The sequence below is a fragment of the Aquitalea magnusonii genome, assembly GCF_003202035.1.
In the GTDB taxonomy this organism is placed as follows: Bacteria; Pseudomonadota; Gammaproteobacteria; order Burkholderiales; family Chromobacteriaceae; genus Aquitalea; species Aquitalea magnusonii.
In genome coordinates this window covers 56,440-168,279 of the sequence record NZ_QJKC01000008.1, presented here as the reverse complement: position 1 = coordinate 168,279, position 111,840 = coordinate 56,440, and the positions used below count along the sequence as shown (strand labels likewise).

General features: G+C 61.7%; 110 protein-coding genes and 5 tRNA genes (2 of these 115 cut by a window edge). 49 read left to right on the top strand and 66 right to left on the bottom strand.

Annotation, left to right across the window (positions count from 1 at the left end):
* On the top strand, positions 1-825 hold the 3' portion of the coding sequence (locus DFR38_RS10520) for an NAD(P)H-dependent glycerol-3-phosphate dehydrogenase (protein WP_110313370.1). It extends 180 nt beyond the left edge of the window; the window shows 825 of its 1,005 coding nt (coding positions 181-1,005); its start codon lies beyond the left edge, outside the window; it ends in the stop codon at positions 823-825.
* A 70-nt stretch (positions 826-895) separates the two neighbouring features.
* Here the strand turns inward: DFR38_RS10520 and DFR38_RS10515 are convergent, their stop codons facing one another.
* The 7 genes from DFR38_RS10515 to aroQ all read right to left on the bottom strand — a co-directional run bounded on the left by DFR38_RS10515 (position 896) and on the right by aroQ (position 6,477).
* The gene (locus DFR38_RS10515) at positions 896-1,126 is read right to left on the bottom strand and encodes a hypothetical protein (RefSeq protein ID WP_059287531.1); all 231 of its coding nucleotides are present in this window, start codon (positions 1,124-1,126) and stop codon (positions 896-898) included.
* A gap of 196 nt (positions 1,127-1,322) precedes the next feature.
* Entirely contained in the window at positions 1,323-1,898 is a 576-nt protein-coding gene (locus DFR38_RS10510; RefSeq protein ID WP_193394329.1) for a thioredoxin domain-containing protein, read from the bottom strand.
* Between the two features lie 124 nt (positions 1,899-2,022).
* Complete coding sequence (locus DFR38_RS10505; protein ID WP_110313369.1) at positions 2,023-3,183, bottom strand: DUF3426 domain-containing protein; 1,161 nt, start codon at positions 3,181-3,183, stop codon at positions 2,023-2,025.
* A complete protein-coding gene (prmA, locus tag DFR38_RS10500) occupies positions 3,180-4,076 on the bottom strand; it encodes a 50S ribosomal protein L11 methyltransferase (RefSeq protein WP_059287042.1) in 897 nt (298 codons plus the stop codon). Before prmA ends, DFR38_RS10505 begins: the two co-directional genes overlap by 4 nt.
* Entirely contained in the window at positions 4,076-5,434 is a 1,359-nt protein-coding gene (gene accC, locus DFR38_RS10495) for an acetyl-CoA carboxylase biotin carboxylase subunit (protein ID WP_059287043.1), read from the bottom strand. The genes prmA and accC overlap by 1 nt, the downstream gene beginning before the upstream one ends.
* Before the next feature lie 97 nt (positions 5,435-5,531).
* Entirely contained in the window at positions 5,532-5,993 is a 462-nt protein-coding gene (gene accB / locus DFR38_RS10490; protein ID WP_110313368.1) for an acetyl-CoA carboxylase biotin carboxyl carrier protein, read from the bottom strand.
* A 34-nt stretch (positions 5,994-6,027) separates the two neighbouring features.
* Positions 6,028-6,477, bottom strand: a complete 450-nt coding sequence (gene aroQ, locus DFR38_RS10485; RefSeq protein WP_059287045.1) for a type II 3-dehydroquinate dehydratase — start codon at positions 6,475-6,477, stop codon at positions 6,028-6,030.
* A gap of 300 nt (positions 6,478-6,777) precedes the next feature.
* Between aroQ and queA the strand changes: the two genes are divergently transcribed.
* The 6 genes from queA to ubiB all read left to right on the top strand — a co-directional run bounded on the left by queA (position 6,778) and on the right by ubiB (position 11,799).
* A complete protein-coding gene (gene queA / locus DFR38_RS10480) occupies positions 6,778-7,809 on the top strand; it encodes a tRNA preQ1(34) S-adenosylmethionine ribosyltransferase-isomerase QueA (protein WP_059287046.1) in 1,032 nt (343 codons plus the stop codon).
* 25 nt (positions 7,810-7,834) lie between these two features.
* A complete protein-coding gene (locus DFR38_RS10475) occupies positions 7,835-8,206 on the top strand; it encodes a gamma-butyrobetaine hydroxylase family protein (protein ID WP_059287047.1) in 372 nt (123 codons plus the stop codon).
* Positions 8,207-8,208: 2 nt separating this feature from the next.
* A complete protein-coding gene (gene ubiE, locus DFR38_RS10470) occupies positions 8,209-8,943 on the top strand; it encodes a bifunctional demethylmenaquinone methyltransferase/2-methoxy-6-polyprenyl-1,4-benzoquinol methylase UbiE (protein ID WP_059287048.1) in 735 nt (244 codons plus the stop codon).
* 72 nt (positions 8,944-9,015) lie between these two features.
* Positions 9,016-9,645: a LysE family translocator gene (locus DFR38_RS10465; protein WP_110313367.1), complete on the top strand. Its 630-nt coding sequence runs from the start codon at positions 9,016-9,018 to the stop codon at positions 9,643-9,645.
* 31 nt (positions 9,646-9,676) lie between these two features.
* Positions 9,677-10,255, top strand: coding sequence for a ubiquinone biosynthesis accessory factor UbiJ (locus DFR38_RS10460; RefSeq protein ID WP_110313385.1), 579 nt, complete (start codon positions 9,677-9,679; stop codon positions 10,253-10,255).
* A gap of 17 nt (positions 10,256-10,272) precedes the next feature.
* The gene (gene ubiB / locus DFR38_RS10455) at positions 10,273-11,799 is read left to right on the top strand and encodes a ubiquinone biosynthesis regulatory protein kinase UbiB (protein ID WP_059285356.1); all 1,527 of its coding nucleotides are present in this window, start codon (positions 10,273-10,275) and stop codon (positions 11,797-11,799) included.
* 120 nt (positions 11,800-11,919) lie between these two features.
* On the opposite strand, the gene DFR38_RS10450 is transcribed toward ubiB, so the two are convergent.
* The 5 genes from DFR38_RS10450 to DFR38_RS10430 all read right to left on the bottom strand — a co-directional run bounded on the left by DFR38_RS10450 (position 11,920) and on the right by DFR38_RS10430 (position 17,252).
* Positions 11,920-12,600, bottom strand: a complete 681-nt coding sequence (locus tag DFR38_RS10450; protein ID WP_059285355.1) for a CoA transferase subunit B — start codon at positions 12,598-12,600, stop codon at positions 11,920-11,922.
* A 2-nt stretch (positions 12,601-12,602) separates the two neighbouring features.
* On the bottom strand, positions 12,603-13,316 hold the full coding sequence (locus tag DFR38_RS10445; protein ID WP_059285354.1) for a CoA transferase subunit A: 714 nt from the start codon (positions 13,314-13,316) through the stop codon (positions 12,603-12,605).
* A gap of 19 nt (positions 13,317-13,335) precedes the next feature.
* Positions 13,336-14,112, bottom strand: a complete 777-nt coding sequence (locus tag DFR38_RS10440) for a 3-hydroxybutyrate dehydrogenase (protein ID WP_059285353.1) — start codon at positions 14,110-14,112, stop codon at positions 13,336-13,338.
* A gap of 54 nt (positions 14,113-14,166) precedes the next feature.
* Positions 14,167-15,558 (bottom strand): GntP family permease, encoded by a 1,392-nt coding sequence (locus tag DFR38_RS10435; protein ID WP_059285352.1) that lies wholly within the window; start codon positions 15,556-15,558, stop codon positions 14,167-14,169.
* 284 nt (positions 15,559-15,842) lie between these two features.
* On the bottom strand, positions 15,843-17,252 hold the full coding sequence (locus tag DFR38_RS10430; protein ID WP_280523846.1) for a sigma-54 interaction domain-containing protein: 1,410 nt from the start codon (positions 17,250-17,252) through the stop codon (positions 15,843-15,845).
* A gap of 133 nt (positions 17,253-17,385) precedes the next feature.
* Here DFR38_RS10430 and DFR38_RS10425 point away from each other — a divergent pair, with 133 nt between their 5' ends.
* The gene (locus tag DFR38_RS10425; RefSeq protein ID WP_059285351.1) at positions 17,386-17,745 is read left to right on the top strand and encodes a carboxymuconolactone decarboxylase family protein; all 360 of its coding nucleotides are present in this window, start codon (positions 17,386-17,388) and stop codon (positions 17,743-17,745) included.
* A 229-nt stretch (positions 17,746-17,974) separates the two neighbouring features.
* Complete coding sequence (locus DFR38_RS10420; RefSeq protein WP_059285350.1) at positions 17,975-19,285, top strand: NAD(P)/FAD-dependent oxidoreductase; 1,311 nt, start codon at positions 17,975-17,977, stop codon at positions 19,283-19,285.
* Positions 19,286-19,317: 32 nt separating this feature from the next.
* On the opposite strand, the gene DFR38_RS10415 is transcribed toward DFR38_RS10420, so the two are convergent.
* Complete coding sequence (locus DFR38_RS10415; RefSeq protein ID WP_059285365.1) at positions 19,318-19,686, bottom strand: Mth938-like domain-containing protein; 369 nt, start codon at positions 19,684-19,686, stop codon at positions 19,318-19,320.
* Between the two features lie 247 nt (positions 19,687-19,933).
* Here DFR38_RS10415 and DFR38_RS10410 point away from each other — a divergent pair, with 247 nt between their 5' ends.
* From DFR38_RS10410 to DFR38_RS10370, 9 genes are all read left to right on the top strand, one after another.
* Positions 19,934-21,163, top strand: coding sequence for a pyridoxal phosphate-dependent aminotransferase (locus DFR38_RS10410; protein ID WP_059285366.1), 1,230 nt, complete (start codon positions 19,934-19,936; stop codon positions 21,161-21,163).
* Between the two features lie 138 nt (positions 21,164-21,301).
* The gene (locus DFR38_RS10405) at positions 21,302-22,612 is read left to right on the top strand and encodes a homoserine dehydrogenase (RefSeq protein ID WP_059285349.1); all 1,311 of its coding nucleotides are present in this window, start codon (positions 21,302-21,304) and stop codon (positions 22,610-22,612) included.
* A gap of 47 nt (positions 22,613-22,659) precedes the next feature.
* Positions 22,660-23,007, top strand: coding sequence for a hypothetical protein (locus DFR38_RS10400; RefSeq protein WP_146215961.1), 348 nt, complete (start codon positions 22,660-22,662; stop codon positions 23,005-23,007).
* A 65-nt stretch (positions 23,008-23,072) separates the two neighbouring features.
* The gene (gene thrC / locus DFR38_RS10395; protein ID WP_059285347.1) at positions 23,073-24,482 is read left to right on the top strand and encodes a threonine synthase; all 1,410 of its coding nucleotides are present in this window, start codon (positions 23,073-23,075) and stop codon (positions 24,480-24,482) included.
* Positions 24,483-24,622: 140 nt separating this feature from the next.
* The gene (gene flgA / locus DFR38_RS10390) at positions 24,623-25,297 is read left to right on the top strand and encodes a flagellar basal body P-ring formation chaperone FlgA (protein ID WP_239688574.1); all 675 of its coding nucleotides are present in this window, start codon (positions 24,623-24,625) and stop codon (positions 25,295-25,297) included.
* A gap of 71 nt (positions 25,298-25,368) precedes the next feature.
* A complete protein-coding gene (gene flgM, locus DFR38_RS10385) occupies positions 25,369-25,671 on the top strand; it encodes a flagellar biosynthesis anti-sigma factor FlgM (protein WP_059285363.1) in 303 nt (100 codons plus the stop codon).
* 25 nt (positions 25,672-25,696) lie between these two features.
* Entirely contained in the window at positions 25,697-26,161 is a 465-nt protein-coding gene (locus tag DFR38_RS10380) for a flagella synthesis protein FlgN (protein ID WP_158527726.1), read from the top strand.
* 111 nt (positions 26,162-26,272) lie between these two features.
* On the top strand, positions 26,273-27,193 hold the full coding sequence (locus tag DFR38_RS10375) for a CobD/CbiB family protein (protein ID WP_059285345.1): 921 nt from the start codon (positions 26,273-26,275) through the stop codon (positions 27,191-27,193).
* 121 nt (positions 27,194-27,314) lie between these two features.
* Complete coding sequence (locus DFR38_RS10370; protein WP_110313365.1) at positions 27,315-28,754, top strand: DEAD/DEAH box helicase; 1,440 nt, start codon at positions 27,315-27,317, stop codon at positions 28,752-28,754.
* Between the two features lie 140 nt (positions 28,755-28,894).
* Here DFR38_RS10370 and DFR38_RS10365 read toward each other — a convergent pair whose 3' ends face one another.
* The 5 genes from DFR38_RS10365 to DFR38_RS10345 form a co-directional block, all read right to left on the bottom strand.
* Positions 28,895-29,461 (bottom strand): LutC/YkgG family protein, encoded by a 567-nt coding sequence (locus DFR38_RS10365; protein WP_059287145.1) that lies wholly within the window; start codon positions 29,459-29,461, stop codon positions 28,895-28,897.
* A complete protein-coding gene (locus tag DFR38_RS10360) occupies positions 29,458-30,858 on the bottom strand; it encodes a lactate utilization protein B (protein ID WP_059287144.1) in 1,401 nt (466 codons plus the stop codon). Before DFR38_RS10360 ends, DFR38_RS10365 begins: the two co-directional genes overlap by 4 nt.
* Positions 30,855-31,655: a (Fe-S)-binding protein gene (locus DFR38_RS10355; protein ID WP_239688791.1), complete on the bottom strand. Its 801-nt coding sequence runs from the start codon at positions 31,653-31,655 to the stop codon at positions 30,855-30,857. Before DFR38_RS10355 ends, DFR38_RS10360 begins: the two co-directional genes overlap by 4 nt.
* Before the next feature lie 61 nt (positions 31,656-31,716).
* Positions 31,717-33,051 (bottom strand): methyl-accepting chemotaxis protein, encoded by a 1,335-nt coding sequence (locus tag DFR38_RS21730; protein ID WP_059287143.1) that lies wholly within the window; start codon positions 33,049-33,051, stop codon positions 31,717-31,719.
* A 31-nt stretch (positions 33,052-33,082) separates the two neighbouring features.
* Positions 33,083-34,030, bottom strand: a complete 948-nt coding sequence (locus DFR38_RS10345; RefSeq protein ID WP_059287148.1) for a LysR family transcriptional regulator — start codon at positions 34,028-34,030, stop codon at positions 33,083-33,085.
* A 132-nt stretch (positions 34,031-34,162) separates the two neighbouring features.
* Between DFR38_RS10345 and DFR38_RS10340 the strand changes: the two genes are divergently transcribed.
* Complete coding sequence (locus DFR38_RS10340; RefSeq protein ID WP_059287147.1) at positions 34,163-34,921, top strand: SDR family NAD(P)-dependent oxidoreductase; 759 nt, start codon at positions 34,163-34,165, stop codon at positions 34,919-34,921.
* A 394-nt stretch (positions 34,922-35,315) separates the two neighbouring features.
* The gene (locus tag DFR38_RS10335) at positions 35,316-35,675 is read left to right on the top strand and encodes a hypothetical protein (protein WP_146215960.1); all 360 of its coding nucleotides are present in this window, start codon (positions 35,316-35,318) and stop codon (positions 35,673-35,675) included.
* A gap of 80 nt (positions 35,676-35,755) precedes the next feature.
* Here the strand turns inward: DFR38_RS10335 and DFR38_RS10330 are convergent.
* The 3 genes from DFR38_RS10330 to DFR38_RS10320 all read right to left on the bottom strand — a co-directional run bounded on the left by DFR38_RS10330 (position 35,756) and on the right by DFR38_RS10320 (position 38,733).
* Positions 35,756-35,850, bottom strand: a tRNA-Sec gene (locus DFR38_RS10330).
* A 22-nt stretch (positions 35,851-35,872) separates the two neighbouring features.
* Positions 35,873-37,798 carry a selenocysteine-specific translation elongation factor gene (selB, locus tag DFR38_RS10325; RefSeq protein ID WP_110313364.1) on the bottom strand — a complete coding sequence of 642 codons (1,926 nt, stop codon included), beginning with the start codon at positions 37,796-37,798 and terminating at the stop codon, positions 35,873-35,875.
* Positions 37,795-38,733: a cation diffusion facilitator family transporter gene (locus tag DFR38_RS10320; protein WP_059287623.1), complete on the bottom strand. Its 939-nt coding sequence runs from the start codon at positions 38,731-38,733 to the stop codon at positions 37,795-37,797. Before DFR38_RS10320 ends, selB begins: the two co-directional genes overlap by 4 nt.
* Before the next feature lie 173 nt (positions 38,734-38,906).
* On the opposite strand from DFR38_RS10320, the gene DFR38_RS10315 reads away from it, so the two are divergent.
* On the top strand, positions 38,907-39,251 hold the full coding sequence (locus tag DFR38_RS10315; protein ID WP_476855449.1) for a GlpM family protein: 345 nt from the start codon (positions 38,907-38,909) through the stop codon (positions 39,249-39,251).
* On the opposite strand, the gene selA is transcribed toward DFR38_RS10315, so the two are convergent.
* Both selA and DFR38_RS10305 read right to left on the bottom strand, forming a co-directional pair.
* On the bottom strand, positions 39,248-40,657 hold the full coding sequence (gene selA, locus DFR38_RS10310) for an L-seryl-tRNA(Sec) selenium transferase (protein WP_110313363.1): 1,410 nt from the start codon (positions 40,655-40,657) through the stop codon (positions 39,248-39,250). The genes DFR38_RS10315 and selA overlap by 4 nt on opposite strands.
* A gap of 9 nt (positions 40,658-40,666) precedes the next feature.
* A complete protein-coding gene (locus DFR38_RS10305) occupies positions 40,667-40,894 on the bottom strand; it encodes a hypothetical protein (RefSeq protein WP_059286835.1) in 228 nt (75 codons plus the stop codon).
* A 100-nt stretch (positions 40,895-40,994) separates the two neighbouring features.
* Between DFR38_RS10305 and DFR38_RS10300 the strand changes: the two genes are divergently transcribed.
* The gene (locus DFR38_RS10300) at positions 40,995-41,987 is read left to right on the top strand and encodes a serine/threonine protein kinase (RefSeq protein ID WP_059286836.1); all 993 of its coding nucleotides are present in this window, start codon (positions 40,995-40,997) and stop codon (positions 41,985-41,987) included.
* A gap of 16 nt (positions 41,988-42,003) precedes the next feature.
* Here the strand turns inward: DFR38_RS10300 and DFR38_RS10295 are convergent, their stop codons facing one another.
* The 13 genes from DFR38_RS10295 to fdnG all read right to left on the bottom strand — a co-directional run bounded on the left by DFR38_RS10295 (position 42,004) and on the right by fdnG (position 56,166).
* Entirely contained in the window at positions 42,004-43,215 is a 1,212-nt protein-coding gene (locus DFR38_RS10295) for an EAL domain-containing response regulator (RefSeq protein WP_059286837.1), read from the bottom strand.
* A 13-nt stretch (positions 43,216-43,228) separates the two neighbouring features.
* Positions 43,229-44,290 (bottom strand): protein-glutamate methylesterase/protein-glutamine glutaminase, encoded by a 1,062-nt coding sequence (locus DFR38_RS10290; RefSeq protein ID WP_059286838.1) that lies wholly within the window; start codon positions 44,288-44,290, stop codon positions 43,229-43,231.
* The gene (locus DFR38_RS10285) at positions 44,287-44,814 is read right to left on the bottom strand and encodes a chemotaxis protein CheD (protein ID WP_110313362.1); all 528 of its coding nucleotides are present in this window, start codon (positions 44,812-44,814) and stop codon (positions 44,287-44,289) included. Before DFR38_RS10285 ends, DFR38_RS10290 begins: the two co-directional genes overlap by 4 nt.
* A 71-nt stretch (positions 44,815-44,885) precedes the next feature.
* A complete protein-coding gene (locus DFR38_RS10280; protein WP_082693570.1) occupies positions 44,886-45,401 on the bottom strand; it encodes a chemotaxis protein CheW in 516 nt (171 codons plus the stop codon).
* Positions 45,394-45,966 (bottom strand): chemotaxis protein CheW, encoded by a 573-nt coding sequence (locus DFR38_RS10275; protein ID WP_059286840.1) that lies wholly within the window; start codon positions 45,964-45,966, stop codon positions 45,394-45,396. Before DFR38_RS10275 ends, DFR38_RS10280 begins: the two co-directional genes overlap by 8 nt.
* Before the next feature lie 10 nt (positions 45,967-45,976).
* Positions 45,977-46,675: a methyl-accepting chemotaxis protein gene (locus tag DFR38_RS22000; RefSeq protein ID WP_483396327.1), complete on the bottom strand. Its 699-nt coding sequence runs from the start codon at positions 46,673-46,675 to the stop codon at positions 45,977-45,979.
* A gap of 947 nt (positions 46,676-47,622) precedes the next feature.
* Positions 47,623-49,761, bottom strand: a complete 2,139-nt coding sequence (locus DFR38_RS10265; RefSeq protein ID WP_082693568.1) for a chemotaxis protein CheA — start codon at positions 49,759-49,761, stop codon at positions 47,623-47,625.
* Positions 49,751-50,041: an STAS domain-containing protein gene (locus DFR38_RS10260; protein ID WP_059286842.1), complete on the bottom strand. Its 291-nt coding sequence runs from the start codon at positions 50,039-50,041 to the stop codon at positions 49,751-49,753. The genes DFR38_RS10265 and DFR38_RS10260 overlap by 11 nt, the downstream gene beginning before the upstream one ends.
* Positions 50,042-50,050: 9 nt before the next feature.
* Positions 50,051-50,419 carry a response regulator gene (locus DFR38_RS10255; protein ID WP_059286843.1) on the bottom strand — a complete coding sequence of 123 codons (369 nt, stop codon included), beginning with the start codon at positions 50,417-50,419 and terminating at the stop codon, positions 50,051-50,053.
* 262 nt (positions 50,420-50,681) lie between these two features.
* Positions 50,682-51,602: a formate dehydrogenase accessory protein FdhE gene (gene fdhE / locus DFR38_RS10250; protein WP_110313361.1), complete on the bottom strand. Its 921-nt coding sequence runs from the start codon at positions 51,600-51,602 to the stop codon at positions 50,682-50,684.
* Positions 51,599-52,228 (bottom strand): formate dehydrogenase subunit gamma, encoded by a 630-nt coding sequence (locus tag DFR38_RS10245; protein WP_059286978.1) that lies wholly within the window; start codon positions 52,226-52,228, stop codon positions 51,599-51,601. The genes fdhE and DFR38_RS10245 overlap by 4 nt, the downstream gene beginning before the upstream one ends.
* On the bottom strand, positions 52,225-53,100 hold the full coding sequence (fdxH, locus tag DFR38_RS10240; RefSeq protein ID WP_059286977.1) for a formate dehydrogenase subunit beta: 876 nt from the start codon (positions 53,098-53,100) through the stop codon (positions 52,225-52,227). The genes DFR38_RS10245 and fdxH overlap by 4 nt, the downstream gene beginning before the upstream one ends.
* Positions 53,101-53,109: 9 nt before the next feature.
* Positions 53,110-56,166 carry a formate dehydrogenase-N subunit alpha gene (gene fdnG / locus DFR38_RS10235; protein ID WP_146215959.1) on the bottom strand — a complete coding sequence of 1,019 codons (3,057 nt, stop codon included), beginning with the start codon at positions 56,164-56,166 and terminating at the stop codon, positions 53,110-53,112.
* A 197-nt stretch (positions 56,167-56,363) separates the two neighbouring features.
* Here fdnG and fdhD point away from each other — a divergent pair, with 197 nt between their 5' ends.
* The 6 genes from fdhD to DFR38_RS10200 all read left to right on the top strand — a co-directional run bounded on the left by fdhD (position 56,364) and on the right by DFR38_RS10200 (position 60,007).
* Positions 56,364-57,182, top strand: coding sequence for a formate dehydrogenase accessory sulfurtransferase FdhD (fdhD, locus tag DFR38_RS10225; protein ID WP_059286974.1), 819 nt, complete (start codon positions 56,364-56,366; stop codon positions 57,180-57,182).
* A 219-nt stretch (positions 57,183-57,401) separates the two neighbouring features.
* Positions 57,402-58,628, top strand: a complete 1,227-nt coding sequence (locus DFR38_RS10220) for an aspartate kinase (protein ID WP_059286973.1) — start codon at positions 57,402-57,404, stop codon at positions 58,626-58,628.
* 60 nt (positions 58,629-58,688) lie between these two features.
* Positions 58,689-58,782, top strand: a tRNA-Ser gene (locus DFR38_RS10215).
* A 6-nt stretch (positions 58,783-58,788) separates the two neighbouring features.
* Positions 58,789-58,865: transfer RNA gene (locus DFR38_RS10210), tRNA-Arg, on the top strand.
* Between the two features lie 2 nt (positions 58,866-58,867).
* Positions 58,868-58,942: transfer RNA gene (locus tag DFR38_RS10205), tRNA-Glu, on the top strand.
* A gap of 345 nt (positions 58,943-59,287) precedes the next feature.
* The gene (locus DFR38_RS10200; RefSeq protein WP_082693992.1) at positions 59,288-60,007 is read left to right on the top strand and encodes an HNH endonuclease; all 720 of its coding nucleotides are present in this window, start codon (positions 59,288-59,290) and stop codon (positions 60,005-60,007) included.
* A gap of 291 nt (positions 60,008-60,298) precedes the next feature.
* On the opposite strand, the gene DFR38_RS10195 is transcribed toward DFR38_RS10200, so the two are convergent.
* The gene (locus DFR38_RS10195) at positions 60,299-61,390 is read right to left on the bottom strand and encodes a DUF1615 domain-containing protein (protein ID WP_082693994.1); all 1,092 of its coding nucleotides are present in this window, start codon (positions 61,388-61,390) and stop codon (positions 60,299-60,301) included.
* A 311-nt stretch (positions 61,391-61,701) separates the two neighbouring features.
* Here DFR38_RS10195 and DFR38_RS10190 point away from each other — a divergent pair, with 311 nt between their 5' ends.
* Entirely contained in the window at positions 61,702-62,625 is a 924-nt protein-coding gene (locus tag DFR38_RS10190) for a 2-hydroxyacid dehydrogenase (RefSeq protein WP_110313358.1), read from the top strand.
* On the opposite strand, the gene DFR38_RS10185 is transcribed toward DFR38_RS10190, so the two are convergent.
* Positions 62,619-63,305: a M23 family metallopeptidase gene (locus tag DFR38_RS10185; protein ID WP_082693521.1), complete on the bottom strand. Its 687-nt coding sequence runs from the start codon at positions 63,303-63,305 to the stop codon at positions 62,619-62,621. The genes DFR38_RS10190 and DFR38_RS10185 overlap by 7 nt on opposite strands.
* Before the next feature lie 108 nt (positions 63,306-63,413).
* Here DFR38_RS10185 and DFR38_RS10180 point away from each other — a divergent pair, with 108 nt between their 5' ends.
* The gene (locus DFR38_RS10180; protein ID WP_059286555.1) at positions 63,414-63,659 is read left to right on the top strand and encodes a CDGSH iron-sulfur domain-containing protein; all 246 of its coding nucleotides are present in this window, start codon (positions 63,414-63,416) and stop codon (positions 63,657-63,659) included.
* Positions 63,660-63,722: 63 nt separating this feature from the next.
* Here DFR38_RS10180 and ettA read toward each other — a convergent pair whose 3' ends face one another.
* From ettA to gpmI, 8 genes are all read right to left on the bottom strand, one after another.
* Positions 63,723-65,390 (bottom strand): energy-dependent translational throttle protein EttA, encoded by a 1,668-nt coding sequence (gene ettA / locus DFR38_RS10175; protein WP_059286554.1) that lies wholly within the window; start codon positions 65,388-65,390, stop codon positions 63,723-63,725.
* An 83-nt stretch (positions 65,391-65,473) separates the two neighbouring features.
* Positions 65,474-65,953 carry a DUF456 domain-containing protein gene (locus tag DFR38_RS10170; protein ID WP_059286553.1) on the bottom strand — a complete coding sequence of 160 codons (480 nt, stop codon included), beginning with the start codon at positions 65,951-65,953 and terminating at the stop codon, positions 65,474-65,476.
* Between the two features lie 99 nt (positions 65,954-66,052).
* Positions 66,053-68,110, bottom strand: coding sequence for a polyphosphate kinase 1 (gene ppk1 / locus DFR38_RS10165; RefSeq protein ID WP_059286552.1), 2,058 nt, complete (start codon positions 68,108-68,110; stop codon positions 66,053-66,055).
* A 70-nt stretch (positions 68,111-68,180) separates the two neighbouring features.
* A complete protein-coding gene (locus DFR38_RS10160) occupies positions 68,181-68,453 on the bottom strand; it encodes an oxidative damage protection protein (RefSeq protein WP_059286551.1) in 273 nt (90 codons plus the stop codon).
* 98 nt (positions 68,454-68,551) lie between these two features.
* Positions 68,552-69,859: an amino-acid N-acetyltransferase gene (gene argA, locus DFR38_RS10155; RefSeq protein WP_059286550.1), complete on the bottom strand. Its 1,308-nt coding sequence runs from the start codon at positions 69,857-69,859 to the stop codon at positions 68,552-68,554.
* Between the two features lie 152 nt (positions 69,860-70,011).
* On the bottom strand, positions 70,012-71,430 hold the full coding sequence (locus DFR38_RS10150) for a S41 family peptidase (RefSeq protein WP_059286549.1): 1,419 nt from the start codon (positions 71,428-71,430) through the stop codon (positions 70,012-70,014).
* A 47-nt stretch (positions 71,431-71,477) separates the two neighbouring features.
* Complete coding sequence (locus DFR38_RS10145; RefSeq protein WP_059286548.1) at positions 71,478-72,806, bottom strand: murein hydrolase activator EnvC family protein; 1,329 nt, start codon at positions 72,804-72,806, stop codon at positions 71,478-71,480.
* A gap of 106 nt (positions 72,807-72,912) precedes the next feature.
* Entirely contained in the window at positions 72,913-74,433 is a 1,521-nt protein-coding gene (gpmI, locus tag DFR38_RS10140) for a 2,3-bisphosphoglycerate-independent phosphoglycerate mutase (RefSeq protein WP_110313357.1), read from the bottom strand.
* A gap of 113 nt (positions 74,434-74,546) precedes the next feature.
* Between gpmI and DFR38_RS10135 the strand changes: the two genes are divergently transcribed.
* Positions 74,547-74,843, top strand: coding sequence for an ArsR/SmtB family transcription factor (locus tag DFR38_RS10135; protein ID WP_045845528.1), 297 nt, complete (start codon positions 74,547-74,549; stop codon positions 74,841-74,843).
* A 36-nt stretch (positions 74,844-74,879) separates the two neighbouring features.
* Here DFR38_RS10135 and DFR38_RS10130 read toward each other — a convergent pair whose 3' ends face one another.
* Positions 74,880-75,338 carry a DUF4442 domain-containing protein gene (locus DFR38_RS10130; protein ID WP_059286556.1) on the bottom strand — a complete coding sequence of 153 codons (459 nt, stop codon included), beginning with the start codon at positions 75,336-75,338 and terminating at the stop codon, positions 74,880-74,882.
* 84 nt (positions 75,339-75,422) lie between these two features.
* On the bottom strand, positions 75,423-76,778 hold the full coding sequence (gene xseA / locus DFR38_RS10125) for an exodeoxyribonuclease VII large subunit (RefSeq protein ID WP_110313356.1): 1,356 nt from the start codon (positions 76,776-76,778) through the stop codon (positions 75,423-75,425).
* 382 nt (positions 76,779-77,160) lie between these two features.
* On the opposite strand from xseA, the gene DFR38_RS10120 reads away from it, so the two are divergent.
* The 7 genes from DFR38_RS10120 (at position 77,161) to trhA (ending at position 81,727) form a co-directional block, all read left to right on the top strand.
* On the top strand, positions 77,161-77,784 hold the full coding sequence (locus DFR38_RS10120; protein ID WP_059287618.1) for a MotA/TolQ/ExbB proton channel family protein: 624 nt from the start codon (positions 77,161-77,163) through the stop codon (positions 77,782-77,784).
* A complete protein-coding gene (locus DFR38_RS10115; protein WP_059287619.1) occupies positions 77,781-78,200 on the top strand; it encodes an ExbD/TolR family protein in 420 nt (139 codons plus the stop codon). Before DFR38_RS10120 ends, DFR38_RS10115 begins: the two co-directional genes overlap by 4 nt.
* Entirely contained in the window at positions 78,197-79,228 is a 1,032-nt protein-coding gene (gene lpxK, locus DFR38_RS10110) for a tetraacyldisaccharide 4'-kinase (protein WP_110313355.1), read from the top strand. The genes DFR38_RS10115 and lpxK overlap by 4 nt, the downstream gene beginning before the upstream one ends.
* Positions 79,218-79,400, top strand: coding sequence for a Trm112 family protein (locus DFR38_RS10105; protein ID WP_059287169.1), 183 nt, complete (start codon positions 79,218-79,220; stop codon positions 79,398-79,400). The genes lpxK and DFR38_RS10105 overlap by 11 nt, the downstream gene beginning before the upstream one ends.
* Positions 79,397-80,158, top strand: a complete 762-nt coding sequence (gene kdsB, locus DFR38_RS10100) for a 3-deoxy-manno-octulosonate cytidylyltransferase (RefSeq protein WP_059287168.1) — start codon at positions 79,397-79,399, stop codon at positions 80,156-80,158. Before DFR38_RS10105 ends, kdsB begins: the two co-directional genes overlap by 4 nt.
* A 79-nt stretch (positions 80,159-80,237) precedes the next feature.
* Positions 80,238-80,894: an adenylate kinase gene (gene adk / locus DFR38_RS10095; protein WP_059287167.1), complete on the top strand. Its 657-nt coding sequence runs from the start codon at positions 80,238-80,240 to the stop codon at positions 80,892-80,894.
* Between the two features lie 215 nt (positions 80,895-81,109).
* On the top strand, positions 81,110-81,727 hold the full coding sequence (trhA, locus tag DFR38_RS10090) for a PAQR family membrane homeostasis protein TrhA (protein ID WP_059287166.1): 618 nt from the start codon (positions 81,110-81,112) through the stop codon (positions 81,725-81,727).
* A 70-nt stretch (positions 81,728-81,797) separates the two neighbouring features.
* On the opposite strand, the gene DFR38_RS10085 is transcribed toward trhA, so the two are convergent.
* The 15 genes from DFR38_RS10085 to DFR38_RS10015 all read right to left on the bottom strand — a co-directional run bounded on the left by DFR38_RS10085 (position 81,798) and on the right by DFR38_RS10015 (position 95,889).
* Positions 81,798-83,381 carry a DUF3369 domain-containing protein gene (locus DFR38_RS10085; RefSeq protein WP_059287165.1) on the bottom strand — a complete coding sequence of 528 codons (1,584 nt, stop codon included), beginning with the start codon at positions 83,379-83,381 and terminating at the stop codon, positions 81,798-81,800.
* Positions 83,378-84,922 carry a sensor histidine kinase gene (locus DFR38_RS10080; protein WP_082693656.1) on the bottom strand — a complete coding sequence of 515 codons (1,545 nt, stop codon included), beginning with the start codon at positions 84,920-84,922 and terminating at the stop codon, positions 83,378-83,380. The genes DFR38_RS10085 and DFR38_RS10080 overlap by 4 nt, the downstream gene beginning before the upstream one ends.
* A 257-nt stretch (positions 84,923-85,179) precedes the next feature.
* Positions 85,180-86,061 carry a DMT family transporter gene (locus DFR38_RS10075; RefSeq protein ID WP_110313354.1) on the bottom strand — a complete coding sequence of 294 codons (882 nt, stop codon included), beginning with the start codon at positions 86,059-86,061 and terminating at the stop codon, positions 85,180-85,182.
* 98 nt (positions 86,062-86,159) lie between these two features.
* Positions 86,160-87,617 (bottom strand): NAD(P)H-hydrate dehydratase, encoded by a 1,458-nt coding sequence (locus DFR38_RS10070; protein ID WP_110313353.1) that lies wholly within the window; start codon positions 87,615-87,617, stop codon positions 86,160-86,162.
* A 3-nt stretch (positions 87,618-87,620) separates the two neighbouring features.
* Entirely contained in the window at positions 87,621-88,247 is a 627-nt protein-coding gene (locus DFR38_RS10065) for a flavin prenyltransferase UbiX (protein WP_275576184.1), read from the bottom strand.
* 97 nt (positions 88,248-88,344) lie between these two features.
* The gene (rapZ, locus tag DFR38_RS10060; protein WP_059287118.1) at positions 88,345-89,187 is read right to left on the bottom strand and encodes an RNase adapter RapZ; all 843 of its coding nucleotides are present in this window, start codon (positions 89,185-89,187) and stop codon (positions 88,345-88,347) included.
* Positions 89,168-90,124 carry an HPr(Ser) kinase/phosphatase gene (hprK, locus tag DFR38_RS10055; RefSeq protein ID WP_059287117.1) on the bottom strand — a complete coding sequence of 319 codons (957 nt, stop codon included), beginning with the start codon at positions 90,122-90,124 and terminating at the stop codon, positions 89,168-89,170. Before hprK ends, rapZ begins: the two co-directional genes overlap by 20 nt.
* Entirely contained in the window at positions 90,117-90,581 is a 465-nt protein-coding gene (ptsN, locus tag DFR38_RS10050; RefSeq protein ID WP_059287116.1) for a PTS IIA-like nitrogen regulatory protein PtsN, read from the bottom strand. Before ptsN ends, hprK begins: the two co-directional genes overlap by 8 nt.
* Before the next feature lie 121 nt (positions 90,582-90,702).
* Positions 90,703-91,026, bottom strand: a complete 324-nt coding sequence (gene hpf / locus DFR38_RS10045; RefSeq protein ID WP_059287115.1) for a ribosome hibernation-promoting factor, HPF/YfiA family — start codon at positions 91,024-91,026, stop codon at positions 90,703-90,705.
* 69 nt (positions 91,027-91,095) lie between these two features.
* On the bottom strand, positions 91,096-92,520 hold the full coding sequence (locus DFR38_RS10040; RefSeq protein WP_059287114.1) for an RNA polymerase factor sigma-54: 1,425 nt from the start codon (positions 92,518-92,520) through the stop codon (positions 91,096-91,098).
* Between the two features lie 3 nt (positions 92,521-92,523).
* Positions 92,524-93,255 (bottom strand): LPS export ABC transporter ATP-binding protein, encoded by a 732-nt coding sequence (gene lptB / locus DFR38_RS10035; RefSeq protein WP_059287113.1) that lies wholly within the window; start codon positions 93,253-93,255, stop codon positions 92,524-92,526.
* The gene (gene lptA, locus DFR38_RS10030; protein ID WP_059287112.1) at positions 93,252-93,809 is read right to left on the bottom strand and encodes a lipopolysaccharide transport periplasmic protein LptA; all 558 of its coding nucleotides are present in this window, start codon (positions 93,807-93,809) and stop codon (positions 93,252-93,254) included. The genes lptB and lptA overlap by 4 nt, the downstream gene beginning before the upstream one ends.
* Entirely contained in the window at positions 93,799-94,359 is a 561-nt protein-coding gene (gene lptC, locus DFR38_RS10025) for an LPS export ABC transporter periplasmic protein LptC (RefSeq protein ID WP_059287111.1), read from the bottom strand. Before lptC ends, lptA begins: the two co-directional genes overlap by 11 nt.
* Positions 94,356-94,880, bottom strand: a complete 525-nt coding sequence (locus DFR38_RS10020) for a KdsC family phosphatase (RefSeq protein ID WP_110313352.1) — start codon at positions 94,878-94,880, stop codon at positions 94,356-94,358. The genes lptC and DFR38_RS10020 overlap by 4 nt, the downstream gene beginning before the upstream one ends.
* A 28-nt stretch (positions 94,881-94,908) precedes the next feature.
* Complete coding sequence (locus DFR38_RS10015) at positions 94,909-95,889, bottom strand: KpsF/GutQ family sugar-phosphate isomerase (protein ID WP_059287318.1); 981 nt, start codon at positions 95,887-95,889, stop codon at positions 94,909-94,911.
* 215 nt (positions 95,890-96,104) lie between these two features.
* Between DFR38_RS10015 and DFR38_RS10010 the strand changes: the two genes are divergently transcribed.
* Complete coding sequence (locus DFR38_RS10010; protein ID WP_110313351.1) at positions 96,105-98,072, top strand: monovalent cation:proton antiporter family protein; 1,968 nt, start codon at positions 96,105-96,107, stop codon at positions 98,070-98,072.
* A gap of 78 nt (positions 98,073-98,150) precedes the next feature.
* Here the strand turns inward: DFR38_RS10010 and DFR38_RS10005 are convergent, their stop codons facing one another.
* Complete coding sequence (locus DFR38_RS10005) at positions 98,151-100,301, bottom strand: AsmA family protein (protein WP_059287317.1); 2,151 nt, start codon at positions 100,299-100,301, stop codon at positions 98,151-98,153.
* Between the two features lie 730 nt (positions 100,302-101,031).
* Here DFR38_RS10005 and DFR38_RS10000 point away from each other — a divergent pair.
* Positions 101,032-102,276, top strand: coding sequence for an ammonium transporter (locus DFR38_RS10000; protein WP_211310751.1), 1,245 nt, complete (start codon positions 101,032-101,034; stop codon positions 102,274-102,276).
* A gap of 283 nt (positions 102,277-102,559) precedes the next feature.
* Positions 102,560-102,718 carry a hypothetical protein gene (locus tag DFR38_RS21230; RefSeq protein WP_158527724.1) on the top strand — a complete coding sequence of 53 codons (159 nt, stop codon included), beginning with the start codon at positions 102,560-102,562 and terminating at the stop codon, positions 102,716-102,718.
* Positions 102,719-102,822: 104 nt separating this feature from the next.
* On the opposite strand, the gene DFR38_RS21725 is transcribed toward DFR38_RS21230, so the two are convergent.
* Entirely contained in the window at positions 102,823-102,945 is a 123-nt protein-coding gene (locus DFR38_RS21725) for a hypothetical protein (RefSeq protein ID WP_280523845.1), read from the bottom strand.
* 107 nt (positions 102,946-103,052) lie between these two features.
* A tRNA-Gly gene (locus tag DFR38_RS09995) sits at positions 103,053-103,126 on the bottom strand.
* Positions 103,127-103,584: 458 nt separating this feature from the next.
* Here DFR38_RS09995 and DFR38_RS09990 point away from each other — a divergent pair.
* The 8 genes from DFR38_RS09990 to DFR38_RS09955 all read left to right on the top strand — a co-directional run.
* Complete coding sequence (locus DFR38_RS09990; protein ID WP_059284366.1) at positions 103,585-104,874, top strand: NAD(P)/FAD-dependent oxidoreductase; 1,290 nt, start codon at positions 103,585-103,587, stop codon at positions 104,872-104,874.
* A gap of 156 nt (positions 104,875-105,030) precedes the next feature.
* On the top strand, positions 105,031-105,597 hold the full coding sequence (locus DFR38_RS09985) for a DUF4337 domain-containing protein (protein ID WP_158527723.1): 567 nt from the start codon (positions 105,031-105,033) through the stop codon (positions 105,595-105,597).
* 134 nt (positions 105,598-105,731) lie between these two features.
* Positions 105,732-106,790, top strand: coding sequence for an FtsH protease activity modulator HflK (gene hflK, locus DFR38_RS09980; protein WP_082693228.1), 1,059 nt, complete (start codon positions 105,732-105,734; stop codon positions 106,788-106,790).
* Entirely contained in the window at positions 106,790-107,668 is an 879-nt protein-coding gene (hflC, locus tag DFR38_RS09975; RefSeq protein WP_059284368.1) for a protease modulator HflC, read from the top strand. Before hflK ends, hflC begins: the two co-directional genes overlap by 1 nt.
* Positions 107,665-108,915 (top strand): NRAMP family divalent metal transporter, encoded by a 1,251-nt coding sequence (locus DFR38_RS09970; protein ID WP_199051996.1) that lies wholly within the window; start codon positions 107,665-107,667, stop codon positions 108,913-108,915. The genes hflC and DFR38_RS09970 overlap by 4 nt, the downstream gene beginning before the upstream one ends.
* Positions 108,916-108,948: 33 nt before the next feature.
* Positions 108,949-110,136 (top strand): YjbE family putative metal transport protein, encoded by a 1,188-nt coding sequence (locus DFR38_RS21435; RefSeq protein WP_110313349.1) that lies wholly within the window; start codon positions 108,949-108,951, stop codon positions 110,134-110,136.
* Between the two features lie 124 nt (positions 110,137-110,260).
* Positions 110,261-111,514, top strand: a complete 1,254-nt coding sequence (locus tag DFR38_RS09960) for a DUF1615 domain-containing protein (RefSeq protein ID WP_110313348.1) — start codon at positions 110,261-110,263, stop codon at positions 111,512-111,514.
* Between the two features lie 97 nt (positions 111,515-111,611).
* On the top strand, positions 111,612-111,840 hold the start of the coding sequence (locus DFR38_RS09955; protein ID WP_059287616.1) for a substrate-binding periplasmic protein. It continues 500 nt past the right edge of the window; the window shows 229 of its 729 coding nt (coding positions 1-229); the start codon lies at positions 111,612-111,614; its stop codon lies off the right edge, out of view.

Genomic DNA, 111,840 nt, shown 5'->3' with positions numbered 1-111,840 from the left:
GCAGAATTGCCGCGCGCCATCCATGGTGCCGAGCTGATCCTTATCGTCACCCCCATCGTCGGCCTGCGGCCGACCTTGCGCGCCTTGACGGCACTGTCCTCGTCGCTGCCGCCCATCCTGTGGGCGTGCAAAGGCTTCGAAGCCGGTTCCAGCCTGTTGCCGCATCAGGTGGTGGCCGAAGAATTGCCGCCGGATCACCCCTGCGGCGTATTGTCCGGCCCCAGCTTTGCCCGCGAAGTGGCCGAGGGTCTGCCGGCTGCCGTCACCATTGCCGCCGATGATGCCGAGTTTGCCCGGCGCATGGCGCGCGAGCTGCACAGCCCCTTGCTGCGGCTGTATGCCAATGATGATCTGGTGGGGGTGGAAGTGGGCGGCGCCGTCAAAAACGTGATGGCCATTGCCACCGGTGTGGCCGATGGCCTGGGTTTTGGCATGAATGCCCGCGCCGCGCTCATCACCCGTGGTCTGGCAGAAATCACCCGGCTGGCCAGTGCGCTGGGTGCCAGCCAGCAAACCATGATGGGTTTGTCCGGCATGGGCGATCTCATTCTCACCTGCACCGGTGCGCTGTCGCGCAACCGCCAGGTAGGCTTGAAACTGGCCGAAGGCAAATCGCTGGAAACCATTCTGGCCGAACTGGGCCATGTGGCCGAAGGGGTGAGCACTGCCCGCGAAGTGCTGACCATGGCGGAAAGACTGGAAGTGGAAATGCCGATCACCGCCGCCGTATGTGGCCTGCTGTATCAGGGCAATGATCCGCACCGGGTGGTGGAAGGCTTGCTGAGCCGTGCGCCCAAGTCGGAAGGTGGTGGCGCGCTGGATTGACGGTGCGGCCATGCCAGTCAACAAAGCCTCCGGAATGGAGGCTTTTTTGTGTGCTGCGTATATCGGCTGCCTAGTGCGTGTGCTGGTTCTCGCGCAGGCTTTGCGCATCCCAGTAGGCATGGATTTTCTGGATACGCTGCTGTTCGGCGGCCGGCAGTCTGGCGAAATCATTGTTGATGGCTTGCTGCTCGGCCTGCCAGGCGCTTACCGTGGCGGCTGGCGGTGGGTTGTGCTCGCGGCCGTGGGCAAAAACGGTGCTGCTGCTGATCAGGGTAATCAGGGCGATGGCCAGGGTTTTCATACTGTATTCCTTGCTGAAGAGAGGGGGTCTGCTGTGTTCTGCAGCTTGGTGACAGTATATTTTTGGCGATTGGTTCAATAAATACTGGTTATTTAAATCATTTGTTTACTATTGGTGTTCAATAGCGCGGAACTTTGGCCGGTGCGCATCGTCATCACCGGCCACTCATGCTGTGCTGGCTGATCCCGCCGCGGCTTCAGGGCGGGCTGCCGGCCTCGTCTGTGCCGGCCGTCGCGGCGGGTTCATCCGCCGGTGCGGCCTGTTGCAGGCGCAGGGCAATCTCGTGCTGATTGAAACGGCCATTACTGTGGCGCAGGCGCTCAGCATAGAGAATGATATTGTCGCCGTCGGCAATCAGGATGGCCGGGGCGGTATAGCCGCTAAGCGGATAGCCACTGGCCAGTACCCCGTATTGCTTGTGAAAATCGCGACCACGCAGGGTGGACAGCAGGGTGACGCCGGGCAGGCCATGTTCGTGCCGGCTGCGCAGCAGGGAAGAGGGCGAATCGACACAGACCACGATCAGCTGCAGTGCCGGCCAGCTTTCGAGAAAGCGCCGGGTGTCGCGCAGCAGTGCCAGGCCGCCGTGTTCTTCCTCGTCCAGCGACAGCAAGGTCAGAATCACCTTGGGCTGGCCGGCAAACGCCTCCAGCGCAATATCGCGTTTGTATTCATCCACCAGCATGAAGCTGGGCAGATAACTGTCCGGCCGCGGGAATTCGCCGCTCACCGGAATGGCCTCGTCACCATACTGCAGTATGAAATCGTCCATGTGCTGCCTCCTTATCCTTTCATGGTGGACAGCAGGGCGCCAAATACAAGGCCGATTCGCCATTCTGTTGACCTGCGGGCACAAAAAAAGCGGCCGAGGCCGCTTGTGACGGGCGAGCTGCCGCTCAGGGATAGAACCAGTACAGGCTGTAGCCCATGGCGCGCACCTTGCCGGCATCCAGCCGCATGGTGACTTTCACCTCGCTGTTGGCATTGAAGCGCTGCAGCTTGAAGTCGTCGGCCTTCAGGTATTCCTTGGGCGAGAACACCTTGCGGATCAGCACCTGGTCGTCGGCATCCTTGAGCGAAACTTCCAGCATCGGATAGTTCTGGGCAAAGGCGGCATGGTTTTTCAGCGTGGCGGACAGCTGGATCAGGTTGGCATGTTCCGGCACGAAGGCCAGCTCCGACCATTCGGTGCGGATCTGCGCGATATCAGTGGGCCAGGGCACGCTGCAACCGGCAATATGGCAGAAAGCCTCCAGCGCCGGCCGCGCTTCCGGTACTTCGGCGGCAATGCGGGTGCGGTTGAAGTAAACCAGCTGGCCGGCCAGCAGCACGCTGCCGATGATGGCCAGCAAGACCATGGCCACGGTCAGTAGCGGATTGCGCCGCTGTTCGTCCTTGCTGCTGTCCTCATCTGTTTCGCCCAGATCGCCATAGGGGTGGGGCGGGCGCGGCGGTGGAGCCGGAATGTCAGCCTGCTCGCTGCTGGGCGCAGCTGCGGGCGGCGGGACATCATCGGCCTGTTCGCCACGGCGACGTTTGTTGCCGAATACATCGGGCAGCGGAGCGGATTGTTCTGGCTCATCCAGTTCGGCGACGTAATTCTGGCTGGGTGGCGGGCTGTTTTTGCGGGTTTGCAGGGCTTCGGCCAGTGCGCGCTGGAATTCTTCTGCCTCGCGGCTGCTGGCGCTGTCGGGCTGCTGCAGCTCGGTGGCAGGTGCCAGCGCGGGGGCAGCTTCCAGCTCGAAATCCGCGGCTGGAGCCGGTCCGGCCGCAGTTTGCGGGTCGAAGTCGGGCAGTTCCAGCTCGAAATCGTCCATCGGATCGGCTGGTGGCTGCGGCGTGCGGGCGGCTGCCGGCGGCGTGGCCGGCGCGGGCTGCGGAGCCAGCGGTGGCGGCGTCAGTACCGGCGGCGGGGTGTCGGTACTGACAAAATGCTCGGTGGCGTTGAATACATGCGAACAGCGCCCGCAGCGGACGAGTCCGTTGGCGGCAGATAACTGCTTGTCGTTAACCTTGAAACGGGTCTGGCAACTGGGGCACTGTGTCGTATAGCTCATACGCTTGGGCGTCGGGTTCCTGTCAATCGTGTCCAACCCTCGTCGAACACGGGCGTATCCATGGTGAACCATTGCGCATAAATGGCAGACAGTTCATCAGCCTGTTCGGCAAGAATACCGGAAAGCACGATTCTACCACCGGTTTTTACATGGCTTGCCAACAGCTGGCCGAGCATGCGCAGCGGATTGGCCAGGATATTGGCCAGTACCACATCATACTGCGCGGCCGGATTGGCATCCGGCAGGCAGAAGGTGGCGCTGACCTGGTTCTGTTCGGCATTGTCGCGGCTGGAACGCACCGCCTGGGCATCGATATCCACCCCCAGCGCCGTGCCTGCGCCCAGCTTGAGGGCGGCAATGGCCAGAATGCCGGAGCCGCAGCCGTAATCCAGCACGCTTTCACCACCGGCAATGTGCGCATCCAGCCATTGCAGGCACAGCCGCGTGGTGGGATGGCTGCCAGTACCGAAGGCGAGGCCCGGGTCCAGTTGCAGGTTGATGGCGTCCGGCGACGGTGCATCGTGCCAGGTGGGGGTGATCCACAGGCGGTCCGAAATGCGGATGGGCTCGAACTGGGATTGCGTCAGGCGTACCCAGTCCTGCTCTTCCACGCGTTCGGTCTTGTAGGCCGGCATGGCCAGCTTGCAGGCGGTGCAGGCGGCGGCGATCAGCAGCGCGACATCGGCATCTTCGGCAAACAGGGTGATGATGCGGCTGTGATTCCACAGCTTGTCCACCGGCATGCCGGGTTCGCCGAAAATGGGCTGTTCCAGCTCGGTGCCGGCCAGCGCATCTTCAATGGCGGTCGACAGTGCGCCGGCGTCCATCAAGGCATCGGCCAGGCGTTCGGCCACCGCCGAATCGGTGTCGATGGTGGCTTGCAGCCAGGCCATTATGCCTCTCCCTTTTTCATCTGCGACAGGCGTTCTTCCAGATAGTGAATGCTGGTGCTGCCACGCTGGAAGGCGGCATCCATGAACAATTCCTGGTGCAGCGGGATATTGGTCTTGATGCCGGAGATGGAGATTTCCGACAGGGCCACGCGCATGCGCGCCATGGCCTGTTCGCGGGTGTCGCCGTAGGAAATCAGCTTGCCGACCATGGAGTCGTAGTGCGACGGCACGGTATAGCCCTGGTAGATATGCGAATCAATGCGGATGCCCGGGCCACCGGCCGGGTGGTAGCTTTCGATCTTGCCCGGCGAGGGCACGAAGGTAAACGGGTCTTCGGCGTTGATACGGCATTCCATGGCATGACCGCGCAGTACGATGTCGCTTTGCTTGTAGCGCAGCTTTTCGCCGGCGGCAATGCGGATCTGCTCCTGCACGATGTCCACGCCGGTGATCATCTCGGTCACCGGGTGTTCCACCTGTACGCGGGTGTTCATTTCGATGAAGTAGAACTCGCCGTTTTCAAACAGGAATTCAAAGGTGCCGGCGCCACGGTAGCCGATGCGGCTGCAGGCTTCGGCGCAGGCGGTGCCAATGCGCTGGCGCTGCTCGTCTGTGATGCCCGGAGCCGGTGCTTCTTCGATGATTTTCTGGTGACGGCGCTGCATCGAGCAATCGCGTTCGCCCAGGTAGATGGCATTGCCGTATTCGTCGGCCAGGATCTGGATTTCGATATGGCGCGGCTGCTGCAGGTATTTCTCCATGTAGACAGTCGGGTTGCCGAATGCGGCGCCGGCTTCGGTGCGGGTCATCTGTACCGAGTTGATCAGCGCACCTTCGGTATGCACCACGCGCATGCCACGGCCACCGCCGCCGCCTGCTGCCTTGATGATGACCGGGAAGCCGATTTTCTTGGCGATCTTGACGATCTCGGCCGGATCATCCGGCAAGGCACCTTCGGAACCCGGCACGCAGGGCACGCCGGCGGCAATCATCGCATCCTTGGCGGAGACCTTGTCGCCCATCAGGCGGATGGTTTCCGGGCGCGGGCCGATGAAGACGAAACCGGACTGTTCCACCCGTTCGGCAAAGTCGGCGTTTTCCGACAGAAAGCCATAACCGGGGTGGATGGCCTGGGCGTCGGTCACTTCTGCAGCGGCAATCAGCGCCGGCACATTCAGATAGCTCTTGGTCGACGGGGCCGGGCCAATGCAGACCGATTCATCGGCCAGCTTGACGTATTTGGCTTCGCGGTCGGCTTCGGAATGCACGACCACGGTCTTGATGCCCATTTCGCGGCAGGCGCGCTGGATGCGCAGGGCGATTTCGCCGCGGTTTGCAATCAGGATTTTTTCAAACATGGTAGGGACGTCCGTTGAGTGGCGCGTCAAACGACAAGGGCACAGACGCTGCGTCGTGCCCTGTCATCTCTGGCGTCTATTAGCGAAGCAGAGAGAATTATTCGATGATGAACAGCGGCTCGCCGTATTCAACCGGCTGGCCGTCTTCGGCCAGTACGGCCTTCACCACGCCGGAACGATCCGCTTCGATTTCGTTCATCAGTTTCATGGCTTCGATGATGCACAGGGTATCCCCGGCATTCACGCTCTGGCCCACTTCGACAAAAGGCTTGGAGCCCGGGCTGGCCGAACGGTAGAAGGTGCCGACCATCGGCGACTTCAGCGCATTGGCGTTGTTGGCGGCAGCCGGTGCTTCGGCTGCGGCAGCGGCCGGTGCGGCGGCCGGTGCGGCCATTTGCTGTTGCATCGGCATCTGCATCATCGGCTGGGCGTAGGCGATCTGGGTGTTGGCCGATACGCGGGTGATGCGGACTTTCTCTTCCCCTTCGGTCACCTCGAGCTCGGCAATGCCGGATTCTTCGACGAGATCGATCAGTTTCTTCAGTTTACGCAGATCCATGGTAATCCTTCGGATGGGATGTACTTTATTATGCTCAGGCTTGCGCGGACAGACGCCGGATGGCGTGCGCAAGTGCCAGCTCATAGCCCTGCGCGCCCAGGCCGCAGATCACGCCGACCGCCAGATCGGAAAAATACGAATGCTGGCGGAAGGGTTCACGGGCGTGGACGTTGGACAGGTGGACTTCTATGAATGGCACCTTCACCCCGGAAATGGCGTCACGCAGGGCAACGCTGGTGTGGGTGAAGGCCGCTGGATTGATGATGATGAACGACGTTCCGTCTGTCATGCAGGCGTGGACGCGGTCAATCAAGAGGTGTTCGGCGTTGCTTTGCAGCGCCTCAAGCTCGAAACCGGCGGCGCTGGCCTGTTCGGTCAGCCGCTGGTTGATGGAGGCAAGCGTATCCCGGCCATAGTGCTGTGGTTCCCGTGTTCCGAGCAGATTGAGGTTGGGGCCGTGCAGCACAAGGATTTTTCCGGTCAAAGCTTTGCTCCTGAGTTCAACATGGGCGCGAGTTTGCCGCAAATGGCGACACGATGTCTAGCTTTTCCAGTATTTCAAACGGTTGTTTGATGTTTGGCCGCTGCGCCGGATTTGGCCGGAAAGCCCGCCATTTCGAGCGAATGCACTACAGTGAACCGCATTTTAAACGGTGGCAAATTTTTTACAGTTCCTTGCGCCACACTCTTGATCAAGCTCAAATTCGGCGTCTGGCAGAACAAGTCCGTGCCGGGGCTGGCTGGCGCGGGTATAATTTGCCGGTTTTGATTCGAGCTTCACGCCATGCTGCTGTCTGATTTCGATTACCACCTGCCAGAACACCTGATTGCCCAGCATCCGCCCGCGGTGCGCGGTGCCAGCCGTTTGCTGCATGTTGCCGGCACTAGCCTGAGCGACGGGCAGTTTGCCGATTTTGCCGCCCACGTCAGCGCCGGTGACGTGATGGTATTCAACGATACCCGCGTCATCAAGGCCAGGCTATTTGGCGAAAAAGCCAGCGGCGGCAAGATAGAAGCCCTGGTCGAGCGCGTGCTGGATGCCCATACCGTGCTGGCTCATGTGCGCTCTTCCAAATCGCCCAAGCCCGGCACGCGGCTGATTTTTGCCGAACGCTGGGAAGCGGAAATGGTCGAGCGCGACGACGCGCTGTTCAAGCTGCGCTTTCTGGCCGAAGACAATGTCTTCGACATTCTGGAAGCCTCGGGCAAGCTGCCACTGCCTCCCTATATAGAGAGAAGTGCCGAAGGCGATGACGACGAGCGCTACCAGACCGTCTATGCCCGTGAACAGGGCGCGGTGGCAGCACCCACCGCCGGCCTGCACTTTACCGAAGACATGCTGGCGGCCTTGCAGGCCAAGGGCGTGGAGCTGGCCTATGTCACCCTGCATGTGGGCGCAGGCACCTTCCAGCCGGTGCGGGTGGAAAACATTGCCGATCACAAGATGCACAGCGAAATCTACGATGTGCCGCAACGCACTTACGAGCTGATCCAGGCCGCCCATGCCCGTGGCAACAAGGTACTGGCGGTGGGCACCACCAGCATGCGCGCACTGGAATCCGCCGCACGCAGTGGCGAACTGCTGGCTGGTCGTGGCGAAACCGACATCTTCATCACGCCGGGTTATCGTTTCCGCGTGGTGGACCGTTTGCTGACCAATTTCCACCTGCCCAAATCCACCTTGCTGATGCTGGTGTCGGCCTTTGCCGGCTATGCGGAAATGCGTGCGGCCTACGCCCATGCGGTGCAGCAGGAATACCGCTTCTTCAGCTATGGCGATGCCATGTTGCTGGAGCGCAAGGACGAGCAGGGCTAAGGCCCCATTACACGACGAGGCAGACATGGCAGGAATCAGTCCCAATAGTGCCCAGGTGCAGGAAATCACCCTGCACGCCGTTTCGCGTACGCTGGAAATCAGCTTTGATGATGGTGCGTGCTTCCAGCTGCCGGCCGAATATCTGCGGGTATATTCGCCCTCGGCCGAGGTACGTGGCCACGGTGCCGGTCAGGAAGTGCTGCAGGTGGGCAAGCGCCATGTCGGCATCACCGCGCTGGAGCCGGTGGGCCACTACGCCTTGAAGATCACTTTTGATGATGGCCACGACAGCGGCCTCTACAGCTGGACTTATCTTTACGAGCTGGGTGCGCAGCAACAGGCATACTGGCAGGATTATCTGAATCGCCTCGCCGCCGCAGGCGCGAGCAGGGAGTGAATATGGATCAAGAAACGCATTTTGGCTTCAAGACGGTGGCCGAGAGTGAAAAAGCCGGCAAGGTGGCCGAAGTTTTCCACTCGGTAGCCAAGAAGTACGACGTGATGAACGACCTGATGTCCGGTGGCCTGCATCGCGTGTGGAAGCATTTCACCCTCACCACCTCCGGCGTCAAGCCCGGCGACAAGGTGCTGGACATCGCCGGTGGCACCGGCGACCTGGCGCGTGGCTGGTCCAAGCGCGTGGGCAAGAAGGGCGAAGTGTGGCTGACCGACATCAACAGCTCCATGCTGACCGTGGGCCGTGACCGCCTGCTGGACGAGGGCCTGATCCTGCCGGTATCGCTGGCCGATGCGGAAAAGCTGCCGTTCCCGGACAACTACTTCGATGCGGTGTCGGTGGCCTTTGGCCTGCGCAACATGACGCACAAGGACGCCGCGCTGAAAGAAATGTGCCGCGTGCTCAAGCCGGGCGGCAAGCTGATGGTGCTGGAATTTTCCAAGGTTTGGAAACCGCTGTCGCCCTTCTATGACTTCTACTCCTTCAAGGCGCTGCCGGTGATGGGCAAGATGGTGGCCGGCGATGCCGACAGCTACCAGTATCTGGCCGAATCCATCCGCATGCATCCGGACCAGGAAACCCTGAAAGCCATGATGCAGGAAGCCGGCTTCGGCAAGGTGGACTATCACAATATGACCGGCGGCGTGGTAGCGCTGCACAAGGGCTACAAACTCTGATCCGGCAGCGGAGGCTGCCCGCGGGCAGCGCTCCCCCGCTCGCCAGAGCAAGGCAATGACAAGGAAAGCGCCATGGATGGCATCACCAATCTGTGGGCCTTCATGGCGGCAGGCTTGTTGCTCAACCTGACGCCCGGCCCGGACACCTTTTACATTCTGGGGCGCAGCACGGCCCAGGGCAGTCGTGTCGGCCTGCTGTCGGCCCTGGGCATCGGCCTGGGCAGTGTTGGCCATACCCTGCTGGCGGCCTTTGGCCTGTCGGCGCTGCTGGCCGCCTCGGCCATGGCCTTTCTGGCGGTCAAGCTGCTGGGCGCGGGCTATTTGCTGTACCTGGGTGTGAAGATGCTGCGCCAGCCCGGCAGCAGCGTGGCTGGCGATGCCGCCCGGCTGCAAGCCGCACGGCCCGGCAAGATCCTGCGCGAGGCTTTTTTCACCAATCTGTTCAATCCCAAGGTGGCGCTGTTCTTCCTTGCTTTTCTGCCGCAGTTCGTCAAACCGGGGGCCACTGCCGTGTCCTTTGTGATTCTTGGCCTTACCTTCGTGGCAACCGGCCTGCTGTGGTGTGCGGCGCTGGCCTTGCTGTCGGCGCGGCTGGGTGAGTGGCTGCGGCGCAAGGGTGTGGCGCAGCGGCTGGACCAGCTGTGTGGCGGCCTGTTTATCCTGCTGGGTATCAATCTCTTGTTTGCCCGCTTGAAACCCTGAAGCCGGGCCGCTTGTTTGTGGAGCATTGCTGATGCGTATCCAGATTGCCGTATTCAATCATCTGCTGAACCAGCAGCCTGCCGTGCGGGCCGAGCTGGCGGCCCACGCCGGCCGTCGTGTCGGCATCGTGCTGGCTCCGCTGACGGTGCGCGGGGTGATTACCGATGAAGGCTGGCTGGCCGCCTGCGCCGGCGAGCCGGAGGCCACCATCCGCTTGCAGCATGCCGCCGCGCTGGCGGCGGTGAGCGGTCGCGACCCGGCGCTGAGCGATGTCAGCCTGGAAGGCGACGCCGAGCTGGCCGCGGCCATCGGCCGGCTGATTGCGCGGCTGCGCTGGGATGCCGGCGAAGACCTGTCGCGGGTGATGGGCGATGCGGCGGCCCACCGCTTGCAGCGCGTGGCACGCGCCTCGCTCGGCTTCAAGGGCGAAATTGCCTGGCGCCTGCTGGAAAACTGGGTGGAGCACCTGCGCGAAGAAGCGCCCATGCTGGCCAGCCGTCAGGCGGTGGGCGGCTTTGTGGCCGCCGTGGACAGCCTGCGTGACGATGTGGCGCGTAGCGAAAAAAGACTGGCGCGGCTGGAAGCGGCGCTGGTGAAACCAAAGGAATAAGGGCTAGCCCGGTCATTATGCGGATTTCGCGTTTTTTCAAGATTGTTTCCACGCTGTACCGTTATGGTCTGGATGATTTTTTCGAAGGCCATTCGCGGCTGGGTTTTGTCCATACGCTGCTGAAGCTGTGTCCGCTGCCGCGTGATGTCAGCGCACCGCTGCCCGAGCGTGTCCGGCTGGCGCTGGAAAGCCTGGGGCCGATTTTCGTCAAGTTCGGCCAGGTATTGTCCACCCGGCGCGATCTGCTGCCGCCGGACTATGCCGACGCGCTGGCGCAGTTGCAGGACCGCGTGGCCCCGTTTGACGGCGCACTGGCGCGGCAGGTGATCGAACAGAGCTTTGGCCAGCCGGTGGAAAACCTGTATGTGGATTTTGAGATCACCCCGGTGGCCAGTGCTTCGGTGGCACAGGTGCACAAGGCCTGGCTGAAACAGCCGGATGGCAGCCGTGGCCGCGAAGTGGCGGTCAAGGTATTGCGTCCCGGCATCCAGCCGGTGATCGAGCAGGACCTGGCCTTGATGGCCACGCTGGCCCGCTGGGTGGAGCGCTTCTTCATCGACGGCAAACGGCTGAAGCCGCGCGAGGTGGTGGCCGAGTTCGACAAATACCTGCACGACGAACTGGACATGATGCACGAGGCGGCCAATGCCTCGCAGCTGCGCCGCAACTTTATCGGTTCGGACATGCTGATCGTGCCGGAAGTGTTTTACGACTACACCAACCGTCAGGTACTGACGCTGGAGTGGATGCATGGCACGCCGGTGGGGCAGATCGAGCGCCTGCGCGAGCAGGGTGTGGACTTGAGCAAGCTGTCGCGCTTTGGCGTGGAGATCTTCTTTACCCAGGTGTTCCGTCACGGCTTTTTCCATGCCGACATGCATCCGGGCAATATCTTCGTGGCGGAGGATGGCCGTTATATCGCGCTGGACTTCGGCATCGTCGGCAGCCTCACCGACGAGGACAAGCATTATCTGGCAGTGAATTTCCTGGCCTTCTTCAATCGCGATTACCACCGCGTGGCCACCGCGCATATCGAATCCGGCTGGGTGCCGAAAGAAACCCGCGCCGAGGAGCTGGAGGCGGCGGTACGCACGGTGTGCGAGCCGATTTTCGAAAAGCCCTTGTCGGAGATTTCCTTCGGTCTGGTGCTGCTGCGCCTGTTTGAAACCAGCCGTCGCTTCAATGTGGAAATCCAGCCGCAGTTGGTATTGCTGCAGAAAACCCTGCTCAATATCGAGGGCCTGGGCCGCCAGCTGGACCCCAATCTGGACTTGTGGGTCACCGCCAAGCCCTTCCTTACCAAGTGGATGAACGAGCAGATGGGCTGGCGCGGCATGTTGCGCACGCTCAAGCAGGAGGCTCCGCAATGGGCCACCACCCTGCCCACGCTGCCGCGCAAGCTGAACGAGGCGCTGTCGGCGGCCAAGAGCGATCTGCTGGTGGAAGGCTATATCCAGCTGATGCGTGAGCAGAAACGGCAGAACTTCCTGCTGACGCTGATTGCCATCCTGCTGACGGTCTTGCTGGCCAAGTCCTTGTTGTAAGCGCCACTCAGCAAGCTCCTGCGGCGCTGTTGCCCGCCGTTCCAGCCAAGAAAAAGCACGCCCGTTTTGCCGACGGCGTGCTTTTTTTCTGCGCCGGTCGCCTGGCGCGGCTGATACCGCTCAGCAGGCCAAGGCGGGCTGTCCGCTGCTGACCATGGCCGACAGCTTCAGCGGCGCAGCGGTGCGCGAGCAGATGTCATGCAGGCTGACACCCGGCGCCAGCTCCTGCAGATGCAGGCCGTCGGCCTCCACCCGGATCACCCCCAGGTCGGTGATGATCAGGCTGACCACCCCCACGCCGGTCAGCGGCAGGGTGCAGCGCTCCAGCAGCTTGGCTTCTTCGCTGCCGTCCTTTTTCTTGGCGGTATGTTCCATCAGCACCACCACCTTGCCGACGCCAGCCACCAGGTCCATCGCGCCGCCCATGCCCTTGACCATCTTGCCGGGAATCATCCAGTTCGCCAGATCGCCACGCTGGCTCACCTGCATCGCCCCCAGAATGGCCAGATCGATCTTGCCGCCGCGAATCATGCCGAAGGAGTCGGCCGAGCTGAAAATGGCCGAGCCGGGCAGGGTGGTGATGGTCTGCTTGCCGGCGTTGATCAGGTCCGGGTCTATCTCGTCTGCGGTCGGAAACGGGCCGATGCCCAGCAGGCCGTTTTCCGACTGCAGCCATACCTCCATGCCGGCGGGCACATGATTGGCCACCAGCGTGGGCAGGCCAATGCCCAGATTGACATAAAAGCCGTCCTGCAATTCCTGTGCCGCACGGGCGGCCATTTGTTCTCGGGTCCAGGCCATGCTTATGCCTCCGCCAGACTGGCAGCGCGCACGGTGCGCTGCTCGATGCGTTTTTCGGGATGGAGATTGAGCACCAGTCGCTGCACGAAAATGCCGGGGGTGTGGATGGCGTCCGGGTCCAGCATGCCGTTTTCCACGATCTCTTCTACCTCGGCCACGGTGATGCGTCCGGCCATGGCGACATTGGGATTGAAATTGCGCGCGGTACGGCGGTAAAGCAGATTACCGGCGCGGTCGGCCTTCCAGGCCTTGACCAGCGCCACATCGGCCTGCAACGCCTGCTCCAGGATATGCGGCAGGCCGTTGAATTCGCGCACTTCCTTGCCCTCGGCCACCAGCGTGCCGTAGCCGGTGCGGGTGAAAAAGGCCGGAATGCCGCTGCCGCCGGCGCGCAGTTTTTCCGCCAGCGTGCCTTGCGGGGTGAATTCCAGCTCCAGCTCGCCGCTCAGGTACTGGCGTTCGAATTCCTTGTTCTCTCCCACATAGGAGGCAATCATCTTGCGGATCTGCCGGGTATTGAGCAGCTGGCCCAGGCCAAAGCCGTCCACCCCGGCATTATTGGAAATGGCGGTGAGATTGCGCACGCCGCTGTCGCGCAGCGCGGCGATCAGCGCCTCGGGGATGCCGCACAGGCCAAAGCCGCCCACGGCGATGGTCTGGCCGTCGGCCACAATGTCCGCCAGCGCGCTGGCGGCATCCGGGTAAAGCTTGTTCATTGCATGGTCCTTGCTTTGCTTATTGGGCGGTCCAGCCGCCATCCATGGCCCAGGTGGCGCCGCGTACTTCGTCGGCCGCCGGACTGCACAGAAACACCGCCAGCGCGCCCAGTTGCTGCGGCGTGACAAACTGGCCGGAGGGTTGTTTCTCGGCCAGCAAGTCGCGCTGGGCCTGCTCAGGGCTGATGCCCTGCGCTTTGGCACGGTCGGCTATCTGCTGTGCCACCAGCGGGGTGAGCACCCAGCCCGGACAAATGGCATTGCAGGTGACGGGGCTGTGGGCGGTTTCCAGCGCCACGGTCTTGGTCAGGCCCAGCACGCCGTGCTTGGCGGCTACATAGGCGGATTTGCCGCTGGAGGCCACCAGGCCATGGGTAGAGGCGATATTGATGATGCGGCCCCAGCCGCGCTGGCGCATCAGCGGCAACAGCAGGCGGCTGGTGTGGAACACCGCGCTCAGATTGATGGCCAGCACCTTGTCCCATTGCGCCGGGGGAAAGGTCTCGATGGGCGCCACATGCTGGATGCCGGCATTGTTGACCAGAATGTCCACGCCGCCGGTTTCGTGTGCGGCAAAGGCGCACAATGCGTCGATCTGGGCCGGGTCGGACAAATCTGCCGGGTTATGCCAGGCCCGCACGCCGGTGGTGCGGATGTGGGCCAGTGCCGCTTCAATATCGCCAAAGCCGTTGAGCACGATATTGGCGCCGGCCTCGGCCAGCGCCTGGGCAATGCCCAGACCAATGCCGCTGGTGGAGCCGGTAACCAGCGCGGTTTTTCCTGCCAGTGAAGTCATGATGCTTATCCTGTCAGGCCCCGCCGCAGGGCGGGGCCGCTGTGATGGATGGGTTTACACAAGACCGGTGAGATAGAACACGGTAATCACGAAGAACACCGCCAGCGTCTTGATCAGGGTGACGGCAAAGATGTCGCGGTAAGCCTCGCGGTGGGTGAGGCCGGTGACCGCCAGCAGGGTGATCACTGCGCCGTTATGCGGCAGGGTGTCCATGCCGCCACTGGCCATGGCGACTACCCGGTGCAGCACTTCCAGCGGAATGCCGGCAGCCTGGCAGGCGCTGATGAACTGCTCGCCCATGGCGGCCAGCGCAATGCTCATGCCGCCGGAGGCCGAACCAGTCACGCCGGCCAGCGTGCTGACGGTGACGGCGGCATTGACCAGCGGGTTGGGAATGTTCTGCAAGGCATGCGCAATCACCATAAAGCCGGGCAGGGCGGCAATCACCGCACCAAAGCCGTATTCCGAGGCGGTGTTCATCGCCGCCAGCATGGCCCCGGCAATCGCGCCCTTGCTGCCTTCGGCAAACTTCTCGCGGATGGCGGGCCAGGCGGTCAGCACCACAAAGGCAATGCCCAGCAGCAGGGCGGCTTCCACCGACCAGATGGCGGTGACGGTGGAGATCTGCGTGGTGACCGGCTTGGCCATGCCGGCCAGTTTCAGCTCGTGGCTGGCGCCATACCAGGCCGGAATCCAGCGGGTGAAGGCAAAGTTGCTGATGCCGATCAATAGCAAGGGGGCAATGGCCAGCCAGGGCGAGGGCAGATTGCTGGTGTCGATCTGTTCCGGCTCGTTGCGCAAGTCGGTGCCATAGCCTTCGCCCTTGGCCATCAGGCTGCGGCGGCGCCATTCCAGATAAGTGAGGCCGACGATGGTGATGAACAGCGCGCCCACCACACCCAGCGCCGGCGCGGCCCAGGCCGTGGTCTTGAAGAATGTCGTGGGGATGATGTTCTGGATCTGCGGGGTACCCGGTAGCGCATCCATGGTGAAGGAAAAGGCGCCCAGCGCCACGGTGCCGGGAATCAGCCGCTTGGGAATATTGCTCTGGCGGAACATCTCGGCGGCAAAGGGATAGACGGCGAACACCACCACAAACAGCGAAACCCCGCCATAAGTCAGCAGCGCGCACACGGCGACGATGACGGCGATGGCGCGTTTCTCGCCGATAAAGCGGATGACGGCGGCGACAATGGATTTGGAAAAGCCGGACAGCTCCACCAGCTTGCCAAACACCGAACCGAGCAGGAATACCGGAAAGTACAGTTTGACGAAGCCCACCATCTTGTCCATGAACAGCCCGCTGAAGGCAGGCGCCACGGCCGAGGGGTCGGTCAGCAGCACGGCACCCAGTGCCGCCAGCGGGGCCATCAGGATGACGCTATAGCCGCGGTAGGCGGCCAGCATCAGGAAGAACAGTGCCAGCAAAACCACGATAAAACTCATGGTGCATCTCCTCTATTGTTGTGCGGCCCACTGCGGGGCCCTTGTGTGGACCTGACGCATGGCCAGGTCCCTGAACGGGATAACAGCAGGAAGCGTGCCTGAATTGATGACTGAATAAAATCAATCACTTGCTGTGATTTGTGCTGGCGGTGAGGGCTTGCTGTCTCTGTTTGGAGACGCTATGGCGCTGGCGGCCCCTATCCGGGCCGCTGTTGGCGGGGTGTGCGCTGGCTGTCTCGTCCGGTGGACGCCGTCTCTGTTTGGAGACGAGCCCGGACGACCCCTCAGGGGGAGGTGCGGATGCCCAGCGCCGCCAGCTTCTTGTACAGGGTGGCGCGGCCCATGCCCAGCTGGCGGGCGGCTGTCGGCACATGGCCGGCGGCGCTGGCCAGTGCCTGCCGCAGCAATTGCGCCTCGAAACGCGCCATGTGCTGCTGATAGTCGCCGCCATCCTGCTGCCCGGCAGGCAAGGGGCCGAGCAGGCTGCTGATGTCGGCTTCGTCCAGCATGTCGCCCTGGCTGAGCATGCTGGCCCGCTCCAGAATATTGCGCAGCTCGCGCACATTGCCCGGCCAGTGGTAGGCGGCCAGCCGCTGCAGGGCCGCCGCGGTCAGCTGGCAGCGCCCCATGTGGCCGCGCTGTGCCAGTTGCAGCAGCAGCGATTCGCACAGCACGGGCAAATCCTGCAGATGGGCGCGCAGCGGCGGCAGCTGGATGGTCAGTACATTCAGCCGGTAGTAGAGATCGGCGCGGAAGCTGCCGGCGCTGACTTTTTCTTCCAGCCGGGCCGAGGTGGCGGCAATGATGCGGATATCCGCGCGCAGCACGCGGTTGGAGCCCAGCTGTTCGAACTCCTTGTCCTGCAATACCCGCAGCAGCTTGGCCTGCAGTGCGGCCGGCATGTCGCCGATTTCATCCAGAAACAGCGTGCCGCCATCGGCCAGTTGCAGCTTGCCGCTGCGACCTTTCTTGTCCGCCCCGGTATAGGCGCCGGCGCTGGCACCAAACAACTCGGCTTCCAGCAGGGTGTCGGGAATGGCCGCCATGTTCAGGCTGACCAGCGGCTTGCCTGCCCGTGGCGAGGCAGCGTGAATGGCGTGAGCCAGCACTTCCTTGCCGGTGCCGGTTTCGCCCAGCAACAACACTGCCCCTTCCAGCGGTGCCGCCAGCCGCGCCTGGCGCTTGACCTCGCTGATCAGCGGGCTGTCGCCGACAAAATGTTCAAAGCTGTATTTGGCACGGCGTGCCTGCGCCAGCGATTCGCGGGTGGCGGCCAGTTCCTCGGCCAGCCGGGTGAATTTGGCCACCAGCGGCGCCAGTGACTGGATCTGGTCGAACAGGGCAAAGCCGACCGCGCCCACCGTACGGCCGCTTGCATCCTTCAGCGGCAGGCGGGTGACCACCAGCTGGTCGTCGCCGGTGGGCATGATGTCCAGCAGCATGGGTTCGCCGGTGCGCAGCACCTCGCGCATCTGGCTATTGGGAATGACGTTTTCCACTGGCTGGCCCAGTGCGCTTTGCGGGTCGGCAAAGCCGAAGCGCCCGGCATAGCGGGCATTGATCCAGATGATGCGCGCCTGCTCGTCCACGATTACCGTGCCCTGGTAGAGATCGTCCATATGCTGGAACAGCGACTGCATCGCCCATTGCCGGACGTGATCATAATCTGCCAGTTCGGAAGCGGAGTGGGGCACGGTCTGTCCTTGGCCAAGGTGGATGCGGCAGATTACCACGCAGGCCGGGCGCATCGCCAAGCTGCTTGGTCGGCTTGCAATATTATATAAAAATATATAATATAAATCATGCAAAACAGCTGAGGAGCTTTCCATGAGTCATGATTACACCGCACTGGCCCGCGATCTGGGCAGCAAGCTGGCCGACTTCCGCCGCGAAATACCTGAAACCATGAAGGGCTTCGGCCAGATGAGCCGCGCCGCCCATGCCGATGGCGCGCTGTCCAACAAGACCAAGGAGCTGATCGCGCTGGCCATCGGCATCGCCAGCCGTTGCCAGGGCTGTCTGGCCTTCCATAGCAAGGCGCTGGTGGAGCTGGGTTGCAGCCGCGCCGAGTTCATGGAAATGCTGCAAGTGGCGGTGTACATGGGCGGCGGACCGTCGCTGATGACGGCGGCAGAGGCGCTGCAGGCTTTTGAAGAGTTTGGTGGCGAAGCGGCCGCTCATGCCTGATGGCTGACTGGTGTGCGGCATGCCAAGGGTGTTGTCGTCTGGAACTGGCCCCGCTTGCGGGGCCTTTTCATGTGTTCTGCTGAATAAGCCAGCCGGTAGTGCCCGGCCAGATGGCCGGTAGGTGCCCGCAGTCATGGCAAATATGCTACAGCGCGATCTGCATGGATGGCAGATCGCATCTTGCCCATGACATCGCGCATGGCTTTCAATTTCTACCGCAGGAAAATACATGACGAGCCAACACTCTGCTTTACCCACCATTGTCATCGTTGGCGGCGGTGCCGGCGGCCTGGAGCTTGCCACCCGTCTGGGGCGCACCCTGGGAAAACGGCAGGCAGCACGCATCATGCTGATCGACAGCGCGCCAGCGCATATCTGGAAACCCCTGCTGCACGAAGTGGTCAGTGGCGCACTCAATACCGGCATGGACGAGGTCAATTATTTTGCGCATGGCTACCGCAATGGCTATGTCTTTGAATATGGCCGCATGCAGGCACTGGATCAGCAGCGGCGCTGCGTGCAGCTGGCCGCCGTGCTGGACGAAGCGGGCAAGCTGCTCAGCGCTGAGCGCGAAGTCCACTACGACTATCTGGTATTGGCTGTGGGCGCCGAAACCAATGATTTTGGCACTCCAGGGGTCGCGCAATACGCCATGCAGCTGAATAACGCAGCCGATGCCAAGCAGCTGCGCCAGCGCGTGCTGGAGCTGGCATTCCGCTGTGCCAATGCCGCTGACGCTGACAGCACACTGCAGATTGCCATTATTGGCGGTGGCGCCACGGGGGTTGAGCTGGCGGCAGAGCTGCATCGCGCCCTGTTCGAGCTGCATTTGTATGGCGCCAATCTGCAGCCGGAGCGGGTGAAAATCTATGTCATCGAGGGTGCCGAGCGTTTGTTGCAAGCCGGCACACCGGCATTGTCGGCCTATGCCGAGCAGCAACTGAGCGCCAGCCATATCACGGTGATGACCAGCAGCCGCGTGGCCCAAGTGCAGTCAGACAGGGTGGTGCTGCAAGGTGGCAAGGAAATCGCCGCCGACCTCATCGTCTGGGCCGCCGGGGTCAAGGCGCCAGACTGGCTGGCCGGGCTGGATGGCTTGCGCACCACACGCAGCAAGCAACTGATGGTGGATGAGTATTTGCGCTGCCAGGGTAGTCAGCATATTTACGCCATCGGAGATTGTGCTGCCGCACCAGACAGCCATGGCAGCCATCCCTTGCCCGCCACTGCCCAGGTGGCGCATCAGCAAGCGCGCTGGCTGGCGCAAACCCTGCAATTGCAACTGCAAGGCGGCCAGGGACCGGCCTTTGTTTTCCATCCCAAGGGAATGCTGGTGTCGCTGGGCCAGCAGGGTGCGGTGGGTAATCTGCTGGCCGGGTCCAAGCGCCAATATCTTGTCGAAGGGCGTGGTGCCAGGCTGATCTACAACGGTCTGTACCGTCAGCATCAGGCGGTGCTGTATGGCTGGCGTCTGGCCGGTTTGCTGTATCTGGGTGACAAGCTGCGGCAAAGCGCGCAGCCAGCGCTCAAGCTGCATTAAATCCGCCTCGCGGCCGTGCTGCCCGTGCCGGTTCAGATCGCCAGAATGGCGGCCACCACGCGTCGGTCTTCTGCCATCAGGATATTGAAGGTGCGGCAGGCGGCCTGGGTATCCATCACATCCACGCCGATGCCGGCATTGACCAGTGCGGCCATCAGGCGCGGATGGAAAAAGCGCAGGCTGGCGCCGGAGCCGAACAGCACCACCTCGGGCTGCAAATCCAGCAGCATGTTGAAATGTGACTCTGCCAGGCTGGAGAAGTCATCCACACCCCAGGGCTGTACGCTGTCCGGCGTCACGATCAGATTCCCCTCGTGACGTTCGGCATTGATCAGCACATGGCCTTCGCCATAACCGGTAAACAGGTTTTTGCCCTGTCCCAGGGCCTGATGCATTTTCATGGGCTCGCTTTCCTGCAAGGGTATTGATGGTGCTGACGCCGGCGCTGGTGGCGCGCTGGCGCATGCGCGCACTCCGTAATGCAGTGCAGCACGGTTTGGGATAGGATTATACCCTGACCTGCCGTTGCCGGACGGTGTCGCCAATGGCCGGGACAGACAAGGGACTCCAATGAAAGACAACAAACCGCGCCGCCGCAAGACCGCCGCAGGGTCCGGGGCGCGGCCCGTGACGGAAAAACAGGCCACCATGCAGCCAGTACACAAATCGCAGAAGCTCGCCAATGTTTGCTACGACATCCGTGGCCCGGTGCTTGAGCATGCCAAGAAGATGGAAGACGAAGGCCATCGCATCATCAAGCTGAATATCGGCAATCCTGCGCCATTCGGTTTTTTTGCCCCGGATGAAATCATCGAAGACGTCATCGTCAACCTGCCGTCCGCTTCTGGCTATTCCGATTCCAAGGGCCTGTTTGCCGCGCGCAAATCCATCATGCATTACGCCCAGGAAAAGCACCTGCCCAATGTCAGCATGGACGACATCATCATCGGCAACGGCGTGTCCGAGCTGATCGTGATGGCCATGCAGGCACTGCTGGACAATGGCGACGAAGTGCTGGTGCCGGCACCGGACTATCCGCTGTGGACGGCCGCCGTCAGCCTGGCCGGTGGCAAGGCGCTGCATTATGTCTGCGACGAAGAGCAGGGCTGGTTCCCCGATATCGACGACATCCGTGCCAAGATCACTCCCAATACCCGCGCCATCGTGGTGATCAACCCCAACAATCCCACCGGTGCCGTGTATCCGCCGGCGCTGTTGCAGCAGATTGTCGAGCTGGCGCGCCAGCACCAGCTGATCATCTACGCCGACGAAATCTACGACAAGGTGCTGTACGACGAAGTCAGGCACACCTCCATCGCCGCGCTGGCGCCGGACCTGCTGGTGGTCACCTTCAACGGCCTGTCCAAGAACTACCGCGCCTGTGGCTATCGCGCCGGCTGGATGATTCTGTGTGGCGAGAAAAAACACGCGCGCGACTATATCGAGGGGCTCAACATGCTGGCCTCGATGCGGCTGTGTGCCAATGTGCCGGCGCAGTTTGCCATCCAGACCGCCTTGGGCGGCTACCAGAGCATCGACGACCTGGTGGCACCCAGCGGCCGGCTGGCCCGCCAGCGCGATCTGGCGCACAAGCTGCTCACCGACATTCCGGGGGTGACTTGCGTCAAGCCGCAAGGCGCCTTGTACCTGTTCCCCCGACTTGATCCGAAAATCTACCCCATCAGTGACGACCAGCAGTTCATCCTTGAACTGCTGCAGGAAGAAAAAGTGTTGCTGGTGCAGGGCAGCGGGTTTAACTGGATTGCGCCGGATCACTTCCGCGTGGTATTCCTTCCTAACTCGGATGACCTGATCGAAGCAATAGGCCGCATTGCCCGTTTCCTGGCGCGTTACCGCCAGCGTCACGGCACCGCCTGATGCATCACGTGGCCGACGGAGAGTACATTCGTCGGCCACGTCATCTGCCTGAAGACCTCCTGGCAAGCCGGCCACAGCCGTTTTGCCAAGAGGCCGTCGGCCCGGGACAAAACACTAGAGACAGACATGGAGATGGTAATGAAACCGATCAATATTGGCCTGATGGGCGTGGGGACTGTCGGTGGCGGTGTCGCCACCGTACTCAAGCGCAATGCCGAGGAAATCGCCCGCCGCGCCGGCCGTGAAATCCGCCTGACCATTGCCTCGCGCCGCAATCTGGAGCTGGCGCGCCAGCTGGTGGGCGACGATGTCAAACTGGTCGCCGATGCCTTTGCCGTGGTCAACGATCCGGAAGTCGACATCGTGGTCGAGCTGATCGGTGGCGACACCGTGGCCAAGGAACTGGTGCTGCAGGCCATTGCCAATGGCAAGCATGTGGTGACCGCCAACAAGAAGCTGCTGGCAGTGCATGGCAATGAAATCTTTGCCCGCGCCCAGGAGCAGGGCGTGATGGTGGCCTTCGAGGCGGCCGTGGCCGGTGGCATCCCCATCATCAAGGCGCTGCGTGAGGGCCTGTCGGCCAACCGCATCGAATGGATCGCCGGCATCATCAATGGCACCTCCAACTTCATCCTGACCGAAATGCGCGAAAAGGGTGCCAGCTTTGCCGACGTACTGGCCGAAGCGCAGCGCCTGGGTTACGCCGAAGCCGACCCCACCTTCGATATCGAAGGTCACGACGCCGGTCACAAGCTCACCATCATGGCTGCCCTGGCCTTTGGCATTCCCATGCAGTTTGATCGCTGCTATCTGGAAGGCATCAGCAAGCTGGACGGCGTGGACATCAAATACGCTGAAGAACTGGGCTATCGCGTCAAGCTGCTGGGCTTTACCCGCCGCACCGATGCCGGCGTGGAACTGCGCGTGCATCCGACGCTGATTCCGGAAAGCCAGCTGATTGCCAACGTCAACGGCGTGATGAACGCGGTACTGGCCAAGGGCGATGCCGTCGGCCAGACCCTGCACTACGGTGCCGGTGCCGGCGCGCTGCCGACCGCCTCCGCCGTGGTGGCCGACATTGTCGACGTGACCCGCCTGCTGACCGCCGACCCGGAACACCGCGTGCCGCATCTGGCCTTCCAGCCGGATCAGCTGAAAGACCTGCGCATCCTGCCGATCGACGAGGTATACAGCTCTTACTACCTGCGTATCGGCGCTGCCGACCGCGCGGGTGTGCTGGCCAATATCACCGGTCTGCTGGCAGAAAACGACATCTCCATCGAAGCGCTGATCCAGAAGGGCTCGGCCAGCGAAGGCAATGCCGAAGTGGTCATCCTCACCCACCGGGTGCAGGAAGGAGCCATCAACGCCGCCATCGCCGCCATCGAGGCACTGGACAGCGTGGCCGGCAAGGTAGTGCGCCTGCGCATGGAAGAACTCAACGACTAAGGCATTCGCCCCGTCATTGCCGGCGGGGCGGCGACTGGATGGTTGCAATGGCAAGACTCTGGATGAATGGCGTAGGCATGGCCTGCGCCCTGACTGCTTCGGCGCTGTATGCCACGCCGCTGACGCCCGGCCAGCATAATCTGCTGCAGGGCTTCCTGATGCGCAGCTGTATCAAGCGCACCCCGGCATCGGACGGGGTGGCCGAGCACTCCGACGCCCAGGTCCAGAAATACTGCCAGTGCGCCAGCGAACACCTGGCCAACACCTTTACCTCGGAAGAAGTGATGGGGGTGTTGACCGGGCAGATCCGCAAGGATGATCCGCGCGGCAAAAAGCGGCTGGCGGAAGCCTCCGCTGCCTGCAGCCACCATCTGGATGCCAGTGGCGCCGAATAACAGGCTGCGGGCAGCGTGTCCTGCCCGCAACAGCCCTCCAATTTGTACAGGTTGACCAACTGATCATGAAGTATCTCAGCACACGTGGCGGCATGCAGCCGCAAAGTTTCAGCGACATCCTGCTCATGGGCCTGGCACCGGATGGTGGTCTGGCGCTGCCGGAAAGCTACCCGCAGATCAGCCGCAGCCAGCTGGATGCCTGGCGTGGTCTGTCCTATGCCGAACTGGCATTTGAAATCATCCGCCTGTTCGCCACCGATATTCCCGAGGCCGATCTCAAGGACATCGTCAGCCGCACTTACACCGCAGCCGTGTTTGGCAGCGAAGCCATCACCCCGGTCAAGCGCCTGTCCGATGGCCTGGTGATTCTGGAGCTGTCCAATGGCCCGACGCTGGCCTTCAAGGACATGGCCATGCAGTTGCTGGGCAATCTGTTTGAATATGTGCTGGCCAAGAAAGGCCAGTCGCTGAACATCCTGGGTGCCACCTCCGGCGATACCGGCAGTGCCGCCGAATACGCCATGCGCGGCAAAAAGGGCATCAATGTCTTCATGCTGAGTCCGGATGGCCTGATGAGTGCCTTCCAGCGCGCGCAGATGTTCAGCCTGCAGGATGCCAACATCCACAACATCGCCATCAAGGGCATGTTCGACGACTGTCAGGACATCGTGAAGGCCGTGCAGAACGATCACGCCTTCAAGGCCAAATACCAGATCGGCACCGTCAACTCCATCAACTGGGCCCGCGTGGTGGCGCAGGTGGTGTACTACTTCAAGGGCTATTTCAACGCCACCAGCAGCAATGACGAACAAGTCAGCTTCTGTGTGCCGTCCGGTAACTTCGGCAATGTCTGTGCTGGCCATATCGCGCGCCAGATGGGCCTGCCGGTACAGCGCCTGATCGTCGCCACCAACGAAAACGACGTGCTGGACGAATTCTTCCGTACCGGTGTCTACCGTCCGCGCGGCACGGCCAATACCTATGTCACCTCCAGCCCGTCCATGGACATTTCCAAGGCCTCCAATTTCGAGCGCTTTGTGTTCGACTTGCTGGGCCGCGACGGTGCTGCGGTCAAGGCGCTGTGGGCCGATGTGGATGCCGGCAAGGGTTTTGATCTGTCCGCCAGACTGAGCGATGCAGCCGGCAAGTTCGGATTTGTCTCCGGCAAGAGCAGCCATGCCGACCGCCTGGCCACCATTCGTGCCGTGGATGCCAGCGATGGCGTGGTGGTGGATACCCATACCGCCGACGGTATCAAGGTGGCCCGCGAGCTGCGCCTGCCGGGTGAAACCGTGGTCTGCCTGGAAACGGCGCTACCGGCCAAGTTTGCCGATACCATCCGCGAGGCACTGGACCGCGATCCGCCGCGTCCGGCCGGTTTCGACGGCCTGGAAGATCTGCCGCAAAAAGTGGTGGTATTCGACGCCGATGCCGCCAAGGTCAAAGCCTTTGTCGAACAGACGCTGGCTGGCTAAGATTTGCCCAAGTCAGTCAGACAGGCTCCGTCAGGAGCCTGTTTTTTATTGCAGCATGCAACTGTTGCCGGCTTTGCCACTCTGATGGCAGTCGGCTTGCGCCGATACGCATTGGCAACCGGACTGGATACAATGGCAGGATGAAATTCCCTTATCTGTTTCTGAGCATGCTGCTGTCCGGCACGGTGTGCGCTGCGGCCAACCAGGACATGGCGGCACTGGAAAAACTGGCCGACCGCTTCATGCAGCAGGAGGTCAGCCAACGCCAGGCCAGCTACAAGCTGGGGCGGCTGGATCGGCGGCTGGTACTGCCCGCCTGCAGCAGCCCCAAGGTGGATTGGTCCAATACGGCTCAGACCAGTGGCAATACCAGCCTGGTGATCGTCTGCCCCGATAGCGGCTGGAGCATCCGCCTGCCGGTGACCGTCAGTGAAAAGCAGCTGGGCGTGGTACTGACCCGCTCGGTGGCGGCTGGCGAGGTGCTGCAGGCTGGCGATGTGAAGCTGGTGGAAATGGCCAATCCGGCGATGGCGCGCAATGTCATCAACAGCGTTGACCTTGCGGTGGGCCAGAGCATGCGCAGCGGGGCACCGGCCGGCAGCTGGCTGCGCAATTTCATGGTGCATGCCCCCTATGCGGTGCGCGCCGGACAACCGGTCAAGGTGTCGGCCGGGGGCGACGGTTTCAGCGTGCTGTCCGAAGGCACGGCCAATGGCAATGCCGCGGTCGGCGAAGCGGTGTCGGTCCGGCTCAGTAGTGGCAGGGTGGTGCGCGGAATGGTACAACCGGATGGCACCGTCAGCCTGTCGTACTGAATAAATTTTCAAGAGATTGCTTTTTCAGCCGATAATAGAACAAACCCCTCGTTAGTTTGGAAGGTCCCACCATGAAAATCGACAACTCGGGCAGTGCGGTTGGCGCCTATGCCAGCCAAAGCAAGCTGGCCAAGCGCGATGCCGGCACGCAAGCCTCTGCGACCAGCGCGGCCCCGACCGATAGTGTGGAAATCAATCCGCTGGCCAGCCGTATCAGCGCCCTGGCAAGCCAGGCGGGCGATAGCGAGCCGTCGTTCGATGCCGCCAAAGTGGATGCCATCAAGAGCGCCATTGCATCCGGCAGCTTTTCGGTCGATCCGGGCAAGATTGCCGACAGCCTGATCGCTTCCACCAAAGAATTGCTGAACCAGTAAGCCCGGCGCAATGGTTGACGCTGCCATGAATCAACAACCAGGCTTTGCCGAGCTGTGCCAGGCGGAAACCGCCCATGTGCTGCGGCTGGTTGAACTGCTGCAGCAGGAACAGCAGGTGATGATTGCCGGTCAGGTGCATTTGCTGGAAGCGCTGGCCGACAGCAAGAGCAAGGTATTGGACGAACTGGCCCGCCAGTCGCAGCAGCGTGCCCAGTTGATGAAGTCGCTGGGCCTGTCGGATAGCGACACCGTGTATCTCTGGCTGGCGGACAAGCCGGCCGAGCGGCAGGCCTGGCTGGCCCTGGAAGACCAGATCCACCGTGCACAGGGCATCAACCAGCTCAATGGCAGCTTTATCGAGCAGCAACTGGGGCAGGTTGAAGAGTCACTGGCGGTATTGCGCCAGGCCGCGGCTGCCACCCTCAGCTATGACCGTGGCGGCCAGCAGCCGCAGCCGGTAGGCGGCCGCCGCTTTCTCGGTTCGGCCTGAGCCGGTTTTCTCGCGCTTTCTCCCGCCTGCTGCTGCGATGTGGTGGGCGCAGCAGCCCCTTATGTGGTATCTTCGCCGCTAGGCCTGAGCAAACCACCATCCAAAAATCTGATGACCCTGATTTCCCTGATATTTGCGCTGGCACTTGAACAGCTGCGCCCACTGGGCAACCGTAACCGCGTCTGGCATGTGTTCACCCGTTATGCCAATCACCTGGAACGCAACCTCAATGCCGGTGCCAACCGGCATGGCGTGTTTGCGTGGATGCTGGCCATCCTGCCGCCGGTGTTGCTGAGCCTGCTGGTGTACTACGCCCTGTATGCGGCCAACCCGCTGCTGGCCATCCTGTGGAACGTGCTGGTGCTTTATCTCACCATGGGCTTCCGCCACTTTTCCAGCGCTTTTTCCGAGATTTCCCTGGCCTTGGCCGAGGGGCGTGATCTGGACGCCCGTATCGCACTGTCGCGCTGGACTGGTTTGCCGGCGGCCGAATTGTCGGTGAGCGAGATTTCACGCCTGGCCATCGAGCAGGGGGTGGTGGACAGCTATCGTCACGTATTCGGCACCATGTTCTGGTTTGTTCTGCTGCCGGGTCCGTCCGGTGCCTTGCTGTACCGTCTGTGCAGCATGCTCGGCCAGAAGTGGGGGGGCCGTCAGGCAGAGGAAGACCGCTTTGGTCGTTTTGCCGGCAGTGCGGCTGCCTGGCTTGACTGGTTGCCGGTGCGTCTGACCGCAGCCAGCTTCGCCGTAATGGGCGATTTTGAAGACGCGGTTTACTGCTGGCGCTCGCAGGCAAAAACCTGGGGCAATTACGCTAACGGCATTCTGCTGGCCTCGGCGGCCGGCGCGCTGGGCGTCAAACTGGGCGATCCGCTCCGACAGGATTACACCATCAAGTTCCGGCCTGAACTGGGCCTGGGCGACGAGGCTGATCCAGGCTTTCTGAAAAGTGCCGTCGGACTGGTGTGGCGCTCAGCCCTGCTTTGGTTGTTTGTCGTCCTGTTGCTCAGCGTTGCCAATCACATGGCCTGATGCCTGCCAACCGCCGCCCGTGATGGGCGGCGTTGCCATTTCAGCACGGTCATGTTCATGAACAAGGGGATGCGTCGCCCGCTGCGCCGCCATCACCCAACCGAATTGCAGGAGCACACACATGCTGTTTTCCGAACTCGGGCTGTCGCCCGAGATTCTTCGTGCCATTGAAGAGCAAGGCTATACCGAGCCTACCCCCATCCAGGCCAAGGCCATTCCGCTGGTTCTGTCCGGTCGCGATCTGCTGGCGGCGGCGCAAACCGGCACCGGCAAGACTGCCGCTTTCATGCTGCCCATCCTGGAGCGGCTGAAGAAATTCGCCAATACCAGCGTATCGCCGGCCATGCACCCGGTGCGTGCGCTGGTGCTGTCGCCCACGCGCGAGCTGGCCGACCAGATCGGCGTGAATGTAAAAACCTATACCAAGTATTTGCCGCTGCGTGCCACCACCGTGTTTGGTGGCATGAATATGGACCCGCAAACCGCCGAGCTGCGTCGTGGCATGGAAATCGTCATCGCCACGCCGGGCCGTCTGCTCGACCATATCCAGCAGAAAACCATCCAGCTGAACAAGGTGGAAGTGCTGGTGCTGGACGAAGCCGACCGCATGCTGGACATGGGCTTCATCCAGGATATCCGCAAGATCATGAGCATGTTGCCCAAGGAGCGGCAGACCCTGCTGTTCTCGGCGACTTTTGCCACGGAAATCAAGCGCCTGGCCGCGGACTTCATGAAAGATCCGCAGACCGTGGAAGTGGCGCGGCAGAATGCCACCAACGAGCAGGTGGAACAGCTGGTGTATTCGGTGGATGCCGGCCGCAAGCGCCATCTGCTGAGCCATCTGATCAAGACCCGCGACATGAGCCAGGTCATCGTGTTCTGCAAGACCAAGATCAGTGCCGACCAGCTGGCGCGTGATCTCAAGCGTGATGGCCTGGTGGCCGAAGCCATCCATGGCGACAAGGCCCAGGCCTCGCGCCTGGAAATCCTGTCCTCCTTCAAGGAAGGCAGCCTGCGCGTGCTGGTGGCCACCGATGTGGCGGCCCGTGGCCTGGATATTACCGAACTGCCCTTCGTGGTGAATTACGAGCTGCCCAATTCGCCGGAAGACTATGTACACCGTATCGGCCGTACTGGCCGTGCCGGTGCCAGTGGCATCGCCATTTCGCTGATGAGCCCGGCGGAAACCCGCCAGCACGAGGCGATTGAAAAGCTGACCCGCCAGACGCTGACACCGCAGGTGGTGGAAGGCTTCCAGCCGGGAGCCGCCGCCCCGCGTGACGAAGCCGCGCCGCGCCGCGAATCTTCCCGTAGCGAGGGGGGGCGTGATTATGGCCGCGAAGGAGGCCGCGAAGGCCGCAGCAGCCCGGTGCGTTCCACCCCGCGTGAATCGCAGCGTGATCCGATGTCCTTGCCGGCTTCTGCCCTGATGGTGGGCAAGTCGGGCGAGGGCCTGAAAACCATCAATCCGACCGCGGGCAGCCGCCGTAGCCGCAAGGCGCAGCGCGAAGTGCCGGCCCTGCTGCTGCCGCCGCGTTACAAGGTGGAAGTCAACCGCTGAGTATTGACCGCTGCCAGCCGAAAACCGCCCGTCGCCAGACCGGCGGTTTTTTCATGTCTGATCGACATGGTGGAGAGAAATGGCGGGCAGAAAAAAGGCCCCCGCAGGGGCCCAAGGAAGCAATGCTCCGTGCGTACAAATCAGACAAAAATCACCAGTGCGGCCATGGCGCCATGGGCACCCATTACCAGGCTTTGTTCGATATCCGCGGTGCGCGACGAGCCGGAAATGAAGGCACCAAAGCCGTGCTCGGCCAGCTGGATGCGGGCATAGGCATCGCGCATGGTGTCCACCATGGCCTCACGCGGCACCACCAGTACCAGCTTCTGGGTGAGGAAGTAAATCGAGCGGAAACGGTTGTCCGGATGGCTGACCCAGACCGTGGCATTTTCTGCCACCGCCAGCTGGCCGGGGACGATGGCGACGTCGACATCGTGCCAGGCATGTGGATCATCCACTTCCTCGTGCTGTGGCACGGTGAGGTCGACGGTGCGACCGGCATCCGGCCAGCGCGCAGCCACGACATCGGCCACGCTCTGCCCATCCGGCAACTGCACGGCATCGCCGCCCAGATTGCGGATCAGCGTGGCAAAGGCTGCAAACTGATCGTCGTAGCGGATGAAGGGTACGGCATGGATGTCCGGCAATGCCGTGGCGGCCGGGCGGTTCTGGCGGATACGGGCCAGTATGGTGTCACGGGCGCTCATTGTTGGCCCTCCTTGTCCTGCTTGTCCTGACTGCGCTGCTGGTACAGCTCCTTGAAGCTCTGGGCCGGCATCGGCGGCAGATCGCGTCCGGCACGGCTCCACGCGCTATGGCGGGTGAGACTTTCCGGAATGATGGGTACGACCTTGCGCATCACCTTGCCGCCCAGATCGAACAGCGCCGGGTGCTGGGTGAGGAAGCGCATGGCCAGCAGGCCCATTTTCTTGCCGGCGGGCAGCAGGTTCTGCTCAAACGCCTTCTTGCGGTGCAGTACCAGTTGTTCGTGCAGGTTGATCTTGACCGGGCAGACATTGGAGCAGGAGCCGCAGGTACTGCAGGCAAAGGCCATGCTGCCGTGTTTCTTCATGTCGCGACTGGGGCCCAGGGTAGAGCCGATGGGGCCGGGAATGATGTAGCTGTAGCTGAAGCCGCTACTGCGCCGGTAGACCGGGCAGGTATTCATGCAGGCACCGCAGCGGATGCAGCGCAGGCTCTGGTAGAAGTCTTCATTGCCAAGGATGTCGCTGCGGCCATTGTCGACAATGACAATGTGCATCTCGCCACCGGGGCGCGCCTGATGGAAATGCGAGGTATAGGTCGTCACCGGTGAACCGATGGCCGAGCGCGCCAGCAGCCGGGTGAACACCCCCAGGTGTTCCAGCCTGGGAATGATTTTTTCCAGGCCCATGCTGGCAATGTGAATCGGGGGCAGGCTGGTGCCGAGGTCGGCATTGCCTTCATTGGTGCACACCACCACGCCACCGGTTTCGGCAATGGCAAAGTTCACCCCGGTCAGGCCGGCATCGGCAGTCAGGAAATGCTCGCGCAAATTGGCCCGCGCCGCATGGGTGAGGTAGGTGGGGTCGTTATTACCGGCCTCGGTGCCCAGTTCTTTATGGAAAAGCTCGGAAATCTGTTCTTTTTTCAGGTGGATGGCCGGCATCACAATGTGGCTGGGTGCCTCGTGGCGCAATTGCACGATGCGTTCGCCCAGGTCGGTATCCACCACTTCGATGCCGCGCTGTTCCAGATAGGGGTTCAGTCCGCACTCTTCGGTCAGCATGGACTTGGACTTGACCAGCTTCTTCACCTGCCGTGCCGCCAGAATGCCGTGCACGATGCGGTTATGCTCGTCGGCATCGGCCGCCCAGTGCACGGTGACACCGTTGTTCTGGGCATTGGCTTCAAACTGCGCCAGATAGTCGTCCAGCTGCGACAGGGTGTGGGCCTTGATCTCGCGCGCCAGCCGGCGCAGTTCTTCCCATTCCGGCAATTGTTTGGCCTGGGCATCGCGCTTTTGCCGCACCCACCAGATGGCGCTGTCGTGCCATTTGGCCTGGGCGCGGTCCTTGAGGAATTCAGCCGCGGCTTGCGGGTGTTTTACGCTGTCGTCTTTCATGCGCCTGCTCCGCGACCGGTGAGGATTTCCACAATGTGCAGCGGACGGATGCGCCTGCCCTGATGGCGGATGATGCCGCCCATGTGCATCAGACAGGAGGGGTCGGCGCCGACGATATATTCCGCACCGGTGGCCTCATGCTGGGCCACGCGATCTTCGCCCATGGCGGTGGACAGTTCCGGCTCATCCACGCAGAAGGTGCCGCCAAAACCGCAGCATTCGTCACGGCGCTCGGGCAGCAGCACTTCCACACCATCCACCAGCTTGAGGATGTTTTCCAGCCGCGACTGGTAGGGAATCATCAGTTCGGACGGGCTGGCGTGGTGCAGTTCGCGCAGGCCGTGGCAGCTCTGGTGAATGGAAACCTTGTGCGGGAAATACACCGGCTTGGGCAGTTTTTCCAGCTTGAGCACGTCCTGCAGGAATTCGATGATCTCGTAGACCTTGGGCTTGAGCTGCTGATAGGCCGGATCTTCCGCGATATACCAGTCGTAGTGGTGGGTGACGTGCGAAACGCAGCTGCCGGAAGGGGCGACCACATAGTCGTATTGCTGGAATACGCCGGTAAAGCGCCGGGCGGCCTCACAGGCGCCCTTGCTGTCGCCGTTGTTGGCCAGCGGCTGGCCACAGCAGGACTGCTCCATGGGAAAAGCCACTTCGCAGCCCAGGCTTTCCAGCAGTTCGAGCGTGGCCATGGCCACATGGGGAAACAGTTCGTTGATGAAACAGGGAATGAACAGGCCGATTTTCATGGTGCGCGGGGCCTCCGACAGGCTGGAGCAGGGTACTGGCTGCATTTAATCCCCATTCCCCCGCCCTGCCAATGCGGAATTACCCTTGAGCGCTTTTCCGCCGCCTTCAGTCCAGCTGATCGTTCTGGTTTTTCATCTCGGCAAAGCGGCTGATCACCTGCACCACGCCCTTGGCCTGGTGGTTGATCTGCGAAATGGTCTGTCCCACGCGCTGGGACAGCTCCACGCTGCCATTGGCCTGTTGCAGCAGGCTTTGCATGCTGGCTACCGCCGCGTCGGTATGGCCCTGGATATCCTGCACCATATGGCTGATTTCCCCGGTGGAGGAGCTGGTGCGTTCGGCCAGCTTGCGCACCTCGTCGGCCACCACGGCGAAGCCCCGGCCCATTTCGCCGGCGCGCGCCGCCTCGATGGCGGCATTGAGGGCCAGCAGATTGGTCTGGTCGGCAATTTCCTTGATGGTCTGCACGATGGAGCCGATCTGCTGCGAGCGCTCACCCAGCTGTAGTACTTGCTGGCTGCCGCGTTCGATGTCGGTAGCCATGGTCATGATGCCTTCGATGCTTTGCTCGATGTCGAAGACCCCGGCATTGGCCAGTGTCTGGGTCTCTTGCGAGGAGCCATAGGCCAGCAGCGCGGCATCCCGCTCCTGTACCTGTTGTGCAACCTGCTGGCTGATGTCGGTGGCGAACTTGATGACGCTGAGTACCTGGCCGTTTTCATCCAGCACCGGATTGTAGTTGGCCTCCAGCCACACGGTGCGGCCATCACGGCTCAGCCGCTGGATGCGGCCGCTGTAATGCTGACCGCTGCGCAGGCGCTGCCACAGCGCTTCGTACTCCTGGCTGGTGGCGAATTCGGCCGGGCACAGCAGGCGGTGCGGCTTGCCGATCAGGCTGTCGCGGCTGTGGCCGGTGGCCTGCAGGAAGTTGTCATTGGCATTGATGATCTGCCCGTCCGGGGTGAACTCGATCACCGCCATGGCGCGGTTGATGGCTTGCAGGATGGCGTTGTTGCGGGCGGCCTCGTTGACCTTGGCGGTGATGTCGGTGGCAAACTTGATGATGCTGACCACACGACCTTGCTCATCCAGCAGCGGGTTATACGTGGCTTCCAGCCAGATGCTGCGGCCATCGGCGCTGCGGCGCTTGACCCTGCCCTGATAAAACTCGCCCCGGCGCAACATGTCCCAGAAGCGCTGATAGTCGCTGCTGGCGGCATAGGCGCTGTCGCAGAACAGGCTGTGCTTTTTGCCCAGCAGCTCGGCCTGGCTTTGATAGCCCATGGTATTAAGAAAGTTCTGATTGACCTCGATGATGCTGCCATCCGGATTGAAGCGGATCACCGCCATGGAGCGGTCCAGTGCCTTGCCCAGCTGCTGTTCGGCATGGAGTTGCTGCTTGAGCTCGGCTAATTCCTGTTTCAGTTTGCGATCAAACATGTTTTCCCCGTGATGTACCTGCTTTTAATGGTTATAGCGGATCGGCGTCCGCTCTGACAGCGGCATTGCCGCTGCTGTCCTGCAAAATGGGCTGCAACAGCTCGCTCAGCCATTGCATGAACACCCGGCAGCGTTGCGGCAGCTGGCGACGGTTGGCATAGAGCAGGGAGACCGCCAGCGGTGGCGCCTGCCAGTCTGGCAGGATTTCCACCAGCTGCCCCGCGGCCAACTGGGCGGCAACCCCTGCCTGCGGTGCCTGGATGATCCCCATGCCGGCCAGGCAGGCGGCATGGTAGGCATCGGAATTATTCACCGTCAGCGCCCCCGCCATGCTGTAGTGGCACAGGCTGCCGCTGCTGTCCTGGTATTCGAAGCCGCTGCGCCGCCCACCCAGCACGCTTTGGTAATGGATCAGCCGGTGGCCGGCCAGCTCATCCAGGCTATGCGGTGTGCCGTGGCGTGCCAGATAGTCCGGGCTGGCGCAATTGATCTGGCGCTGCCAGCCCAGATGACGGGCAATCAGGTTGGAGTCGCGCAGCTGGCCCACGCGCAGCACGCAGTCGAAACCTTCGCTGAGCAGATCGACCAGCCGGTCGGTGCTGCTCAGTTCGATTTCCAGCTGCGGATGGCGCTGCAGGAAGTCCGGCAAGTTGGGCAGCACGCTGTGGCGGGCAATGGCGTGGGGCAGGTCCACGCGCAGGCGGCCACTCAGGCGGGCCGGCGTGTTGGCAAACAGCGCCTGCAGTTCCTCCACTTCATCCAGCAAGTCCTTGCAGCGCTGGTAATACAGTTGCCCATCCGGCGTCATGCTGACCTGGCGCGTGGTCCGGTGCAGCAGGCGTGCGCCCAGGCGGTTTTCCAGTTGCTGGATGGCTGTGGATACGCTGGCCTTGGGCAAGGACAGCTGGGCTGCGGCCCGGGTAAAACTGCCCATCTCGGCGACGCGCAGGTAAATGCGCATGGCTTGTAGCTGATCCATGGCCGGCGGCTCCATTGTCTTGATATCACGAACATTATGATCGTAAATGGCATGTTTATCGCCATAAAGCAAAACAATACACTGCAATCCTGCAGATGCATCCTGCTTCTGCGCTTTCCTCAGGAGCTTCACATGCAACAGAAAATTGCTTTGGTCACCGGTGGCAGCCGTGGTCTGGGGCGCAATGCCGCCCTCAAGCTGGCCGCCCGTGGGGTAGCTGTGGTGCTGACCTATCAGGCGAACCAGGCCGCAGCCGACGCCGTGGTGGCCGAAATTGACGCGGCCGGCGGCCAGGCTGCCGCCATGCCGCTGGATGTGGCACAGAGCAGCAGCTTTCCGGCCTTTGCCGAACAGCTGCGCCAGCTGTTGCAGCAGCGCTGGCAGCGCCAGCAGTTTGACTATCTGCTCAACAATGCCGGCATCGGCATCCATGCCGGCTTTGCCGAAACGACGGAAGCCCAGTTCGATCACTTGCTCAACATCCAGTTCAAGGGGGTGTTTTTCCTCACCCAGGCGCTATTGCCGCTATTGGCCGATGGTGGCCGCATCCTGAATGTTTCCAGCGGTCTGACACGCTTTGCCCTGCCAGGTTATGCCGCCTATGCCGCGATGAAGGGGGCGGTCGAGGTGCTGAGCCACTATCTGGCCAAGGAATTGGGGCCTCGCGGCATTGCCGTGAATGTGCTGGCACCCGGAGCCATTGAAACCGACTTTGGTGGTGGCGCCGTCCGGGATAATGCCCAGCTCAACCAGTTCATTGCCAGCCAGACTGCGCTGGGGCGGGTCGGCCTGCCGGATGATATTGGTGCGGTGATGGCCATGCTGTTGTCTGATGAGGCCGGCTGGATCAATGCGCAGCGTATTGAGGCTTCGGGTGGCATGTTTCTGTAAAAGAAAGCCTGCTTTAAATGGCGGCAATACGTCCGCATGATTAAAGTTTATTATTATTCAATATGAATAAAGGGCTGCCGGGTGCAGCTCTTTTCCTTTGCCGCGCATACTTGGCAAGGAAGTTTGAAGTGATATGCTTGAGCGGTGCAATTGCAGCTGCATGCTGTTGCCGGGCGAATTGAATGTGTCGTCTGTCAGCGCAGGGTGCTGGCTGCTGTGCGCTGCTTATTTGTTTTTATTTGAAGAAAAGTACTTAAGTCGTATGGTTTGCTTTTTCTCAATCGATTAATTTTTTGACATTTGGAATGAGTTTGAAGTTACCAGCCGCTGCCATTCAGGCAGGGCGCGTGCAGCTTGTTATTCGGCAATAGTCAGTCAAGGTCAGTGTCGCATCATGATAAATATCAAACAAAATTTGACTAATTGCTGTGCGGATCTTTGTTCCGGGAGGGCCGACGAAGAAAAAATCATCCAGATGATTGCGCTGCTCAAGGCATTTCATGTGCTGTATGTTAATGTCCATTCCCCGGAAGCCAGATTGATTCAGCATGTGATTGATAATCTGAAGTCGGTGCATTCGGTTTATCAATCGCGCGATGAAATCGTGCTGATGCCTTATGAAATCAGGGAGCTGAACGCCGCGAGGCAGGCCTGCATGGCCAAGTCTGGCCGGCGCGGCGCCAATGTCCTGCATCATCTGTATAGCGTTTATCTTGAATATTACCGGCAGATGCTGAAGGCTAATCAGCCTTGAACGGCGGCAGCCACGCTTGGCCGCTCAGTAGCAAAGCCCGCGATCCGCGGGCTTTTTTTGTCGCCAGGCTGGCAGGAAAGTGGCGGAAGAGAATGGGAGTCGAACCCACCCGGGACCGCTGGCGGCCCCCTCTGGTTTTGAAGACCAGCCACCCCACCGGGGATGCCTCTCTTCCGTGTCGGCCGATTATACCGGTTTCAGCCTGCGGGTGAAGTTTCGTCCGTGCCCTGGCTGCTGCTGGTGCTGTGGCCGGCGAACAGCAGGTTTTCGCGCAGCAGGTGGCGGTCGCCCAGGCGGCGGGTGAAGCCGCTGCGATCAAAGAATTCCAGAATCTGTATCGCCAGTTTGCGGCCGCAGGCCAGCTGGTTGCGAAAGCTGGCGGCATCGGCATGGCCGTGTTGCTGACACAGCTGACGGACGATGTCGGCCATGCCTTGCATGGTTTCCGCTGCAAAGTAGCGGTCGGGCACCACGGCCAGCACATGGCCTAGCCGGGCAGCCTTGCGCAGCAGCTGCCGGAGTGTTTCTTCCTCCATTCCGCTGGCAGCCGCCAGATCGCGCACCCAATGCGGCTCGCTGCTGTTGGCAAAGTGCGGCGCCAGCTGCTGCCATTGCACTTCTTCCTGGGGGGTGAACGCGAGCAGATGCTGTGGCAGGTGCAGCCAGCCGCGGGTCTGGCGCAGGCTGCCCTGTTGCAGCAACTGCTCCAGCAGCAGATTGACCGTGGCCTCCGGTTCGCTGGGCAGGGCCAGCCGGCGCAGGCGGCCACGGCTGGCACCGAGTTGGTCCGGGTGTTGCTGATGCAGCCTGGCCAGCCCATCCAGCAGTTTCTGCTGCAAGCCGGCCCAGCGCTCGGCCGCGTAGAGGCGGTCTGCCACCTGCTGGCCGGTACTGTGTTGCAGCAGGGCCTGCATGCCGTGATCGGGCAGCTGGTTGGCCCAGGCGAAGTCGTCCAGCATCACCGCCTGCTGCCGGCCAAGCACGGCCAGCTTGGCCGGCAGGTTCAGCATGGACTCCTGCAGCTGCTGCAGATGCTCCAGCCGTTCCGGCAGGCGCTTGCCGCGCGTTGGCGGCTGCAGTTCCAGCACCTGCGCGCCGGCGATGGTGTCGCGGGCGCTGGCATCACGCAGGATGAGCCGGTCTCCATCGGCCAGCCACAGTGGCTGATCCAGCGTCAGCTCGGCCAGGGTATGGGCGCCGGCCTCCAGCTGGCTGCGGCTGAGCAGTGCCAGGCGGCCGGTGGTGTGACGGGCCGCGTGGTGGATATGCACGGCCTGCCAGTGCTTGAGCGGGGCAATGGCCTGCAGGGCAATGGTGATGCGCTGGCTGGGCGGTGGCGGGGCGGTGGCCAGCAGCCAGTCACCGCGCTGGACCTGCTGCTTTTCCACATCGCCAACCAGGTTGAGCGCAATGCGCTGGCCGGCCTGGCCTTGGCTGGCACTGGCATTCTGCACATGCAGGCTGCGCACGCGTACCGGCACATTGCGACCAGTCAGCCAGAGTTTGTCGCCGACTGCCACGCGCCCGCCCAGTGCGGTACCGGTCACCACCAGACCGGCTCCGCTGAGGGTGAAGGCGCGATCGATGGCCAGGCGGAAGCGCAAGCTGGCGGCGGCATCCGGCAGGCTGCTTTGCTGCAGCAGATGCTGGCGCAAGCCGGCGATGCCCTCGCCGCTGTGGCTGGAGACCACAAACAGCGGGGCCGCGGCCCAGCGGCTGGCTTGCAGCAGTTGCCGGATGTCGGCGGTGACTTGCTGCAGGCGGGCCTGGTCGACCAGATCGCATTTGCTGATGACCACGCTCAGCTGCGCGATGCCGCTGAGTTGCAGAATGGCCAGATGCTCGCGTGTCTGCGGCATGATGCCGTCGTCGGCCGCCACCACCAGCAGCGCATGCGGAATGCCGGACAGGCCGCACAGCATGTTGGCGAGAAATTTCTCGTGGCCGGGTACGTCGACAAAGCCCAGCACCCGGCCATCCGCCTGCGGCAGATAGACATAGCCCAGGTCTATGGTCATGCCGCGCTTTTTTTCCTCGGGCAGCCGGTCGGCATTGTGGCCGGTCAGCGCCTGCAGCAGCGCGGTTTTGCCGTGGTCGATGTGGCCGGCGCTGGCGAAAATCATGCGATGGAACGGTCGGCCGGATGTTCCAGCCCCACCGGGTCGATATGGGTCATCACATTGAGCACCGGGTGTTGCTGCATCACCATGTCGCGGGCTCGCTCGGCGATGTCGTGGGCATCAAAGACATTCATGTGGCCATCCACTTCCAGATGGACATCCACCACGATCAGGTCGCCCATTTTGCGGGTGCGCAAATCATGCAGTGCCAGCACGCCGGGTGTGACCAGCAGGGTCTGGCGGATGGCTTCGGCTTCTTCGGCATCGGCGGCGCGGTCCATCAGGTCGTGCAGCGAGTTCCAGGCAAAGCTCCAGCCCATCTTGCCGACGATGAAGCCGACAATCAGCGCGGCGATGGGATCGAGAATGGGATAGCCCATCAGGTTGCCGACAATGCCGATGGCCACCACCAGTGACGAGGCGGCGTCGGAGCGCGCATGCCAGGCATTGGCCACCAGCATGCTGGAGCGCACGCGCTTGGCCACCGCCAGCATGAAGCGGAACAGCAATTCCTTGGCGACCAGCGCCACCAGTGCCACCCACAGCGCGATGCTGTGCACGGTGGGAATGGCTGACGGGTCGTGAAACTTCACCGCGGCCGACCACAGCATGCCGATGCCTACGGCCAGCAACAGCAGGCCCAGTATCAGCGAGGCGGCGTTTTCATAGCGCTGGTGACCGTACTGGTGGTCGGCATCCGGGGCCTTGCGGCTGTGATGGCCGGCCAACAGCACCACGAAGTCGGAGAGCAGGTCGGACAGCGAGTGGATGCCGTCGGCCACCAGCGCCTGGGATTTGGCGAATACGCCAATCAGTACCTGGGCGCTAGCCAGGACGATATTGACCCAGACGCTGACCATGGTGCTGCGGTGGGCAGCCCGGTCGCGTGCGGCCATGTCACCGGGTTCGTGTGGTGTGTGGCTGGTGTGAATGGTCATGACATTACAGTTCAAAGCGGGTGGGGAGTGCAGTATGCCATAGCTCGAATAAGTTTTTATTAATTGGTTTTTATTTTCCGGTAAATAAAAACAATAATAAGAATGATCTGCATTTCACCGGCGTTGGCGGCGGATCATGTCAGAATAGCCACTGTTTTCCATCCTGTTACGGAATGATCTTGGCTCTGTTGCTGAAGTCTCTGCTCGGTGCGCTGGCGGTGGTGCTGATCAGCCTGCTGTCGCGTTCGCGCAATTACTATATTGCCGGCCTGGTGCCGCTGTTTCCCACCTTCGCGCTGATTGCCCACTACATCGTCGGTAGCGAGCGCGGCGCGCTGGCGCTGAAAACCACCGTGCTGTTCGGCATGTGGTCCTTGCTGCCGTATTTTGTTTACCTGTTCAGCCTGTATTGCCTGGTCGACCGCCTGCGCCTGCCGTGGGCGCTGGCTGCTGCCACGCTGAGCTGGGCGGTGGCAGCCTTTGTGCTGATCCAGGGCTGGAACCGCTGGCACGGCTAGCCGGCTGAGTCCGGCGGCTGCAGGTTGGCGAGAAAGGCCGCTTCATCTTCCAGGCAGCGCAGGTCCAGCCATAGCTTGCCATCGTTGAGCCGGCCGATCACCGGGGTGGGCAGGCTGCGTAGTCGCTGGGCCAGTGCTTCCAGCGTGCTGCCGCGGCCATCGCGGGCACTGAAGGTAATCGCCCAGCTGGGCAGGCGGTCGACCGGTAGCGAACCGCTGCCAATCTGCGACAGGCAGGCGGCTGTCGCGGTATCGAACTCAGCGCCGGCGAAGCTGCCCAGGCAGTCCAGCAGGCGCGCTGCTTGTTCTTGCATTTCCGCTTGCGGGCGGGTCAGCCGGCGCAGGGTAGGCAGCTGTTGTGTCAGCTTGTCCGGTTGCAGATAGAGCCGCAGCGTGGCTTCCAGTGCGGCCAGTGTCATCTTGTCGCAGCGCAGGGCACGCTTGAGCGGATGTTGCTGGATTTTGTCTATCCAGCTTTTCTTGCCGATGATCAGTCCGGCTTGCGGGCCTCCCAGCAGTTTGTCACCGGAAAAGCTCACCAGATCCACGCCCTGGGCAATCATCTGTTGTGGCATGGGTTCGGCTGGCAGGCCATGGGCGGCCAGATCGATCAGCGCGCCCGAGCCCAGGTCGGTGGCCACCGGCAAGCCATGCTGGTGGGCCAGTTCGACCAGTTCGGCTTCGCTGACACTGTGGGTGAAGCCTTCGATATGGTAGTTGCTGGTGTGTACCTTCATCAGCAAGCCGGTGTCGGCATGGATGGCCTGTTGGTAATCGCGCAGATGGGTGCGGTTGGTGGCGCCCACTTCCACCAGCCGGCAGCCGGCCTGGCGCATCACATCCGGCATGCGGAAGGCGCCGCCGATTTCCACCAGCTCGCCACGCGATACCACTACTTCGCGTCCGGCCGCCACGGTGGAGAGCAGGATCAGCACGGCTGCGGCATTGTTGTTGACCACGCAGGCGGCTTCGGCGCCGGTCAGCTCCTGCAGTAATGCGCTGATGGCGTGGTCGCGATGACCACGGCCGGCACCGTCCAGATCGTATTCCAGCGTTACCGACTCGCGCATGGCATGGCTGACGGCCTCCACGGCGGCCTCGGCCATCGGCGCGCGCCCCAGATTGGTATGCAGCACGGTGCCGCTGAGATTGAACACCGGCCGCATCTGCATCTGCTGGCGGCTGGCCACGCGCTGGCTGGCGGCCTGCGCCAGCTGCTGTTCGTCTGCGGCCCAGCCGGGCAGGCTGTTGGTGGCGCGGATGTGCTGGCGTGCCTCATCCAGGGTCTGGCGCACGGCCTCGGCCAGGGCGGCGCTGCCATGGCGGTCGACGACCTTTTCCAGCAGGCGGTGATTGAGCAGCCGGTCTACCGAGGGCAGGCGGGCGTACAGGTTTTTCAGCTCCATGGTGCCTTCTCAGAATCGGGAAAATCGGTATAGCAGATACAGCAGTGCCACCAGCAGCAGATTGCCGGCCAGCCAGCCCAGCATGTGGCGCCACCGGCTTTGCTGATCGGGGGCCGGCTCGCAACGCTGGCGGTGCAGGGTATGGGCGATGCATTGCCAGCCGCTCCAGGTGGCTTCGGCGATATCGGCCGGGAGCGATAGCAGTCTGTTGTCCTGCTGCGGATCACGGGTATGCATGGTGTGGCTCCTGCAAGTTCGGGAGGACTCCCTTCTTGCATACTAGCCGAGCCGACGCAGCAATGGGTAGCCCGTGTGGAACTGCACGTATAATGGCGCGATGACACATGATGCCACTCCCCCTTTTGCCGGCTTGACACCGGATGCGCTGCTGGATGCGGTGGAAAGCCTGGGCCTGCGGGCCTCCGGCAGCCTGCTGGCACTCAACAGCTATGAAAACCGCGTCTATCAGCTGGGCATGGAAGATGGTCCGCCGCTGGTGGCCAAGTTTTACCGCCCCGGGCGCTGGAGCGTTGCCCAGATACTGGAGGAGCATGCTTTCAGCCTGCAGCTGGCCGAGCGCGAGATTCCGGTGGTGCCGCCGCTGCTGTTTGACGGGGCCAGCCTGCACCAGCATGGCGGTTTCCGTTTTGCCCTGTTCGCCCGGCGTGGCGGACGGGTGCCGGAGCTGGGCGATAGCCGCACGCTGGAGTGGATAGGCCGCTTCCTGGGGCGGATTCACGCACTGGGGCAGGTGGCGGATTATGCGCAGCGGCCGGCGCTGGATATCGACAGCTTTGGCGTGGAGCCGGTGCACTATCTGCTGGCCAATAATCTGTTGCCGCCTGATCTTTGCGAGGTGTATCGCGGTGTGGCCGCCCAGGCGCTGGATGGGGTGCGGCGCTGCTTCGACCGTGCCGGTACGGTGCGCCAGCTGCGCCTGCATGGCGATTGCCATAACGGCAACATGCTGTGGACCGACGATGGCCCGCATTTCGTCGACTTCGACGACAGCCGCATGGGGCCGGCCTTGCAGGACCTGTGGATGCTGCTGTCCGGCTCGCGCGAGGAGCAGTCTGCCCAGCTGGCGGATGTGCTGGCGGGTTACGAGGATTTCTGCGATTTCAATGTGCGTGAGCTGTACTTGCTGGAGGGCTTGCGCACCCTGCGCCTGCTGCATTATTCGGCCTGGCTGGCGCGGCGCTGGCATGATCCGGCCTTTCCGGCCGCCTTTCCCTGGTTTGCCCAGCCGCGCTTCTGGGAAGAGCAGATCCTGTCGCTGCGCGAACAGATCGCCCTGATGGACGAGCCGCCTCTGTGGCGTCTGCCCTGAGCCGGCCTGCCACAGCCTAGCTGATGGCCGGTGGCATCGCGCCGGCCAACTGCTGGCGCTGCTTGGCCCAGGGTTGCAGCTGTGCGGCCTCCATGGGCCGGGCAATGAAATAACCCTGTCCCAGATTGCAGCCGCGCGTCTGCATCAGCTCCATGTCCTGCTGGGTTTCGATGCCCTCGGCCACCGTGGTCAGCTGCATGCGCTGGCCCAGTTCGATGATGCTGTTGGTGATGGCTTGCAGATGCGGCTTGTGGCCAATGGCGGTGACCAGCGACTGGTCGATTTTCAATTCGGTGAAGGGAAAGCGCGTGAGCTGCTGCAAGGTGGCAAAGCCGGTGCCGAAATCGTCGATGGACAGGCCAAAGCCGGCCAGACGCAAGCGCGCGGCCATGCCGATGGCCTCCGACAGATTGTCGGCAATGGCGGTTTCGGTGATTTCAAAAGTGATATAGCGCGCAGGCACCCTGCTGCGTTGCAGGCGGCTTTCCATTTCGCTGATCAGGGTGCTGCCCTGCAGCGAGCGGGCGGACAGATTGATGGACAATGGCAGGCGCAGGCCCTGGCGTGCCCAGTCCTGCCATTGTTGCAGTCCCTGCTCCAGCATGGTGAGCGTCAGTTCGGTGGCCCAGCCATATTGTTCGATGACCGGGATGAAGCTGCCCGGCATGATCAGTCCGCCGCCGGGGTGGCGCCAACGTGCCAGCATTTCCACACCCTTGAGCTGACCGCTGCCCAGATCGACCTTGGGCTGGTAATGGGGAATGATCTGCTGCTGTTCCAGAGCCTGGCGGATGTCGGCCGCATCACATAGCGCATAGCTTTCCTTGCCATGGGCAGCCTGCGTACTCAGCCGTGCCAGCAGATCCTGCAGCTCTCCGGCTTGCAGCGGCTTTTTCAAGCCGCCCAGCACGGGCAGCCCCAGCCCGCTGCCCATCAGCTCCAGCGTGGAAATCAGGATGTAATCCTTGCCCGAAGTGAGAATGATGTAGGGCGCGAGTTTTTCCAGCGCCAGCTGTTGCATGACCTGCACCCCGTCCATGCGCGGCATTTCCAGGTCGAGCAGTATCAGATCGGGCAATTGCTGGCGCACCAGTGCCATGCCTTCCTCGCCATTGACCGCGTGGCGGATGTGGGTGAAACCCAGCTGGCTGCATAGTTCGCTGGCCAGTTGTCGGTGCAGGTGGCTGTCGTCGACGATCAGCACATCCTGCATGGTGGTCAACTGCATCAGTGCTTCTCCCTTAACGGCATATGGCCTTGGCCATGGCGTCCAGCGGGATGACCTCATCGGCGGCCCCCAGCTTGATCGCCTCCTTGGGCATGCCGAACACCACGCAGCTGTCTTCGTCCTGGGCGATGGTGCGGGCGCCGACATCATGCATTTCCTTCAGCCCCTTGGCCCCGTCGTCACCCATGCCGGTCATGATGATGCCCAGTGCATTCTTGCCGGCGAATTTGGCCGCCGAGCGGAACAGCACATCGACCGAGGGTTTGTGGCGGCTGACCAGCGGGCCGTCCACCACTTCCACCTGATAGAAGGCGCCGCTGCGCTTGATCATCATGTGCTTGCCACCGGGGGCGATCAGCGCCCGCCCCGGCAGGATGCGGTCGCCGGTGGCCGCTTCCTTGACTTCGATTTCCGACAGGCGGTCCAGCCGTTCGGCAAAGGAGGCGGTGAATTTTTCCGGCATGTGCTGCACGATGGCCAGCCCCGGACAGGTGCGCGGCAGCTTGGTGAGAATGGCTTCCAGCGCCTGGGTGCCGCCGGTGGAGGTGCCGATGGCGACGATGCGCTCGGTGGTCTGGAACATCTGTTGCCCGGTGGGGGCGGCCAGGATGGCATCTGCCGACAGCTTGGGGCGGCTTTCCAGGGGGGTGGGCGGCAGGCTGCGCATGCGGCTCATGCGCGCGGCAGCGGCGCCCTTTACCGCCTGGATCAGCAGATTGTTGCTGTCTTGCAAAAACTGCTTTACCCCGGCATGCGGCTTGGCAATCACTTCCACCGCACCGGCGGCCATGGCCTGCATGCTGATGTCGGCCCCCTTCTGGGTGAGTGAGGAGCAAATCACCACCGGGGTGGGGCGGCTGGCCATGATCTGCTTGAGGAAGGTGATGCCGTCCATGCGCGGCATTTCCACATCCAGCACGATGACATCCGGCCAGCGCTGCTTCATTTTTTCCATGGCGACGATGGGGTCGGTGGCCACATCCATGACCTCGATGCCGCTGCTGGCGTTAAAGACTTCGCTCAACACCTGCCGTACCACGGCCGAGTCGTCGACAATCATCACCTTGATGCTCATGTTTTTTTCCTTTTTTTGCCGGCCAGCGCGGCACCTGTCTCGTTATCCTGCGTCAGGCGCACCCAGACATCGCCGGATTGCACATCAAACATCACCATTCTGGGACTCGCCCCGCCCAGATCCTCTGCCTGTACTGTCAGCCCCAGTTGCCGGGCCAGCAAGCGGGCCATGTCGGCATTGCGCGCGGCCACATCGTTGCTGCCGTGCTCCCCTTCCAGCGTGGCCAGGATGGCGGCCCCTCCGATCAGCTTGACCCGGAATTCCTGCAATGGCCGCCCGGTGGCCAGCACTTCCCGCAGCAGCAGCAACATGGCCTCGTCGCCATAGCGGCCGGACAACTCGCCGCCGCTGCGCTCGCTGCGGCGCGCCAGCAGGTAGTGGCACATGCCCCCCACTTGCAATTGCGGATGCCACAGCACGATGGAAACACAGGAACCCAGCAGGGTGCTGATGACATGCTCCCTGCCGGCGAAAATCCATTCGCCGGGGTGCAGAAACACTTCCTTGCGCGGGCTGCTGGTCATGATGCTTTCACTTGCAGGCTGCAGCGCAGCGATTCCCTGCCACCGCCGGCATGAGCAGGTCCTCATCCAATCTAGTTCATCAGGCAGTGGCTTTCCGCCTTTATCTGCATGGCGGCTGGGGCGGACAGGCTGGCCATCTCCTCGACAGACAGTACCTTGTCCATTTGCAGCAGCAGGATGAAGCGTTGTTGCCAGTGGCTGACGCCGGCAATGAAGTCAGGCCGCAGGTGGTTGCCAAAAGCCGGGGCGGGCAGGATAGCGTCGGCCGTCAGGCTGATGACCTCATGGACGGCATCCACCAGCATGCCGATGTACTGGCGCTGTTCCGCCTGGCCGGCTTCCAGAATGACGATGCAGCTGCGGCGCAGGATGGTGCTGGCCGGGCGGCCGCAGCGCTGGGCCAGGTCGATGACCGGCACCACCGTGCCGCGCAGATTCATCACCCCGTGCACGAAGGCGGGCATTTGCGGCACGCTGGTCAGCCGGTGGTATTCCAGGATTTCCTTCACCTGCAGGATATTGCAGGCGAATACATCGGCACCCGACTGGAAGCTGAGGTACTGCTCCGGTTCGTGCTGCCTAGTCATGGCCATCCTCCTGCAGCAGTAAAGCGGCCTGCACCGGCGCTGCCGGCGGCAGTGCCAGCCGTGCCAGCTCGTCCGGCGACAACAGGCGTCTGGCATCCAGCAGCACGGTAAAGCCCTGCGGTTCGCGCAGCAGGCCGGCGATGCAGTGTTCGGGCAGCAAGCCTCCCAGTTGTGGCGGGGCCTCGATCTCGCTGCGTGCCAGCTCGAGCACGGCATACACTTCGTCGACCAGGATGCCGATTTCCGGTGAGGGCAGGCAGTCGGCCAGGTGCAGGATGATGATGCAGCTGCGGCGTTGCGGCACGGCAGCAGGCAGGCCCAGGCATTGCGCCAGGTCGACAACCGGAACCGCGCTGCCACGCAGGTTGAGCATGCCGCATAGCGGCGGCGGCATGTTGGGCAGCGTGGTCAGCGGCTGGTACTCCAGCAGTTCGCGTACGACTTCGATGGGAATGCCCAGCCGCTGTGGCCCGGCGCGCAGCCGCAGGTATTGCAATAGCGGTGGCAGCGGTGGCAAGGCAGCGGCCGCCTGTTTCGCTTTGCGCCAGTGTTGTTGTGCGCCCATGGCTTGCGGCCTAGTAACGGATGTAGTCGGACTCGTCGGTCGCACTGGCTGCGACCCGGCGCAACTGCTGTGGCATGCCATGCTTGCCGGCGCGGGCTCGGCCCGCCGCGGGCAGCGGGGCGGTGACCTCGTGCAGCTGGAAGAAGCTCATCAGTTCCAGCAGGTTTTCCGCCTGGCTGCTCATCTGTTCGGCAGTGGAGGCCAGCTCCTCGCTGGCCGAGGCAGTCTGCTGGGTGCTGGCATTCTGTTGCTGGACGGCACTGCTGATCTGGTTGACTGCGCCGGCCTGTTCATTGGAGGCTGCGGCGATTTCCTGCACCAGATCAGCGGTCCGGCCACTGGAGCGCACCATTTCGCCCAGCAGCTTGCCGGCCTGTTCGGCCAGTCCGACGCTGCTGGCGGCCACCTGGCTGATTTCCTGGGCGGCGATCTGGCTGCGCTCGGCCAGCTTGCGCACTTCTGCCGCCACCACGGCAAAGCCCTTGCCGTGTTCGCCGGCGCGCGCTGCTTCGATGGCGGCATTCAGCGCCAGCAGATTGGTCTGGTAGGCGATGTCGTCGATGATGCCGATCTTGTCGGCAATCTGGCGCATGGCCTGTGCGGTGTGGCGCACGGCCTCGCCGCCCTCGGCGGCCTCGCGGGCGGCCTGTTCGGCAATGCCTTCGGTGACGCGGGCATTGTCATTGGTCTGGTTGATGGCGGCGGACATTTCCTCGATGGCCGCAGTGGTTTCCTCGATGCCGGCTGCCGATTCGCTGGCCGATTGCGACAGTGACTGCGAGGTGGCGTTGAGCTGCTGGGCTGCCGAGGACAGGTTGGCTGCACCACTTTTGACTTCCGCCATCAGGCCGGCCAGTGTGCTGACGGTTTGTGCAATCGAGTTCATCATGCTGCTGTTATCACCAGGACGCAGTGGCAGCCGGGTATCCAGCCGGCCACTGGCCAGTTGTTGCATGATCTCGGCGACGTCATGCGGCTCGCCGCCCAGGGTGCGGCGCAGGGAACGGATGATCAGCACGGCCAGCAGGCTGCCCAGCAACACCGCCGCTGCCGAGAGCAGCAGCATGATGTTGTGTGTCTGCTGGATGCCTGCTTCGCCCTCCTGGCGTGATTGTTCGTTCAGGCGGAGTTCTACGTCATACAGTTGGCGCAATACCTCCATGAATTTTCCCATGATGGGCATGACTTCCTGGCGCATCACTGCGGTGGCCGCCTCGTTTTCATTGATGGCACCCAGTGATTCGGATTTGTCCATGACGATGAAGACATTGGGGCGAATGGACTGGATTTGGGCAATCAGTTCCTTTTCGCGCGTGGTCAGCTCCGGCTCTGCCTGCATGTCGCGGATCAGCAGCTGTTCGCTATCCAGATAACGGCGTTTCGCTTCATTGTATTTTTCCACGGCCATATTGATGGAGTGCAAGTCGGTGTAGATGATGACATTGCGATACGCTATGCGTAATTCCTGTGCCTGTTCGAGCAAGGCTGAGGCGCGGGTGGCATCCCGGTCGTTGATGCGCATGTTGACCAGCATGCCGTTGATGCGTCCGAAGCCGTATGTGGCGACCGAGACGCACAGCACCAGCAATACCAGCAGGCTGCCAAAGCCCAGCCCCAGCCGCATGGCTATGCTCATGGGTGCGGATTTGTTCATGGTCATTTCCCCGAAGACGTATCGTTGTTATGAGGCTGACGGCTGCCCGCAGGCGGGCAGGTGTCCTGCTCCTGCCCGTAGCGGCCGGCTTCCTGCTGGGTGGCATGCTGAATCAGGGCCAGCACATCCAGAATCAGTGCCACTGCGCCATTGCCCAGAATGGTGGAGCCACTGATGGCTTTCAGATGGCGAAACAGGCTGCCCAGCGGTTTGATCACGGTCTGGAATTCACCTTGCAGCGCATCCACCACCAGACCCACCCGCTGGCTACCGGTCTGTATCACCACCACGTTCTGCCGCCGTCCTGGCTCACCATCCAGCTCCAGGAACGGGCGCAGATACAGCAGCGGCAGCACTTCACCGCGCAGCTGCAGTCGCTCCGGCATGCCCGCGCCACCGGGCGTGGCGGGCAGCTCCATGCACTCGACCACGGTTTCCAGCGGAATGACAAAGGTGGAACTGCCCACCTCCACCAGAAAACCGTCGATGATGGCCAGGGTCAGCGGCAGACGCAGGCGGAAGGTGGTACCCAGCCCGCTCTCGCTGTCGATCTCCACCGTGCCGCGCAGCGCCTCGATATTCTTTTGCACCACATCCAGCCCCACGCCACGGCCCGACAGGTTGCTGATGTGTTCGGCCGTGGAAAAGCCTGCGGCAAAGATCAGCCGGTAGATGTCCTGCTCGCTCAGCATGGCATCGCTGCTGATGATGCCGCGCTGCAAGGCCTTGGCCAGGATGCGCTGCTGGTCGAGCCCGCCGCCATCGTCGGCCACCTCGATCACCACGCTGCCGGATTCATGATAGGCATTCAGCCAGACATGGCCCTGATCCGGCTTGCCGGCGGCGCGGCGCTGCTGCACATCTTCGATGCCATGATCGATGGCATTGCGCACCAGGTGGGTGAGCGGGTCGGCCAGCTTGTCGACCATGGTTTTGTCCAGCTCGGTGTCGGCGCCACTGATTTCCAGCTTGATGGATTTGCCCAGTTCGTGGCCGACATCACGCACCACGCGCGGAAAGCGGCTGAAGGTTTCACCGATGGGCACCATGCGCATCGACAGGGTATGAGAGCGGATCTGTTCGATCAGCCCGGCCATCACCACGGTGGACTCCAGCAAGGGACTGCTGCCATGGCTGCGCGCCAGCAGATTGGCTGCGGCACCGGCAATCACCAGCTCGCCCACCAGATTGATCAGCCGGTCCAGCTTGCCGGCTTCCACCTTGATGAATCTGCTTTCGCTGCTGCGCCCGGCCTTGCTGTCTGCTGCCGGGGCGGCGGGTTTGTGATCGGAGGGCGCAACGGCGGCGGGCAGGGCCGTGCTGTCCGCCGCCGGCTGCCACAGGCCCCATTGCTGCCAGATGTCGCGGCAGCTTTGCTGCTCGGCGGCATCGCCGGCCTGCAGGGCTTGCTGCAGATGGCTGGACAGCTGGGCGCGCGGGCTGATGATGAACTGGCTGCCCTCGCTGGCAAAGGCGAATACGCCAGCCAGCTGGTCTGCATCCACCGCACCACGGAACTGTATTTCCAGCCGCAGGTAGTTGCACTCCGGGTCGAAGCTGTCGTCGGCGGGCAGGGCACTGCAACAGCTGGCAATCGCCTGTATCTGCCCCAGCGTGGCCAGGTAGCGCACAAAGGAGGCCGGGTCCATGCCATTGCGCAACACCTCGCGGCCAAAGCGCAGCGACAGCAGCCAGTCGCTGTCGTCCGGCGGCTCGGCACTGCTGGTGCTGGCTGTGACAGCACAGGGGGACCCTGCCGGCTGCTGCAGCAGGGCGGCGATGTCCGCCAGGATGCTGTCCTGCTCACCGGCCGGAATGACCTGCCCGGCTGCCACTGCCGCCAGCTGGGCCTTGACGTGATCGTGGCTGCGCAGCAACACGCCGCTCAGCCCGGCATCCAGCTGCAAGTGGCCATCGCGCAGCTGGTCCAGCAGGTTTTCCGCCTGGTGGGTGAAGCGGACAATCTCGTCCAGCCCGAACAATCCGGCCGAACCCTTGATGGTATGCATGCTGCGGAACAGCGCGCCCAACTGTTCGGCGGTAATGCTGTCGGCCTCGGCATCCAGCAGGATGCTTTCCATCTCATCCAGCAGTTCCGCAGATTCTTGCAGGAAGGACTGCATGGCCAGTTCAAGATCCATCTGCGGCCTCCAGTGCACTGTGCAACTGCTGCAGCCCCAGCAGCCGGATGAAGTCCCGCACCGCCGGGCTGGGATGGCTCAGCGTCAGCTGGCATGACTGCTGCTGCGCTGCACGGTGCAGCCACAGCAGTACCTGGGCGCCGGCGCTATCGATTTCCTCGATTTGCGACAGGTCGACCTCCAGCTGGGCATGCTCGCGCAAGGCGGCGGCCAGTTGCTGGTGCACGGCCTGGGCCTGATAGATGGTCTGCTCGGCAGCCAGGGTGATGAGATGGGACATGGTGCTGGCTCAGGGCAGGATGAGCCGGGCGATGGCGTCCAGCAGTTGCGGGGGCTCGAATGGCTTGACCACCCAGGCGCAGGAGCCGCATTCCCGGCCTTGCTGTCGCAGATGTTCGGCGGTTTCGGTGGTCAGCATGATGACCGGGGTAAAGCGATAGTCGGGATGCTGCTTGATCTTTGCCAGCAAGCTAAGGCCATTCATCACCGGCATGTTGAGGTCGGACAGCACCAGATGGATCTTGCGTCCGTCCAGCAAGGCCAGCGCCTGCTGGCCATCGGCGGCTTCGATGACATCGTAGCCAGCCCCTTCCAGCGTCATCTTTACCACCAGCCGCAGGCTGGTGGAGTCGTCCACGACGAGTATGGTCTTGGCCATCTTTTCCCCTGGTATGTCGCTGACATGGCTGGCCGCTGTAGCAACAGCCCATCAGCTGGACTGCTGCTGCCCTTCGGGCTGCTTGCGGCGCTGGTATTGCTTGGTCTTTCTAGTTTTGTAGTTGCTGCCTTTGTCGAATGCAAAGGGGAATGGCCGGGCGATGTATTTTATTTATCATGATTTGTCATGACTTTTTAAACATTTGTTTTATTGCCCATAAAAAACCGGCCACGAGGGCCGGTTGTGCGCTGACAGGCGGGGTTCAGCCGGGAAACAGCAGCGGGTTAAGGCCGCTGCGGGCAAAGCCCTGTTCCTCCAGCGCGGCATCCAGCGCCAGGCTGGCCAGGTCGTCGGCCACCGCTTCGGCCTGCTGGTCCTTGTCCAGCGACAGGATTTTCAGATAGCTGCCGCAGTCGCCACAGGATTCCCCGCGCACCGCCGCGTGCTGGTCTTGCAGCGACCAGTAGCCGATGTCGCGGGTGGCCTCGCAGTTGCTGCACTTTGCCCGCACCAGATGCCACTCGCTTTCGCACAGACTGCAGTGCAGATAGCGCAGGCCAGCTTCATTACCCTGATGCACGATGCTGGCCACCGGCGCACTGGCGCATACCGGGCACAGGTGGCGCGCATCGCCGGGTTCGGCGACGGCGGCGATTTTCAGCTGGCTGGCCAGCTGGCTGAAGTACACCGACAGCGCCGCCCAGATAAACGGTGCCTGGGCACTGTCCACCACCGCCAGATCACCGGACAGCAGTGACTGCGCCGCCCGTTCCTGTTGCTCGGCCGGTGCGGACATCAACTGTGCCAGCACCTGTTGCACGGCCGGGCTGGCAGCGTCCGACAGCTGTTGGCACAGGGCGTGCAGCAGCTGCTGCCACTGCCCGTCGCGTTGCCAGGCCATGGCACCCAGGGGGGGCAGGCCGTGCTCGGCACACTGGCGGAAGTAGTCCGCCCGCGCAGGCAGCCGCACCGGCTGGCTGTGCACCAGCTGGTGTTGCGCCTGGGCAATGCGGCTGGCCAGTTGCAGGTAATCGGCCATCACATGACCGGCGGCCAGCTGCTGCAGCCGGGCCGCACGCTGTTGATACAGCGTGGCGGGCTGCGGCAGCAGCAGCGGGGTGATGTCCAGGCTGGCGGCTTGCCGCTCCGCCAGCTGTTCTACCGGAACAATGCGAATGCTCATGGCTTGTGCTTGTCTCCTGTCACTTCACGATACCAGCGTGGATGGTGTTTCTTGGCCCAGGCGTGCGTCACCACGCCTTCCACCATGGCGCGGATGGTGCCGCGCACCCAGATGGCGGCATACACATGCACCACGATGCCGGCAATCAGCATCAGGGCGCTCCAGGCATGCAGCAGCAGGGCCACGCGGATCAGCTCGATGGGGAAGTAATAGGCAAAGTAAGGCCGCCAGATGATTACCCCGGTACAGATCAGCACCAGCAGGCAGCCGGTCATCAGCCAGAACATGCCTTTCTGGCCGCCGTTGTATTTGCCGGTGTCACCCACCTCGTGGCCGGACAATACCTGTTTTACCGACAGCATCCACTTGATGTCCTCCTTGTTGAACAGATTGTGGTGCCAGTAACGGAAAAACTGCCGGAAGAAGCCGAGGAACATCAGCACCCCGACAAAGGGGTGGATGATGCGCGCCAGCTGTGGCGTACCAAACACGCCGGTGAGCCAGAAGAAGGCCGGGTAGAAAAAGGCCAGGCCAGAGATGGCCAGCAGCACGAAGCACACCGCCACGATCCAGTGGTTGATGCGTTCGGCCGCGTTGTAGCGGCTGATCAGCTTTTCCTTGCTCATACCTTGTCCTCCTCGTCGTCATCCTCGGCCTTGTTGGGGCCGACGCCGATGTAGTGGAAGAAGCCGAACAACAGCGAGGCGGCCAGGCCGATGGTGGACAGCGGCTTGAGTATGCCCTTCCACAGGCTGACCACCGGGCTGATCTGCGGATCCTTCTTCAGCCCGTGGTACAGCTCGGGCTGGTCGGCGTGGTGCAGCACATACATCACATGAGTGCCGCCCACGCCTTGCGGATCGTACAGACCGGCATTGGCATAGCCACGCGTTTTCAGCTCGTCCACCCGTTCCTGTGCGTATTCCTTCATGTCCTCCTTGCTGCCAAAGCGGATGGCGCCGGTAGGACAGGTTTTCACACAGGCCGGCTCCTGTCCCACACTCACCCGGTCGGAACACAAGGTGCATTTGTAGGCCTTGTTATCCTTCTGGTTGATGCGCGGCACATTGAAGGGACAGCCGGAAATGCAGTAGCCGCAGCCGATGCAGTGCTCGGACTGGAAGTCCACGATGCCGTTGGCGTACTGGATGATGGCGCCGGGCGAGGGGCAGGCTTTCAGGCAGCCGGGGTCGGCGCAGTGCATGCAGCCGTCCTTGCGGATCAGCCATTCCAGCTTGCCGTTCTGCTCGACTTCGCTGTAACGCATCACCGTCCAGCTTTCAGCGGTCAGATCGGCCGGGTTGTCATACACCCCGACATTGCTGCCGATTTCATCGCGCAGGTCATTCCACTCCGAACAGGCCACCTGACAGGCCTTGCAGCCTATGCAGGTGGTGACGTCGATCAGCTTGGCCACCTCCGCCTTGTGCTCGCGCGCAATCGGCGGCTGGGTGGGGCTGGCGGAGCGGCGCAGGATATCTTGCGATTGCAGTGACATGGTCGCTCCTTAGGCTTTCTCAATATTGACGAGGAAGGACTTGAACTCCGGCGTCTGGGTATTGGCATCCCCGACAAACGGCGTCAGCGTGTTGGCAATAAAGCCCTTCTTGGTCAGCCCCTCAAAGCCCCAGTGAATCGGCACCCCGATATGGTGTACCGACTGGCCGTTCACCTGCAGTGCCTTGATACGCTTGGTCACCACCGCCTTGGCCTTGATATAGCCGCGCTTGGACGACACTTTCACCATGTCGCCGTGGCCAATGCCTTTTTCCCTGGCCAGTTCCTCGCCGATTTCCACAAACTGTTCCGGCTGGATGATGGCATTCAGCCGTGCATGCTTGGTCCAGTAATGGAAATGCTCGGTCAGGCGGTAGGTGGTGGCGGCATAGGGGAACTGCTGATGCTGGCCCAGCTGTGCCTTGTCGTCCTTGAACAGCCGCGCGGCCGGGTTGGAGATGACCTTGGGATGCAGCGGGTTGGTGCCCAGCGGCGTCTCGAACGGCTCGTAGTGCTCCGGGAACGGCCCTTCGGCCATCTTGTCCAGCGCAAACAGGCGTCCCAGCCCTTCGGCCTGCATGATGAAGGGGGCCATGGGGCTGCCAGGCGCTTCGTCGGCCTTGAAGTCCGGCACGTCCACACCCACCCACTTTTCGCCGTTCCACTTGATCAGCGTGCGTTTCTTGTCCCATGGCGTGCCATCGGGTTTGCAGGAGGCGCGGTTATACAGGATGCGGCGGTTGGCCGGCCACGCCCAGGCCCAGCCCAGGGTATTGCCAAGGCCGGACGGGTCGCTATTGTCGCGCCGTGCCATCTGGTTGCCCGCCTGGGTCCAGCTGCCGGCAAAAATCCAGCAACCGGACGCGGTACTGCCATCGGCCTGCAACAGGGCAAAACCGGGCAAGAGCTCACCCTTCTTGGCCAGGAACTGGCCGGGGTTTTTCGGGTCGGGCAGGTCAGCCAGCGCCTTGCCGTTCAGCTCCTTGGCCAGCTCTTCCGGCTTGGGCTCGTGCGGGTCGCCATAAGCCCAGGACAGACTGTTGATGGCATCCGGGAAGGCTCCGCCCTCCTTGGCATACATGGCCTTGAGCTTGAGGAAGATGCCGGCGAGGATTTGCGGATCGGTCAGTGCCTGGCCCGGTCCTTCCGCACCCTTCCAGTGCCATTGCAGCCAGCGTCCGGAGTTGACGATGGAGCCGTCTTCCTCGGCAAAGCAGGTGGTGGGCAGGCGGAATACTTCGGTGTGGATCTTGGCCGGATCGACATCGTTCTGCTCGCCGTGGTTCTGCCAGAAGGTGGAGGTTTCCGTCACCAGCGGGTCCATGATCACCAGGAACTTCAAGCGTGAAAGGGATTCCACGATCTTGTTCTTGTTGGGGAAGGACGCCACCGGGTTGAAGCCCTGGCAGAAGTAACCATTCACCTTGCCCTGGTGCATCAGCTCGAAGTACTGCAGCACGTCGTAGCCCTTGTCCCACTTGGGCAGCCAGTCATAACCCCAGCCATTGTCCGCCGTGGCCTTGTCCCCCCACATCGCCTTCATGAAGGAAACAAAGAACTTGGGATAGTTCTGCCAGTAGTTCATCTGGCCGTCGGCCAGCGGCTTGCTGGTGTACTTGTCCAGATAGGCTTGCAGGCTTGGCTCTTTTTCCGACGGCATGGTCATGTAGCCGGGCAGGCTGGTGGACAGCAGGCCCAGGTCGGTCAGACCCTGGATATTGGAGTGACCACGCAGCGCGTTGATGCCACCCCCGGCCATGCCCATATTGCCCAGCAACAGCTGGATCATCGCCATGGTGCGGATGTTCTGCGCACCAATGGAATGCTGGGTCCAGCCCAGGGCATACAGGAAGGAGGTGGTCTTGTCCGGTGCGCTGGTTTCTGCCAGATGCTCGCAAATGGCCTGGAAGGCTTCCTTGGGCGTGCCGCAGATATTGGCCACCACGTCGGCGGTATAGCGCGACACATGCTGTTTGAGCAGGTTGATCACGCAGCGCGGGTCGCTCAGCGTGTCGTCGCGTTTGGCCATGCCTTTCTCATCCAGCTGGTAGGCCCAGGTGGATTTGTCGTACTTGCGTTTTTCCGCGTCATAGCCGCTGAACAGGCCGTCTTCAAACTTGAAGTCCGGGTGTACCAGCAATGCCGCATTGGTATAGGCGAGCGTGTATTCCTTGTTGTACTTGCCGGTTTCCAGCAAATAGCGGATCACGCCGGACAACAGGGTAATGTCCGTGCCGGTGCGGATGGGCGCGTAGAAGTCTGCCACCGAGGCAGTACGGGTAAAGCGCGGGTCGATGACCAGCAGCTTGGCCTTGTTGCGGGTCTTGGCCTCAATGGCCCAGCGGAAGCCAACCGGGTGTGCTTCGGCGGCATTGCCACCCATCACCACGATCAGATTGGCGTTCTTGATGTCGACCCAATGGTTTGTCATGGCACCGCGACCAAATGTTGGGGCAAGACTTGCCACCGTTGGTCCGTGTCATACACGCGCCTGATTGTCGACAGCCAGCATGCCCAGGCTGCGGGTGAATTTGTGGGTCAGCCAGCCAGCCTCGTTGCTGGAGGCAGAGGCCGCCAGAAAACCGGTGGACAGCCAGCGGTTTACCGTCACGCCATCGGCGTTCTTTTCGGTGAAATTGGCATCGCGGTCCTGCTTGATATGCTTGGCGATGCGCGAGAATGCCTCATCCCAGCTGATGCGCTTCCATTCATTGCTGCCCGCTTCGCGCACTTCCGGGTATTTCAGGCGATCAGGGCTGTGGATGAAATCCACCAGACCAGCCCCCTTGGGACACAATGCGCCACGATTCACCGGATGATCCGGATCGCCCTCGATATGGAAGATTTCGGACTTGGCGTTTTTGGCGCCATCGCCCAGGCTGTACATGAGAATGCCACAGCCTACCGAGCAGTACGGACAGGTGTTGCGGGTTTCACTGGCGCGCAGCAGCTTGTAGCTGCGCACATCAGCCATTGCCTTTTCCGGCAATAAACCCAGCGTTGCAATCGTGGAACCTGCCATACCCCCGGCGCACAGCTTGAAGAACTGCCGCCGATTGACCTGCATGGGGTCTCCTTCATGGGAATGTTGACTGACTTTCCGCTCTGGCCGTCAAATGCAGCATCATGGCTGCCGGGCGCTGGTGCAGGGCGGAAGGACGGGTCTGGCCAACTTGGAGAGTTGAAGCCTGACTGCATTATCGTCAGCAATTTCTGTAAGCTCAAATAGCGAGTGACAATGAAACCCTTAAAAAATCTTAATTCATGACCGATTCCGCTTTCGAAGGCTTCGATATCGCCTGCCATATAGAGCGAATCCAGTGGCAGGAGGCTCAGCCCATGTTGCCGCAGGCCGATGTTCTGGCCTGGGAAGTACCGGTGGCGCTGGTTTACAACGGCCTGGCCCATGTGGTGATGATGGCCAGTCCGCAGCAACTGGAAGACTTTGCCCGCGGCTTTTCCCTGGCCGAGGGCATTGCCCGGCAGCCGGCGGACATCTACGACATCGAAGTGCGCACTGCCGCCAGCGGTATCGAGGTGCATGTGGAACTCGCCTCCGCCTGTTTCAGCGCCTTGAAGGAGCGCCGCCGCCAACTGGCTGGCCGCACCGGCTGCGGCCTGTGCGGCGTGGAGCAACTGGCGGAAATCTTCCGCCCCCTGCCGGCCTTGCCGGATACGGTAAGGCTGGGCTGGCCCGCGCTGAAACAGGCATTGCAGGCGCTGCCCGCACGGCAGACCCTGTCGCAGCAGACCGGCTGTGCCCACGCCGCAGCCTGGCTGGATTTGCAAGGCAAGCTGCTGCAAGTGTGCGAGGACGTGGGCCGGCATGTGGCACTGGACAAGCTGATCGGGCGGCGTGCCATCAGCGACTGGGGTGCCGGAGTGGCACTGGTGACCAGCCGCGCCAGCTATGAAATGGTGCAAAAGGCTGCCGCCGCCGGCATTGAAATCCTGGTGGCGGTGGCCGCACCCACCGCGCTGGCCGTGCAAATGGCCGAACAATATGGCCTCACCCTGCTGGGGTTTGCCCGGCCGGGCCGGGTGAATGTCTACGCTCATCCACAGCGGCTGCTGGCCGGCTGAGCATGGCGCGGTAATGGCAGGCCAGCCCGTGGCCGGGGAAAGTGCTTGAGTCAGGCAGATTCCAGCACAGCTTCAGCCGCAGCTGATGGCTGTGCCCACGCGATTTGTTGCATTGCGCAAAGAGGAATGGGCATTGTCGAACAATGGCCTTGCTTTTATGGCGAAGATCGGGCCAGAATCGAAGTCCGACATATCAACCTTTCTATATAAGAAGCAAGCATGGCACTCATCGTACAAAAGTACGGCGGTACCTCGATGGGCTCTGCGGAGCGCATCAAGAACGTGGCCCGCCGTGTCGCCAAATGGAAAGCGCAGGGACATGATGTCGTAGTAGTGGTATCTGCCATGAGTGGCGAAACCAACCGACTGATTGCCCTTGCCAAAGAGATCCAGGCCTATCCGGACCCGCGCGAGCTGGACGTGATCATTTCCACCGGCGAACAAGTCACCATCGGCCTGTTGGCCATGGCACTCAAGGAAATCGGTGTCGACGCCAAGAGCTACTGTGGCTGGCAAGTGCGCGTGACCACCGACGACTCGCACAACAAGGCACGTATTCAATCCATCGACGAAGCCGCCATGCGGACAGACCTCGCGGCCGGTTCGGTCGTGGTGGTGGCCGGCTTCCAGGGCATTGATGAAAACGGCAACATCACCACGCTGGGTCGTGGTGGTTCCGACACTTCCGCCGTGGCGCTGGCCGCCGCGCTGAAGGCCGACGAATGCCAGATCTACACCGATGTCGACGGTGTCTACACCACCGATCCGCGCGTCGTGCCGGATGCCCGCCGTCTCAAGACCATTACCTTCGAGGAAATGATCGAGATGGCCTCGCTGGGCTCCAAGGTATTGCAGATCCGTTCGGTGGAATTCGCCGGGAAATACAAGGTACGTCTGCGTGTACTGTCCAGCTTCGAAGAGGAAGGGGAAGGCACGCTGATTACGTTCGAGGAAGATGAAAACATGGAAAAGGCCGTAGTTGCAGGCATCGCATTTGACCGTAACGAAGCACGCATCAATGTGAAGGGCGTACCCGACAAGCCGGGTATCGCTTACCAGATTCTGGGCCCGATTGCCGATGCCAACATCGAAGTCGACATGATCATCCAGAACGTGGGCGAAAACGGCACCACCGATTTCTCCTTCACCGTGCCGCGCGGCGAATTCCCGCGCACCATGGACATCCTGCGTGAAGTGCAAACCCATATCGGCGCCGCCAAGATCGATGCCGACGACAAGGTCGCCAAGATCTCCATCGTCGGCGTGGGCATGCGCTCGCACTGTGGCGTGGCTTCCACCATGTTCCGCACCCTGGCGGAAGAGGGCATCAACATCCAGATGATTTCCACTTCGGAAATCAAGGTATCGGTGCTGGTGGACGAGAAATACCTGGAGCTGGGCGTGCGCGTGCTGCACAAGGTATTCGGTCTGGATCAGCCGGCATAATTTTTTAGTTTGGATGCTTGACAGGGGGCGCCAGCTTGCTTAATATGGCGCTCTCTGAACGGAGAAATGGCCGAGTGGTCGAAGGCACTTCCCTGCTAAGGAAGCATACGGGCTTAAACCTGTATCGAGGGTTCGAATCCCTCTTTCTCCGCCAGAATCTGCACCCGTAGCTCAGTTGGATAGAGTATTTGGCTACGAACCAAAGGGTCGGGCGTTCGAATCGCTCCGGGTGCACCAAAGTCCCTATAGTTTAGCGGTTAGAACACCGCCCTTTCACGGCGGTAGCCGGGGTTCGATTCCCCGTGGGGACGCCAGGATTCAAGATCAAGCCCAGTCGACAGACTGGGCTTTTTCGTTTCCAAAATGGTTTACGCCAACTCCTTAGAGCTACAGCTTGCCACTGCCTCCCTAATCCTGATTTTACCAAGCAAGATACGCAGGTACTCCTTGGAAAATACCTTGTCACCTTGCAACTTGTTGCGTAGCACCTGACAGAACTCTTCGATTTCCTTGGTTGCAATCTTCTCGACCGGTAAGGCCATTGACTGCCATCAACGATAGCAGCGATCATGCTGTATGTAGTTGTGACCCCTGTGTGACTAAATCGGGGGAGTGTCAGAAAAGTATTCTGCAATACATGGACCAATTTATGAAATTCTATGAATGGAAATCCATCATCTGGAGAAATTGTGATAGTACTGATTGCAGGGGTAATTCTGCTATTTTTTGCCGTGCAACTAGTCGATGGTTTTAAATTTTTTTCAACTTGGCTTTCCTGTAGACTTTTTCCAAATAATGCGCAGATCCAACGTTTAGCACCATATCTGCTTATTGCAGTGACCATTTTATGTGGTTACCTTCTGGAAGATTCATCTTTAATTAGTACTTTTCTGGTGGCAATTTTATTTGCTATCTTAGCAAGTCTAGGTGGAATATTTTTATCGAGTAATGCAGAAAAATCTGTGAAGAGGGCTAATGAACTTCAAAGGTTGGCGGACATCAAGCATGCAGCAGAAATATACCAAAGATATATAGCGGCCCCTTGGTTATTAAATAACTATGATTTCCGTAAAGAATTTGAACAATATTGGAGTTGGTCTTCTATTAGAGCGGAGGTTATTAGCACTTGGCGAAGAGGCAGTAAGAGATGCAATGGCTGTGGAACTCTAATCCGAGGAAAGAAAATTCACGTAGATCATATTAAGCCTCGTTCCAAGTATCCTGATCTTATATATCTTAAAAGTAACCTCCAAGTTCTTTGTAATAAATGTAATATGTATAAGCATAATTACGATGGAGAAGATTGGCGTGACGTTATTGCAGACAGGAAGATGGCTCATGCGAAGCGACGTAGAAATCGTAGTCAACGTACTGGCTGAAGTGTTAGTAGCTTGTATCGAATAAATTCGACAATTGAATGATTTATCCAAGAGTAATCACTAAATTTTATAATTCTGATCTGATTTATTCAGGCTGATGAATTATTGTGCCAGTACCTACGTTCATCTTTTTTGCCTCGCTAGGATTGAGAAAAAAGCCCAGTCGCGAGACTGGGCTTTTTCGTTTGTTCTGTTTGCTCTCGCAGTACACTTCGCTGTGATGTGCCAGTCATCGCAACAAGCAGGCCATTCCCGGCCCGCTTGCCCAATCGTTTCAATGTCTGTCTATTCCTATTGCCTTGCCATGCAGGCTTGGTAGCGCGCATTCACCTTGTCGGCAAACCACTGCGTGGTCAGCTTGCGGCTGATTTTCGGGCTGTGCAGGTCGATCTGGGGCATGCGTTCGCGTGCCAGCGGTTTTCCCGCCTTGCTGTCTGCCAGCGCAAAGACCTTGCGATATAGCTCGCTTTGCCCCAGGGCGCTGTTTTTTTCCTGCTGCAAATCCCTTTCAATGGCGCTCTGGCTCATGTCCAGGCGGCTGCGCAAGCTGAGCAGGGCCTGGTATGTGCTGCCGCTGGCCTGCTTGCCGGTATAGCTGAGCAAGTCACCATCCAGCGCCAGCTTGCGGCCGGTCAATTGGCTGACTGCGGCTTGCAGGGCGGCATTGCGGCTGCTGTAGCGGCCGGCATTGAAGTCGGCAAAGCGGTAGCGCATGTCCTGATACGGGGCCGGGTATTGCAGCAGGATGGCGCTGCCGAAATACACGCCGCCGCGGCGGGTGAATACCTCGTTGCGGATGCTGTTGCCGGTCTGGTAAGGATAGGGCCAGATCCTGACGTGGGCTTCGGCGAATTCCACGCTCACCTGCATCGGCCCGCCGGTACGAATGGGATTTTTCATATTCAGCGGCAGCCCCAGTTTGCCGGCTTCGGCCGCCATGTCCTCGAACAGCAGATTCATTTCGCGCTCGGTGCGCAGGCTGTCGATACGCGCCTTGTAGCTTTTGCCATTGGGCGAGGTTTTCAGCAGGGCGGTTTTGACCACCGGCAGCGGAACCAGATACTTGTTGGCCCTCTCGCCAATCTTGCCCCAGACGATGGCCGGCAGATTGGGCACGGTCGGGTCGCCCTGCCAGCTGGATTCCTGCTCGATCACTGCGGCTACCGCACAGAAGTTGTCTGCCCGGTAAGGAAGCCTGAGGGCGGCAAAGGCACTGAGGATGTCATTATTCCAACCCTGACGATCACTGATGCCTGCCGGTAGCAGCCGGTTCAGCAAGGCGCGTGCCTGGCTGTCGGTCAGCGTTGGCTTGTCGCCGGGTGTGCTGATGGTCGCCGCCGCGGCCGGACGGGCGGGGACAGCAACAGGCGGAGGCGTGGTCACGGGCGTGGCGACGGCTGGACTGCCGGGCGGGGGGCTGACCGCTGCTGGTGCCGGAGGCTGGTTTCGCGACGTGCTGCTGCACGCGCATAGCCCGGCCAGTAGCGCCAGGCTGAAAAGATGACGGGTCATACGGGTAAAGTCCACAAGGCCAAGCCGAGACCTTAGGCTATCTACGCCAGCGCGGCAATGGCTGCGCAGCCTGTGCCGTCCCGTCAGGAAAATGCTGTTACTGCCCCTGCCGTTATTTACAATGCATGACCGGGCCGGCACAAGCACCGTGTCCCGCCCGCGGCCATATCAGGGAGAGAGCGATGATTTATCTATATAGCGCGCAGGACGGCGAGCACTATCGGCAGCTGCTGCAGCAGGCGCTGCCACAGCAGCCCGTCTGCTGCTGGCCGCAGCCGGTGGAGGCCGCGCAGGTGCAATATGCCGTGGTGTGGAATCCGCCAGCCGGTTTTTTTGCCGGCATGACGCAATTGCAGGCGGTATTTGTGCTGGGGGCTGGCGTGGACCGCATTCTGCGGCGGGATGATCTGGATCCGGCGCTGCCGGTGATCCGGCTGACGGATGCCGGCATGGCGCAGCAGATGCTGGAATACGTGCTGTACGGTGTGCTGCATGTGCAGCGCCGCATGGACCAGTACCAGCGCCAGCAGCAGCACCGTCAGTGGCAGCCAGTGGCTGCCACCACCGCTGGCCAGACGCGGATTGGCGTGCTGGGTTTGGGCGAGATCGGCGGCAAGGTGGCGCAAGCGTTGGCGGCGATGGGGTATGACGTGGCCGGCTGGAGCCGGCAGGGGCGGCAGCTGCCGGGTGTGGCTGATTATATTGGTGAGCAGGGCTTGTCGCCCTTGCTGGCGCGCAGTGACATCCTGGTCAATCTGCTGCCGGCCACGGCGCAAACCCGTGGCTTGCTGGATGGCCAGCGCTTGCGGCAACTGCCGCGGGGGGCGGCGCTGATCAATGCCGGGCGTGGCGAGCAGGTGGATGAGGCCGCCTTGCTGGGCATGCTGGATAGCGGCCATCTGCGCTTTGCCATGCTGGATGTCTTTGCCGTGGAGCCGCTGGACAGTGTGCATCCCTTGTGGCGCCATCCCGCCGTGCTGCTGACGCCGCATATTGCGGCCATGACGCTGGCCGAGCCGGCGGTGGCGCAGATCGTGGCCAATCTGCAGGCGCTGCAGCAGGGTGAGCCGCCACAGGGCCTGGTGCTGCGGCAGCGCGGTTACTGAGCTGGCAATGCCGATAGCGGATCGATGGCCTTGCCCTGGCGGCGCAGCTCGAAATGCAGCATGTCACGTGTGCTACCGGAGCGGCCCAGCGTGGCAATCTGCTGTCCGGCTTTGACTGTCTGGCCTTCCTTGACCAGCAGGGTCTGGTTGTGGGCATAGGCGGTGAGGTAGTCGTTGCCATGCTTGATGATGAGCAGGTTGCCATAGGCCCGTATGCCCTTGCCGGCATAGGCCACGGTGCCGCTGGCGGCGGCGCGTACCGGATCGCCCGCCGTGCCGGCGATATCGATGCCCTTGTTGCTGCTGCCATTGAACTTGCCAATCAGGCGGCCGGTGGCCGGCCATTGCAGGGTGATGGCAGAGGCAGCCGGGCGGGGCGGGGTGTTGGGAGCCGGTTTGACGGGTGGACTGGCTGCTGCTTTGGGCTGGGCCGGGCTGCTGCTGGCCTGCGGGCTGATGCGCAGCAGCTGGCCGGCATTGATGCTGGCCGGGTCTTGCAGCTGATTCCAGCTCACCAGGTTGCTGATGCTCTGGCGGTGCCTGAGGGCAATGCGGTAAAGCGTGTCACCGGGCTGGACGCGGTAATAGCCTGCCGGTGCGGGGGGATAGTCCGGCAGCGTGTTGCAGGCGCTCAGTACCAGTAGCAGCAAAAGGGAACAGAGGCGGAAAAAGGATGGCATGACGGGCATTTTAGCATTGCCCGGCATTGCGGGCGGAGCAGGCTGGCTTTCGTTCAGTTCGCCCACTAAGCTGAAAGCCCGGTATGCAATTTTGCAAAGGAGTGCGTGATGGCAGATGAACCATTTTCGCCCCAGAGCTTCCCCTATGCGGTGGAAGTGAAGGCGGGCCAGCGTTACTGGTGGTGTGCCTGTGGCCAGAGTAGCAAACAGCCCTTTTGCGATGGCTCGCATGCCGGTTCCAGCTTCAGTCCGGTGGAGTATGTGGCGACTGAAAGCGCGCTGGTGTATTTCTGTGGCTGCAAGCTGAGCGAGGGCAAGCCCTTGTGCGATGGTTCGCACAGCCAGCTTTCCTGAGTACTTGCTGTCCTTGAATGACAAAACCCCCGCAAGCGGGGGTTTTGTTTTGCCGCAGGCGGATCAGCGCGTGATCGGCTTGTAGCGGATACGCTTGGGCTTGGCGCCTTCTTCGCCCAGACGTTTTTTCTTGTCGGCTTCGTATTCCTGATAGTTGCCGTCAAAGAAGGTCCACTGCGATTCGCCTTCCGCCGCCAGGATGTGGGTGGCGATACGGTCGAGGAACCAGCGGTCGTGGGAGATCACGAACACGGTGCCGGCGAATTCCAGCAGCGCGTCTTCCAGCGCACGCAGGGTTTCCACGTCCAGGTCATTGGACGGTTCGTCCAGCAGCAAGACGTTGCCGCCCTTGAGCAGGGTCTTGGCCAGATGCAGACGGCCACGCTCACCACCGGACAGCATGCCTACCTTCTTCTGCTGGTCGGCACCCTTGAAGTTGAAGCGGCCCAGATAAGCACGGCTGGACATTTCAAAGCGGCCCACGGTCAAGAGGTCGGCACCGCCGGAGACGTCGTCGAATACGGTCTTGTCGTCTTCCAGCCCTTCACGGCTCTGCTCGACAAAAGCCATCTGCACGGTCTGGCCGATCTTCACCGTGCCGGAATCCGGCTGTTCCTTGCCGGCAATCATCTTGAACAGCGTGGATTTACCGGCGCCGTTGGGGCCGATGATGCCGACAATGGCACCGGCCGGTGCCTTGAACGACAGGTTGTCGATCAGCAGGCGGTCGCCAAAGCCCTTGGACACGCCGTCGAATTCGATCACTTCATTCCCCAGGCGCTCGGCCACCGGGATGAAGATTTCCTGGGTTTCGTTACGCTTCTGGGTTTCGTAGCTGGACAGTTCTTCGAAGCGGGCGATACGTGCCTTGGACTTGGCCTGGCGGCCCTTGGGGTTCTGGCGCACCCATTCCAGTTCCTGCTTCATCGCCTTCATGCGCGCGCCTTCGCTCTTGGCTTCCTTCTCCAGGCGCTCTTCCTTTTGCTCCAGCCAGCTGGAGTAGTTGCCCTTCCACGGAATACCTTCGCCGCGGTCCAGTTCCAGAATCCATTCGGCAGCATTGTCGAGGAAGTAGCGGTCGTGGGTGACGGCCACCACGGTGCCGGGGAAGCGCACCAGGAATTGTTCCAGCCATTCCACCGATTCGGCATCCAGGTGGTTGGTGGGTTCGTCCAGCAGCAGCATGTCGGGTTTGGACAGCAGCAGCTTGCACAGGGCTACACGGCGCTTTTCACCGCCCGACAGCGGGCCGATCTTGGCGTCCCACGGCGGCAGGCGCAGCGCATCGGCGGCCAGCTCCAGTTGCAGCTGGACATTGTCACCGGCACCGGCGGAGATGATGGCTTCCAGCTTGGCCTGTTCTTCGGCCAGGGCGTCGAAGTCGGCATCTTCTTCGGCGTAGGCGGCATACACTTCTTCCAGGCGTTTTTGCGCGCCCATCACGTCGCCCATGCCGCTTTCCACTTCCTCGCGCACGGTTTTTTCCGGGTCAAGCTGCGGTTCCTGCGGCAGGTAGCCGATTTTCACGCCCGGCAGATGCTGGACTTCGCCGTCGTATTCCTTGTCCACATTGGCCATGATGCGCAGCACGGTGGATTTGCCCGAGCCGTTCAGGCCCAGCAGGCCGATCTTGGCGCCGGGGAAGAAGGACAGCGAGATGTCCTTGATGATCTGGCGCTTGGGCGGCACCACTTTGCTCACGCGGAGCATAGACATTACATATTGAGCCATGAGGGACCACGCAGAAGGTAATCGTTAACGGGGGGATTCTACCAAAAGCTGGCGGTGCTGGCCTTGCCTGCTTGCGCACTGCCTTACCAGAACCAGGCGAGGATGGCGGTGGTGAGCATGGCGAAGGCGCAGCCGATCTTGGCGGCGGTGCCGACCAGAAAGCCGGCCAGCGTGCCCAGGCCAACCCGCCCGGCCTGCCAGGCGTCGCGCCGGGCAATGAATTCGCCAACCATGGCACCGGCCAGCGGCCCGAGAATGACGCCGGCCAGACCCATGGGCAGTCCGGCAATGCTGCCGATAAAGGCGCCCCACAAGGCCTGTTTGCTGGCTCCGGTCATTTTGGCACCCAGCAGCCCGGCGAGAAAATCCACGGCAAGGCCGCACAGGGTGATCAAGGTGAGGATGGTGAGCGACAGGCTGCCCAGGTGCTGGAAGTCATCGACCCAGCCGATGAGCAGCAAGCCACCCAGTATCAGCGGCAGACCGGGCAGGGCGGGAAACAGGATGCCCGCCAGGCCGATGAGGATCAGCAGGCTGGCCAGCAGGATGAGCAGGATGGTCACGAGGCTTCCTTGTCGTAGCGGCAACACCATGAGAAAGCGGCCGGGCGACGGAAGTTCCGCCAGCCGGCCGCTGTGTCATCCAGACGCCAGGTTCAGCGACTAGCGGGCGTATTCCTCCAGCAGCACGTTCTGCGCGCAGCGCTCCTTGCCACGGCTGGGGCGACGCTTGTAGCTGCCATCCGGCTGCATGTCCCAGGCGTTGACATTGTCTTCCAGATACAGGCGCAGCGCTTCCTTGATGATGCGGCGCTTGACCTTGGGGTCGAGGATGGGCGAGCAGGTTTCAATGCGGCGGAACAGGTTGCGGCCCATCCAGTCGGCACTGGCGATGTACAGGTTTTCCTGCTTGTCGTTGTAGAAGTAATAGACGCGCGGGTGCTCCAGGAAGCGGCCCACCACCGAACGCACGGTGATGTTTTCCGACAGGCCGGGCACGCCGGGGCGCAGCGCGCAGACCCCACGCACGATCAGCTGGATCTTTACCCCGGCCTGGCTGGCGCGGTACAGGGCATGAATCACCTGTGGCTCCAGCAGGGCGTTCATCTTGGCGATGATCTGCGCCGGACGGCCTTGCTGGGCGTGTTCGATTTCGCGTTCGATGGAGTCGAGCAGCAGGCTGTGCAGGGTAAACGGGCTCTGGTACAGCTGCTTGAGCTGGCTGGCACGGCCCAGGCCGGTCAGTTGCACGAAGATGTCGTTCACGTCGCTGGCGATATCTTCGTTGCAGGTGAGCAGGCCCAGATCGGTATAGAAGCGGGCGGTGCGCGGATGGTAGTTGCCGGTGCCCAGATGCACGTAGCGGCGCAGGCGTTTGTCTTCGCGGCGGATCACCATCAGCATCTTGGCATGGACCTTGTAGCCGAACACGCCATACACCACGTGTGCGCCGGCATCTTCCAGGTGGCTGGCCCAGCTGATGTTGGCTTCTTCGTCGAAGCGCGCCATCAATTCCAGTACCACGGTGACCTGTTTGCCGGCGCGGGCGGCGGCGATCAGCGATTCCATCAGCACCGAGTCGGTGCCGGTACGGTATACCGTCATCTTGATGGCCACCACTTGCGGATCGGTGGCTGCCAGATTCAGCATGTCGATGACCGGCTGGAAGCTCTGGAAGGGGTGGTGCAGCAGGATGTCGCCCTTGCGGATGGCCTCGAACAGCGGCACTTTCTTGTCCAGCTGGTCGGGCAATGAGGGCACGAAGGGCGGGAATTTCAGGTCCGGACGGTCGACCAGGTCCGGCACCTGCATCAGGCGTACCAGGTTGACCGGGCCGTTGACGCGGTAGACATCCGGCTTTTTCAGGTTGAACTGGGTGAGCAGGAATTCTTCCATGTGCGGCGGGCAGGTATCGGCAATTTCCAGCCGTACCGCATCGCCAAACTGGCGCTGACGCAATTCGCCCTGCAAGGCGGTGCGCAGGTTTTTCAGGTCTTCGTCTTCCACCGTCAGTTCGCTGTCGCGGGTGACGCGGAACTGGTAGCAGCCCTTCACCGTCATGCCCAGGAACAGCTCGTGCACATGGGAGTGCAGGATGGAGGACAGGAAGACAAAGGTGTGCGGGTGGCCGTTGCACACTTCCGGCGGCACCTTGATCACGCGCGGCAGAATGCGCGGCGCCTGCACGATGGCAATGTCGGACTGGCGGCCAAAGGCATCGCGTCCTTCCAGTTCCACCGCGAAGTTGAGCGATTTGTTCAGCACCTTGGGGAAGGGGTGGGACGGGTCCAGTCCGATGGGGGTGAGGATGGGCAGCAGCTCGTTGCTGAAGAAATCATGCACCCATTGCTGTTGCTGCTCGGTCCATTCGGTACGGCGCAGGAAGATGATGTCTTCCTGGCGCAGCGCCGGGAACAGTACGTCACTCATCACGGCGTATTGCTGGCGCACCAGTTCGTGCGAGGCGGCAGACACCTTGGCCATGATCTGTGCCGGTGTCGAGCCGTCGGCCAGGATACGGTTGGGGGTGAGCTGGGCAGTGTCTTTCAGCCAGGCCATGCGCACTTCGAAAAACTCGTCCAGATTGGAGGAGACGATGCACAGGTATTTCAGGCGCTCCAGCAGCGGCAGGCTTGGATCTTCGGCCTGAGCCAGTACTCTGCGGTTGAATTCGATCAGGCCCAGTTCACGGTTGAGCAGCAACTCGTGGGTTTGTGACATACGGTTTCGCGCCAATGATGAGAGAGGTTGAGACAAAAAAGCCCTCGGTCAGGAGGGCTCGGCGTAATGATTACTGCTGCGGCGGCGTGTAGCCGGCCGGTGCATCGGCACCGGCGCCAAAGAAATAGGCTTCCAGCTGCGCTGCCAGGTACTGGCGGGCGCGGGCATCGGCCAGGCTCAGACGGTTTTCGTTGATCAGCATGGTCTGATAACGCAACCAGCCTTGCCAGGCTTCCTTGGAAACACTTTCATACACACGCTTGCCCAGCTCGCCCGGCAACGGGGGGAAATCGAGACCTTCCGCCTCGCGACCCAGCTTGATGCAATTGACGTTTCTTGCCATTGCGAATCCTTGCAAAAGTTAAACCGAATATACTGCAGTATTGTGTCACAGACATGAAACCCTTCCAACCATGCCGGGGCTGTGGCTGAAGCCGGGTTTTACAGCTGTTTGACGAATATTTTCGAACGGCGCTGATTGTTGTAGAAGGCCTGGCGCGCCAGTGGCAACTGGCCACGGCCGGCTTCGGCGAAGCCGCGTTCGACAAACCAGTGTGCGGTCTGGGTAGTCAGCACGAACAGGGCTTTCAAGCCCTGGGTACGCGCCTGGTATTCCACATGCTTGAGCAAGGTTTCGCCAAAGCGGCCTTCGCGCCGCTCCGGTGCGACCGCCAGGCAGGCCAGCTCGGCCATGCCGGCTTCGGGGAAGGCGTGCATGGCCACGCAGCCATAAATCTTGCCGTCGTGCTCCAGCACCGAATACTGGGAGATTTCCATTTCCAGGTGTTCACGGCTGCGCTTGACCAGAATGCCTTGTTCTTCCAGCGGGCGAATCAGGTTGAGTATGGGGCCGACGTCGTCAATGACGGCGCTGCGGACCTTGACCAGCGAATCGCGCGCAATCATGGTGCCGGTGCCGCCATTGGTAAACAGCTCGGCCAGCAGCGAGCCATCCTCGTGATGGCTGACCAGGTGGGCGCGCGGGATGCCGTCGCGGGTGGCTTTCACTGCATAGGGCAGGTAGGCGGTGACATCGCGCTGCAAGTGCCCGGCCTGCAGCAGGTCTTCTGCCTGCTGGGCGGTGAGCGAGCTGACAAACTGCCCCAGCTCATTGGTGACGCCACGGCCTTCGATCACGAAAATCAGTTTTTCCGCTTTCAGCGCCGAGGCCAGCTGGGCTGCCATTTCTTCCATGGTGAGGTTGAAGGCTTCGCCGGTGACCGAATAGCCGACCGGCGACAGCAAGACCAGCTCGCCAGCGCTCAGCCGGGTATTGATGCCGTCGACATCGATGCGCCGTACTTGTCCGGTGTATTGCATGTCCACGCCATCCAGCACGCCTAGCGGCTGGGCGGTGATGAAATTGCCGCCAGCCACGCGCAGGTGGGCGCCAAACATGGGGGAGTTGGGCATGCCCATCGACAATTGCGCCTCGATGCCGTGCCGGGTAATGCCACAGGCTTGCTTGACGATTTCCATGGTGCTGGCATCGGTCACTCGTCGGTCGCGGTGGAACAGCCGGTTCAGGCCAAAGCGCTTGAGCAAGGCTTCGATCTGGGGACGGATGCCATGCACCAGCACCACGCGCACCCCCAGGCTGACCAGCAGGTTGATATCCTGCGACAGATTGTAAAAACCGCCTTCCATCACGGCTTCGCCGCTGATGGCGAGCACGAAGGTTTTACCGCGAAAGGTATTGATGTAAGGGGCGGCTTCACGGAATGAGAGGACAAATTCCCGATTCAGCATTGTTGGATTGGCTCCCGCCAGGTAAGGACTTCAGAAGTGACAAGCCTAGCAGGAATAGGACGGCATGGGCAGGGCTTTTGCCACCTGTCATCTGCTGGGCGGAAACGAAAACAGCCACCCTGCACATGGCGGGGTGGCTGTCTGCAGCGCTATCAATTGCCTTGCTTGATCAGGATCTGCTGCACCTTGAGGATGTTCAGGCCCTGTGACAGCTGGTAATCCTGCTTCGGATTGGGTTCGCGCGGATTATCCGGGCTGGCGTCCTTGTCATCCTGCGGCTTGGGCGCGTCCTGCTTGAGCGGCGTGGCCACCGGCGGTTTCGCCGGCTTGGCGGCCTTGGCCGGGGCTTCGTCGCCATTCGGATTGGCCAGGTGGTTTTCCAGATCCACCTCGCGCACGCGCAGGGCCTGGTCGGCCGCTGTCACGGTAGCGTCTTCCACCACCACATCCGGCACAATGCCCTTGGCCTGGATGGAGCGGCCGCTAGGGGTGAAGTAGCGGGCGGTGGTCAGCTTGATGCCACCGGCACTGCCCAGCGGCAGGATGGACTGTACCGAGCCCTTGCCGAAGGTCTGGGTCCCCACCAGTACGGCGCGCTTGTGGTCCTGCAGCGCGCCGGCCACGATTTCCGAGGCCGAGGCCGAGCCGCCGTTGACCAGCACCACCAGCGGTACCTTGTGGGTTTCCTGCGGCAGTACCGACAGCGGATCGGGCATGCCCGGGCGGCCGTAGTTCTGCGGCGAGGCGGTCAGCTTCATCTTGGCATCGGCGGTGCGGCCTTCGGTGTACACCACCAGCGCATCCTTGGGCAGGAAGGCGGCCGAGACACCGACGGCGCTGGTCAGCAGGCCACCGGGATCATCACGCAGGTCCAGCACCAGGCCCTTGAGCGGCTGCTTGTTCTGCTTGGTCATGCTGGCCACGGCTTCGGCCAGGTTTTCCGTGGTGTGTTCCTGGAACTGGGTGATGCGGACATAGCCGTAGCCCGGTTCCAGCAGCTTGAACTTGACGCTCTTGGTCTTGATGATGGCGCGGTTGAGGGTGAAGACCAGCGGTTTGGTTTCATTCTTGCGGGCAATGGTCAGCGTGACCTTGGTGCCGGGCTTGCCACGCATGCGCTTGACCGCATCGTTCAGCGACAGGCCGCGTACCGGGGTGTCGTCGATCTTGATGATGAGGTCGCCACTCTTGATGCCAGCCTTTTGCGCCGGGGTGTCTTCAATCGGCGAAACGACTTTCACCAGGCCGTCTTCGGCACCGATTTCAATGCCCAGACCACCGAATTCGCCCTGGGTGCCTTCACGCAATTCCTTGAAGGCATCGGCATCCATGTAGTCGGAATGCGGGTCCAGCCCGCTGAGCATGCCCTTGATGGCCTCGGTGATCAGCTTCTTGTCATCGACCGGATCAACATAATCCTGCTTGATGCGGCCGAATACTTCGGCAAAGGTACGCAATTCGTTCAGCGGCAGCGCCGTGGGCGTGGGGTCCTTGCCGGCGAAAGCCTGCACACTGAGGGTAAGGGCGCCGCCGGCCAGAGCGCCGGCGGCGAGCCAGGCAATTTTTTTCATGCGATGACTAGTCATGTTGTGTGTTGGTCTCCGATACCGCGGGTGGCTTAGCGTACCCAGGTTTGCGGGTTGAGAGGTCGTCCCATATGCCGGATTTCAAAGTACAGGCCGGATTCGCCGCTGTCCAGTGCGCCTGTGTTGCCGAGTGTTTCACCGGCTTTGACCGAACTGCCCACGCTCTTGCCGATGGAGGACAGGCCGGTATACACCGTGAGGTAATTGCCGCCGTGGTCAATGATCACGGCGTTGCCGAATCCGCGCAGCGCATCAGCATACACTACGTTGCCATCGGCGACCGCATGCACGGCCTGGCCGGGTGCCGTTTTGATGAACAGCCCCTTCCAGGAGGTGCCTTCGCTGCGGGCGCTGCCAAAGCGGCCGGCCAGTACACCGGACACCGGCATTTTCATGCGTCCCTGCAGGCTGGTGAAGGCCTTGCCGGCGGCGCTGTTGTCTGCCACCTCGTCCACGGGTTTTTCCTGTGGAACCGGCACGGACTTCTTGGCCACTTCCGGCACCGGCTTGCCTTGCTTGCGGGCGCTTTCGGCCAGTTTGCGGCGGCGTTCGTTTTCCTTCTTGGCCGCAATGGCGGCAGCCTGACGGGCCTTGCGCTCTTCGGCCGCCTTGCGGGCGGCTTCCTTGCGGCGGCGTTCGATCTCCTGATTGATCTGGGCAATCAGGTTGGTCAGCCGCTTTTCATCCTCTTGCAGCTTGCCCAGGCGGCTTTGCCCGGCCTGTATTTCACCGGACAGCTTGTTCAACTGGGCCAGCTTGTTGGTCTTGCTGTTGAGCAGGGCGTTTTTTTCCCGGCTCTTGTGAGTCGACAGCGCGTCCAGGCGGGCCAGCTCCTGTTCCAGCTGGTAGGTGAGTGCTTCCAGTTCGTGCTGGTGGGTAATCAGCTGCGCCACCATCTGCTGCTGGGCTTTGGCAATGTGCTGGTAATACACCATGTCGCGCGAGGTCTGGTTGGGATCGTCGGCATTGAGCATCAGCTTCATGGCGTCGTGATCGCCATTTTTGTACTGCCTGGCCAGCATCTGTGCGACATGCTGGCGCGTGGTGGCCAGCTTGTTTGCGGTGTCTTGTACCTGTTTGCGCAGTTCGGCCAGCTGTTGTGCCGAATTGCTTTGCTTGTTTTCCAGCGTGGCAATCACCTGGCTGGTCTTGGCAATGGCCTGTTCCGACTCCTGGATGGCCGATTTGGCTTCCTGCTGCACCACCTGCTTCTGGGCAAGGTCCTTTTTCAGGCTGTCGATTTCCTTGCGCACCGATTGCAGGTTCTGCTGCTGCGGAGCGGTAGACAGGGGGGGAGAGGCAGTCGGTGTCGCGGCCTGGGCCGCGCCGGCCAGCAGGGCGAACAGCAGTATCGGTTTCATTCCATTATCGCTTCGGATTAAGCCTGTGGCCTGCATGATAACAGGCGGATGCGGAGGGATGGTGCCGGAGAGACCGCCGGTCTGCATGGCAGACCGGCGCAGCGACTTACTGGAAGTCGATCAGCGAACGGCCGGTCATTTCAGCCGGCTGGGGCAGGCCCATCATGGCCAGCAGCGACGGCGAGATGTCCCGCAGTGCGCCACCTTCCTTGATGCGGGCCTTGCGGCCGATGTAGAGGAAGGGCACCTTGTCCAGCGTGTGCTGGGTGTGCGGCTGGTGATGCACAGAGTCGAACATCTGCTCGCAGTTCCCGTGATCGGCGGTGATCAGCACTTCGCCACCGGCGGCGCGCATGGCATCGACGCAGCGCTTGATGCAGGCATCCAGCGTTTCCACTGCCTTGACCGCGGCATCGAACTTGCCGGTATGGCCTACCATGTCGCCATTGGCGTAATTGCAGATGATGGCCTGGTATTTGCCCGAGGCAATGGCCTCGACGATGTGGTCGGTCACCTGGGCTGCGTTCATTTCCGGCTGCAGGTCGTAAGTGGCCACCTTGGGCGAGGGGACCAGGATGCGGTCTTCACCCGGATACACCTGCTCTTCGCCACCATTGAAGAAGTAGGTGACGTGCGGATATTTTTCGGTTTCGGCAATGCGCAGCTGCTTCAGGCCCAGGCTGGCCAGGTATTCGCCAAAGCCATTGCTGATCTTTTGCGGCCCATAGGCCACGGGATTGCTGTATGCGTCGCCATACGAGGTGAGGGTGACAAACTGTGCCAGCTTGGGTTGGCGCGCAGTAAAACCGCTGAAAGACGGGTCGGTCAGCGCGGTGGTGAGCTGGCGTGCGCGGTCGGCACGGAAGTTCATGAATACCGCGACATCGCCATCCTGCATTTTTACCGGCTCGCCGATGCTGGTGGCGGCCACGAACTCATCGTTTTCATCGCGGGCATAGGCGGCTTGCAGCGCTTGCAGGCCGTTATCGGCGTGGTACAGGCCTTCGCCTTCCACCAGCAGGCGATAGGCAGGCTCCACCCGCTCCCAGCGTTTGTCGCGATCCATGGCCCAGTAGCGGCCAACGAGCGATACCAGACGTGCCGCCGGGCAGTCGGCCAGCACTTCATCCAGACGCTTGAGGTAGGTTTCCGCGCTACGCGGCGGGGTGTCGCGACCATCCAGGAAAGCATGCACATAAATCTTGCTGACGCCAGCGGCCTGGGCGGCGCGGATCAGGGCAAAAATGTGATTTTCGTGGCTGTGCACGCCGCCGTCGGACAGCAGGCCCATCACGTGCAGGGCCGAGGTTTTGGCTTGCTGGATGGCTTGTTGCAGGACGGGGTTCTGGTCGAAGCGGTTTTCTTCGATATCGCAGTCGATGCGGCTGATGTCCTGTTGGACAATCCGACCGGCGCCGATATTGAGATGGCCGACTTCCGAGTTGCCGAACTGCCCTTTGGGTAGGCCGACAAAGCCTTCTGAGGCGTCAATCACGCCATAGGGAAAAGCCTGTTTCAGTGCGTTCCAGGTGGGGGTGTTGGCATGCAGGATGGCGTTGTCGTCGCCTTCCAGTCGGTGTCCGAAGCCGTCGAGGATGAGGAGTAATACCGGTGTGATAGCTGTCATGATGTCCACAATCAGAATATTAGAAATTCTTGATGGTATTGGTTTTTTTAGATAGTATTGTACCGTAGTCAAACCAATATAAATACGCATTGCAATCTACTTAGGAGCAGAGCTTGCTGTTCAACGATGACCAGATCGAACAGTCCTCGAGGGCGATGAAGGCCATGTCGCATCCCTTGCGGCTGAAGATCATTTCGGTACTGGGCGACCAGGAAGTCAGTGTGCAGGATATTGTGGAGCAGGTAGGAACCTCGCAGAGCAACATTTCCCAGCATCTGGCCATCATGCGTGACAAAGGTGTGCTGCGCACGCGCAAGGATGCCAACCGGGTGTATTACCGTGTTGGCGACATCCGCACACTGGAAGTACTGAAGATGATGCGAGAAGTATTCTGCGGTTTTGTCGACTGAACTTTAGGTCGGGCAACACCAAGCAAAAAAGGCCGCTTAGCGGCCTTTTTTACGTCTGACATACAGGGTTTTGTGGACGGTGGCGACGAGATCGCCAGCCTGGTCATGGATATCGACCTGCAGTTGCGGCAGATATTTCTCGCCGGCGGCGGTGCGCTGGCGGATGTCCTGCAATTGCGTCTCGTCCAGCCGGAAGCTGGCGCTGACCACGCCGGTTCCCGGCTTGTGGTATTCGATGGCGCCGGCCTTGTCCCACACCACATAGTCGCGCCCCAGGGACTGCATCAGCATCAGCATGAAAAACGGATCGGTCATCGAATACAGGCTGCCGCCGAAATGCACGCCGACATAATTGCGGTTGGTCAGGCCCAGCCGCAAGCGCACATCCACTTGTTTCCAGTCGGCGGCGATGTGACATACCTTGATGCCGGCTCCCAGAAAGGGCGGCCACAGATTGATGATGGTCTTGAGCAGGCGCGGCGAAGGCTTGAGCATGATTGCATTCAAACGGTTGTTTGATTCGCATGCTCGGCAAAAAGCAGGGCCCTGTCAAGCCATCCTTCCTTCGCCTGCCGGTTTTCAGAATGGCAATTCCGGTTGCGCACCTTGCGGGTGATCGATGATGGCCTCGGTGATGCCTTCGGCCAGGCGGAGCAGTACCCGCTCCTGATTCAGCAGCTCCTGCGGTGATTTGACAGCCTGCCCATCACGCTTTTGCACAATGGCATAGCCACGGCTGAGTACGGCTTCAGGGTTCATTGCCTCCAGTGTGGCGTGATGCCGCTGCAGCAATTGCTGCTGCCGGTGCAGTGTCTGGCTGATGCCACGCTGCATGCGCTCGGCCAGCCGGGCAAGTTGTTGCTGCTGCTGGGCGAGCTGGGGCTGGTGGCGCTGCATGCGGCTGCTGGCCAGTTGCAGTGCCCAGCGTCGGCGTGAAAACAGGGTGTCCAGCCCGCGCTGCAGGCGGTCGCCGGCCTGGCCGAGGGCCTGGGCCTGACGGCGCAGCTTGTCACCGGGATGGGCCAGGCGGCGGGCCAGGTAGTCCAGTCGCTGCGACTTGTCGGTGAGCAGCCGGGACAGGGCACGCTCCAGGCCGCGCTTGCCCTGTTCCAGTTGCAGGCGCAGCTGCTCCTGGCTGGGCGAGACCAGCTCGGCTGCCGCAGTGGGGGTAGGGGCGCGGCGGTCGGCGACAAAGTCGCAGATGGTGAAATCGGTTTCGTGGCCGACACCGCTGACGGTGGGAATGGTGCAGGCGGCCAGGGCGCGGGCAACGATCTCTTCGTTGAATGACCACAAGTCTTCGATGCTGCCACCACCACGGCACACAATCAGCACGTCCACTTCCTGTCGGGCCGAAGCTTGCTGGATGGCCGCGGCAATTTGCCGGGCCGCGCTTTCCCCCTGTACCTGTGCCGGGTAGAGGATGACCGGGATGCTTGGCATGCGCCGCGCCAGGGTGGTGACGACATCGCGCAGTGCCGCGGCGGCCGGCGAGGTCACAATGCCGATGGCGCGCGGGTGCGCTGGCAAGGCGCGCTTGCGCGCCTGTTCGAACAGACCTTCGGCATTCAGCTTGACCTTGAGTTTTTCAAAGGCTTCATACAGCCGGCCCAATCCGGCCGAGCGCATGGTGTCGACATTGATCTGGAAGTCGCCACGGGCTTCGTACAGGGTGACCAGGCCCTTGAGCTCCACCTGCATGCCTTCGGCCAGACGGAAGGGGAGCAGGCTCAGCTTGTGGCGGAACATGACGCAGCGGATCTGGGCGCCACCATCCTTGAGCGAGAAATAGGCGTGACCGGAAGCGGCCAGCGTCAGATTGGATATTTCACCGCCTATCCACATGGGGGGCAGGCCCGATTCGAGCAGGTCGCGTGCCATGCGGTTCAGCGAGGAGACGCTGATCACATCATTGGCCGAGGTATTGAAATTCATGGTTGTCAAGTCATCCACAGCAAGAATACCGTTTTTTGTCGTCTGTAAATTGTCTGACAATGCTTTTGGCTGGGGGTATCTTGCTTTGATTAAATTCTTTTAAAAACAAATACTTGTGCATTTTGTTCAAATTGCGTGCAGCCGGATGAAAGCGCCGTGCCAGCAGGATATGCGCAGTCTGTTCACAAGCTTATCAACAAAGTTATCCACAGCATCTGTGGATGCTGGCAAATTTCCCTTAGAAAATCGAACCTTAGCGAATTTACTTACATTGCTTTGGGAAATGTCTTTTTTTATTGGCGGCAACGCGCGGTCTACGGTTGCCGAGAACCCCGGCAACCGCTAAAGTTTAGCGTTTAGCTAAAGCTTTGGAGAGTGTTTCGTGTGGTCAATCATTGAAGCGGCCGGCTGGCCGATCTGGACCATCATTCTGGCCTCGGTCATTTCGCTGGCCATCATCTTCGAGCGGCTGTTCAGTTTGCGCGCGTCGCTGATCGTGCCGGATGGCCTGCTGGCGCAGACTGTAACCGAATATCGCCGGGTTGGCGCCTCTGCCGACCTGCTGCAATTACTCAACAACCATTCCCCGCTGGGCAAGCTGTTTGCCGCCGGTCTGCGTAATGTCAGCGTCAGCCGCGAGGTGATGAAAGACGCCATCGAAGACGAAGGCCGCGTGGTGGCACATCAACTGGAACGCTTTCTGAATACGCTGGGCACCATCGCGGCCATGGCCCCCTTGCTGGGCCTGCTGGGTACGGTGATCGGCATGATCGAGATTTTCGGTTCGCAGGCACCGGGCGGTTCCACCAATCCGCAGCAGCTGGCACATGGCATTTCCATTGCACTGTACAACACGGCTTTCGGTTTGATCGTGGCCATTCCCAGCATGATGTTCTATCGCCATTTCCGCGCTCGCGTGGATGGCCTGCTGGTGGAGATGGAGGCGCAGGCGGTGAAGCTGGTGGAAGTGCTGCACGGCGAACGCCAGAACGGTAGCAAGCCATGAATTTTCGTCGCGGACGGCACCGCGAGGAGCCGGAAATCAATTTCATCCCGATGATTGATTTGCTGCTGGTGATCCTGATTTTCCTGATGGTCACCACCACCTATTCCAAGTTCGCCGAGCTGAAGATCAATCTGCCCAGTGCCCAGGCCGAAACCAGCCAGCCTGCGGCTGCCGAAATCACCGTCGCCGTGGCTGCATCCGGTGAAATGGAGGTGGCCGGACACAAGCTGGCCGCCGCGGACAAGTCTGCCTTGCAGGCGCAGTTGCGCGATGCGGCTGCCGGCAAGAAAGACCCGGTGGTCATCATCAACGCCGATGCCAAGGCGACCCATCAGTCGGTGGTGAGCGTGATGGAGGCTGCGCGGGCCGTGGGCCTGACCCAGCTGACTTTCGCCACGCAGAATACTGCGCCGTGAGTCGTCTCAGCCAACGCATCGAACGCCACTGGTATCAACCAGCATGGTGGCTGACAGCCCTTCTGGCTCCGCTGGAAGGGCTGTTTGCACTGGTCTCGGCGCTGCGGCGCACCGGCTATCGCCTGCGGCTGCTGCGCAGCCACCAGCTGGCGGTGCCGGTGGTGGTGATCGGCAACATCAATGTGGGCGGTGTTGGCAAAACACCGCTGACGCTGAGCCTGCTGGCGGCGCTGCAAGCCCGTGGCGTGCGGGTGGGGGTGATCAGTCGCGGTTATGGCGGGCAGCACCGGCAGCCCACGCTGCTCACTGCGGATAGCCGCCCGGAGCTGGTGGGGGACGAGCCCCTGCTGCTGGCGGCCAGTGGTGCACCGGTTGCGGTGGGGCGCGACCGGGTGGCCGCCGGCCAGTTGCTGCTGCGTGCTCATCCCGATTTGCAGCTGATCCTGACCGATGATGGCCTGCAGCATTACCGGCTGGCTCGCACGCTGGAAGTGGTGGTGCTGGATGGCGGGCGTGGTCTGGGCAATGGCCATTTGCTGCCGGCCGGCCCGCTGCGCGAACCGGCCTCGCGTCTTGCCAGCGTGGATGCCGTGGTGGTGAACGGGGCCGCGTCTTCCTTGCCGCTGCCGGCCACGCTGCCCTGCTTCCAGATGCAGCTGCGTGCCGAGCGCCTGGTGGCGCTGGCGGATCCGGCCTGCAGTCGCAGTGTGGCGGATTTTGCTGCCGAGCCGGTGCTGGCACTGGCTGGCATCGGTCATCCGGAACGTTTTTTCAATACCTTGCGCGGCCTGGGATTTTCCCTGCAGCACTGTCTGAGCTTTCCCGATCATCACGCTTTCAGCCCGGCGGATTTGCCGGCGGGCGACCAGCCCATCATCGTCACCAGCAAAGATGCGGTGAAATTGCGGCGGGTGATTCATGATGCGGCGCAGCGTGCTAGACTATGGGTCTTGCCGGTTACGGCACAGCTGACGCCGGATCTGGCAGGCTGGCTACTTTCCCGATTGAAGATAAGACATGGACGCTAAATTTCTGGACATCCTGGTGTGCCCGCTGTGCAAGGGCCCGCTGGTATTCGACAAGGCCCGGCAGGAACTGATCTGCAAGGGTGATCGTCTGGCTTTCCCGGTGCGGGACGGTATCCCGATGATGCTGGAAACCGAAGCGCGCGAACTGGCGCCGGAAGAAGAAGTGAAATGAGCGGTTTTGCCGTCGTCATTCCCGCGCGCATGGCCTCCAGCCGGCTGCCGGGCAAGCCGCTGGCTGATCTGGCCGGCAAGCCCATGGTGGTGCGGGTGGCCGAGCAGGCGGCAAAAAGTGCGGCCAGCCAGGTGGTGGTGGCGACCGATCATGCCGATATCGTGCAGGCCTGCGCCGCACATGGCATTGCCGCGGTGATGACGCGTGCTGATCACGCCAGCGGTACCGACCGTCTGGCGGAAGTCGCCCAGCAGATGCAGTGGGATGCCGCGCAGATCGTGGTGAATGTGCAGGGCGACGAGCCCTTGATCGATCCGGCGCTGATCGACCAGCTGGCCGCGCTGATGGCCAGCACACAAGTGCCGATGGCCACGGTGGCCCATCCGTTTCATGCTGCCGCCGACATGTTCAATCCCAATGTGGTCAAGGTGGTGCTGGACCATGCTGGGCGGGCCCTGTATTTCAGCCGGGCCCCGATACCCTATGCCCGTGACGCGTTTGCACACGATACAAGCGTCTTGCCGGCAGACCTACCGGTCTTGCGGCACATCGGCATGTATGCCTATCAGGCAGGCTTTTTGCAGACCTACAGCTCATTGAGCCCGGCACCGCTGGAACAGTTCGAAGCACTGGAACAGCTGCGTGTGTTGTGGCATGGCTACCCCATCATGGTGGCCACGGTGAGCGAAGCACCCGCAGCCGGCGTGGATACGCCGGAAGACCTGGAACGGGTGCGTGCCGTACTGGCCGGGCGCTGAGCGTCCGGCAAGGCCGCAGCAGAAGACGGCCGATGAACACCAAACACAATAAACGACATACAAACTGACGGGAGTAATTATGCGATTGATTCTGTTGGGCGCTCCGGGCGCTGGCAAGGGTACTCAGGCCAACTATATTCGTGAACAGTTCGGCATTCCGCAGATTTCCACTGGCGACATGCTGCGCGCTGCCGTCAAGGCCGGCACGCCGCTGGGCCTGGAAGCCAAGGCCATCATGGATGCCGGCGGCCTGGTGCGTGACGACATCATCATTGGCCTGGTGAAAGAGCGTATTGCGCAGGACGACTGTGCCAACGGTTTTCTGTTCGACGGTTTCCCGCGTACCATTCCGCAAGCCGAAGCCATGATTGCTGCCGGCGTGGATATCGACTACGTGGTGGAGATCGATGTGCCGGATGCCGCCATTGTCGAGCGCATGGCTGGCCGTCGTGTGCACGTGGCTTCCGGTCGTACCTACCACATCACCTTCAACCCGCCGAAAGTGGCCGGCAAGGATGACGAGACCGGTGAGGACCTGATCCAGCGTGATGACGACCACGAAGAAACCGTGAAAAAGCGCCTGGCGGTTTATCACGAGCAAACCGAAGTGCTGGTGGGCTTTTATGGTCAGCGCGCGGCCAGTGGCGATGCCAAGGCTCCCAAGTACGTCAAGATCGATGGCACCCAGCCGGTCGAAGTCGTGCGTGGCAATGTATTGAAGGCGCTGGGCGCCTGAGCTGCAGATTGAGCTGTTGCTGTTACCAAGCGGGCTACGGCCCGCTTTGTTGTTGCTGTGGCTGTGTTTTTGCCCTGGCCGTGCTTGTATTGCGATGAATTGACGCTATCTTGCTTGGTATACGCTGGAACTGTGGCATTGTTTTGCTTGCCCAAACCTGTCGCAACGGCAGCTTCGGTCATGCCTCGCCTGGCCGGGCAGGAGAAAGAAGGGTTATGTACTACGGAGAGCGCTTCAACGGGATTTCCCACCTGGTGGGAACCGTGCTGGCCATTACCGGGCTGATCAGCCTGGTGTACGTGGCGGCCGAGCAGGGTGATCCATGGAAAATTGTCAGCTTCAGCCTGTACGGTTCCACCCTGGTACTGCTTTACCTGATTTCCACGCTGTATCACAGCGCCAGGGGGCGGGCCAAGGCGATTTTGCAGAAGTGTGACCATTCGGCCATTTATTTGCTGATTGCCGGCAGTTACACCCCATATTGCCTGGTTACCTTGCGCGGGGCCTGGGGCTGGACGCTGTTCGGCCTGAGCTGGGGCCTGGCCATTTTCGGCATTATCCAGGAGTTGACGCTGGGGCGGCGCACCCGGCTGCTGTCGATGATCTTGTATGTGGTGATGGGCTGGCTGGTGGTGATTGCCATGCAGCCGCTGCTTGCCGCCATGTCCTGGGGCGGGCTGTTCTGGCTGGCCTTGGGCGGGCTGATTTACAGCGTGGGTATTTACTGGTTTATCAATGACGAGAAAATCCGCCATGGCCACGGTATCTGGCACTTGTTTGTGCTCGGTGGCAGCATCTGCCAGTTTGTCAGCGTGATGTTCTACGTGGCCTGATCACCGCTTTCAGACCATGACAAAGCCGCCACAGCGCAAGCTGCTGGCGGCTTTGTTGTTGCTGCGGAGCTTACAGCTCGAAGGGCAGCCGCCCTTGCTCCACCATATCGCACAATGCACTGACCACGACCGGATCAAACTGGCTGCCAGCGCGGCTGCGGATGTAGTCCAGGGTTTCGGACAACGCCCAGGGCTCTTTGTAAGGACGCTTGTTGAGCAGGGCATCAAACACATCCACCACCGCCACGATGCGGGCGGAAAGCGGAATTTGCTGCTCTTTCAGTTTGTTGGGGTAGCCATTGCCATCGAAGTGCTCGTGGTGGCCGCCGGCAATTTCAGAACCCAGTGACAGATAGCTTTGCCCCTCCACCATCTGCGCCGACTTGGCGAGGATGCTGGCGCCAATACCGGCATGCTGCTCCATGATGCGCCTCTCCTCGGGGTCCAGTTTGCCGGGCTTGAACAGGATGTGATCCGGTGTGCCGACCTTGCCGACATCGTGCAGGATGCTGGCCATGCCCACCATGTCCATGAATTCTGCCGTCAGCAGGTCCAGATACTGGCCGCGCTGGCGGATTTCGCCGGCAATGGCATCGGTCAGTTTCTGCACCCGCAGCACATGGGCGCCGGTATCGGTATCACGGTACTCGGCCAGGGCTGCCAGTGCCACCACGGTGGCTTCCTGCGAATGGCGCAGCTGGTTGTAGAGATAGAGGTTGTCGTAGGCCGAGGAAATACGCTGGCAGAACACTTCCAGCAGATTGCGTTCGACATCGTCCAGCGGCCAGGGCGGAGTGAAGTGCACGGCGAATTCGCGCCCGTTCTGCGCGGTTATGCACAACACATCGTAGGGGTGCTGGTAGATATTGCGTTTTTCCTGCAAGGCGCGCCGGATGGCGCTGGCCAGGTCCGGGTAGTCGTCCAGGCTGCCGCTTTCCAGCAGGCTTTCATAGGCGCCGGCAGCGGCCAGGATTTCCAGCTGCGGCCGGCCGGTCATGTCCGGTGTGCTTTCCACGCACAGGATGCCGTCGGTGCCGACATCGAGAATGGCGCTGATCTGCTTGAGCACGCCAGAGGCAAACTCCTTGAGCGAGAACATCTGGTACAGATCGGCGGCCCCTTCCAGAATCTTGGCCAGGCCCTGGCGGTTCTTCTCGATGGTGATCAGGTTTTCGTAGGCGCGCAAGGAGGCGATCACCGTGGTGAACAATTTCTGGACCGTCAGCTCGGTCTTGGTCTTGTAGTCGTTGATATCGTAATTGAGGATGACTTCCTGCTCCGGAGCCTGACCTGGCTGGCCTGTGCGCAGCACGATGCGGGTGGTGCTGATCTGCAGCTCCTCGCGGATGCGGCGGACCAGGCGCAGGCCGGCGTCGTCGGTTTCCATCACCACATCCAGCAGGATCAGCGCCACATCGCCATGCTGCTGCAGCATGTGCAGGGCTTCCGCCGCCGAGTAGGCGCTCAGCAGCTCGAGTGCGCGATCCTTGTAGCGGATATTGCGGATGGCCAGTGCGGTGGCGCTGTGTACATCCGGTTCATCATCCACGATCAGGATTTTCCAGGGATGCTTGTACTGGGGCAAAGGCTTGCTGTGGTCTGGCGGGTCGTCATCCAGCAGCCAGTCGTCGTCATTTGCTTGCTGCGGGCTCATTGCTTGAACTCCTTGTGCGGGATCTCAGGGGCGATGCAGGGCATGGTGATGGTGAAGGTACTACCCTTGCCAGGCTGGCTTTCTACTTCGATGGTGCCACCCAAACGTTGCCGGATGATGTTATAGACGATATGCAGGCCCAGTCCGCTGCCGCCACTGCCGCGGCGGGTGGTGAAGAAGGGGTCGAAGATGCGGTTGAGGTTTTCGGCAGGGATGCCCTTGCCGTTATCACGGATGCTCAGTTTGACATTGTTGTTGCTGCTGCGCTCGGCATGAATGCTGATGGTGCCGCCTGGTTTTTCATCAAAACCATGTACCAGGGCATTGACCAGCAGGTTGGTGATGACTTGCGATACCGCGCCCGGATAGCTGTCCAGCAGCAGGTCGTCTTCGCAGGAAATGTCTATGCTGGTCTGCGAGCGCTTGAAACGCGGCTTGAGGCTGGTGACGATTTCACTCAGGTAGTCATTGAGCTGGAAGTCGCGGCGCTGTTCGCTGGTTTGATCCACCGCCACCTGCTTGAAGCTGTGGATCAGGTTGGCCGCGCGTTCGGCATTGGACAAGATCAGCTCACAGCACTCTTTGGCCGTATCCAGATAGGCCTGGAAATCACTCTTCTTGATCCCGCCGTTATCCAGTTTTTCCGTGATGTGCAGGGTGGTGGTGGCCAGGTGCGAGGCCGTGGTCAGGGTGATACCCACCGGGGTGTTGATTTCATGGGCCACGCCCGCCACCAGACTGCCCAGCGAGGCGAGTTTTTCCGCCTCGACCAGGGTTTGCTGGGTCTGCACCAGCTGGCGCAAGGCCAGTTCGGCATTGTCCTTTTCCTGGCGCGCCTGGGCCTCGGCCGCCGTACGCATGGCAAGGTCGGCGGAAATGCGGTCGACAATGCGGTTGAAGCTGCGGGTGACTGCGCCGAATTCATCCTGGGTTTGTTGCGAGATGCGCGAGGATTTGGCGTCATCACTGCTGGCGGCACGATTCAGTGCGTCCTGCAGGCGCTTCAGCGGATCGAACACGAAGCGGTTCAGGTTGTAGGTCATCACGAAGAAGATCAGTACATCCAGCACCACGATTTCCAGCAGGATTTCCAGCAGGTGCACCAGTTGGCGGTGTTCCAGCTGGCTGCGGGACAGGTAGACGGTGGCCGTGCCAAGCTTTTCACGATTCTGGTAGATGATGGGCAGGGTCAGCACGTCATCACTGCTGGGCTTTTCGGAGGGGGCCATGTCGCGCAGGGTATTGTTGTCGCTGCGGATGCGGCCGATGTTCAGCCCGGCATCACCGGTGATGCGGATGGCCACCACGGAGTTCCAGCCCAGTTCGGCATCCAGTGTCAGGCGGGTATAGGAGTCGTCCATCTGCCAGACCCCATGTGGCAGGGACAAGGATAGCCGCGCTTGCAGCGAGGCACGCTGTGCCTGGTAATCTGCTTCATCCTGGCTGCGGTTCTGGTTGTATGACAACAAACCGGTGATCGCCACGATCACGGTCACCCCCATCATCAGCCAAAGCCTGAGCTTCGATTTGATACTGTTCATTGATTTTATTATCCCTCTTACCCTGTTTGAATCCTAGAAACTCAACCCGGGAATTGCCACATCTGATTGCTAAGCATGTTGGCATCGCAGTATGAAGCTGTCACGGCTGCCGCCGGTGATCGGGATAATTTAAAGGTTTATGCTTGCAAATGGCAGTACAACAAGCAGGTGCACGTTGAGGAATGCGGTTTTTTTGCACTCTTGCGCTGGTGGAATCAGTTCCGGCAAAAGTATTCGAACTGAACTAAAGGGTAGTTCTAGTGGGTTTTTCCCAGTTTCTGCAGCAGCAGCCCGCCCAGAATCAAGCCCAGTCCGATCAGGGTGGAGGGCAGGATGGGTTCACCAACAATGAAGTGGATCAAGCCCAGCGATAGCAGGGGCGACAGGAAAATCAGGTTGGCGATGCGTGCGGTACTGCTGGTGAGCTTCATTGCGCTCAGCCACAGTACGAAGGTGAAGCCCATTTCCAGGCCGCCGACATAGGCGGCGCCAGCCAGGCCCTGCCAGGCCACGGGCTTGAGTTCGCCGCTGAAAGCGCAAAAGGCCAGTGTCAGCGGCAAGGACAGCAAGAAGTTGAGCGTCAGTCCGATTACCGGTTCGCGCTGGTCGCGGGCATTGAAAATCCAGTAGCCGGCCCAGAGCAGGGTGGATGCCAGGGCGTAGCCGACGCCGGCGAGGCTGGAAAAATGCAGTTGCAGCAGCTGGCCGTGGGTGCCGATGACCAGCACGCCCAGATAGCAAATCACCGCGGCCAGCACGTCATGCCGGCTCAGCTGGTGTTTGAGCAGGGGCACCGACAGCAAGGTCATGGTCAGTGCCCAGGTGTAGTTGATGGCCTGGGCCTCCTGGGCCGGCAGCAGGGCGTAAGCCTGGAACAGGATCAGGTAGTAGGCGAGCGGATTGACTGCGCCCAGCAGCAGCGAGCCGCGCCAGTGCTGACGCAGGGCCGGCAGCAGGCTGGCAAGACGGCCTTGCCACAGCAGGATGGAAAGCAGGCTGAGGGTGGAGGCAATGCTTGCATACAAAACAAGCTGGGCAGGTGACAGATGCTGCAAGCTGATCTTGAAGGCTGTGGCCACGGTAGACCAGGCAAGAACGGCAGAAAGCCCGAGCAGGTAAGCTTTTTTTTGTTGAGGCAAGACAATTCTCCACCATATTGGTGGCTTATTTTACACAGGGCCAGCATGCTGTGCGAAGCGGAATTGTATACAAAAACAGGTGTTGGACGGGCGGCAGACTAGAGCAGGCGGTTCAGCCAGGCACTGCAGCGCTGGCTGGTGGCTGATGCGGTCAGGCCGATGGGGCCACCGGCCTGTTGCTGGTATTCATCACCGGCCAGTCCGTGTACCCGCGCTGCCAGACTGCTGGCGGCGTGCGCCTCCATGCCCTGGGCCAGCAGGGCGGCGATCAGCCCGGTCAGCACATCGCCCTGACCGGCCGCCGCCAGCGCCGGACCGCCACTGGTATTGAGCAGATAGGGTTGTCCGACGGTCACGATCAGGCTGCCGGCACCCTTGAGCAGCACGGTGCACTGGAAACGCTCGGCCAGCTGGCGTGCGGCGCTCAGGCGGTCACCTTGTACATCGGCGCTGCTGCAAGCCAGCAGGCGGGCTGCTTCTGCCGGGTGCGGTGTCAGTATGGTGCTGGCAGGGCGCCGGGCCAGTGTGTGCTGCAGGTCGGCATTGCTGGCCAGCAGGTTCAGGGCATCGGCATCCAGCACCAGGGGCAAGGTGCTGGCCAGGACCCGTTTGAGCCATTGTCGGGCCGGTTTGTCCTGACCCAGGCCGGGACCGAGCGCCAGGACGTCGGCGGCAGGCAGCGGCATGGCCGGGTCGGCATATTGCAGCATCAGTTCCGGGCAGAGCGGATCGACGGTCAGGCTGCCATCCAGTGTCAGGACATGGACTTTGCCGGCTCCGGCCGCCAGTGCTGCGCGGCCGGCCAGCAGGGCGGCACCCAGCATGCCGCGATTGCCGCCAATGAGGCATAGCGTGCCATGGCTGCCTTTGTGGCTGTCGCGGCGGCGTTGCAGTGGGCTGGCATCCTGCCGGTTCAGATAGCCCTCGGCAGGCGGAAGCAGTGCTTGCGGGCAATCGAGCCCGGCCAGTTCGATTTGACCGGCATGATCGGCACCGGCGGCATAGTACAGCCCCGGTTTGTGACAGAGAAAGGTCAGGGTATGGCTGGCGCGGATGCAGGCTTGTTGCGCCTGGCCGGTATAAGGGTCCAGCCCGCTGGGGCAGTCCAGCGCCAGCTTCAGGCAGTCCAGTGCGTTCAGCTGCGTCATGACGGCCGCCCAGTCCGCCGACAGCGGGCGGCTGAGGCCGATGCCGAACAGGCCGTCGATCAGCAGCTCGGGCGTTGGATAGTCGCTTGCCAGCTGTTGCAGCGGAATCCCGCCGGCCTGACGGATGGCTTGCAGTGCCGCCTGGCTTTGCCGGCTGGTGGCGGCTTGCGGCAGCAGGATGTCCACGCTGTAGCCAGCCTGCATCAGCAGCAGTGCCGCGTAGAGGGCATCGCCGCCATTATTGCCGGGGCCGGCTGCCACCAGAATGCGCGCATCACTGTGCAGGCGCTGTCTCACCCAGTCGGCCGTGGCGCGGGCGGCGCGTTGCATCAGATCGAGCCCTTGCAGCTCGGCTTCGGTTTCGAGCCGGCGCAAGGCCGGCAGGCTCCACAACGCGTTTTCCCGCATGGTTTACTCCTTGTGTGCTTCACCCCAGCGCGGCATCAGGCTATGGGGGATGCGCAACTGATCCAGAATGCGTGCCACGATAAAATCCACCATGTCATCGACGCTGGCCGGATGGGTATAGAAGCCAGGCGCAGGAGGCAGGATGACCACACCCAGCCGTGCCAGCTGCAGCATGTTTTCCAGGTGGATGACCGACAGCGGGGTTTCGCGTGGCACCAGGATCAGCTTGCGCCCTTCCTTGATGCTGACATCGGCGGCACGCTCGATCAGATTATCGCTCATGCCATGGGCAATGGCCGCCAGGGTGCCCATCGAGCAGGGGCAGACCACCATGGCATCGGCCGGGTTGGAGCCGGAGGCCACCGGGGCAAACCATTCTTCACGGCCAAACACCGCCAGTTGTTCTGCTTGTGCGCCGGTGCGCTGGTATAGCCATTGCTGTACTTCGGCAGGGCGAGAGGGCAGATGCAGATCCATTTCCTGCTTGGCCACCACCTGGGCTGCCTGTGAGTATAGAACCCACACGCGGGTGCCGGCGGCGATCAGCGCATCGATCAGGCGCAGTCCATAAGGCAGGCCGGAGGCCCCGGTCAGGGCGACGGTAACGGTTTGGGGTATGGGCATCAGCATCTTCCAATGGGCAGGGATCTTGCCGATGCTGTGGGCAGGATCCACCAGGGCCCGGAGGGTGGGGTGGCACTGTCCGCCGCTAGCGGCCAGTGCCGGTTCAGGCTTCGCGGAACAGCTGGCGGTGGCGCAGCAGCACCTGTTCGACGGGAAAGGCCCGTGCCAGTTGTTCGGCAATATAGACCGAGCGGTGCTGGCCGCCAGTACAACCAATGGCGACTGTCAGATAGCTGCGGTTTTCACGGCTGAATTCCGGCAGCCATTTGGCCACCAGATGACGGATGTCTTCGGTCATTTCGGCCACCAGCGGCTGCTGCAGGAAAAAATCGACAATCGCCTGATCGCGCCCGGTCAGCGGACGCAGGACCGGATCGTAATAGGGATTGGGCAGGCAGCGCACGTCGAAGACATAGTCGGCATCCAGTGGGACGCCATGCTTGAAGCCGAAGGACTCGAAGATGATGGTCAGCCGGCTGCTGTCGGCTTCCACCAGTTCCTTGATCCAGCTTTTCAGGGCATTGGCCGACAGCTCGCTGGTGTCGATGCGAATGCCCATTTCCTGGATGCTGGCCAGCAATTCCTGCTCCAGCCGTATGCATTCTTCCACCGTGGAGCCGCTGCCGGACAAGGGGTGGCGACGGCGGGTTTCGGAAAAGCGCTTGACCAGGGTTTCCGCCTTGGCTTCCAGAAACAGCAGCCGTACGTCCACCCCTTGCTGGCGCAGTTTGTCCACTTCTTGTGGCAGTGCGCCCAGCGAAGGACTGGAGCGGGTATCCACGCTGATGGCGATCTGTTCGTAGCCGTAGTCGGCATACAGCGACATGGCTTCGTGCAGCATGGTGGCTGGCAGATTGTCCACGCAGTAATAGCCGGAATCCTCCAGTGCCCGCAGGGCAATGGACTTGCCGGAGCCGGACAGGCCGCTAATCAATATCAGGCGCATTTTCCTGATCTCTGAGGAAGTTGGTATGGCGTTCGATGAATTCGCGTGTGCTGTCGATGCCGCGCAGTTGCAGGATGTAATTGCGCACGGCCGCTTCCACCAGTACCGCCAGGTTGCGGCCTGCCGCCACCGGCAGCACCACCTTGCGCACGGTCACCCCCAGGATGTCCTGGGTTTCGGACTGGATGTTCAGCCGGTCCAGTGCCTGCATGGCCTGGTCGTTGGCTTTCACCAGGTGGATGATCAGTTTGAGCACCTTTTTCGGCCGGACGGCGGTTTCACCGAAAATGGTGCGGATATTCAGAATGCCCAGGCCACGCACTTCCAGAAAGTCGCGCAGCAGCGGCGGGCAGCGGCCTTCCAGCGTTTCCGGGCCGATGCGGTAGAGCTCGACCGCATCATCGGCCACCATGCCATGGCCGCGTGAAATCAGTTCCAGTGCCAGTTCGCTTTTGCCCATGGCCGAGTCGCCCATGATCAGCACGCCGATTTCCAGCACATCCAGGAAAACGCCGTGCAGCACCGTCGACACCGCCAGCGCGCGTGCCAGATAGATGCGCAGCACATCCATCAGGTAGGGGCTTTCCAGCGGCGTGCTCATCAGTGGCACGTTATGGGTGTGGCAGTAGTCGCGCAGCAGTTTGGGCACCTGCTGGCCATTGGCCACCATCACCACCGACATGGTCTTGTGGAACAGCTGGTCCAGCGCGGTCTTGGCGGCGGATTGTTCCAGCCGGTTCAGGTAGTCGACTTCGGCCAGACCCAGCACCTGCACACGGTTGGGGTGGATGAAGTTGAGGTGACCGACCAGTGCCAGCGTGGGGCGTTGCTCGTCATTGCCGATGGGGCTGTCGGCACCGCCGGTGCCAGCCACCCAGGTCAGGTTGAGCTTTTGCTGATTGTCCTGATACAGCCGGCGCACGGTGATGCTAGGCATTATTGGTATTCCATGCAGTGAGCAACTGGTAAAGCTCGGCGCGGTGGGGGGCAGTCAGCAATTGTTCTCGCAGCTGTTTGCTGGAGAAAAGCTGGGCCAGTTCCGACAGCACCTGCAGGTGCAGATCGGTTGCCTGTTCGGGTACCAGCAGTACAAACAGGCTTTGTACCGGCTTGCCATCCGGTGCATCGAAGGGGATGGGGGCCTTCAGCCGGATGAAGACGCCGACCGCTTCCTTCAGGCCACGGGCACGGCCATGCGGAATGGCGACTCCCTGGCCCAGTCCGGTGGAGCCAAGCTTTTCCCGGGCAAACAGGCAGTCGAAAATTTCACTGCGCGCAATGCCGTGGGTGTTTTCGATAAGGAGGCCCACCTGCTCGAAGACGCGCTTCTTGCTGGCGACATCCAGGTCCGGGAGGATGTGATCCTGTGTCAGGATTTTGCCGATCAGGCTCATAGGAGTGTGTGCACGCGGCTACAAAAACTGGCCAATTCTACGTTGCCTTCATCAAAATGAAAAAGGCTCGCTGCAAATAAAAACGGGAACCCGCTGGGTTCCCGCATCGTCGGTCAGGTGATTACAGGGTGGCTTCCGGCTGAACCTGCGGAGTCACGCGGTGTTCGTTCTGCTTTTCCTTGTGCTTGAGTACCTGTCGATCCAGCTTGTCCATCAGCAAGTCGATGGCAGCGTACATGTCGGAGTCGGTGGCTTCCACATGGATGTCCTTGCCGGAGAGGTGAACGTTGACTTCCGCCTTCTGCACCAGCTTGTCCACCGACAGGGTGACGGTAACGTCGATGACATGATCGACATGGCGGGTGACACGTTCCAGCTTGCTTTCCAGGAATTCACGGAGGGCCGGGGTTACTTCGAGGTGGAGACCGGTTACTTTGAGGTTCATACCCTAACTCCTTCTTGTGTTGACTGCCCGGTCGGGTCGGCCGGGCGAGCGGATATTCTTCAAGGCGCCCTACAGTGCCTTGCGCAGGTTGACCGGTGGAATCTGCATAGCTTCACGATACTTCGCAACGGTACGTCTTGCAACCTGCATGCCCTGTTTACCCAGTTCGTCGGCGATGGCGCTGTCGGAAAGTGGCTTGGCCGGGTTTTCGCCGTCTATCATGCGGCGGATATGGGCCTTGATGGCAGTGGCCGAGCATTCGCCGCCACTGTCGGTTTCCAGGGAACTGCCGAAGAAATATTTCAGCTCAAACAAGCCACGCGGGCAGAGCAGGTATTTCTGGGTGGTCACCCGGGAAACGGTTGATTCATGCAGCCCCAGCTCGTCTGCGATATCGCGCAGGATGAGCGGACGCATGGCCACTTCTCCGTGTTCAAAGAACGCTTGCTGCCTTTCGACTATAGCTTCCGACACTTTCAGGATAGTGTCAAATCGTTGCTGGATGTTCTTTACCAGCCATTTTGCTTCTTGTAGGCGGCCGGAAAGCTCGCCTGCGCCGGCGCGGTTTTCCGACAGCATCTGGGCGTACAGCTGGTTGACCCGCAGCCGTGGCACGGCCCCGTTATTGAGTTCGGCCACCCAGCGGCCGCGGCGCTTGCGCACGGTGACATCGGGGATGACATAGTGCACGTCTTCGCCACCGAAACCGGCGGCCGGATGGGGGGTCAGCCTTGCGATCAGTTGCTGGGCCTGGCGGATGGCGTCGTCGTCGACGCCGAGTATGCGCTTGAGCCGGGTATAGTCGCGATTGCCCAGCAAGTTCAGGTGTTCTGCCACGATCTTGCGGGCTAGTGCATGGCCGTTTTCCTGCTGTGGCAAACGGTCCAGTTGCAGGCAGAGTGATTCGGCCAGTGAGCGGGCGGCGATGCCGGCAGGGTCGAATTGCTGCAACAGGCGCAGGCCGACCATCAGTTCGTCGGCTTCCAGCTCCAGCTCCAGCGGCAGATGGCTGGCCAGCTCTTCCAGGTCGACACTGAGAAAACCATTGTCGTCCAGTTCTTCGATCAGCAATTGCACGATGGCCTGATCGCGGGTGGGCAGGGTCAGCTCGCCCAGCTGGGCCAGCAGGTGCTCGCGCAGGCTGACCGGGCAGGGGACGTTGAGCATGGGGTCGAACTCGTCGTCGCCGTCGTTGCGGCGGCTGCCGCTGCCCCAGTCGGTGAGTTCCCCGCTGCTGTCATCCCGCGGGCTGCTGTCGCTGTCCGTGCTGTCGGAGGTGGGCGTGCTGTCTTCTGCGGCCGCTGGCGTGTCGCTGCTGCTGCCTTCTTGCGTCGGCGTGTCATCGCCACGCTCCAGCATGGGGTTGTCCAGCAGGAAGCGCTCGACTTCGGTTTGCAGGTCGAGGGTGGACAGCTGCAGCAGTTTGATCGACTGTTGCAGTTGCGGGGTGAGCGTGAGTTGTTGCGAGACCCTGAGCTGTAGTGACTGTTTCATGGCTTACAGGTGGAAGTGCTCGCCCAGGTAGACCTGGCGCACTTTCTCGTTGTTGACCAGTTCTTCCGGCTCGCCGGAGGCCAGTACCGAGCCGTCGCTGATGATGTAGGCGCGGTCACAGATGCGCAGGGTTTCGCGCACATTGTGATCGGTGATCAGCACGCCGATGCCGCGTTGTTGCAGGAAGGTGATGATTTTCTGGATGTCGATCACGGCAATCGGATCGACGCCGGCAAAAGGTTCGTCCAGCAGGATGAAGCGTGGGCGGGTGGCCAGTACGCGGGCGATTTCCACCCGGCGACGCTCACCGCCGGACAGCGACAGGGCATTGCTTTCGCGCAGGTGGGCGATATTGAGGTCGTCCAGCAGCAGGCTGAGTTCCTTTTCCAGCTTGTCACCCTTGTAGCCGGCGATTTCCAGCACGGCGGTGATGTTTTCTTCCACCGTCATCTTGCGGAAAATCGAGGCTTCCTGTGGCAGGTAACCGAGGCCGAGGCGGGCACGCTGGTGGATGGGCAGGTGGGTGATGCTGTTGCCATCCAGGGAGATTTCGCCTTCATCGGCGCCGATCAGCCCGACAATCATGTAAAAGCTGGTGGTTTTGCCGGCACCATTGGGGCCGAGCAGGCCAACCACTTCGCCGCTCTGGATCTGCAGGGCGACATCCTTGACGACGGTACGTTTCTTGAAGCGCTTTTTAAGCCGCTCGACTTTCAGAATGCTGGGGCCGCTCATGGTGCGTTTCCGTCGGGTTTCTTGGCGGCAGGGGCGGTGGTGTCCCTGGGCTTGGGCTGAATGATGGCGGTGACGCGGCCACCATTGCTGCTGGCGCCACTGCTGACTTCATACAGCTCGGTTTCGGTGTTGTAGGTGATCACGTTGCCGATGACCAGGTCGCTGCCGCGTTTGACGCGGGCATTGCCGGTCAGCACGGCGACGTGGGTGACGGTGTTGTAGTCGAGCTGGTTGGCCTGGCCTTCAATCCAGTCGTTTTTTCCATCCATCTTCTGGCGGAACATCACCTGGCGCCCGGTGGCCTGCATGGTCTGGTTGCCTTGCTTGTCCTGGGTGACCGTGGCCCGGTCGGCGTTCAGTTTCAGTGTGCCCTGCACGATGATGACATTGCCCTGCCAGACGGTGACGCCCTTGAGCTGGTCGAGGTTGCCGCGATCGGCGCTGATTTCAATGGGTTTGTCGCGGTCGGCCTTTTCGGCGTGTGCGCCATGGCCGGCACACAGGGACAGCGCCAGCAAGGCCAGGCGGGCGTAGCTGCGGCATTTATTTTTCATAAGTGACCTTTGCATTGGACAGCAGCTGCAGTTGGCCGGTCTGCTGTTCATAGATGAAGCCGACGGCGCTGCCGCTCGACTTGCCGTGATAGAAGTGGGTCAGCGTGGCGGATTGTGCGATGTGTCGCACGGTGTCGATACGCATATTGCTGCTGACCACGCGGGTTTCCGGCTGCGTGGCGCTGGCTGGCTGGATCAGCGTGACCTTCTTGTCAAACAGCGCTTGTCTGGTCTTGCTGTTGTAGCGCCCGCTGTCGCCAATGGCGTGGTAGGCCAGCGCACCGTTTTTGTAGCTTTGCAGGTCGGGCGTTTCGAAATAGGACTCGGTGCGGTCGGGATATTGCCACATGCGGCTGGCAGTCATTTTTTCCTGCAGCATGCCCTTGGGGTCGTAGCGGGTGGCCACGACGCCTTCGACCACGACTTCCGGCTTGTTGGGGTCCAGCTCGCGCTTGCTGGGTTCCCAGCGCGATACCGTATCCAGCCAGACCGTGAGCAGCCCGGTGATGAGCAGCAGCAGGATGGGAAACAGCCGGTGCGAGCGGATCATGCCAGATACCTGGCCACGATGGCATCGAAATTGCCCTGGGCCTGCATGATGAGTTCGGCCAGTTCACGCACGGCGCCCTGGCCGCCGGGAAAGCCGGTGACGTAATGGGCGTGCTGGCGCACCAGGGTGGGAGCGGCCGGTACGGCCACCGCCAGGCCGACGCGGCGCAGCACCGGCAGGTCGATCAGGTCGTCGCCGATAAAGGCGCATTGCTCCGCGGTGACGCCGGCCTGTTCCAGCAGCTGGGCCAGTGCTTCCTGCTTGTTGTGGATGCCGCCAAAATAGAAGTCGATGCCCAGGGCCCGGGCGCGGTGTTCGACGCATCGATCGGCGCGGCCGGAGATGATGGCCAGCCGCACCCCGGTGGACTGCAGCAGCTTGAGGCCCAGGCCGTCCTGCACGTAGAAGGATTTGCTTTCTTCGCCCTGGGCGTTGTAGTAGATGCGGCCGTCGGTGAGGACGCCGTCCACATCCATGATCAGCAGCTTGATCTTGCGGGCTTGTTCGGTGATGGCTTGCATGGCTTTCCTTGTTGGCGTGCTAGCGGGGCTAGACCACGCCGGCCTTGAGCAGGTCGTGCATGTGGATGGCGCCGGCCAGCTTGCCGTCGGCATCCACCACCAGCAGGCTGGTGATGCGCCGCTGCTCCATCAGGTGCACCGCCTCGGTGGCCAGTTTGCTGTACAGGATGGTTTGCGGGGCGGGGCTCATCACCTGGTCGATGTTCAGGTCGTAGATATTGCCGGAATGCTCCAGCGTGCGGCGCAGGTCACCATCGGTATAGATGCCGCAGATGACATTGTCTGTGCCGGCGATGGCCACCATGCCCAGCCGCTTGTGCGACATTTCCAGCAGGGCATCTTTCAGGGCGGTGCCGGGGGCGACGCGGGGCAGTTCTTCACCGCTGTGCATCAGGTCCTTGACGTGTACCAGCAGGCGGCGACCCAGGCTGCCACCCGGATGGGACAGGGCGAAGTCTTCCGGGCCGAACTGGCGTGCGTCCAGCAGGGTAACCGCCAGTGCATCGCCCAGTGCCATCTGTACCGTGGTGCTGGTGGTGGGGGCCAGGCCCAGTGGGCAGGCTTCCTTTTCTACCTGGGTGTCCAGCAGGATGTCGGCTTCCCGTCCCAGCGAGGAGGCCGGATTGCCGGTCATGGCGATCAGCACCAGGCCCTTGCGCTTGAGTGCGGGCAGCAGGGCGACTACTTCGCCGGATTCTCCGGAGTTGGACAGGGCGATGACCACATCCTGTGCGGTAATCATGCCCAGGTCGCCGTGGGCCGCCTCGGCCGGATGGACGAAGAAGGCCGGGCTGCCGGTGCTGGCCAGGGTGGCGGCGATCTTGCGGCCGACGTGGCCGGACTTGCCCATGCCGGTGACAACAATGCGGCCGGTACAGGCCAGAATGGCCTCGACCGCACGCAGAAAATCACCATTCAGGCGACGGGACAGGGCCAGGATTGCGTCGGCCTCGGTTTGCAGCACTTCGCGTGCCAGGTCGAGTGGCGACCTTGCTTGAGCTTTTTCCATGGGGGAAAGTATATCAAAGGTTATAATCGGCGGAGTCACAAGCTGGTGCATCTTTTGCTTGTCGGCTGATTAACAATCATTGCGCGCTAGCGTTTCAGCCCTGGTCATGGCTGTTTTTGCGCGGGGTCGGGCGTGGTCTGGCGTTCAGTCCGGCTGGCCTTGTCCGCATCATGTCCTTTTTTCCTTGCCCGGTTTTACAGGAGATTGTCGCACCAATGCATTCGCTTGCTCCCATTGTGCTGGTTCTGCTGGCCGCCGTCCTGTCCGTTACCCTGTGTCGCAGCCTGCGGGTGCCGCCGATGCTGGGTTATCTGGTGGTGGGCTTTCTGGCCGGCCCCGGCGTGACCAGCCTGATTCCGGATGGTGAGGAAACCCAGTTTCTTGGTGAGATCGGCATTGTCTTCATGATGTTTTCCATCGGGCTGGAGTTTTCCCTGCCCAAGCTGCGTGCCATGCGGCATCTGGTGTTTGGCCTGGGGCTGGCCCAGGTGCTGGCGACCATGCTGCTGATTGCGCTGGTGATGGGCTGGCTGTCCGGTTCGGCGCTGTCCGGCTTTGCCGTGGGGGGGGCGCTGGCCATGTCATCCACCGCCATTGTCAGCAAGCTGTTGACCGAACGGCTGGAGCTGAATCAGCAGCACGGCCAGCTGGCGATTGGCGTGCTGCTGTTCCAGGATATTGCGGTGGTTCCCTTGCTGATCCTGCTGCCGGCCTTTGCCGGCGGTAGCGAAACCTTGTGGATGGATCTGGGGCTGGCCGCCGTGAAGGTGGTGGTGGTGATGGCGCTGCTGCTGTTTTTCGGCCAGCGACTGGTGCGGCCATGGTTTCATCTGGTGGCGCGGCAGCGTTCGGGCGAGCTGTTCATGATCAATGTGTTGCTGATCACCCTGGGGGTGGCCTGGCTGACCGAGTTGTCCGGCCTGTCACTGGCGCTGGGGGCCTTTGTGGCCGGCATGCTGATTTCCGAAACCGAATACCGCTATCAGGTGGAGGAGGACATCAAGCCCTTCCGCGATATCCTGCTGGGCTTTTTCTTTGTCACCGTCGGCATGCGCCTGCAACTGTCGGTGCTGTTTGAGCGCTTTGGTGAAGTGGCGCTGATGCTGGGCCTGCTGCTGCTGGCCAAGCTGGGCATTGTCTTTGTGCTGGGGCGTTTGCTGCGCCACCAGCCCAATCATTCCATGCGGGCCGGCCTGGCGCTGGCGCAGGGGGGCGAGTTCGGTTTCGTGCTGCTGGCCTTGTCCGGCAACCTGGGCCTGATTGCCGAAAGCACCGAGCAGGCTGCCATTGCGGCCATCTTGCTGTCGATGCTGGTGGCGCCGTTCATGATCATGCATGGCGAGGCGATTACCCGCCGGCTGGTGAAGCAGGACTGGATGATGCAGGCCTTGAGCCTGCACCACCTGCTGGTGGAGAGCATGGGCAAGTCCGACCATGTGCTGATTTGCGGTTATGGCCGTAGCGGCCAGGCGCTGGCGCGTTTGCTGGAAACCGAGAGCATTCCGTTTTTTGCACTGGACATGGACCCGGAGCGGGTGCGCGAGGCCGGTGAGGCCGGCGACCCGGTGGTGTTCGGCGATGCCGGCAAGAAGGAAGTGCTGGTGGCCGGTGGCCTGATGCGTGCCAAGGTGGTGGTGGTGACTTTTGCCGATACCCATGCCGCCTTGCGCATTTTGCATACGGTACAGGCGGCCCGGCCGGATTTGCCGGTGATCGTGCGTACCGTGGACGACAGCGATATCGATTTGCTGCGCAAGGCCGGTGCCGATGAGGTGGTGGCCGAGGTGATGGAGGGCAGCCTGATGCTGGCCTCGCAGGCGCTGATGGTGCTGGGCGTGCCGCTGAACCGGGTGCTGCGCCGTATCCGCTCGGTGCGGGAAGAGCGTTACAACCTGTTTCGCGGCTTTTTCCGTGGTGCCAGCGATGATGCCGAAGGGCTGGACGAGGCGCTGGTGCCGCGTTTGCTCAGCATTCAGGCCTGCCCCGGCGCCCATGCCATCGGCCGGCCGCTGGGTGAGCTGCATCTGGAAGGGCTGGGGGTGGAGGTGAAGTCGGTGCGCCGCAACAGCATTCGCCGGCTGGACTTCGATGCCGATTTTGAAATCGATGCCAACGATGTGCTGGTGCTGCTGGGCACGCCGGAGCAGCTGGCGCTGGCCGAGGCGCGCATTCTGGAAGGCTGAGCCGCCGCTGCTGCCCGTCCATATCAACAAGGCCGTGTCATCGACACGGCCTTGTGCTTGTCTGCCCGGCCTGCCGGCTCAGGGCAGGATGGTGGTGATCTGCTTTTTCAGCTCCTGCTTCAGTGCCTGCTGCTTTTCGCCCTCGGTCTTCTTGCCCTTGACCATGGCGTTGAAGTCCAGCGCATATACCGGCGCATTGAGCGGGCCGGTAATCTTCAGCGGCACGTTGACCCCCTTGAGCCGGCTGAATTCCTGCGGATTGGCCTGTACATCCATGGTGTAGTCGACGATGTTCTGCGTCAGGTCCACCTTGCCCGAACCCTTGACATTGACCAGCTGTGAAGCCAGCTGCATGTTCTGGCTGCGGGCCACACCCTTGTCAAGGCGGAAGCCGGCCGACAGGGTGGAGAAGGTGGTTTTCTGATCGGCCTGGGCCTGGCTGTTCCACTCTTTCAGCTCGGCCGGCAGGTTTTTCAGTGCGGCAACCAGGTCGATGCCGGACAGCGCGCCCTTGTTCAGGCTGGTTTCCACCGTGCCGGTCAGGGTGTTGCGCAGGTCGAGGAAGGACTTGCCATCTGCGCTGATGTCAACCTGGCCATTGCCCTTGCCATCCAGCCGGCCGAAGTTGAACAGGTCGACCAGCAGCGGGCGGATGTTCATGTCCTTCAGCGTCTGCTTGACCTCCAGGTGTGGCGTATCGCGCCGTGCCAGCAGGATGTCGCCTTGCAAGCGGCCCTGGTAGATGTCGGCCGACATCTGGTCCAGCTCCAGTTCGCGCGGATTGACGCGCACGCTGGCGCTCAGGTTGTTCATGCGGAAGCGGCCCATGGCCAGTTCACCGATGGCGATCTTGCCGGTCAGGTCGAAGTAATCGAGCCAGTCCAGCGGAATCGGCTTGCTGTCCTGGAAGATGGCCACCGGATCGCCCTTGCTTTCCGGCAGGTAGCGGTTGAGGTCGAGCTTGCCCACCGACAAGGTGGCCTCATGACGCGGCTTCATCAGGCCAAACTGGCTGACTGTCACCGACAGGTCGGAGCCGTCCAGCTTGCCGGCCACGCGCAGATTCAGCCGCGGTTCGTCCAGGTCGCCGTCCAGCGCGCCTTGCATGCTGGAAAACAGCTTGCCGCGTGGCAGCAGCGGCGTGGTGAGCGTGGCGGTCATGTTCAGCGGCTGCAAGCGCAGCTGCTTCATGCCCATCAGCGCCAGCGGGGCGTCCAGCTTGAAGTTGAGCCGGGTGTCGCCGGCCTGCCAGTTGAAATCACCCTTGACCTTGTCCGCGGCCAGTCCGCCTTCGGTGAACTTGAGGTTGTCCAGGCCGGCATCCAGCTGGTACTGGCTGTGGGCATAGCTGAGCTTGCCGCCCAGATGGGCCGACGGCATGGTGATTTCATTGAAGCTGGCGTTCAGCTCCGGCACTTTCAGCTCCAGCTGGCTGCTGGGGCGCTCGCTGCTGAAGCTGAAACTGAGATCCTTGCCCGAGGTTTGCAGTGTGGCGAAATTCAGCTTGTACTGGCCGGTGGCGGCAAACTTGCTCTCGCCCAGGCCAGGCAGCTCGGACAGGGCAACGGCATCCACTTTTTCCAGGCTGACCTGGTCATCCTGAATGGTGAGCGGCGTGCTGATGGCCAGGCGGATGGGGCGTTTGCCATTACTGAGGATGGCAGCGGCGCTCAGGTTGGCGCTGCTGCGCAGATCGTCGGCATCCAGGCTGATGGTGTCCAGTTTCTGGTCATTGCCGGTCACGCGGTCGGAATAGACCAGCGTGCCTTCACGTACCAGCAGGCTGTCCAGCTTCATGCTGACATTGCCCGGCGCATGGCGCTGGAACAAGTCCATCACCGACAGCCGGCCATCGGCGGCACGGATGATGCTGGCGCTGACCCCATGCAGCTCCAGCGCCTTGATCTCGCGGTTGCCGGTCAGCAGCGGCAGCCAGGACAGATAGACGTCCAGCTGCTCTACCCGGGCAAAGGGCAGGCTGCTGCCCGGTTCGCTGATGGTGAGCTGGTGAATGCTGAGACCGGGGGAGGGAAACAGTGTGGGACTGATCTTGCCTTCCACCACCACCTGGCGCTGGGTATCGCGCAGCGAGGCGGCGAGGGTGGTACGGATCGACGCTTCATCGAAATTCCAGAAAATCAGTGCCTGGATGATGACAAACAGCGCCAGCAGCGTTGTTGCGCCGTAGACCGAGATACGAAGCCATAGCCGGCCGGAGTTCCATTTCATGAGTGCGTCTTCGGGGGGCTGATAGCGGCTATCAAAACAGCGTAGCGTCTCTGGGACCAGGCGCGCCGACGCAGACAGTACGAGGGTACGGCTAGGAGGCGCAACGCAGCGGCAAGGGTTTTGGTAGCGGCTCTAAGCTGGATGATGTCGTTTGCAAGCATGGTGTGGCTGACAGGGCTTGGCAGCCGCTTGCCCAAGTTTGGCGAAGCCAAAATATTACCGGGCAGCCGGCATTTGTAAAGCGTGAATTTTAGCATGCTTTGGCCGGCTGGCCGTATTCGGCTGGCCTGCCGAGGGAAATGGCCTGTTGCCGGGAATGGCAGGGTAATGTCGCAGCTGAATCCTGCTCAGCCTGGTGGCGGCTGCAACAACGGCGGCCATGGCGGCATCCTGCCGGCAGGGGCGGCGCGATGGCCGGCATGCGCCATGTGGTGGTGGCATGCCACGGCAGGGCGCCGTGCAGCAAACCGCAGCCCGGCCCGCCCACTCTTGCGCCAGCGAGCAAGTTGCGGCTGGCGGTGCTGTTACCGGCAGAAGTACCGGTGCCTGCCGGCGGTGATTTCAGCATTTTTGCCACGCGCTGGCGGCGGGAAAGTGGCGCGGGCTGTCAGCTTGTCCGGAGTCGTGCATTCACTTGATCTGCCGCAAATGCGCTTGCTACAGTGAAGCGCAGCATCCCATCCATAACAGTATTAGTAAATAATTATTTATGGATTGAAGGATGTGTACGATGACAAATTCCCTCATGCCGCTTAATGTCGGCAATACCGGCTTCATGCTGCTTTGTGCCAGCCTGGTCATGTTGATGACGCCTGGTCTGGCGTTCTTTTATGGTGGCCTGGTCGGCCGCAAGAATGTGCTGACCATCATGGCGCAAAGCTTCATGTCACTGGGCTGGACCACGGTGCTGTGGTTTGCCTTTGGCTATTCGATGTGCTTTGGCCCGACATGGCACGGCATCGTCGGCGACCCTACTTACTACGCCTTCATGCAGGGCGTTACCCTGCATACCATGTATACCGGCAACGATGCCGGTATTCCCTTGATCGTGCACGTGGCCTACCAGATGATGTTTGCTATCATCACCCCCGCGCTGATCACCGGAGCCTTCGCCAACCGGGTGACGGTGAAGGCATATTTCCTGTTTCTCACCGGCTGGCTGATTTTTGTCTATTTCCCCTTTGTCCATATGATATGGAGTCCTGATGGCCTGCTGGCCAAGTGGGGCGTACTGGACTTTGCCGGCGGCATCGTGGTGCATAACACCGCCGGCTTTGCCGCGCTGGCCTCCGTGCTGTATGTGGGACGACGCTCGGTGGTGGAAAACAAGCCGCACAATGTGCCGCTGATTGCCCTGGGTACCGGCCTGCTGTGGTTTGGCTGGTATGGCTTCAATGCCGGCTCGGAACTGCGGGTGGATTACATCACCGCATCGGCCTTCCTCAATACCGACGTAGCCGCCTCGTTTGCCGGCACGGCCTGGTTTTTCCTGGAGTGGTCGCATGCCCGTCAGCCCAAGTTCATCGGCCTGCTGACCGGCGCGGTGGCTGGCCTGGCCACGATTACCCCGGCGGCGGGCTATGTGTCGCTGGGTACGGCTGCCGTCATCGGCGTGATCGCCGCCGTGGTGTGCTACTACGCGGTGCAACTGAAAAACCGTCTGGGCTGGGATGATGCGCTGGATGTCTGGGGCGTGCACGGCGTGGGCGGCTTGCTGGGCACATTGCTGCTGGGGGTGTTTGCCAGCAAGGCCTGGAACCCGGCCGGGGCGGATGGCCTGTTGATGGGCAACCCGGATTTCCTGTGGAAACAGGTGGTGGCGGCAGTGGTGTCCGGTCTGTGGGCCTTCGGCTTTACCTACGGCATGCTGTGGCTGATCAACAAGATGACCCCGGTGCTGATTGACGAGCATACGCAGGAAACCGGGCTGGACCAGACCCTGCATGGCGAGGAAGCCTATAGCGGTTCACTGTGAACGGACTGCGCCCGCACAGCCCCCGCACAGCCCCCGCCTTGCGCTGTGGGGGCTGGTGCTGGGTCAGAAACCCCGGACATGCCCAAGAAAGCCCGAATCATTCCGGGCAAATTTGCATGCGGCCGCCGCGAGCCGTCAGCTCCAGCAAATTGCCCCTGCCAATGCCTTCTGCTTGATCTTTGTCATGCGTTTTTAGACGCAGTACGTTGGATAGGTAGAACTACATATCGATTTTTGAGAGAGTAAGGATATCAGCATGAATGCAGCTAAGAACATCCACTAAATGATGGAAGGCAACGAGTCTCCAGACCAAGTGCTGGTTCTGAAGGATTTGGTCATCGCTTTGCAACTGGAGAGGCTCTTCGATGTGCAGCAGCTATATGCGATCGATATCAGGTACTTCGATTTGGCGATTGATCTGCTCAATAGCGTGGCGCTTTGATCATTACATTGCCGCAAGAGGCAAGCTCATCGAATAATTTTTTGCTGAGACGATGCCGGGCTTGTTAGGTGCCAGCGCCGCCCGGTCTGCAGCGCCCGCCATTCTCAGGCACTCTTGAAATCCTGGAAATATTGCATCCCGTATACCAACGGCGATAGCGCATTGGCAAAGCCATGCCGCCGCTGCTGCTGGTAGAACATCTCGATGTCATCTTTAAATAATGCCATGCCGGTCTTTCCCCGGCGCAGACCAGATATCGACCAGACAAGAAAAAAGCCAACCGGCAACGGTTGGCTTTTTCTTTTGCAGATCAAGGATCTGCGGGAATTCGGTGTGGAGCGGGCGATGGGAATCGAACCCACGGCACAAGCTTGGGAAGCTTGGGTATTACCATTATACGACGCCCGCGAAGGGTGGCATTGTAACCGGCTTTTGCCTGGCTGGGTAGTTGCTTGTGCTGGATGGGGGCCGGGGAGGGAGACGGGGTGGTCTTGCAGTCAGCACATTACTGCTTTGTATGATCAAATTTTGCCTGGTAATGAGTTTTCCTTGCCGGTAAAAATGCCTGTTTTTGGGGTTTTTCCATTTGTATTTACGTGATCTGTCAATGTGTCATGGTGTTTTTGATCAAATTACCATTGAGCGCCGGCCGTGCTTGTCGCTAGACTGCGGTGGTCTGCAGGGCTGACCTGACAGGCTGCCGGGATTCGCCACCTCTCCCTGCCCGTCACTGTCCGCAGCGCGCATTGCCGCGGCTTGCATCACAGTGCCGCGCTGCGGGACGCCTGCCGAAGACCTGACGGTAAATCACGCTGTCTCCCGCTGCGGGGACAGGATTGCAGCAGCTTCGTATAAGGATCAGTGTCATGAGCACTCAACGTATTCATTCCTATTACAGTGCCACCATGCTTGGCGATACCGTTTACCCGCAGCTGGAGGGGGAGGTGCGGGTGGATGTGGTGGTGATTGGCGGTGGTTTTACCGGCCTGGCCAGTGCGCTGGAACTGGCCGAGCGCGGCAAGAAAGTGGCTTTGCTGGAGGCGCAGCGCATTGGCTGGGGACAGTCCGGCCGCAATGGCGGACAGGTCACCGGTAGCCTGTCGGGTGATGGGGCCATGCGCCGCCAGTTGGCGCGCCAGGTGGGGGAGCAGGCGGCAGACGATTTCATCTGGTTTTTGCGCTGGCGCGGCCATGACATCATTCGCCAGCGTATCGAGCGCTATGGTATCGCCTGCGACCTGAAGTTCGGCCACCTGCATACCGCCTACAAACCATCCCACATGGCGGAATTGCGCCGTGCTTTCGCCGAGGCGCAGCAGCATGGCATGGGCGATGCCGTCGAGCTGGTGGAGGCGGCCGAGCTGGGGCGCTTTCTGGATACGCCGCTGTATTTTGGTGGCATCTATAACCAGCGCTGCATGCATCTGCATCCTTTGAATCTCTGCCTGGGCGAGGCGCGGGCCTTGGCCAGCCTGGGTGGGCTGGTTTTCGAGAATTCGCCGGTACTGGAGATCTGCCACGGTGCCGTGCCGCTGGTGCGTACGGCCAGCGGCTGCATCCGTGCCGATCAGGTGCTGCTGGCGGGCGATGTCTACCATCAGCTGGAGCGTGCCAGGCTGGGGGGCATGATTTTCCCTGCCGCGGGCGGCATTGTGACCACCGAGCCGCTGGGGGCGCTGGCGCGCCAGCTCAATCCGCTGGATGTGGCGGTGTATGACTGCCGCTTTGTGCTGGACTACTACCGCATGACGGCCGATGGCCGGCTGCTGTTTGGCGGTGGTGCCAATTATTCGGGCAGGGCCTCGCGTGATATTGCCGCCGAATTGCGGCCCTGCATCGAGCGCACTTTTCCACAGCTCAAGGGAGTGAAGATCGACTACCAGTGGAGCTGCAATATGGGCATCGTCATCAACCGCATTCCACAGCTGGGCAAGCTGTCGCCCAATGTCTGGTATGCCCAGGGCTATTCCGGCCACGGGGTGGCCACCTCGCATATCGTGGGCGAGGTCATGGCCAGGGCCATTTGCGGCAGCATGGAGCAGTTTGATGTGTTCCAGCACTTCCGCCATATACGGCTGCCGCTGGGGGACAAGCTGGGGCAGAGCTTGCTGGCGCTGGGCATGTGGTACTACCAGCTGCTGGAAAAACTGCATTAAGCAGCAGTTTATCGTCTGCTGCGCATACAAAATCTGCACAAAATTTAGCTTGTTTAACCCTTGTTGTCAGGCGAGTATTCGGCACGATGCCCACGGAATAATCTGACTGTTGTGTGCCTGCTGGCGGGCAGTCGTGTCGAGTATGGAGGGATGGTGATGGCGGAAGAGGAATACGAAATCGCGGGCCTGCATGAAAAGCTGCTGGAGGAAGAGGCGGAAAAAGGCCAGCTGGCACAGAAGATTGCCTTGCTGACCGCGATTCTGGCGACCATCGGTGCGGTTTTCAGTTACCAGAGCGGCGCCAAGCAGAATGAGGCGCTGTTCCTGAAGAATCAGAGCATTCTCAAGCAGTCGGAGGCGGCGGATGCCTGGGGTTATTACCAGGCCAAATCGACCAAGGCGCATCTGGACCAGCTGGCGCTGGTGCTGGTGACCGATCCGGCGCAAAAGGCGCAGTTCCAGGCTGATCTGCAAAAGCAGGAAACACAGAAGCTGGAGCAACAGAAAAAAGCGGAAGCCTTGCAGGAAGAGTCGCGCAGGCTGAGCGAGGAATCGGAGCGCGTCTTGCGTCCGCACGAGCGCATGGCGCTGGCGATGACGCTGATCCAGATTGCCGTGGCCATGGCCTCCATCACGGTACTGACCCAGCGCCGCTGGCTGCTGGCGGTGTCGCTGTTGTCGGCACTGGGCGGTATCGGTCTGGCGGCGAGCAGCTGGTTTTGAGCCGCGGCAGGGGCGGTGTGTCATCCGCAATAACCCTGCTGCGTTGTAGACAATGACGGGTGCAGGGCAGGGGCCGGCATCCGGGTCGCTTGCCGGGCAAGCGGGGGCGGGTGTCGCCCAATAGTGAGAGAGGCATGGCTGTGCAACAAGACGAAGCCGGACAACACGCTCCGGCCGCGGTAGCGGACAGTGCCGGGCGCCAGCATGGCTGGTCGCAGCGGCTGGATTACTATCTGGATGTGATGGGCATGCGCGGCAAGGGCCTGCTGCTGCTGGGCGGCCTGCTGGCCAGCGGCTGGATCATGGCCGGCATTTACAAGGTGCAGCCGGACGAGCAGGGCGTGGTGCTGCGGCTGGGGCGCTGGGTGGATACCACCCAGCCCGGGCTGCATTATCACCTGCCATGGCCGATTGAAACCGTGCTGCTGCCCAAGGTCACCCAGATCAAGCAATTGAAGCTGGCCAATCTGTTTGACGGCGCTGCCACCGACTCCAGCGATCCGCGCGAAAAACAGATGCTGACCGGCGACGAAAACATCGTCGAGGCCGATTGCGCGGTGTTCTGGCGCATCAAGGATGCCGGACAGTTTTTGTTCAAGGTGAACAATCCGGAAACCTCGCTGCGCATTGCCGCGGAAAGCGCCATGCGCGAGGTGGTGTCGCGTACGCCGATCCAGGCGGTGATGTCCAACCGCCGCCAGCAGGTGGCCGAAGAAACCCGCGCCCTGCTGCAAAGCCGGCTGGATGAGGCCGAAAGCGGCATCATCGTCACCCAGGTGCAGTTGCAGCGGGTGGACCCGCCGGCGGCGGTGATCGATGCCTTCAATGATGTGCAGCGCGCCCGTGCCGACCAGGAACGCGCGCGCAACGAAGCCCAGGCTTACAGCAACGATATCCTGCCCAAGGCGCGTGGCGATGCCGCCCGCATCCTGCAGGAAGCGCAGGCCTATCAGAGCCAGGTGGTGAATCTGGCGCAAGGGGAGGCCAAGCGCTTTGATTCGGTTTACCAGAGCTATGCCCAGTCCAAGGATGTCACCGCCTGGCGGCTGTATCTGGACAGCATGGACGAAGTCTTGAAAAAGGCCAGCAAGGTGGTGGTGGATTCCTCCGGCAAGGCAGGCAATGGCGGCGTGCTGTCGCTGCTGCAATTGCAGGACAAGGACAAATCCAAGCCGGCGAAGGAGACCCGCTGATGGCCCGCTCATACAAAGGCGCCGGCCTGGTCGGCGCACTGGCAGTGTTGTGGCTGCTGTCGTCCTCCTTCTATACCCTCAGCGAGGGGCAGAAGGGGCTGATCATCCGGCTGGGGGCGCCCATCGACGTGGATGCCGAGCCCGGCCTCAAGTTCAAGCTGCCGCTGGTGGACAGCCTGCAGTTTTATGATGTGCGGCTGCAAACGCTGGCGCCGCCGCCGGAACAGATCATTCTGGGGGATGAAAAACGGCTGGAGGTGGAAACCTACACCCGCTACCGCATTGCCAATCCGCTGCGCTTCTACCAGGCGCTGCGCACGGAAGACCAGGCCCGCTTGCAGCTCACCCAGCTGGTCAGCACCTCGCTGCGGCGCGAACTGGGCAAGGTGCCGCTGAAGTCACTACTGTCGGAAGAGCGGACCCGCATCGTGCAGCAGATCCAGCAGGAAACCGCTACCCGCGCCCGTTCCTTGGGCATCGAAGTCACCGAAGTACGCCTGCACCGTGCCGACCTGCCGCTGGAAACCAGCCAGGCGATTTACGACCGCATGAAATCGGCGCGGCAGCAGGAGGCACGCGAACTGCGCGCCCAGGGCGGACAATGGGCGCAGGAAATCCAGGCCAAGGCCGATGGCGAACGCACGGTGATCCTGTCCGAGGCGCAGCGGCAGAGCGCCATCATTCATGGCGAGGCCGATGCCCAGGCCAACAAGGTGCTGGCGGCGGCCTTCAGCAAGGACCCCAAGTTCTACAAGTTTTACCGCTCGCTGCAGACTTACCGGCAGGCGCTGTCCGATTCGGCCCCCACCTTGCTGCTGACGCCGGATTCGGCGCTGCTGCATGACTTCCGCAACGGGCCGGCTACCGGCAAGCCATGAGCCAGCTGGTGCTACCGCAGTGGCTGTCTGCCGGCCGGCTGCGCCGTCTGGCGGCCACGCTGGGGCCGGGGCTGGTGGTGATGCTGGCCGATACCGATGCCGGCAGCGTGCTGACAGCGGCGCAGAGTGGTGCGCAATGGGGTTATCGCCTGTTGCTGCTGCAGTTCCTCATCATTCCGCTGCTGTTCATCGTGCAGGAGCTGACGGTGCGGCTGGCGCTGTCCACCGGCAAGGGCTACAGCGAGCTGATCCTGCAGCGCTTTGGCCGCTGCTGGGCCCAGCTGTCCTGCGCCGCGCTGGTGGCCAGCTGCTTTGGTGCGCTGCTGACCGAAATGAGCGGGCTGGCCGGTGTCGGCCAGCTTTACGGCGTGCCGGTATGGCAGAGCGTGGCGCTGGTGGCAGGGCTGATCCTGCTGATGGTGTGCAGCGGCAGCTACCGTGCGGTGGAACGCGTGGCCATGCTGTTTGGCGTGGCCGAGCTGGCCTTCCTCTACATGGCCTGGCAGGCCCGGCCCGACCTGCAGCATATCCGGCAGCAGGCGCTGGACATGCCGCTGCACGATGCCAGCTATCTCTACCTGCTGGCGGCCAATCTGGGCAGCAGCGTGATGCCGTGGACGGTGTTCTATCAGCAGTCGGCGCTGATCGACAAGGGACTGGACCTGCGCGACCTGCGCGCGGCGCGGCTGGATACCATGCTGGGGGCTGTGCTGTGCCAGCTGGTGACTGCGGCGGTGCTGATTGCCGCGGCTGCGGTGTTTGCCGGCCATGGCGGGGTGGTGCTGGATACCGTGCCGGAGCTGGCGGATGCCTTTGGCCGCGTGCTGGGGCCGCTGGCTGGCCGCTTGCTGTTTGCGCTGGCGCTCAGCGGCGGTGCGCTGGTGGCCACCATCGTGGTCTGTCTGTCGGCGGCCTGGGCGCTGGGGGAAATGCGCGGCACCCGTCATTCGCTGGAGCAGCATCCGCTGCAGGCCCCATGGTTCTACGGCGCCTTTGCCCTGTTGCTGCTGGCTGCCGCGCTGACGGTGGTGTTCAGCCACAGCCTGGTGCGGCTGTCCATTGCCACCGCCGTGCTCAATGCCGTGCTGCTGCCACTGGTACTGGGTTTTCTGTTCTGGCTGGCGCGCAGCGAGCTGCCGGCAGGGCTGCGGCTGCAGGGGCGTTATGCCGTGGCCGTGGGGATATTGTTTTTACTGACCGGCGGGCTGGGTTTGTACGCCGGGGTGACCGGGGCCTTGCATGGCTGAACCGGGCGCGCTTGTGCTGAATGAAAGGCTGTGATGGAGCTGGATGGTTTGATGCATGCGCTGGGCATGACGCTGCAAGTGTTTTTCCTCGACCTGATTCTCAGCGGCGACAATGCGCTGGTGATCGCGGTAGCCTGCCGCTCGCTGCCGCCGCACCTGATGCGCAAGGCGGTGCTGCTGGGCACCGGCTTTGCCATCCTGCTGCGGGTCTTGCTGACCACGGTGGTGGGTTTCCTGCTGCAAGTGCCCTTGCTGAAACTGCTGGGCGCGGCTTTGCTGATCAGCATTGCCATCAAGCTGCTGCTGGGCGATGACGACGGCGAGAGCCTTCCCGGCAGCGCTGCTGACAGCCGTCAGCTGTGGTCGGCGGTGTCGGTGGTGGTGATGGCCGATCTGGTACTCAGCCTGGACAATGTGGTGGCGCTGGCGGCGGCTGCGCAGGGCAGCGTGCTGTATCTGATACTCGGCCTGCTGTTCAGCGTGCCCTTGCTGATGTACGGCAGCCTGTTCATTGCCCGCCTGCTGAATGACATGCCGCTGCTGATTCCGCTGGGCGGCGCCCTGCTGGGCTGGGTGGCCGGCCAGATCGCGGTGAGCGATCCGCTGCTGGCCGACTGGGTGAATACCCAGGCCCCGGCCTTGCAAGTGGTGGTGCCGCTGCTGTGCGTGGTATTCGTGCTGGTGGAAAGCCGCATCATCCGCGAACGCGCAGCCCGTTTGACGCCGCCGCCGCCGCTGGGCTGGCTGGATGGCCTGATGGGCCGGCTGGCACGCATTGGCGAGGCGGGTGCCTCGCCGCAGGTGGTGCTGGCCAGCCCTGCCGCTGTAGCGCCGCCGCCCGATGTTGAACAGGCCGGGCGGCTCGCCGAAGCCACCGAAGCCGCCGGGTCTGCCGGCGCGGCCATGGTCGATGGGCAGCCTGCCGCGGCCCCGCCCGCAACGGTCACCCCCGCAGCCGCTGGCGCAGCGCCGCAGCAGAGGGCCGAACGCAGCCCTGCCGCTGCCGGGCCGGCCTCCATCCCGCCCGCTGCCGCCGTGCCGCGGGCAAGAGCGCCGCGCCAGGATGGCCTGCTGTCTTCGCCGCGCATGGCCCTGCTGGTGAAGCTGCTGCTGGGGCTTGCCGCGCTGGTTAGCATCTGCGCGCTGGGCTGGCTGTTGTTCCACCTGCTCAGCCAGGGCTTTTTGCCGACGCCGGCGCCCAGCGCCAAACTGAAACACTGATGGCCGGCAGCCCGGACCAGGGACAAGTGGCTGGGCAAAGCTGCCGCCATTGTTTACAGTCGGGGGCTGCCGCATTCTTGTCCGCCCGCCCTTAGCGGGGTGGCGGCTTTCGAGGTCGATCCGCATGTACCGTTATCTGTCTGCCGGCTTGTTGCTGGCCCTCGCCGGCTGCGCCAGCAGCGTGGCCCCCCTTCCGGCACCGGTGGTGACACCGGCCGTGCGCCCGGCGCCGATGCCCGAGCCGCAAACCCTGCTGCCCGCTCCGCCGCCGGCCGCGCTCCCGCCAGCAGCCCCCGCCAGTGCGCCGCTGAGCAAGCCGGTGCCGGCTCCGCTGCTGCCCGCCTACAATAACGAGCAGGAAGGCGCCGCCCTGCTGGAGCGCCTGCTGCCGCGCGGCATTCCCGCCCGCCGTGAGTGGCACGGCGACATCATGACCGCCTTTAGCCATTTGAAGATTCCCTATGCACCGCAGTATTTCTGCGCGGTGCTGGCGGTGGCCGAGCAGGAGTCCGGCTTTAATCCGGACCCGGTGGTGCCGAATCTGTCCAAGATCGTCTGGGGGCAGATCGAGGAGCGGCGGCAGAAGTACTTCATTCCCTCGCTGGTGGTGGATGCCGCCATGCTGAAGAAGTCGCCCAATGGCCAGAGCTACAAGGAACGGGTGAATGCGCTGCGCACCAAGAAGCAGATGAATGCCTTGTACGAAGACATGATCCGCGAGCTGCCCTTTGGCCAGACCATCTTCGAACACAAAAACCCCATCCGTGATGGCGGGCCGATGCAGGTGAGCGTGGCCTTTGCCGAAACCCAGGTGCGCGCCTGGCCCTATCCCTACAGCTACAGCAGCCTGCGCGACGAAGTGTTCAGCCTGCGCGGCAGCGTCTATTTCGGCAGCGCCATCCTGCTGCAATATCCCATCAGCTATCCTGACATGGTCTACCGCTTTGCCGACTACAATGCCGGCCGCTACGCCAGCCGCAATGCGGCTTTCCAGCTGGCGGTGCAGCGCCTGTCCGGACAGAAGCTGGCGCTGGATGGCGACATCATGTTGTACAGCGACAAGATGAACCGCGTGTTGTCCGGTGCCACCAGCGACACCCAGCGTGCGCTGAATGGTCTGGCCGGTCGCTTGCGCATGAGCCCGGACGAGATGGCGCGTGATCTGCGCCAGGAAAAGCTGTCCGGCTTCAGCCAGACCGAGCTGTACAAGCGGGTGTTTGCGCTGGCCGACCAGTCCGGCAAGGCCGTGCCGCGCCAGATCATTCCGCAGATCGTGCTGGTCAGCCCCAAGTTCACCCACCAGCTCACCACCGAGTGGTTTGCCCGCCGGGTGGATGGTCGCTATCAGAGCTGCATGGCGCGCGGGGGATTTCATTAGGCAAGCGCTACATCCCGTGCCGTAAGGACGGCGGGATGATGGCCAGGCCGCCGGCCACTGGCGGCGGCACAGCAGGGGCACTCGGGGAAGCGTGAGCATGGTAAAGCCACAAACATGGCTGGCCGGTGTGGCGGTCCTGCTGCTGGCGTTGTCGGCAGCGGCCGGCGAGCTGGTGGTGCTGGTGGATGACAGCACCGAAATGCCGCAGGCCAATATCGTCAACGGGCAGCTGCAGGACGGTCTGCATCGCGATATCGGGCTGGAACTGGCGGCGCATCTGCGGCTGGGGGTGCGCTTCAGGGTATTGCCGCGCAAGCGGCTGACGG

Bases quoted from the DNA above. Each gene is read 5' to 3' on its own strand.
- DFR38_RS10515 (WP_059287531.1), bottom strand. From the start codon at position 1,126: ATGAAAACCCTGGCCATCGCCCTGATTACCCTGATCAGCAGCAGCACC.
- DFR38_RS10510 (WP_193394329.1), bottom strand. From the start codon at position 1,898: ATGGACGATTTCATACTGCAGTATGGTGACGAGGCCATTCCGGTGAGC.
- DFR38_RS10505 (WP_110313369.1), bottom strand. From the start codon at position 3,183: ATGAGCTATACGACACAGTGCCCCAGTTGCCAGACCCGTTTCAAGGTT.
- prmA (WP_059287042.1), bottom strand. From the start codon at position 4,076: ATGGCCTGGCTGCAAGCCACCATCGACACCGATTCGGCGGTGGCCGAA.
- accC (WP_059287043.1), bottom strand. From the start codon at position 5,434: ATGTTTGAAAAAATCCTGATTGCAAACCGCGGCGAAATCGCCCTGCGC.
- accB (WP_110313368.1), bottom strand. From the start codon at position 5,993: ATGGATCTGCGTAAACTGAAGAAACTGATCGATCTCGTCGAAGAATCC.
- queA (WP_059287046.1), top strand. From the start codon at position 6,778: ATGCTGCTGTCTGATTTCGATTACCACCTGCCAGAACACCTGATTGCC.
- DFR38_RS10475 (WP_059287047.1), top strand. From the start codon at position 7,835: ATGGCAGGAATCAGTCCCAATAGTGCCCAGGTGCAGGAAATCACCCTG.
- ubiE (WP_059287048.1), top strand. From the start codon at position 8,209: ATGGATCAAGAAACGCATTTTGGCTTCAAGACGGTGGCCGAGAGTGAA.
- DFR38_RS10465 (WP_110313367.1), top strand. From the start codon at position 9,016: ATGGATGGCATCACCAATCTGTGGGCCTTCATGGCGGCAGGCTTGTTG.
- DFR38_RS10460 (WP_110313385.1), top strand. From the start codon at position 9,677: ATGCGTATCCAGATTGCCGTATTCAATCATCTGCTGAACCAGCAGCCT.
- ubiB (WP_059285356.1), top strand. From the start codon at position 10,273: ATGCGGATTTCGCGTTTTTTCAAGATTGTTTCCACGCTGTACCGTTAT.
- DFR38_RS10450 (WP_059285355.1), bottom strand. From the start codon at position 12,600: ATGGCCTGGACCCGAGAACAAATGGCCGCCCGTGCGGCACAGGAATTG.
- DFR38_RS10445 (WP_059285354.1), bottom strand. From the start codon at position 13,316: ATGAACAAGCTTTACCCGGATGCCGCCAGCGCGCTGGCGGACATTGTG.
- DFR38_RS10440 (WP_059285353.1), bottom strand. From the start codon at position 14,112: ATGACTTCACTGGCAGGAAAAACCGCGCTGGTTACCGGCTCCACCAGC.
- DFR38_RS10435 (WP_059285352.1), bottom strand. From the start codon at position 15,558: ATGAGTTTTATCGTGGTTTTGCTGGCACTGTTCTTCCTGATGCTGGCC.
- DFR38_RS10425 (WP_059285351.1), top strand. From the start codon at position 17,386: ATGAGTCATGATTACACCGCACTGGCCCGCGATCTGGGCAGCAAGCTG.
- DFR38_RS10420 (WP_059285350.1), top strand. From the start codon at position 17,975: ATGACGAGCCAACACTCTGCTTTACCCACCATTGTCATCGTTGGCGGC.
- DFR38_RS10415 (WP_059285365.1), bottom strand. From the start codon at position 19,686: ATGAAAATGCATCAGGCCCTGGGACAGGGCAAAAACCTGTTTACCGGT.
- DFR38_RS10410 (WP_059285366.1), top strand. From the start codon at position 19,934: ATGCAGCCAGTACACAAATCGCAGAAGCTCGCCAATGTTTGCTACGAC.
- DFR38_RS10405 (WP_059285349.1), top strand. From the start codon at position 21,302: ATGAAACCGATCAATATTGGCCTGATGGGCGTGGGGACTGTCGGTGGC.
- DFR38_RS10400 (WP_146215961.1), top strand. From the start codon at position 22,660: ATGGCAAGACTCTGGATGAATGGCGTAGGCATGGCCTGCGCCCTGACT.
- thrC (WP_059285347.1), top strand. From the start codon at position 23,073: ATGAAGTATCTCAGCACACGTGGCGGCATGCAGCCGCAAAGTTTCAGC.
- flgA (WP_239688574.1), top strand. From the start codon at position 24,623: ATGAAATTCCCTTATCTGTTTCTGAGCATGCTGCTGTCCGGCACGGTG.
- flgM (WP_059285363.1), top strand. From the start codon at position 25,369: ATGAAAATCGACAACTCGGGCAGTGCGGTTGGCGCCTATGCCAGCCAA.
- DFR38_RS10380 (WP_158527726.1), top strand. From the start codon at position 25,697: ATGAATCAACAACCAGGCTTTGCCGAGCTGTGCCAGGCGGAAACCGCC.
- DFR38_RS10375 (WP_059285345.1), top strand. From the start codon at position 26,273: ATGACCCTGATTTCCCTGATATTTGCGCTGGCACTTGAACAGCTGCGC.
- DFR38_RS10370 (WP_110313365.1), top strand. From the start codon at position 27,315: ATGCTGTTTTCCGAACTCGGGCTGTCGCCCGAGATTCTTCGTGCCATT.
- DFR38_RS10365 (WP_059287145.1), bottom strand. From the start codon at position 29,461: ATGAGCGCCCGTGACACCATACTGGCCCGTATCCGCCAGAACCGCCCG.
- DFR38_RS10360 (WP_059287144.1), bottom strand. From the start codon at position 30,858: ATGAAAGACGACAGCGTAAAACACCCGCAAGCCGCGGCTGAATTCCTC.
- DFR38_RS10355 (WP_239688791.1), bottom strand. From the start codon at position 31,655: ATGCAGCCAGTACCCTGCTCCAGCCTGTCGGAGGCCCCGCGCACCATG.
- DFR38_RS21730 (WP_059287143.1), bottom strand. From the start codon at position 33,051: ATGTTTGATCGCAAACTGAAACAGGAATTAGCCGAGCTCAAGCAGCAA.
- DFR38_RS10345 (WP_059287148.1), bottom strand. From the start codon at position 34,030: ATGGATCAGCTACAAGCCATGCGCATTTACCTGCGCGTCGCCGAGATG.
- DFR38_RS10340 (WP_059287147.1), top strand. From the start codon at position 34,163: ATGCAACAGAAAATTGCTTTGGTCACCGGTGGCAGCCGTGGTCTGGGG.
- DFR38_RS10335 (WP_146215960.1), top strand. From the start codon at position 35,316: ATGATAAATATCAAACAAAATTTGACTAATTGCTGTGCGGATCTTTGT.
- selB (WP_110313364.1), bottom strand. From the start codon at position 37,798: ATGATTTTCGCCAGCGCCGGCCACATCGACCACGGCAAAACCGCGCTG.
- DFR38_RS10320 (WP_059287623.1), bottom strand. From the start codon at position 38,733: ATGACCATTCACACCAGCCACACACCACACGAACCCGGTGACATGGCC.
- DFR38_RS10315 (WP_476855449.1), top strand. From the start codon at position 38,907: ATGATCTTGGCTCTGTTGCTGAAGTCTCTGCTCGGTGCGCTGGCGGTG.
- selA (WP_110313363.1), bottom strand. From the start codon at position 40,657: ATGGAGCTGAAAAACCTGTACGCCCGCCTGCCCTCGGTAGACCGGCTG.
- DFR38_RS10305 (WP_059286835.1), bottom strand. From the start codon at position 40,894: ATGCATACCCGTGATCCGCAGCAGGACAACAGACTGCTATCGCTCCCG.
- DFR38_RS10300 (WP_059286836.1), top strand. From the start codon at position 40,995: ATGACACATGATGCCACTCCCCCTTTTGCCGGCTTGACACCGGATGCG.
- DFR38_RS10295 (WP_059286837.1), bottom strand. From the start codon at position 43,215: ATGCAGTTGACCACCATGCAGGATGTGCTGATCGTCGACGACAGCCAC.
- DFR38_RS10290 (WP_059286838.1), bottom strand. From the start codon at position 44,290: ATGAGCATCAAGGTGATGATTGTCGACGACTCGGCCGTGGTACGGCAG.
- DFR38_RS10285 (WP_110313362.1), bottom strand. From the start codon at position 44,814: ATGACCAGCAGCCCGCGCAAGGAAGTGTTTCTGCACCCCGGCGAATGG.
- DFR38_RS10280 (WP_082693570.1), bottom strand. From the start codon at position 45,401: ATGACTAGGCAGCACGAACCGGAGCAGTACCTCAGCTTCCAGTCGGGT.
- DFR38_RS10275 (WP_059286840.1), bottom strand. From the start codon at position 45,966: ATGGGCGCACAACAACACTGGCGCAAAGCGAAACAGGCGGCCGCTGCC.
- DFR38_RS22000 (WP_483396327.1), bottom strand. From the start codon at position 46,675: ATGTCCGCCGCCATCAACCAGACCAATGACAATGCCCGCGTCACCGAA.
- DFR38_RS10265 (WP_082693568.1), bottom strand. From the start codon at position 49,761: ATGGATCTTGAACTGGCCATGCAGTCCTTCCTGCAAGAATCTGCGGAA.
- DFR38_RS10260 (WP_059286842.1), bottom strand. From the start codon at position 50,041: ATGTCCCATCTCATCACCCTGGCTGCCGAGCAGACCATCTATCAGGCC.
- DFR38_RS10255 (WP_059286843.1), bottom strand. From the start codon at position 50,419: ATGGCCAAGACCATACTCGTCGTGGACGACTCCACCAGCCTGCGGCTG.
- fdhE (WP_110313361.1), bottom strand. From the start codon at position 51,602: ATGAGCATTCGCATTGTTCCGGTAGAACAGCTGGCGGAGCGGCAAGCC.
- DFR38_RS10245 (WP_059286978.1), bottom strand. From the start codon at position 52,228: ATGAGCAAGGAAAAGCTGATCAGCCGCTACAACGCGGCCGAACGCATC.
- fdxH (WP_059286977.1), bottom strand. From the start codon at position 53,100: ATGTCACTGCAATCGCAAGATATCCTGCGCCGCTCCGCCAGCCCCACC.
- fdhD (WP_059286974.1), top strand. From the start codon at position 56,364: ATGACCGATTCCGCTTTCGAAGGCTTCGATATCGCCTGCCATATAGAG.
- DFR38_RS10220 (WP_059286973.1), top strand. From the start codon at position 57,402: ATGGCACTCATCGTACAAAAGTACGGCGGTACCTCGATGGGCTCTGCG.
- DFR38_RS10200 (WP_082693992.1), top strand. From the start codon at position 59,288: ATGAATGGAAATCCATCATCTGGAGAAATTGTGATAGTACTGATTGCA.
- DFR38_RS10190 (WP_110313358.1), top strand. From the start codon at position 61,702: ATGATTTATCTATATAGCGCGCAGGACGGCGAGCACTATCGGCAGCTG.
- DFR38_RS10185 (WP_082693521.1), bottom strand. From the start codon at position 63,305: ATGCCATCCTTTTTCCGCCTCTGTTCCCTTTTGCTGCTACTGGTACTG.
- DFR38_RS10180 (WP_059286555.1), top strand. From the start codon at position 63,414: ATGGCAGATGAACCATTTTCGCCCCAGAGCTTCCCCTATGCGGTGGAA.
- ettA (WP_059286554.1), bottom strand. From the start codon at position 65,390: ATGGCTCAATATGTAATGTCTATGCTCCGCGTGAGCAAAGTGGTGCCG.
- ppk1 (WP_059286552.1), bottom strand. From the start codon at position 68,110: ATGTCACAAACCCACGAGTTGCTGCTCAACCGTGAACTGGGCCTGATC.
- DFR38_RS10160 (WP_059286551.1), bottom strand. From the start codon at position 68,453: ATGGCAAGAAACGTCAATTGCATCAAGCTGGGTCGCGAGGCGGAAGGT.
- argA (WP_059286550.1), bottom strand. From the start codon at position 69,859: ATGCTGAATCGGGAATTTGTCCTCTCATTCCGTGAAGCCGCCCCTTAC.
- DFR38_RS10150 (WP_059286549.1), bottom strand. From the start codon at position 71,430: ATGAAAAAAATTGCCTGGCTCGCCGCCGGCGCTCTGGCCGGCGGCGCC.
- DFR38_RS10145 (WP_059286548.1), bottom strand. From the start codon at position 72,806: ATGAAACCGATACTGCTGTTCGCCCTGCTGGCCGGCGCGGCCCAGGCC.
- gpmI (WP_110313357.1), bottom strand. From the start codon at position 74,433: ATGACAGCTATCACACCGGTATTACTCCTCATCCTCGACGGCTTCGGA.
- DFR38_RS10130 (WP_059286556.1), bottom strand. From the start codon at position 75,338: ATGCTCAAGCCTTCGCCGCGCCTGCTCAAGACCATCATCAATCTGTGG.
- xseA (WP_110313356.1), bottom strand. From the start codon at position 76,778: ATGAATTTCAATACCTCGGCCAATGATGTGATCAGCGTCTCCTCGCTG.
- DFR38_RS10115 (WP_059287619.1), top strand. From the start codon at position 77,781: ATGAATTTTCGTCGCGGACGGCACCGCGAGGAGCCGGAAATCAATTTC.
- DFR38_RS10105 (WP_059287169.1), top strand. From the start codon at position 79,218: ATGGACGCTAAATTTCTGGACATCCTGGTGTGCCCGCTGTGCAAGGGC.
- kdsB (WP_059287168.1), top strand. From the start codon at position 79,397: ATGAGCGGTTTTGCCGTCGTCATTCCCGCGCGCATGGCCTCCAGCCGG.
- adk (WP_059287167.1), top strand. From the start codon at position 80,238: ATGCGATTGATTCTGTTGGGCGCTCCGGGCGCTGGCAAGGGTACTCAG.
- trhA (WP_059287166.1), top strand. From the start codon at position 81,110: ATGTACTACGGAGAGCGCTTCAACGGGATTTCCCACCTGGTGGGAACC.
- DFR38_RS10085 (WP_059287165.1), bottom strand. From the start codon at position 83,381: ATGAGCCCGCAGCAAGCAAATGACGACGACTGGCTGCTGGATGACGAC.
- DFR38_RS10080 (WP_082693656.1), bottom strand. From the start codon at position 84,922: ATGAACAGTATCAAATCGAAGCTCAGGCTTTGGCTGATGATGGGGGTG.
- DFR38_RS10070 (WP_110313353.1), bottom strand. From the start codon at position 87,617: ATGCGGGAAAACGCGTTGTGGAGCCTGCCGGCCTTGCGCCGGCTCGAA.
- DFR38_RS10065 (WP_275576184.1), bottom strand. From the start codon at position 88,247: ATGCTGATGCCCATACCCCAAACCGTTACCGTCGCCCTGACCGGGGCC.
- rapZ (WP_059287118.1), bottom strand. From the start codon at position 89,187: ATGCGCCTGATATTGATTAGCGGCCTGTCCGGCTCCGGCAAGTCCATT.
- hprK (WP_059287117.1), bottom strand. From the start codon at position 90,124: ATGCCTAGCATCACCGTGCGCCGGCTGTATCAGGACAATCAGCAAAAG.
- ptsN (WP_059287116.1), bottom strand. From the start codon at position 90,581: ATGAGCCTGATCGGCAAAATCCTGACACAGGATCACATCCTCCCGGAC.
- hpf (WP_059287115.1), bottom strand. From the start codon at position 91,026: ATGAACCTCAAAGTAACCGGTCTCCACCTCGAAGTAACCCCGGCCCTC.
- DFR38_RS10040 (WP_059287114.1), bottom strand. From the start codon at position 92,520: ATGAAACAGTCACTACAGCTCAGGGTCTCGCAACAACTCACGCTCACC.
- lptB (WP_059287113.1), bottom strand. From the start codon at position 93,255: ATGAGCGGCCCCAGCATTCTGAAAGTCGAGCGGCTTAAAAAGCGCTTC.
- lptA (WP_059287112.1), bottom strand. From the start codon at position 93,809: ATGAAAAATAAATGCCGCAGCTACGCCCGCCTGGCCTTGCTGGCGCTG.
- lptC (WP_059287111.1), bottom strand. From the start codon at position 94,359: ATGATCCGCTCGCACCGGCTGTTTCCCATCCTGCTGCTGCTCATCACC.
- DFR38_RS10020 (WP_110313352.1), bottom strand. From the start codon at position 94,880: ATGCAAGCCATCACCGAACAAGCCCGCAAGATCAAGCTGCTGATCATG.
- DFR38_RS10015 (WP_059287318.1), bottom strand. From the start codon at position 95,889: ATGGAAAAAGCTCAAGCAAGGTCGCCACTCGACCTGGCACGCGAAGTG.
- DFR38_RS10010 (WP_110313351.1), top strand. From the start codon at position 96,105: ATGCATTCGCTTGCTCCCATTGTGCTGGTTCTGCTGGCCGCCGTCCTG.
- DFR38_RS10005 (WP_059287317.1), bottom strand. From the start codon at position 100,301: ATGAAATGGAACTCCGGCCGGCTATGGCTTCGTATCTCGGTCTACGGC.
- DFR38_RS10000 (WP_211310751.1), top strand. From the start codon at position 101,032: ATGACAAATTCCCTCATGCCGCTTAATGTCGGCAATACCGGCTTCATG.
- DFR38_RS21230 (WP_158527724.1), top strand. From the start codon at position 102,560: ATGATGGAAGGCAACGAGTCTCCAGACCAAGTGCTGGTTCTGAAGGAT.
- DFR38_RS21725 (WP_280523845.1), bottom strand. From the start codon at position 102,945: ATGGCATTATTTAAAGATGACATCGAGATGTTCTACCAGCAGCAGCGG.
- DFR38_RS09990 (WP_059284366.1), top strand. From the start codon at position 103,585: ATGAGCACTCAACGTATTCATTCCTATTACAGTGCCACCATGCTTGGC.
- DFR38_RS09985 (WP_158527723.1), top strand. From the start codon at position 105,031: ATGGCGGAAGAGGAATACGAAATCGCGGGCCTGCATGAAAAGCTGCTG.
- hflK (WP_082693228.1), top strand. From the start codon at position 105,732: ATGGCTGTGCAACAAGACGAAGCCGGACAACACGCTCCGGCCGCGGTA.
- hflC (WP_059284368.1), top strand. From the start codon at position 106,790: ATGGCCCGCTCATACAAAGGCGCCGGCCTGGTCGGCGCACTGGCAGTG.
- DFR38_RS09970 (WP_199051996.1), top strand. From the start codon at position 107,665: ATGAGCCAGCTGGTGCTACCGCAGTGGCTGTCTGCCGGCCGGCTGCGC.
- DFR38_RS21435 (WP_110313349.1), top strand. From the start codon at position 108,949: ATGGAGCTGGATGGTTTGATGCATGCGCTGGGCATGACGCTGCAAGTG.
- DFR38_RS09960 (WP_110313348.1), top strand. From the start codon at position 110,261: ATGTACCGTTATCTGTCTGCCGGCTTGTTGCTGGCCCTCGCCGGCTGC.